This is a genomic window from Oceaniferula flava, from assembly GCF_016811075.1.
Taxonomy (GTDB): Bacteria; Verrucomicrobiota; Verrucomicrobiia; order Verrucomicrobiales; family Akkermansiaceae; genus Oceaniferula; species Oceaniferula flava.
The window spans coordinates 518,770-634,112 of the sequence record NZ_JAFBGL010000001.1; the positions used below are offsets into that span (position 1 = coordinate 518,770).

A 115,343-nucleotide genomic window follows, 5' to 3' on the forward strand; every position below is an offset into this window, starting at 1 on the left:
AATCACTGAATTGACCGAAGCCGAATTGCCAGCCAATGTGAAGGCTCTTTGGCTCAAGGCACAAAGCGCTTTTGAATTAAAAAACTACACGTATGCGATCAGCCTGTGCCATGCCGTGTTGAAATCCGAGCCTGGTTTTTACGATGCCCGCAAGCTTGCTCGTAATGCCGCCGCATCTGAAAATTCGGGTAAGAAAAAGAAGAAGGGTCTGTTTGGTGGCAGCGGTCTATCGCTGATGAAAATTCCAGCGATGGGCAAAAAAGATCCAGTCGGCGCCATGGCGGCCTTGGAGACCGAGCTGGTCAAAGCTCCCTTCGACGGACAGGCGAACGATTTGCTCTTCGACTGCGCGCTGCGCTTGAACCTTCTGAATACCGCAGCTTTTGCACTGGAAACCGTGCGCCGCGGATCTCCTGAAAATACTAAATTGCTGCATAAGCTGGCCGAACACTATCTGGCTCGCGACATGCCGGATGAGGCATCCGCTGTTTACAACGACATCGTCAAGCAGGACGCAGCTGACATGGACGCCGTCAAGGGGGCAAAAGACGCCACTGCACGGGCATCCATGAAGAAGCAGAAGTGGGAAGAGGCTCAAAGTTTCCGCGACGTGCTGAAGAGTTCAGATGAATCAGCCGAGCAAGAGAATGCCAACCGTGCGGCAATGACGCGCGACCAGATGATGGAAAAACTGGAAACCCTTTCCGCGGCTTACGCGGGAGACAACCAGAACCTCAGCCTGGTGAAGGATATCGCTTCTCTCTACGAGCAGCTCGAAGACTGGCCGAATGCTTACTCGTTCTTCCAGTATGCGTATGACCTTTCCGATAAGGATGTGGCCCTGCAAAGCAAGGCTGCTTACATGAAGGACAAAGCCGCTGAGTTCCAGATTTCTGAACTCAAAAAAGGTGTCGAAGCTGATCCTGAGAACGAAGAACTTCGTCAACAGTATGAAGCTGTCATGGCGGAGCGCACCGGCGAGCAAGTTGAAGAGGCTCAGCAACGGGTCGACCGCAACCCGACCGATCCCCAGCTGCGCTACGAGCTTGGACTGGCGCTCTATAACTCCGGCGACTACAGTGCTGCGATCCCTCACCTGCAGCAGGCGACTCGTAACCCTCATATCCGCACCCGTGTGCTCCTACTCCTCGGAAGAACTTTCAAGGCCAAGGATATGCACGATTTGGCGATCAAACAGCTTTCCGACGCACTGGCTGATCTGGTGGGTATGGACGGCACCAAGAAAGAGGTGCTTTATGAAAAAGGCCTTATTCACGAGGACATGGGCGACAAGGAAGCTGCGCTCAACAGCTTCAAGCAGATTTACGAGGTCGATTACGGCTATCGTGATGTGGCTCAGCGTGTGGAGCAATCCTACAGCTCCTAGTATCTCTCGCTAGCAAAGATTTCAAACGCCGCTCCGCCGTTCATGGTGGTGCGGCGTTTTTTTGTCTGCGAGCCGTGCGTGCTGCAGTGTTTCCGCAGGGACAGTGGGAATTGGGCGCGCCAGGGAGAGCATTTTCCGGCAGCCGCTTGCACGCATCAGGGGTGCCCGCTGTCGGGGGCTTATTCCTTCATGCTCTTGACGAATTCACGCCACATCAGACGGGTGACGTAGAACTGCAGAAGATCGTCCGGCTGCACACCTGCAGGATATTCCGGCAAGGGGGAGAAACTGGTTTCTGTGGAGAGGTGGTTGCGAATCAGGGCATAAACACCGGCGGCCACCTGGCTGGCAAGAAGCTCGGGCTGCTTGGGGTCGGCCATGAAGGAAATGGGCGGTGTTTCCGCAGTGGCGCCTTCACTGGTGCTGCTGGGACGGGTGAACCAGATGGCGATGGGGATGCGTGGAGTCTTGATGCCGGAGCCCTTGCCAATAGTGGCTTGGGTATCGACTTTCACCACATTGCCCGAGGCGTTGTCGATGAGAGCAGCGGCCATTTTCAAGGCATTCTCGAGCACGGCTTTGTCTTGGATCGTCGCGCCTGCATGCAGGGTGAGTGAAATATCGGCTGAGGGGTCCGGGTTCCACGGCGGCAGTGAGCCGCGGATGCGCTGAATCGCGCGGACTGCTTGCAGTCGTTCTTTTTCGTCAGGATTCGAGGTGTCGATCACTCGTTCCCAGGCCAACAGCGCGCGTTGGAACTGGGCTTTGGTTTCGAGCTGGGTGGCCAGATGAATCATGGCTGCCGCACCTTTGTCGCCATAGGTGCCGTATTCGGACAGCGAGGGAGCCAGATTGAGATCGCCTGCGGGGATGATTTCCTCCTCCTGCTTGGCCGTGGCGGAGGACTTTGGCTTGATCGGAGTGGGGTCCGCTAACAGCGCCGCATTGATGGGTTTCGGCGGCGGGGTGTTGGGTCGGCTCTTTTCCCACTCGATGGCGACTTCCGCCAAACGTTCAGGTGTCGGCGGAGCGGTGAAGTCTTCGTCTTTGGTTCCCAGATACCACACGCCGGCAGCGACGATGAGGCAGCTGGGGATGGAGAAGTATAAAGGAACACGCATGGGGAAAATGATGGGCTAGGAGCTCAGGGGCAGTGACGAGGAGGGTCGGGATGCTGTGCTGGGTAAGTCCATTGAGCGACCATCGCTGGCACAAAAAAAGCCTCCCATGACAGGAGGCTTTTGAAAATAAAAATAGCGTTCGATGAACGACTTTGAGTCGATTCCGAATTACTCGCTGTCAGCGGACTTCACGAGAAGCGCACGCTTACCAACGCGGTCGCGCAGGTAGTTGAGCTTGGCGCGACGAACTTTACCACGGCGGGTGACTTCGATTTTGGCAACACGTGGTGTGTGCAGTGGGAAGACACGCTCGACACCCTCACCGGAGGAAATTTTACGCACGGTGTAGGACTCGTTGATACCGCTGCCTTTTTTGCCGATGCAGAGACCAGCGAAGATCTGGATACGCTCTTTACCACCTTCGACCACGCGGCAGTGAACTTTCAGGCTGTCGCCCACGTTGAAGTCTGCGACGTCTTTGATTTGCTCCTTTTCGATTTTATCGATGATGTTCATGGCTTGGCGTTAGGTTGAAAAATGGTTGAAATAGGGTGTCAGCAACCTGATCTGGCGCTGCGCGGGCGGGAGAACTATCTCATGGAACATGGGAATGCAACTGTTTTTTCGTCACTTTTCACGCTCCGAGGCGTATTTTAGCCAATTGTTTAGGAAATACGTCATTTTTATGAGATCGAGCCCCGCATTTTCAGGCTTAGGCTTCTGCGTGGTCGAGGATCTGATTCAGCACGTAGGGCAGGATGCCGCCGTTGAGGTAGTAGTCGACTTCCGCCGGGGTGTCGATGCGCACCACCAGGGGGATATCGAAGCTGCTGCCATCCGCTTTGGTCACCGTGAGCGTGGCGTCCTGGGCTGGGGTCAGTTTTCCTGAGAGCCCGGTGAGGCTGAAGGTGGCGTCGGCGAGGTCGGCAACTTTGTCGTAGTCAGTCTTGTCCTTGAAGTTCAGCGGCAGCACACCCATGCCGATGAGGTTGGAGCGGTGAATGCGCTCGAAGCTCTTGGTGATGACCGCGGAAACACCGAGCAATCGTGTGCCCTTGGCCGCCCAGTCGCGGGACGATCCCATGCCGTAGTCCTCGCCACCGATGACGATGAGGTCCGTGCCGTCTTTGCGGTAGGCTTCGGCGGCGTCATAGATGAAGGCCGGTTTGCCATCGGCGAAGGGGGGGATTTCCTGATCCGGCGCGGTGACTTCTTGTGGTCCGAAATACTGGGTGTATCCGCCTTCGATGCCATCACACATCAGGTTCTTGATGCGCACGTTACCAAAGGTGCCACGGGTCATGACCCGATCGTTTCCGCGGCGTGATCCGAAGGAGTTGAAGCTGGCTTTTTCCACTCCGTGTTCCAGCAGATACTGACCGGCTGGCGAGCTGGGCACGATGGCGCCGGCGGGGGAAATGTGGTCGGTGGTCACGGAGTCGGCAAAAATACCGAGCGCGCGCGCATCGATGATGTCCTTCGCCTCGGTCGCCGGTGTGCGCGAGAACCCATCGAAGAACGGAGGGTTCTGGATGTAGGTGGATTGGTCGTCCCAGCTGTAGACATCGCCGGTGTCCGATTGGATTTCCACCCAGTTCTGGTTGGCGGTGTCGAGGTGGCTGTAGAGTCTGTTGAAGACCTCCGGCACGAGCGCGGAGTCGATGACCTCCTTGAGCTCGTCCACGGTCGGCCAGATGTCTTTGAGGTAGACGAGATTGCCGTCTTTGTCCTTGCCGATGGGATCGTTGGCGAGGTCGAGATCCACGCGACCTGCGAGGGCGTAGGCGACCACCAGCGGCGGTGACATCAGGAAATTGGCGCGGATAGATCCGTGCACCCTGGCCTCGAAGTTACGGTTGCCGGACAGCACGGAGGCGCAGACGAGGTCGCCCTCTTTGATGGCATCTTCAATCGCCGGATGCAGTGGTCCGGAGTTGCCGATGCAGGTGGTGCAGCCGTAGCCGACGGTTTGGAACCCGAGCTGATCCAGCTCCGCTTGCAGGTGGGTTTTGTTGAGGTAGTCGGTGACCACGCGGGAGCCTGGTCCGAGCGAGGTCTTGACGTAGGGCGCCACGCTGAGACCGAGCTGGTTCGCCTTTTTCGCCACCAAACCAGCGGCCAGCATCACACTCGGGTTCGAGGTGTTGGTGCAGGAAGTGATCGCAGCGATAAGGACGGAGCCGTGGGTGAGCTGGGTATCGATCGGGTCGAAAGCTTCCGAGGCGTCGACTGCGTCTGGAGTGGGCCGGTTGGTGGTCATTTCCGCCTTGTCCATTTCTGCGCCAGGCTCGGTGGTTTCCAAAAGTGAACCAATGGCGACGCCAGCTGGCTCAGGCATGTGTATGTCGATGATGGTGTTACGGCTCTCGGCGCTGCGACCGAATCCGCCGGCGGAGGTAGGTGCCTCGAACAGGGCGTTGAATTTCTCGCCTAGCTCAGGCACGTCGATGCGGTCCTGGGGGCGTTTCGGGCCGGAGACGGCGGGGACCACGGAGTTGAGATCGAGGGTGAGGTCATCGGTGTAGTCGATGTCTCCTTTTTCTGGGATGCCCCACATTTCCTGCGCCTTGAAGTAGTTCTCCACCGTCTGGCAGACCTCGGCGGATCGACCGGTGCCGCGCAGGTAGTTGACGGATTCTTTGTCGACCGGGAAGAAGCCCATGGTGGCACCGTATTCGGGGGCCATGTTGGCGATGGTGGCACGGTCTGGGAGAGAGAGCGCTTTGGCGCCCGGGCCGTAGAACTCGACAAATTTCCCCACCACACCATGGGCGCGTAAGATCTCCGTGATGCGCAGGGTGAGGTCGGTGGCGGTGACGCCTTCGTTCAGTTCGCCGTGTAAATAAACACCGACCACTTCCGGCACGAGGAAAGTAACAGGTTGGCCTAACATCGCAGCCTCCGCCTCAATGCCACCCACGCCCCAGCCAACCACGCCGAGGCCGTTGATCATGGTGGTGTGGGAATCGGTGCCGACCAAGGAGTCGAAATAATGCACGCCGTCTTTTTCTAACACACCTTTCGCCAGGTATTCCAAATTCACCTGGTGCACGATGCCGATGCCGGGGGGAACGACCTTGAAGGAATCGAATGCTTGCTGCCCCCATTTGAGAAATTCGTAGCGCTCCTTGTTGCGGATGAACTCGATCTTGAGGTTGCGGTCGAGTGCCTGTTGGGAACCGGCGAAATCGACCTGCACCGAGTGATCGATCACCAGGTCGACCGGGACCAGGGGCTCGACCACTGACGGATCTGCTCCGGCGTCAGCGGCGGCATTACGCATCGCCGCGAGATCGACGACCAGTGGCACGCCGGTGAAATCCTGGAGGACGACGCGGGCGACGGTGAACGGCACTTCGTAGTTGCCCGGCTTCGCGGCATTCCAGTTGGCGAGGTTCTGAATGTCTTCCTCGGTGACCTTCTTGCCATCCATATTGCGCAGCAGCGATTCTAACACAATGCGGATGGAAACAGGCAGTCGGCTGATGTTGCCAAAGCCTTGTGCTTGCAGAGCGGGGAGGGAATTGAATTTACCTTCTGCCCCGGCTCCAGTTTGAAAAGTTCTCAGTGTGTCCATATTGCTATGACTATAACACGGAGATCCGAGCGTGCCAGAGGGAAGTCGTTAGTTTTGCTGACTTGGTTGAGGAATAGGTCTCATCGGTCCTATAAGACCTATGGTGCAGTATTGTTAGGTAGAACTCAAAAAGTGCCGCAGCACAAAAAAAGAGCGGCAGGAGAACCTGCCGCTCTTGGGAAATGGGATCTCGGATGCTCGTTGTTAGGCGATGGCGACCAGATCTTCGACCGGTGGGGCGAAGGTGGTGAGGTCGATGCCTTCAACGGCGACTTTGTATTCCTCGAGGGTCGGGGTGCGGCCGAGGATGGCGGAGAGCACGACGACTGGGGTGGAGGATAGTAGAGACTCGCCTTTTTTCCGATCGGAGTCAGCTACGACGCGGCCTTGGAACAGGCGGGTGGAGGTGGCCATGACGGTATCACCTTTTTCCGCTTTTTCCTGGTTGCCCATGCAGAGGTTGCAGCCGGGGCGCTCGAGATACATCATGTTCTCGTATTCGGTGCGGGCGACTTGTTTCGGTGCGTTATCGTCAAACTCGAAACCGGAATACTTCTGGAGGATGTTCCAGTCGCCTTCGATCTTGAGCTCATCGATGATGTTGTAAGTGGGGGCGGCGACGACCAGTGGGGCGTTGAATTTGATCTCACCCTTGGCTTGCTCCAGGTTGCGGAGCATTTGCGCGAGGATCTTGAGGTCGCCTTTGTGCACCATGCAGGAGCCGACGAATCCGAGGTCGACCACTTTCTCACCGGCGTAGTGGGAGAGGGCGCGGATGACATCGTGGGTGTAGCGCTTGGAAACGTCGTCGTTGTTGACGTCCGGATCGGCAATCATCGGTTCGACGATTTCCTCGAGGTCAACCACCAGCTCGGCGTGGTAATTGGCATTGCTGTCGGGCGCCAGTGGTGGTTTCTCACCGGAGCGGATTTGCTCGATGCGCTTGTTGGCTTTGTCGACCAGCCCCTGGAGGACTTTGATCTCATTGTCCATGCCCTTGTCGATCATGATCTGGATACGGCCCTTGGCGATTTCCAGCGATTCGATGAGGGTTTCCGGTTGGGAAATACAGATGGATGCCTTGGCTTTCATCTCGGCGGTCCAGTCGGTGAAGGTGAAGGCCTTATCCGCTGGCAGGGTGCCGATGTGGACTTCGATGACGCGACCTTGGAAGACGTTGTCGCCGAATTTTTTTAGCATCTGCAGCTGGGTGGCGTGCACCACATCACGGAAATCCATGTGCGGCTGCATCTTGCCTTTGAAGGTCACCTTGACTGACTCGGGAATGGGCATCGAGGCCTCACCGGTGGCGAGTGCGAGAGCGACGGTTCCGGAGTCGGCACCGAAGGCCACACCCTTGGACATGCGGGTGTGGGAATCGCCGCCGATGATGATGTCCCAATCGTCCACCGTCAGGTCGTTGAGCACCTTGTGGATGACGTCGGTCATTGCGTGGTATTCGCCTTTGGGGTCGCGCGCGGTGATCAGGCCGAACTTGTTCATGAAACTCATCAGGCGCGGAATGTTGGCCTGGGCTTTTTTATCCCAAACCGAGGCGGTGTGACAGCCGGACTGGTAGGCGGCGTCCACGATCGGTGAGATCACGGTGGCGGCCATGGCTTCGAGCTCCTGGGAGGTCATCAGGCCGGTGGTGTCCTGGGAACCGACGATGTTGACTTCGACACGGACATCGGAGCCGGCGTGCAGTGGCTGGTCTGTGGCGGTTCCGACGGAGTTGCGGTTGAAGATTTTTTCCACCGCAGTGAGCCCCTGACCGGCGTGGGAGATTTCTTTCGATGGCGCGTAAACGGTGGGCATCTCGGTGCCGAGCGTTTCAGCTGCGAAGGTTTGTAGTTTCTTGCCGAAGACGATGGCGTAAGAGCCGCCGGCCTTGATGAACTCGACTTTCTGCGGGGTGAGTGCCGCGGAGATATCGACCAGTTCCTCGCCGTTGCCGTAGAGCTTTTTGTCCTTGGTGTTGATGGTGAGCAGGGTGCCGGTATCGACGGAGTAAGTCTGCTCGAGCACAGGGTCGCCATTTTCATCGAGCACTGTTTTGCCCTCGGCGTCGGTTTTTCTGACCCAGTTTTTCAGGTCGATACCAATGCCTCCGGTCACGCTGACGGTGGTCAGGAAGATCGGAGAAATGCCGTTGGTGCCGGCGACGATCGGGAAGATGTTGACGAAGGGAACGTAGGGGCTGGCAGGTTTACCGGTCCACAGTGAGACATTGTTGATGCCGGACATGCGGGAGGATCCCACGCCCATGGTGCCTTTTTCCGCGATGAGCATGACGCTCTTGTCGGGGTGCATTTTCTGCAGCGCCTTGATCTGCTCCTGCGCTTCCGGAGTGATCATGCACTTGCCGTGTAGCTCGCGATCGGAGCGAGAGTGAGCCTCGCCACCGGGGGAAAGCAGGTCGGTGGAGATATCGCCTTCGCCGGCGACGTAGGTGACGATCTGAATTTCTTCAGGCACCTCGGGAAGCTTGGTGAAGAACTCCGCCTTGGCGTAGCTTTCGAGAATGTCTTTGGCGACGGCATTACCTGCCTTGTAGGCATTTTCCAGACGCTCCATGTCGGCCTCGTAGAGATAAACCTGGGTCTTCAGCACCTCGGCCGCATCCTTGGCGATGCCAGCGTCCTCACCGAGGGCGAGATTGAGCAGGACCTCGATGGAGGGTCCGCCTTTCATGTGGGAAAGCAGCTCGAAGGCAAATTCTGCGGTGATTTCCGGCACGGATTCCTTGCCGAGAATGATCTCCTCCAGGAAGGTGGCTTTGGCACTGGCGGCGGCGGTGGTGCCGGGGAGGGTGTTGTAGATGAAGAAATCGAGGGAGTCCTTGCGGTGCTCGTTGTCGGTGTCTTTGATCTGCGCGATGATTGCGGCGATCAGGTCAGCTCCATCGATGGGCTTGGGGTGAAGGCCTTCACCTTTACGTTCTTCGATTTCTTTGAGGTAGTCTTGGTAAATGCTCATGATTTTGCAGGCGCGCGGAGATTAGTATCCGTGTCTAGTTTGTCAAGGTCGCGAGCCTGACGAGGTTGGAAATGCCACGATTAGGGTGTTTTACGCACCAAGTCGGCGGATTGAAGCAGCCAAGTGTCCTCTTTGCTCCGCACCCAGATCAAGGTGGCATCGGCTTCGTCGCTGTAGCTTGAGCCCCCTTTGGTGGTGACGTGCATTTCAAAATGAGCGTGGACTTCTGCCTGGTTGCCTTCGAGATTGATGATCTCAATCTCGGTCACCTCGGCGCGGGTGAATTGGCAGCTGAACCCGAGGTATTGGTGACCCGAGACCGCATCGTCCCGACCGATGTCGCCCTGGTAGTTTTCGACATCCACGGAACCCACAAAATCGGCATCGAGCAAGGCAGCAAAGTCCTGGCCCTTGAATCCCCGGGTTGCTTTGCTGTCACCTGCGGAAATGGTCAGCGTCTCAGCCAGTTCGCGGGTGTTACGCTTGATGACTTGACTGGCACTAAACCACCAAACCAGAAACCCCACAATCAGGGTAAAGATGACGGAGACGATGAGGAGTGGCTTTTTCACAAGGCGAGCTCGCGTGTGTAATAGCTGATTTCTAGCGACCTCTTCTGGTGCGGGTAGCGTTGTTGCGAATGGCTTCCGAGACGTTGTTGCTGTCCATCCAAGCGGCTGCCGCATCGGCGTCGCGGCGGTGCCACTCGTTGAGCACGCGACTGTAATAGCGTGGTTGGTTCTCGACATTATTCAGCGTTGAGACTTTGGAAAGGGCCAGTTCAGGATTGCTGCGGGCCGAGCTCCAGATGAAGCTGCGCGCCACGCTGTCGTAGCCGTCGGTGCCGGCCATGGAGTCGAGCCATTGCGAAGCCTCTTCCGGTGATTCCTGAGTGTATTCTCCGATGAGCTCGCTAGCAGCACGCACCTTGTCGGCGCCGCTCAGGGTTTCTGTCCAGGCAACGGCGGACGCGACATCGTTGTCGGCCCAGGTGTCGGCCACTTCGCCAATGGCACGCTGGCGCTGTTCTTCATCACTAAGTGACATCACCCAGCTGGCAGTGGCTTCCGGATCTTTCTCGGCGAGGCTTTCTGCGAGTCGGGCCGTGGCGCCATTGCGCAAGCGTTCATCATCGAGGGTGTTCAGCCATTGCTGAGCTTGTTCTTGTCCTAGCTCGGCGATGTGGGGAATGATGGTGGCCAAGGCGTCGCCACGCTCGCGGCTGTAGGGCAGCGTGCCCATGATTTCGGTCGCTTGTGCAGGGTCGGTTTTCACCATGCCCCGGATCACGCCTACCAGCCATGGGTTGGCGCCGTCGCCATCATAGTGGCTTTCCGCCCACTGCAGGGCACCGGTCGGGTTATCAGCGGCCCAGCTGCTGAGAATGGTTTGGCGGGCAAAACGTGAGCCGGTATTTTCTTCGGCGTAGGCGAGGGCGCTCAGGGGATCGGACTTCGCCCAGGCATGCAGCAGCATTTCATACTCCGCCATGCGCTCGCGTGTTAGACCAGAGGCTCGGAAATCGGCGACCACTTGTTCAAAGTCGTTCGGGCCGAGTCGACCAATCAAGGCAAGTAGACTTTGCACCCTCTGGATGGGGTCGTCATCCTTTACGATGTTGGAAATATCGAGATCTTCTTTGGATGATCCACGGCCGGATGCTCCGTCCCGTCCTGCATTTCCACGGCGTGAGGATGATGCGTTGGATGCCGACGACCGGTAATACGATCGGGCGTTCTCCGGCACATCTGCAGTATCGTTTTTATCGGAATCGTTGGACGATTGGATTTTGGCTCCAACGATGTAAGCGATGCTCAGGCTGAGCACCCAAGCGGCAGGGATAAAGAGGTGTGTGGATTTCATGGGCAGGGAACAGAGTAGGGGCTGTGGATTATGGTGCTACGTAGATATGTAGGAATGACTTTCAGATTCACAGTTGATAAAGGAGCGAAATCAACTGGGCGATCTGTGTGTATAATTTATGATCCCTTTGAATTTCAAAAATACACGCTCAGAGGTTGCCAAGTCCCCAACCACGGGCTAAGGGAAGACATGAGCATTTTTGCTAAAGATTCCGCTGTCATGGCGAAGACCAAGGAGCTGTGTGAAGCAATCGCACAAGATATCGAATTTGTGGCCCTGCAAGGTCAGGTGGAGCGTTTTCTCGAAGATGATGCTGCCAAGCTACAGTATCAATCCGTCCACGAGCGTGGTGAAGAGCTTCATCAGAAGCAACAAGCTGGTGTCGAACTGGGTGAACGCGAAATTCAGGAGTTCGAATCCGCACGCAATGGCCTTCTTGAAAATGAAGTTGCCCGTGACTTCATGGATGCTCAGCAAAACCTCCAGACACTTCAACAAACCATCAGCAAATATGTCGGTATGACCATGGAATTAGGCCGCGTGCCTGAGGCTGAAGATCTGGATCAGTCCGGTGGCGGTGGCTGCTGTGGTGGCGGTTGCGGTTGCGGCTAAGCCATACGGATTTTCACCATCCTCCCTACATAGGTTCCCTTTGTGAGGGGGGCCGACTGATGATACCATGATGAGTGCCAAAGAAGAGAAGCGGATTGCATTCAACGAACAGATGAATGCATGGGTTTCTCGTCAGGGACTGTGGTTTCAGCTTCGACACGCTGCCGAAGGGCAATCTTTGATGGCGCGTATGACGCGTCTAGGTGGAAGATTGCTTTTGGTGGTGGCCTTGCTTGCTGTTGCCATATGGATCTATCTGTTCAATCGCATTGAGCGCGATGGTTTCCGGGAGGATGTTCGCATAAGCTTGGAGGAAACTTTCAGAGCTGAGAGCTGTGAGGTGGGCGAGATTCGCAAAGAGCGAGAGCTCGCGACGCTGGCTTACATCAAGTTGGAAGGATCCGAAGAGGCTTTTTACGAGCACTTGGATGCGCGCGGTGTGCGCACCAGCGTGTCACTTTTGGACGGTGTCTATGGCGCCTGGGATGGCAAGAGTGTGCTGATAAACCGCCTGGATATCGATCTCAAAGCCGGCGGTAGCGATGATGCCTCCGCTGCTAAGTCTTTCGCCGCTTTATTTGTTGAGCACGATGGCTTTACCTTTGAACGTTTTGAAAGCCCGGACGCTAATCTGAAGTGGGGCTATTCCATTCGCAATCAAGGATACATTTCCAACAGCCAACTGAGCGCTAGCCGTGAAGGCGACGGCTGGAGGTTGCAATTTAAAGGAGGAAATTTTGGCCAGAACTGGCTGCGTCCCCTGAAAATTGAGAACATGGTGGTGATGTGTTCTCCCCGTGGCGTGATCATCGAGGAGGCACAGCTCACAGCGGAAGACGGCAGTGGCCGATTGACGTTCGATCTCGCTGTCGGATCCGGCAGCCAACCTAGCTTGAATGGCAAGCTGACTATCGAGTCGATGCCGCTCGACACCCTACTATCTCCCGCATTCAACGAGTGGATTAGTGGTTCCATCTCGGGCCAAGGGACGATCAGCGGATCGACCAACAGTCAGCAGGGGGTGGTCTTCGATATTCAGTTCGAGCTGGAAGACGGCGACCAGTTGGTGGTGCGTGATAGCATCCCGATCCTTTCCGCGCTGACCGTGGTGGATCTCTACAATAGTTATCGGCGAGTGCCATTCGACCAAGGAGGTTTCCACCTGCGAAGCGGCAGCGATTTATTCCATCTCGATCAAATCGACCTTCAAGCCGGCGATTTACTCCACTTGGCCGGGGCCGTTACCGTGCGACCTCCAAGCATCAAGGAAATTGCTCAGGCTCTCAATATCGAGAATGTCGAGCAGGTGAAGAATATTTTGGAGAAAAACTGGAAATACCAAGATGATGTCTTGGTGGATACTCAGACAGGATCTAAGCTCACTGGTGCTACCCCTCAGTCAGTCGAGCAAGGGAGCCAAGCTGGTTTGTCTCAACCGCAAGATGCTGTGGAGAGCGTGCTACGCAGCGCCATACTCAACGAGCGTGGAGTAAAGCGCTACGAAGGGGCGATCAAGTTAGGTCTGAAAGCGGATGCTTTCGATAAGGCTCCGAAACTGAAAGCTGCGTATCCGGTGGATGCTCAGACAAACCGAATTTGGATGCACACGCCGCTGGAGGGTCGCCTGCAAACACTTACGCTCAGCCAGGCCGAGCGGTTGTATTTACTGGGGCGGAAACGCCAATAGGTCAGGGCTGCTAGGAAGCGCTGAGGCCAAGCGAGGCGTAGACTTCACGAGTCGCCCGACTCTGGTTAAGCGTGTAGAGGTGAATGCCATCGACATCGGCATCGAGGAGCCCCGAACACTGCTCGGCGGCAAACTGAATGCCCACGCGCTCGACGGCTTCTTGGTTGTCTCCTGCGCGGTCGAGGGCTTTCAACAGGCGCGCAGGGAAGTGCGCCCCACCAGCCAGCTCAGCCATCCGGCGAAGCCCCTTGGTGGAGGAGATAGGCATGATGCCGGCAAGGATAGGGACGTGAATCCCCGCCAGACGACAACGGTCGCGGAAGTCCAGGAAGTCGTGGTTGTCAAAAAACAATTGAGTGCAAATGTAATCGGCTCCAGCGTCGATTTTTGCTTTGAGATAGTCCATTTCCAGCAAACGATTCGGCGTGTCCGGATGACCTTCAGGAAAGGCGGCGACACCAATGCCGAAGCCGCGAGGATCCGGGTGTTTGCCACTTTCGTTGAACTGCTTGATGTGAGCCACCAGATCCGCGGCGTGCTGGAAGGCATCGCCGGAGCGATCATAGACGCCTTGATTCATCGGCGGATCTCCACGCAGAGCAAGGATATTACCGATGCCAGCCTCCGCGTAGCGCTCAAGCGTGGCGGTGACCTCCTCGGCGCTGTGTGCCACACAGGTGAGGTGGGGGATCGGTGGGATGTCGGTGGTGTTCTTGATTTTCAAGACTAAGTCGTGCGTCAGTTCGCGGGTGGAACCTCCTGCGCCGTAGGTGACACTGACAAATGACGGATCGCAAGACGCCAGGTCACGGATCGTTTCGTAGAGCGCCTGCGCAGCCTTGGCGGACTTCGGAGGGAAGAACTCGAAGGAGAAGGTCGGCCGTTGGCTCTTGAAAATATCTTGAATATGCATGTCTGAGCAGTGTTATCCTTGAACAATCGCGGAAACGGAATAAAAAAATCCATACAGTCACAACTCCTCGCTCAGTTCGGGGTTATAAGCTGTGTCAAGAGTCTGCTAGGCACACTACTTGCTAACTCGGTTCAACCATCAAGAGTATGAAATTCTCCATTCACCACTACCCCTCGGTCACCAAAACGATTAGTCGGTTCTCATCGTTGACCCTGTGTTGCTTGCTGTTCACTCCTGCTGCGGTCACGGCTTTGGAAAAACCGGATGACCGCCCCGGTGAGGAACTGCGTGATGGGCGTGACGGACAGGACGGACGCGAGAGTCGTGAAGGGAAGAAGAAAAAGCGTGACGACGACCGCCGTGGGCGTGGTTCCAATTTCAAATCTCTCGATACCGATACCGATGGCTATCTGAGCTTCGAGGAGTTCTCGGCTTCAGAGCGCTTGGCACGTATCGAGGAGGAGAAACGTCGCCGACTTTTCAATTTCCTGGATCGCAACAAAGACGCCAAGCTTGAAGAAAAAGAACTCAAACCTCGTGATCACGGTTGGCTTTCGGGTCTGTTGAAGGATTTTCGCCGTCTCGATCGAGATCAAAGCGATGCCCTTGACTTGGCCGAATTCTCTCAGGCCAAAGAGGTCGCTGAAAAAGAGGAAGACGCCCGAGTGGCCATTTTCAAACGGATCGACCGCAATAAAGACGGCGTCATTCAACGCGAAGAGCTGAAAGGCTCCGGTCGATCGAAGTCACGTCACGATCTGGACTTTAAAAAATACGATACCAACGACAGCGGCGGGCTCGATTACGCAGAGTTTTCCAAGCTCCCATTCGTCGGTCGCTTGCCAGACGAGCGTCGCCGGGCTCATTTCGACCGGATTGATACCGATAACAATGGTGAGATCTCACGTGATGAAACGCGTGCCGCGCCTCGGAAGTCGCCCCGACCTCCTCGTTTGAAAGATGAAAAGGGGCCCGATCGTCCTCGTCCCCCGCGTCCAGACCAGCCAGGACCACCTGAGCCCCCAGCACCCGCTGAGGATGCTCCATCAGAGTGATCAGTGCTTCTGGATGCAGACTGCGTGCAATTTCGATGAGCGCAGGCTTGCAAGAGGCCTGAAAATTCGTTGTTGTGTCGTATCCATATGAGCCAGCAAGACGGGAACAAAGATCAGCCTTCACCGATCAACGAAGGGAGCCCCAATTCTGGCAGCTCCACAAGCTCTGGGGCAGACGAAGGGAAGAAAGTCACTCGTCTGATTGCCAAAAAAGTCGAGGTCCCTGCGGACGAGAGCGCAGAGCCTAAGGCGATCCGGCCTGAACCTCGACAGCTGTCACCCGCTAAGGTTGAGGCCGTGCATGAGCCGAGTGAGGAAGAAACCGAAGAAGTCACACGCTTGGAAGCAGCGGACCGGGCTGCGGCTCAGAAAGCCAAGCAGTCGGCACAAAAGCCACCTAAGCTAGCCAAGTTCGAAAAGCGTGAAGAGGCGACTAGCGAAGAACTGAAACAGGAAGTGCAGTGGGAGGAAAACCGGCCCGTAGGCTGGTGGATCGCCATTGCCGGCGGCATGTTATTAGTCGTGGTGATTGGTGCGGTGATGCTCAGTAACTACCTGCGATCATCCGAGCTGGATGATGTGGATGTGCCTGTGGTCGAAGTCGCCAGCACTGAGAGTGCTTATGCCGGCACGCCTCAAGAATGGTTCCGCAATCGTGCCGGCACCCTGGTGGACGAGGCTTCCGATGTGTTGCGAGCATACGGCGAAGCTGAGAACGACCGTGAAAAGAGCGCATGGGTGCGGAATCCGGACCGTTTTTTGGAGCGGGTGGCCACTTGGCCTAGATCGATTCAGCCCCGGCCTGGCGCCCATGACAAATCGAAGCCCGAGATCAAGGATACCGATTCCACCGGCTACCTCGTTCTGCAGACCGAAGATCAGGATTACATGCCGATGAGTGTCTATTTCGTGAGGGATGGTGAGCAATTGAAAATCGATTGGGAGGCCAGTGCCGCCTGGTCAGAGATGACTTTTGAGTCCATGCGTCAAAAGCAACAAGCGAGGGAAGATCTTAGGAAATCGACCTCGTCCGTATCCACCGTCAGCTCTGTGGACCCAGAGGAGGCTCCCGCATTTCCCGGTGATATCTTGATCCGCTGCCTGATTCAGCGGAGAAATGAGTTCTACGCCGGTCCATACAACGATGAAGAGCACTCGGCCTTCATGCTGGCATCGCCTGATCTCGGTCAGTCTTTCTGGGGCTACGTCGATCGTGACTCCGCACTGGATTTGGAATTGCGGCGTCTTTTGGACCACGGAAGCTTCGTGGTTTCGCTCAAAAAAAATGTTCGAGTTACCCTACGTGTTAGAAGTGGTCAAAAAGATGCCTTGCCATCGCAGCTGGAAGTGGTGGAATTGGTTTTCCCCGATTGGGTGGCCCCATAATTAAGCCTCGCTTGCCAGCGCTCGATCTATTTTCAATACCATCATTATCCGTCTAACAATCTCATGGCCAATTTGACCCGAGGACATTTCCATTGTTCCGAATGTAATTCACTTTTTGAGTCGGACATTGTGGATCCCGATGATCAGAAATGTCCGCATTGCGGCAAATTACCGACCGGGAAAAAGCAGGGGAAATCTCTGCCTCGTGCGAATGTGGCCACTCTAGGCGCGGCTCACGCGGGTGGAATGTCTCGTAGTGGACTTACTCAAGACGCGTTGGAAATTCAGCAGGCTGCAGCCGTGGGGGATGACGCCAAGGGGCGCATCAAACGCACCAAACGGCGCGAAGCACGCAGCAAGAAAGTCATCGTATTGCTCAGTGTGTGGCTACTGCTGATGGCTTTGACCGTTGGACTGGTCAAATACTTCGGGGATGAAGACGGTGAGGGGGAAGATCTCGCTTTAATTGAGGAGCGCGCACGGATGCAGCGTGAGGCTGAGCTGCTGGCCGCTAAGAATGTCATCAAGGAAGCGTTGCCCATTTGTAAGAACACGTTAATTGGTTTCCTCAATGCCACCGATGCTGCTGGGAAGGCTCAGTATGTCTATCAGGGCCGTGAACTGGCTTCGCAAATGAGTCTCTATTACCGACGGAACCCCAGTTTTTCCTCTGTCCGAAGTCAGGCACAAATCGTCAGGGCCGAGCTTTTGAAGGGGACAAAATATCCCACCATCGGCGCTATTTGTGCCAACCAGCAGAAAGAGCTTTTTGAAGCGGCTTTCGTCAAGGTCGGGCCAGAGTGGAAGCTCGATTGGAAGTTCATGATGCGTTACGACGATCGTTCATGGTCGCTTTTCCCATCCGGAGACGAGGGTGACGAAGGCGAGTTCCGCCTCTACATGCGTGTCCGCGATTCCAACAAGAAGTTCGATCAGGAGGAAATCAGTCTGGTGTTCTACAAGCCGCAAATTTATCGCGACGGCGAGTTTCGCGGTGAGCCATCACCCACGGTGCGCGTGCCGGTGGACAGTGCGCTTGGGCGTCAAATTATCGAGATGGCTGGTCATGAGGACGACATGAAAAAAGATGCCTACGGCTTCACTCTCGTCACGCTCGATCCTCCTGGTTACCACCGGGTGCGCGTCAAGATGCGTCTACACAAGGATGGCTTGGAGAAGGAGTTTGAGCTGTTGGAAATCCTGGCACAGCACTGGTATGGCGCCGATGTGCTTAGCGAGGAGCTCGCGCCTGCCGACGCATCGGCGGCAGACGCGTAAGTCATTAGATCGCCGAGAGCAGGCCACGGCGCATATCCTCCGTCGGTGTCTTGCCGGGGAACCAGTATTCGTAGGCTAACACCCCTTGGTGAAGTAACATGGAGAGGCCGTTGGCCGTCTGCGCACCGGCTTGCTTGGCGGTGGCTAAGAGCTTGGTTTCCGCCGGCTTGTAGATGGCGTCGTAAACCAGATGCTGCGCTTGGATGCACGCCGCTGGCAGTGGTAGGGGATCGCTATCCTTCATGCCCAAGCTGGTGGCGTTGATAATCAGATCCACTTCTTGCGCAGCTTGCTCGATCGCCGGGTCCTCCGGACTGATAACGCGCAGCACGTCCGGGTTCTGGACATAGCGGTGGAGCTCTTCGGCCAGCGCTTCGGCTTTTGGCAGGGTGCGGTTCACCAGCAGTAACTGCGGGCAGCCGAGGCGGGCGCACTGGGTGGCAATTGCTCTGCCGGCACCGCCGCCCACGCCCAAGGTCATCACGCGTTGATCTGCGAGTTCCACCTGGAATTCTTCTTGGATGGCTCGCGCCAGTCCTGGGCCGTCAGTGTTGTGGCCTAGGGTCTGGGTGGATGTTTCGTTGGGAAAGCGGATGGTGTTGACCACGCCGATCGCTTGGGCATCGGCACTGAGCTCGTCGCAGCATTCCATGGCCTCCAGTTTGTGGGGCACCGTGACATTGCAGCCGATGAAGCCGAGAGCTTTCATCCGCTCGAAGGCCTCCGCCACCTGTCCGGGCTGAACTTCCAGTCGGATGTAACGCAGGTCGGCACCGGCCGCATCAAGCGCCGCCTGATGCATGGCTGGCGATGCGGAGTGCGCCACCGGATAGCCAATCACCGCTAGGCGCGCGGCCTTCGTGGCCCCTTGATCAAGCAGCAGCCGATCGCTCAGGTCAGAGATCTGATAGACGTCCTTCATGAAAGTTGCTCCACGGTGCGGTTGATACGGCGCACACATTCTTCTTTTCCTAGCAGATCGAGGATGGCTCCCAGATCGGGGCCTCCGGCTTGTCCGCTGAGCGCTACCCGCGTGGGGAACATCAGCTGGCCTGGTTTCGCTCCGTTGGCCTTGGCGGTTTCACCGATGGTGGACTTGGCCGCGGACCAGTCGTCCAGCGATGCGAATGCCTCGGCGAGCTGCTTGAGCAGGTCGGCGACAGCTTCGTTGCCGCGGACTTTGTCGAGGGCTTTGGCATCGTAAGCAAAGTCGGCGTTGAGGAAGAACTCGATGGCGGCGGGCACTTCGGTGAGCAGCTTCACCTTCTCCTGCACGGAGGCAATGATCTCGGTGCTGTTCTCAGGCAGGGTCTCGTAGGTTGCTTGCACGTAGGGCATGGCGCGTTCGGCAAAGGCTTCGGGGCTCAGCTGCATCAGGTGCTGCTGGTTGATCCAAGCGCATTTTTCCGAATCGAACTTCGCCGGCGAACGGTTCACGGCTTCCAGGCTGAAGCGATCGACAATTTCAGCCATGGAGAAAATTTCATTTTCGTCCTTGGGCGACCAGCCTAACAGGGCAAGGAAGTTGAACACCGCCTCGGGCAGGAAGCCGTCCTTGATGTAGCCGTCGACCGATGCTCCTTGATCGCGTTTACCCATTTTTGAGCCATCCATATTGAGGATCAGCGGAATGTGACCGTATTGCGGAGGTTCCACGCCGAAGGCTTCAAAAAGCTGCAGGTGCTTGGGCGTGTTCATCAGGTGATCTTCACCGCGGATGGCATGGGTGATGCCCATTTCCAGATCGTCCACTACATTGACGAAGTGGAACACGTAGGATCCGTCAGAGCGGCGCACCACCATGTCGGGGGTGTTTGATTCCTCGCGGTAGTCGATGGTGACTTCTCCACAGATCAGGTCCTGCATGGTGATCGGCTTGCGCTCGAAGCGAAAACGCCAGGCGCCATCGTCTTCATAAACGCGATCGCTTTCCTGCAGTTTCTTGAACCATTTGTCGTAGGAGGCCTTGCGTTGGCTTTGGTAATACGGACCGTATTCGCCGCGCGTCGTGCCGTCAGGGCGTGGGCCTTCGTCCCAGTCGAGACCTAACCACAGCATGGCGTCAAAGATCGCTTGGCGCGCTTCGGGAGTGTTCCGCGCCTCATCGGTGTCTTCCACGCGCAGAATAAAGCTACCGCCGAGCTTGCGCGCTAACAGCCAGTTGAACAATGCGGTGCGGGCACCACCCACGTGAAGGTAGCCAGTGGGCGAGGGGGCAAATCGTGTGCGTATTTGAGAATCTTTCACACGCGCGGTGTAGCGTCCCACCCCTGTCAGCGCAAGTGCTGAGCGTTATTTCGTGAATGTTAATAAAATTTTATTCCGGTGAAATAAGCATCGCGCAAGGTCGGTAATGGTTAATGATCATCATGAACGACTCACATCAGTTGAAAAAATGGCTGACTCCCGCAGGAATCCTGCTGGTGATTCTGTGTGGGCTCTATCTCGGAGCCGGGGCGATTTCGGTGAACCTTGATCAGGAAAGGGAAGCCGGCACGGAGCGATCGGTGCAGCGGAATGTTTTTAAGAGTCTGCTGCGATCTGTCGATCACTTGGTGCGAAGTTCTAAAAAAAATCCAAGCGAGGACGCGTTGGACGACGTTGAGTCGTTGGAAAAATCCTCGCCAGCTAGCAGAGTGCAGTCGTATCAAGCGGCCCTCGATCATCTCGCCAAGAAGCAGCTGAAGCAGGACAAAACCGCGAAGGGCGCAGCGAAGAAAAAAACGTCCACCGCCAAGCTAGCCAAGACCTTTCAGTTGAAACCCCAAGATTACCTGCGAGGTGAGCTGCTCGCCGAGGCCTGTCAGATGGCCATGCGCAGTGAAGAACCGTGGCGGAATTTGATTCAAGTTTCCAGTGAGTATTCGCGCAATAGCGACCTCGATGTCGCCCGTGACCTGCTCCTGGTGGCCGAGCGTTTGGCGGTCTACCCGGGCGATCCGGAGAGGACGTCGACTGCCGTGGCGGAGGTGGTGAAGGCGATGCTTTCGCAGCGTCATGAGGAGGACGCGTATAAGGCGCTGCAGAACATTAGTATCGCCACTGCGCGGGAATCTGCGATGAGCACGGTGGCCTCTTGGGCGGCTCGACAAGGTCGACTTCGCACGGCGCGAAACCTGGCCAGCAGCATCACCACCACCACCGTGAAGGATACTGTTTTAGTCGCGATGGCGGAGAGCGAAGCCGCGTATGAGAATTACACCCGCGCGATGCACACCGCGACCCGGATTGAAAGCGAGGACTTGAGTAACAACGCCTACCGCCGCATCGCCCTGAAGCGTGCCGCCGTGCTCGATTTTGCCTCAGCTGAGCGTGCAGTCAGTTATATCAACAACAATGACATCCGCGATGCCACGCTCGGCTCCATTGCCAAGCAGCGTGCTCGCAGCGGAGATCTTGAGGGTGGCCTGGGCATCATCACCGGGATCAACGACCCGATGCTCGCGGATGCCTGCCTCCGCATCCTCGCGGATGAATTGGCCAAAGAGGGACGCTTTACTACCAGCTACTATGTCACCACCCGCATCAGCGATGAGCTTGAGAAATCCATGGCTTTGGAAAAACTCACGGTGGCTCAGGCAGGGGTAGGCGACCTGATGGGGGCCCTGGTGCGCGCTGATGCGATACCGATGGAAGGCATCCGCGAGCGAGCTCTTCGGTCGGTCTCCGCCGTCACCGCCAAGCTCGGTGCCGCCGGTCGCGCAAGGAATGTGGCCGTGAGTATCTGCTCGAACGAGGAACGCGCACGGGCCTACCGCAATATCGCCACCGCGGCGGCCGAGAATGGCGATCACACATCGGCATTCAACACCCTGCAGGAAATTGATGAACCCGACGAGAAGGCGCTGGCACTGGTCGAGCTGGCGCGCACCACCCAGAACCAGGGCGATAAGCGTCGCGCGCTGGAATTGCTGGAGGGAGCAGGGCGGGAGGCTCAGCAGCTGACGTCCAGCGGCGACATCGATAGTATCCGCGCCAACATGGCCGTGGCCTATGCCGAGCGGTCCGATTCGGGGAAATCCATGGTGCTGGTGAGAAAGATCGAGGACCAAACGGTGCGTGATGAGACATTCAGAAATCTCGCCAAAACGCTGGCGGTGAACCATGATGTGCAGTCGGCACAGGCCTCGGTATTTTCTATCAGTTCAGAGCCCTTGCGTCGCTCCGCCGCCGATAACGTCGCCAAGGCGTTGGCCAAAAGTGTCAAGCCGGAGAAGGCTCTGAAATACTCCAGATCTTTGTCCACCGGCAGACAGCGGATTGTGTTCTTGCTGGAGGTGGCTCGGCGGATCTAACGCCGTGAGAAAAATGGCCACATTCCACACTTCACTTTGAGGGGGGAGGGCATAGCATCGCCCTCATGTCCCAACCGAAGAAAAAACTGGCCGCGCACTGGCAGATCCTGCTCGCCCTCATTCTGGCCACCGGCACCGCCATTGTGTTCCGGAACATCAGCAAGACCGTCTCGGATGATTCGCAGGCATACATTTTCATTCAGCACGCGATCACCGTGTGTGGCTTTGTTGGGGATCTGTTTATCCAGGCCTTGAAGATGATCATCGTGCCGCTGGTGGCCAGTTCCATCATTGCCGGGATCGCCGGTCTGGGCGGCATGGATGGTTTTGGGCGACTTGGTTTGAAAACTCTCGGCTTCTACCTCAGCACCAGCTTGCTGGCTGTGGTGGTGGGCCTGCTGTTAGTGAATACCATTCAGCCAGGGTTGGAAAATGGCCAAGCCGATCCAGAGATCCGCGCCGCGCTGGAAAGCCAGGCGCAGGCTGCTTCGAGCGAGGAAGTTGCCAAAGTGGAGGCCGCCGGTGAGCGCAAGGCAGGTGACTACGCGGATCTTTTCAAGAAAATGATCCCTCCCAATATTGTCGCCGCCGCCTCAGACAACGGTCAGTTGTTAGGGATGATCTTTTTCTCCGTGCTCTTCGCTCTCGCGATGACCCGACTCCCCACCGACAGCATGAGCCCCTTGTTAGGCACCGTGCAGGGAATCAATGATGTGATGATCCGGGTCACCCAATGGATCATGCTTTTTGCTCCCATCGGTGTCTTTGGACTACTACTGCCCACTATCTATAAGACAGGACCGGAGATCTTCATCAGCCTTGGGAAATACTTCCTCACCGTGCTGTTAGCCCTGGGCATTCACATGTTTGCCGTTATGCCTCTGGTCCTTCGTTTGGTGGGGAAAGTGAACCCCTGGGCGCACTTCCGCAGCATGCGCATGGCTCTGCTCACGGCATTTTCCACCGCCTCCTCATCTGCCACTTTGCCTGAGACCATGCACTGCGTGCAGAAGAACTCCGGCGTCTCCAAGCGGGTATCCAGTTTTACCCTGCCTCTGGGCGCTACGGTGAACATGGATGGCACCGCTCTCTACGAGTGTGTAGCCGTGCTCTTCGTCGCCCAGGTGATGGGGTTTGACATGTCAGTCGGCACCCAGTTCGCCGTCGTGGTTACCGCGCTGCTCACCAGTATTGGGGTGGCCGGTGTGCCGTCGGCGAGTCTCGTTGCCATCCTGCTGATCCTCAACAGCTCCGGCATCCCCAATGCTAACATGGCGGTGGTGGCGCTGCTGGCCGTCGATCGCTTGCTCGATATGAGCCGCACTGCGGTGAATGTCTTTGGCGATTCCTGCGCCGCCGTTTGTGTCGCCCGCAGCGAAGGCGAGGGTGTTCTCGGCACTCAGCCAGCGCCCAAGAAGTCTCTGGTGTAAAACGACCGTTGCAGACTTCAAACGGTCGTTGTTTTGCGCTTAGATGATTCAGGGCTAGGGTGTTGGGCTCCCTATGATGAACGACCCCTCACACCACCCCCGCGCCCTGCACAGGCTCCCCAGCAATCAGCTCCAAGATCTCCCGGCCCCGCCAGCGGAGCCGATTCCTCGCAGGGCATTTTTGAAAACCTCCAGCCTCGCACTGGGAGGCGTGGCCGGTGCCTCGTGGTTGGGGGTGAAACATGGCAACGCTTTTGAGCAGATCTGGAATCAGATGACGCAACATGGAGATGTCATCCAGGCGGCGCATCCGCATGCCTCCGAACCCGATGCCGGTCAGTTGATCGAACCACGACCAGTCTATCAGCCGAAACCGCTGCCGAACCTTCCCCAGGTGAAGAACTACCGCAGCTATCTGGCCCAGCAGGAGCTGGACTACTTGAGCCCGGAAGAAATCATCCGACCGCATTTTAAATACCGCGCCGGTGTCTGCAGTGGCGTCCCGCCGAGACATCTCTGGAAGAATATGCTGCCCACCGCCAAGGTGGCGAACGAGATTCGTCAACGACTGGGGGTAAGTCTGCACACGGTGTCATCTGCCTACCGCTCGCCTGCCTACAATGCGCTCTGCCGTGGCGCGGCCAAGAACTCGCAGCACATGCAAAACCGGGCACTCGATCTGAAGTATGCCTGCGCTCCCCGGCAAGCCTTCGACATGGCCTGCCAGGTCCGTCGCGAGGGGTTTTTCCGTGGTGGCATCGGCCTCTACTCCAGCTTCATTCACATCGACACTCGCGGTCGCAATGCCACCTGGGGTGCCTAAGGGTGGGGGGATACAGCTCTATGAAAGACAATTCCTCCGTGACTTGATCCGGTTGGGAACGCTATGTGGGGGATTTCTCTTGTCGGTATCCAAGCTAACAGAATAGTATAGGCAGCATAGAAACTGGGTATTCGCACCGGGCACCAAACGCGATGAAGTAAGTGCCTCACGCCCAGATTGACAAATTATTCAGTTTTGAAAGATATGAAGCTCTACCATGCCATTATTCTCCTCATTGGAACTACATTGAACGTGAGCGCTGGCTGGTTGCCACGTCCGGTGCATGAAGTCCGGGCCTATGTGTATGACTACACCCAAGAAGCAGGTAATGTATCTCTGCTAAAAGGGGGTAAGTTGCACAAAGGCGTTATCAATCCAGCAGGAGAAAAATTGTCTGAGGCGCAGGTCGAGAGGCTGAAGAACGCGTTGCGCTCTAGGCAGAAACGGGTCATGGGGGCTTTTTGCTACATGCCGCATCATGGATTCGTTTTCTTCGATAAAAAAGGAAAGGCAATGGGACACATTGAGCTTTGTTTTCAGTGTGGTAACGTCGCAAGTTCTCCGAAGGGGCTTCCTGAAACCGAATGGGGTTGGACGCAAATTCGAAAATTGCTTGGAGAACTCAGAATTCCAATTCTCAAGGAGAACAAGGATTACACTAAGCTCTACGAGAAGAAGTCAGGTAAGTGAAAACAATGCCTTCTCTCTTGGAAGGGACTTCTCATTATGCTTATTTGAACCTTGCGTGTTTGTCCATTGTTAGTGTTCCTGCTGGGATCTTTCTGCTGCTGTTTCTCTGCAGAGAGGAGCCAAACAATTGATTACTCACCTCTGAGAACCCTTCCGGCGGATTCACCCAAGCTGAATAAAATTCTTACCGAGCTTGCTCAGAAACAAGCTGCAGAAAGGAACAATACGAAGAGATTCAAAATCACGCAGCATATTGATCACAGTCATTATCTGGCCTACTCTCCCTCTGTGATGGGGCGAAATAATAGGCTCGGGATAATCAGGTTGGAGTTACTTGAGCGAGATTCCCTAATTGCCGACGATACTTGGATAACTGTCCACGCCACAGAAACTTCAAAAGTTTATCAGTATACCACGGTGCTGGGAGCAAAAAGCACCGTGCCAATATGGAAAGAAGTAGAGCTTCCGGAAATTACCAACGATAGCATTTTACAATCACTTAAAAGAGGGAACCTCTATACGATTGAAAAATATTCTGACAAGATGGGACAGTGTAAAAAGTGTATCGGGTCAGGGAAGGCTTTGATGCCCGATCAGCTTCACGTAAGAAAATGTGTCAGGACTGCAAAGGGAGTGGCAAAGTTAAGATTAAACTATTGATCAATATCAGATGGTAATATGCAGATGCTATATCAGCATGTTTGTTGCCTTAGCATAATAGTTACTGTGATAGCTCTTTAACAAACATGACATTCTCAGCATATATGAAAGGGATCAGACTGAAACACACCGCAAGCCCTTCTCTCTTGTGTCTAACGTAACGACCTCTTCATTACTTGTGGTCTAATCCGAACAGGAACGGCGTCCATCCAGCATGTGGAAGATGAGGCAGAAGTCCAGACACACACAAAAGGCTCAGAAGTGAATCTGAGCCTTGAATAAATGGTGCAGGAAGAGGGACTTGAACCCCCGACCGCCTCGGTGTAAACGAGATGCTCTACCAACTGAGCTATTCCTGCACTGGGGTCGGCAACCGTGTGGTTGCTGACGACGCGCGTTTATTGGACGAAATCGGGCGCTTTGGCAAATCTTTTTTTACTCACTTGGAATATGAGGCTCGAAGGTGGTGCTGCGCTCGTGGGCGCGGGCTTTGGCATTGGCGCGCGCTTGCTCCTGGAGGTAGGCTTGCAAACGGAAGCGTTTCTTGCCTTTCGGCCGTTGCACTCGCTCGGAGCTGCCATCGGGTTGAATTTCAAAGGCGTTGCAGTTGTCCTTGAAGGCGGCCTCGAGGATTTGCAGGAGTTCTTTCCGGCTCTTTTTATCTTCGATGGGGATCATCAGCTCCACGCGCTTGTCGAGGTTGCGCGTCATCCAGTCGGCCGAGGCGATGAATACCAAGGGGGAACCGCCGTGGTGGAAGGAGATGATGCGGGCGTGTTCGAGATAGCGATCGATCACCGAGACCACGCGGATGTTTTTCGCCTCCTTGCGCTTGCCGGGTTTCAGGCAGCAGACGCCGCGGACGTTGAGGTTGATCTTCACGCCGTCGGCGGAGGCCTGATAGAGTGCCTCGATGATTTCCTTGTCCTGCAGTGAGTTGATCTTGGCGGTGATCGATGCCGGCTCTCCGGCTTTCGCACGTTTGCCCTCGGCGGCGATCAGTTCTAACAATCGAGGCTTCATATGCGTCGGTGCAGGCACCAGCTTGCTGAACCTAGTGAGCTTGGATCGACCGGTGACAGCGTTGAAGAAAAGCGAGGCGTCGGCGCCGTATTCGGGTCGGGCGGTGAGGTAGGAGATGTCGGTGTAGATCTTGGCGGTCGATTCGTTGTAGTTGCCGGTGCCGAGGTGGACGTAGCGTTTCAGCTGACCGTCTTCATTGCGGATCACGAGAGCGATTTTGGCGTGGGTTTTCAGTCCCTTGACGCCGTAAACGATCTGCACGCCGGCGCGCTGGAGTTCCTCGGCGCGCATCAGGTTTCTGGCCTCGTCGAAGCGGGCTTTCAGCTCCACCAACACGGTGACCTGTTTACCATTTTCGGCAGCTCTCAGCAGCGCTTTGATGATGCGGGAGTCGTCGGCGGTGCGGTAGAGCACCTGCTTGATGGCGATGGTGTCCGGATCGACCGAGGCTTCTTCAATGAATCGCAGCACCGGCTCAAAACTTTCGTAAGGGTGGTGCAGCATGACGTCGCGCTCGGAGAGGGTCTCGAAGAGGCTGACGCCGGGGTCGATGGCGGTGGATGGCTGCGGCTCCCAGGATTCGTCGCGCAGGTCGTCGAAGCCGGAGGAGAAGGCCAGCGACATGAAATCGGTGAGGGCGAGGGGACCCGCTGTCTGATAGATCTCCGCGCTGCTGGCTTTGAACAGGGTGCGGATTGTTTTTTTCAATCGTAGTGGTCCTTTGGTGGGGTATTCCAGTCGGACCGTGTTACTGGTCTTGCGCGCGGCGAGCACCTCTTCCATTTCGCCCGCGAGATCGATGGCATCCTCTTCCTGCACGGCAATGTCGCCATTGCGGGTGATCCTGAAGGGCAGGGTGGAGCCGACGGTTTCATCGGGAAAAAACTGCCCGGCAAAGAGCGCGATCACCTGCTCGATGGCGATCAGGTTTTCCGTGGATTTCTCCGTGTCCGAGTGCTCGACGGACGGCACGTGAATGAATCGCGGCAGGGTCTCCGGCACGGGGATCAGCACGGTGCGCGGCTCCTCGGATCCTTCTTCCTTCAGCTCGCAGGCGATGATGATGCGCAGTGAGGGCACGGAGGGTGGATCTTCGTCCAGCTCGCAGGCCAGTGGCGTGAGTAGGGGGTAGATCGAGTTGTGAAAGCGCTTGGTTAGGCTGTCCAGCTGGTGCGGGGTGAGCTCGCTGGCGGCGGTGAGCACCAGACCTTCCTCGGCCATGGTGGGCAGTAGTTCCTCGCAGAGCAGGCGGTATTGGTCCTCGTTCATTTGCAGCGCACGCTTGCGGATGGCGGCGAGCTGCTGGGTGGGTGTGAGGCCGGAGATGCCGCGCTTGCGCGAGCCGCCGGAGCGCACCAGATGCAGGCTCCCAACGCGCACTTGGAAGAACTCGTCCAAGTTCGATCCGGTGATGGCTAAGAACTTGAGTCGTTCGAGAAGGGGGAGCTCAGGGCGCAGAGCTTCATCGAGCACCCTCTGGTTGAACTCCAGCCAGGAGATTTCGCGGTTGATGAATGACATGGTAGAAAGGGAGTGGGTGAGAGCTTAGTGGCCTTCGATCAAGGTGACGCGGAGACCGAAAATATCGTGAAAAAGGTTGGCCTTGGGAGCCATGGAAAGTCGTTCGGAGGAGGCATCGGCAATGCCTTTTAGCTCGATCACCAGCTTCTGCTTCACCACGCTGATAGAGATCTGGCCGATGCGGTTCGAGTGGCTGCGGTCCAGTGCATCGGCCACCCTGAGGATGGCGGCGAGTTTGGACACCCGCATCCGATCTGTGGAGCTCAGGCTGCGGTAGCCGGCGTGGGTCGATTTAGGGCCCGACTTCCGGTGATAGCGTGCGATCAGGGCGATGATGGAAATATCACGCTGTCCCAGACCGAAGATTTCGCTGTGCTGGATGATGTAGTGTGAGTGCTTGTGGTGGGCGCGGACGCTGACGAAGTTACCGCACTCGTGCACCAGGGCCGCGCATTTCAGCAGCAGGGCGTCGTGTTCGCCGAGCTGGTGCAGCGCCTTGGTTTGCTCGAAGAGAGTTTCGCTCAGTCGGGCGACCTGATGGGCGTGGGCCTGATGGACCTTGTATTTCAGCGCCAGCCCTTCCGCAGAGCGCACCACCTCCTCCTGGAAGCTGGCAGTGAGAGAAAAGGTCGCCGGAAGATCGACCAGTAAACCCCGTTCGTAGTCGCTGCCGGGGAGACGTAGGGTATCGACATCGAGGCTCTCGGCGATCGCCAAGTTGATTTCCAAGGCGGGCACCACCGCCTGGGCGGTGGCGTAATCGAGTCTGAACTTCTTCACCCGGGCCTCCTCGCTCATCGCCACGATCTCGCTGGTCAGTTCCGCCAGTGCCTGCGGGGTGCTTTTGGTTTTGCCGGGTTTGACCAAGGCGGTGGCGAGGTCTTGGATTTCGTAGCCGATGATGACCAGCTCCTCGATGCCGGCATCGTGGTAGTTGTGGTGGATCTGGTTCACCAGGCTGCCAATGTGCTCGCGGATGATCTTGCGCAGCTGCGGACCGCTGAGCTCGTTGCCGGAGATTGCCTCATTGGTGCGGTAAACTCCCAATCGGTAATTGGTGTAATCGGAGATACGACCCTTCTTGAACAGCAGGGCGCGGGTGTTGCCCGGGCCGGCGTGCACCACCAGGGTGGTGCGGGTTTTCATTGAAGGGGTGTCGAGCAGGCGGCGGCGGGTCTTGAGATAGATCAGCCGGGTCATTTCGCCATCGTCGAGGGTGTCGATCTGCATGCCGCAGCCGATTTGGATGCGATTCAAAAAGGCATCATGGTTGCTCGCCTCGATCAGAATGTTGGTGCCCACCGCACGGATTGGCGTTTCATCGGTGGCTCCCAATTCACGCAGTGCTTGCTGGTAACCTTTGAGGATTTTCACGCACTGCTCGATGGTGCTGCGGCGGATACTGCCGCGCTGGAAAATGTCGCGCGCCAAGGGTAGCGATTGTTCCAGAAACTCACCGGGTCGGGACGCGGCGTCGCCCTCGTTGCCGGCTCGGTTTTCGACCACCAGCATGGAAATGGAACTGGCGCCGATGTGGATGGAGGCTTGAAGGTAGGGCGGAGTGGCTGATGTCATTGGGAAATACGTAAATAGACCAGTATGGCTGACGGTGGAAGCATTATGCGTGCCGAAGTCATGGTGTCGCGGCGAAAAGAGTGACAAAGCTGATGCAAAAATCAAGATCCGTCGAATCGGTCGATTCAAGGTCGAAAAAAGCAGTCAAAAGACACATTAGGCTTGATAATTACAGTAAAAAATGCTTTCCACTCCGTCCCGCATCGTGTCTTCTATGGGCACGCCCAATTCCTTCAGCCCAATTATACCTTCGGAAACGACCATGGACCCATCGAACATTGTGCCGTTTGAGCAGTCCCAGCCCGTTTCCAAGTTTCCTGCAAAATCCATGAAAAGCAACCTAGTTGTCCAAGCCTCCGAGATCATTGAAGACCCGCAAATCCTTGTGAACGTTGTGTCACAGCGCGTTGCCCAGCTTAACCAAGGGCGCTCGCCACTGATCGATACTGTTCCTAGCATGGGGGCGGCCGACATTGCTTTGACTGAAATCATCGAAGGCAAGGTTGTGATTGCCAAGCCTGACGGCGAATAAGTGGGAAGCCGGCGTGGCGCTGCCTGAGCTGGCAGACCATGACCGTGAACAATTCCCCAACATTATCTCATGAGTGCCGACATTGCGAACAACCGGAAAGCACGCCGAGATTATCATATTTCAGATACCTACGAGTGCGGCCTTGAGCTTAAGGGCACCGAGGTGAAGTCGATCCGCGATGGCAAGGTGAACATCGCCGATGCCTACGCGAGGATCGAGAATGGTCAGGCATTCCTTTACGGCTGCCATATCCAGCCGTGGCAAACCGCCGGCGATTGGTTCCAGCACGGAGTCACCCGCCCACGCCGACTGCTGCTGCACAAGAAGGAGATCATCAAACTGGCCGAGGAATCGGCGCAAAAGGGCTGCACCTTACCCTGCCTCCGGATGTATTGGAAAGGCGGTCGCGTGAAGGTGGAAGTGGGCGTCGGCAAGGGAAAGAGCCACTCCGATCAGCGCCAAGATCTGAAGAAGCGCACGGAAATGCGTGAGGCCCAGCGTGAAATGGCACGCTTCAACCGCCGCTAGTTCTTTTCCCCTTGAGATGTTTGACATCGAGGAATTCGGCCGGATCGCTCCGCAGTGGGCGCAGCGATTGCGCTATCACTCCGAGCTCGGCTCGACCAATGACGAGGCACTGCGACTTTGCGAGGCCGGAGTGGCCCACGGCACCGTGGTGCTGGCCGATCACCAAACGTCCGGCCGAGGTCGCCGCGGAGCTGCGTGGATGAGCCAGTCCGGTGCCGGTTTGCTCTTCACTTTGATTCTGCGGCCTCAGTTTGAAAAACAACACTGGCCACGCCTGGCCCTGGCTGCCGGCTGTGCCATTGCCCAAGTTCTGCAAGAGCTGTGTGGGCTGCCTGCGGAGGTGAAGTGGCCGAACGATGTCCTGATCGATGGCAAAAAATGCTGCGGTATCCTGGTGGAAACACGCGGTGATTACGCCGTGGTGGGGATTGGGATCAATGTCACCGCCTCGCCGGACGGTGAGGAATCGGTCGCGCTGGCCGATCTCACTCCACGAGCCGTTAGTCGGGAGGCGCTGCTGCGTGCTCTGCTGGACCGACTCAGCCAAAGCACCTTGGTCTGTGCCGACCATTTTCCAGAGTTGGTCGATCAGGTCGCGGAGATGTGTTATCTCACGGGAAAAACCATCGGCTTCAGTGCCAATGGGGAGTCGCTCAGCGGTCGCGCCCTGGGTATCAGTGAGGAGGGGGAGTTGCTTGTGGAAATCGACGGGTATGTCCGGCGGTTCATGCAGGCCGAGCTGGTGCGGGTGATCTCGTAGCGAAGCCTGGCAGGGGCGGTGTGCGACCGCGCTTCAGTGAGCCGTCCACCCCGATGGCGCTATGCTCTGCGCGGAGGCACAAAAAAACGCACCGACTCGATGAGGAGCCGGCGCGTTGGGTTCTATTATTGGAAATGGGGGAGACTACTGAGCCGATTCCTTCATTTTCGCGAGGCGCGCTTTGAAGGCAGTGGCTTGTTTGGCGTAGTTGCTCTCAGGAGCTGCAGCGATGATTTCGTCCAGCACCACACCGGCTTCGTCGAACTTCTTGTTCGCCAGGAGTGGGTTCATTTTCATGGCGATGATCTGCTGCTTCTCTTCACCTTCGAGTGAGTTGTCGGCGAGGAATTTGTCGACACTGGAGAGGGCTTCATCGACCTTGCCGCTGCGGGTAGCCATCATCACCTCTTTGGCGAGGTTTTCGAGGGCTGCTTTGTGCTGCTGTTTGGCGACGTAGCCGGTCTCATCGTTAGGATCGAGTTTGGCGACTTGCTCGGTGAGCTCAGAATACTGGGAGTGGTAGTCTTCTGGGATGGTCTCAAGAGCTTTCACCAGTTGCTTGGCCTTGGCCACGCCTTCGAGGCTTTCAGCAGCTTTCAGGGCCTCGTCACGCTCGGTGCGTTTGGCGCGAAGTTCATCGAGGTGAGCGACGTATTTTTCCGGTCCACCAGCTTGGTAGCCAGTTTTGGCGTATGGGCGGCCTTCGGAGTCGAGCAGCAGGATGGTGGGGAATCCACGCACCTCATACTTGGCTTGCAGGGCAGCATTTTGCTCCTGAGTTTCTTTGCTCAACTTGGATTTGTCGCGTGGGAAATCGAGTTCCACGAGCACAAACTTATCGGCGACGCCAGTTTTGAACGGATCGTGTTGGAACACTTCCTTGTTCAATTTGATGCACCAGCCACACCAGTCTGAGCCGGTGAAATCGACGAGAAGGTCTTTGTTTTCAGCGGCAGCTTTTTTCTGAGCTGCTTTGAAGTCGTTCATCCAGTTTTCACCACCAGCAGTGGCAAAGGATGCGGTAATGGCCAGAGCAAGGCTGGCAAGTATGGTTTTTTTCATGATAATGGGCTGCTGGGCAGCTGAATAGGTTGGTCGAGGATGGAACTGGTAGATTCTGACCTCTTGTTTAGTATAACCGATGCCGAGCGGAGTGCTTGTTTTAATTTTTCTACTCTGTCGTGTGTTTTCAGATTGCCCTGAGGCGATGTCGCGGCAGGATGAGCCCGCAATGGCATACACGGCGGAAAAAGCCTTTGAGTTAATCGAGGCAGCACACCAAAGAGGCAGACTGGCACACGCCTTCCTGATCACCGGGGAGGCGGGCAGTGGCAAATCCGAGCTCGCGGCCAAGGTGATCTCGCTGATCAATCCGCCCGAGCAAAGCGGCGGGATGAATCTGTTTGGCGAGCCGGAAGAGGTGCCGACCCCCGACCTGGAATCGCTCGAGGGCGATCTGGTCCGCATTGTCAGCCCGAAGTCGAAATCGCGCCGGATTGTGGTCGATGACATCCGGGAACTGGAGAAATCCTTCTACGTGGCCTCCGCCACTGGAAAGTGGAAAGTGGGGGTGATTCAGCACGCCGATCGTATGGGTGTGGGTGCGGAAAATGCCTTTCTCAAAACCTTGGAAGAGCCGCCGGCCGATTGCTTGCTGCTGCTGCTCTCCGATGCTCCGGAGTTGCTTTTGCCCACCATTCTTTCGCGCTGTGTGCGTCTGCCATTGATGGCCAAGGCCGAGGGGCGGGAGGTTTCCGAATCGCAGCGGGTCTTGCTGGATGCTCTGGCAGGGCTGGCCAAGCAGGGGATGGGAAACATCGCCCAGGCGCTCACTCTCCGGTCTGCCTTCAGTGAGCTGCTGGTTAAACGCCGGGCAGAAATTGCCAAGCTGAATGATCTCGCACTGAAAGAAGAAACCGCCAAGTATAAAAACACCACCGATGGCGAGTGGCTCAAGCACCGCGAGGATTATTATAAAGGGCATACCGAGTCCGAATACCTCGGCGAGCGGGAACGACTCCTTGAGGTCCTGATTGCCTGGATGGGCGATGTGGTGCGACAGAAATGCGGCGTGGAGCGGCTGGATTTCCCATCGCAAAAAGCCACCACCGAGACCGTGGCCAGCAAGCATGAACTGGCCGACCTGCTGCAACGCATGGATGCTCTGGAAAACTTGCGGACGAATTTGGAGACCAACGTGCAGGAGCAGCTGGCACTGGAAGTTGCCTTTCTCAAGGCCTACGCCTAAGACTGGTAGGTTTTTTCTTCCCCTAGAGATCCTAGGCTGAGCGCAGGGTGAGGATCGCCACCTCGGGGGCGCAGGCAAATCGCACCCGCTGACCGACCGTTCCCAGTCCGCGCGATACGAAGATCTTGGAGTCGTCACGGGCATACTCACCGTAGATGTAGTTTCTGCCGTAGCGGACTTTGACGGGTGCGTAGCCGATCAGTGGCACTCGGCATTGGCCTCCGTGGGTGTGACCGGAGAGCTGGAGGTCGATGCGATGGTTCGGGCGTAGGTGATCGAACACATCCGGCTCGTGCACCAGCGACAGCACTGGCTCGTCACGGTGACCTTTCCAGCAGGCGGCGGCATCCACTTTCCCCGACCAGACGGAATCGGTGCCGGTGATAAACAGAGATTCTCCGCGCAGTTCGATGCGGCTTCCTCGGTTGGTTAGAAACTCCATGCCGACCTCTTGGAAGCCCTGCCGGTAGAAGCCCGGGCGCTGGCTCCATCCATCGTGGTTGCCCATGACGCCATAGATACCATGTTTGGCCTCGAGCCCACTGAGCACTTGCATCAGTGGGCTGAACACTTTGGAGGACTCCGTGATGAAGTCGCCAGTGAGGGCGATGAGATCCGGCTGATGCGCATTCACGGCGGCCACCGCATCGGCGATCAGGGACTCGTCGCGGTCGGGTTGGAAATGGAAATCGGTGAGCTGCGCGATCACCACTCCATCGAGGGCGGGCGGGAGCTTGGGCAGCACGATGTCCTTTTCCGTGATCGTGAGCCAGCCGGGCTCGACCCAGCGGGCGTAGGAGTAGGCCCCGATCGATCCCAGCACGCTGGCGCGAATGAAATTGCGCCGATTGAACACGCTGCCTTTTTTCTCGCTCATATCAAATAACTCGACAATAGAACGTCGCCTGTGTTCGATTTTGTCCATGGATAAGCAGCCCACTACTAGCGCGGAACGCATCAGCATCCCCCAATATGCCATGGCACTGGCGCACATCGCCAGCCTTCGCTCGGAAGATCCGTTTAGGAAAGTGGGCGCCGCGGCGCTGGACTTTGACAATCGCGTGGTCGGCACCGCCTACAATGGACTGGCACCCGGCTTCGATGCGCCGGTTGGCTTCTGGGACAATCGGGACGATCGGCAGAAGTTCATGCTGCACGCGGAGGTGAATCTCTGCAGCTTATTCAAGCGGGGCGAGGTCAAGCTGATCGCTTCCACCACCATGCCATGCACGGCCTGCATGCAGACTTTGTGTGCTTATGGGATTCAGGAAATTTACTACGGCGAGGTCTATCACGAGTCCGCCGCTCCGGAAATTGCCGAGACTTATGGGATCAAGTTCGAGCAAATCACCGACTACCCACTGGGATAGATCCCAGTGCTAGGCTGAGCACCTACTCCTCGATCTCTTCGGTGTCGCCACCGTAGAAGCTGCGGATGTAGCCGAACTCGATCAGCGTGTCCTGCCATGGGGCGAGCACACCGTCGTTGCGCCAGACGTAGCGGACGTTGCGCAGCATTTTCTCAGCCTCCATCTTGTCGCCCTCGTGGTAGAGGATGGCAGCGCGGGAGCAGTAGAAGTATGGGGAATCATCCCAGATGTCGTATTTGTCGCGCATCGCCTTGGCTTCGTCCAGCTTGTCGAGCTTCAGTTTGCAAAGGAGCAATTTGAACTCACAGAGGCGCACCATCGCCTTGTTGCTTTCAGGCAGCTTGGGGACGAGTTTGGTGAAGCGATCGTGGGCAGTCTGCCAGTTTTTCATCACGAAATCGACCTCCGCCAGGTTGAACAGCACGCTGGTGTTGTCCGGGGCGATTTCCAGCACTTGTTGGAAAATTTTGTTCGCTTTGGCAAAGGAGCGGATCTCCACGTAGCAAGCACCACGGATGTTTAGTGCAGACGGATGATCGGGGAAGATCTGGTCGAGCTCATCGAGCTGCTCAAGGGCATCGAAGATGCGCTTCTGGTTGAACAGGTTCTGCGTCTTGATCAGCTTCTGGTGGTATTCCTGACGTTTTTCTTTCGGCAGGTTGGAGAATGCTTGCATCATTTTCACCGCCTTTGAGCGGCTGTCTGAGGAGGCTTCCTTGGCTGGCGCTGGCTCGGCAGCTTTCTCATCTTGGGACCAGACGGGGGTGGTGAGGCTGAGCCCTAACAGGAGTGCGGAAAGATGGTATTTCATAGCGGAAAGATGGGTGGTGAAGATGTGTGAGATGGGCGACGTGGCGGATGACCATCGATGCCAGTGGGACTATAAGCGCGGTTTGAGTGGCAGGTCAACCGCCAGCTTGCACCTGCTTGCTTAGGACGGGCGGGTGTATAGCTGGTGCTTGCGGATGTAGTGCAGCACATCGGGGGCGAGCCATGCGTGCAGTTGCTGGTCGTCGCCCTCCGCCACTGCGGCGCGGATCTGGGTGGCCGATGCCGGGTGGTGGCCGCTGATGACCTGCATCCGGTGGCCGTCACGTGGAGCCGGAGTTTCTCCGCGGGTGAACACGATGAATTCCACCAGGCTGGCGAGATGTTCGGAGCGATTCCAGCGTGGCAGCGCCTGCCACTGGTCCGTGCCCATCAGCCAGAACAGTCGGGCGCCGGGGAAGCGCTGCTGCATGTGCTCAACGGTGCGCCAGGAGTAGCTGGGCTCGGGGGCGGTGAGATCGAAGTCATCGACCAGCACCTTGTCCAATCCGGCGGTGGCCAGGCGGCACATGTTCAATCGGTCCGTGCCACTGGCATGTTGCACGCCGGTTTTATGCGGCGATTTTCTGCAGGGCAGGAAGATCAGCTGATCGAGTGAGCACTCGCGGATCGCGGCCTCGGCGATGTGGCTGTGGCCGAGGTGGATGGGATCGAAGGTGCCACCAAAGAGGCCGATGTTCTGCGGCGCGGCGCTCATCTTAGCGGCCCATGGTCTCGGCTTCAGGTCCAGCGCTGAATTCGGTGGAGGAGCTACCATACCAAAGGACCCCCGCCGTTCCAGCGAACACGAGGAAGATAATCATAGCAATCAGAAGGCTGAGACAGGATTTCATCACGAGAGGAAAACTAAGGGGTGATTGGGCAGGCGTCCAGAATATCCTATGTCAGATGCTGGATCCACGCACCAGACGGGCAGCGTAGGCACCATCGCTGTCATCGCGGAAGGGCAGCGCCTGGTGCTCGGCATCGAGTTTCCACTCGGGGTGCTTCGCCACAAAGGCATCCATGAGTCCGCGGTTCTCTTCGGCGTCGATCGAGCAGGTCGAGTAAACGATCCGTCCCCCCGGTTTCAAACAGGGCAGCGCGTGGGTGAGGATTTTTTCCTGAATCTGGGTGAGTTCTTCGATGTCTTCCAAGCGCAGTCTCCAGCGGGCGTCAATCCTGCGGCGCAGCACGCCGGTGTTGGAGCAGGGGACGTCGAGCAAGATAGCGTCAAACTGACCGTGCCACTCGGCGGGAGCTGGCGTGGTCCAGTCGTGTGCCTGGGACTTGGCAATGGTGACTCCCAGATTGGCCAGGTTCTCTTCCAGTCGGGGCAGGCGCTTTTCATTGCTGTCGGTGCAGAGGATTTCGCCACGATTCTGCATTGCCACAGCGATCATGGTGCTTTTTCCGCCGGGGGCGGCGCAGGCGTCGAGAACGCGCTCGCCAGGCTGCGGGGCTAGGAGTTCCACGCAGTGCCGGGTAGCGGGGTCTTGAATGTAGATCAGGCCTTCCTTCATCCACTCGCCGGGAGGCAGACCGTCAACCTGATAAAAGCCGTCCAGTCCGTCCACCGGAGTGGATTTTTCATAGCTGTAGACCGTTTCACGCGCGCCTTCTTTGAGTTCGTTGACCCGACAAAGCACCGCGGCCGGTTGGTTGTCCCACTGCATCAGGGCGATGGCATCTTGTTTGCCGAAGGCTTTGCGCCAGCGGTTATACAGCCAGTCCGGATGGGAATACTGCAGGGCAGGTGGGAGGTCGTCCATTTCATCCATCAGGCGTTTGCGACGGACGATCGCCTGGCGCAGCACGGCGTTGATCAGTCCGCGCACCGGGGTCTTGGCGCAGTTGACGGTTTCATTCACCACCGCGTGATCGGCGATGCGGAGGATCAAGAGCTGACAGAGGCCGACCCGGAGGACGTCGCGCGTTTCGTGATCGAGCTTGCCACGGCGCAGTTTTCCAATCCAGTGGTCGAGCAGTCGACGGTGCCTGAGCACGGCGTAGACGATCGATTGTAAAAGCGCACGGTCTTGTCGGCTCAGGCTGTTGCGCCCGGCGTGACGTTCGATCAATGAGTCCATGTAAGTGTGCCCCTTGGCCCAGGCGCGGAGGGCGGAGACGGCGGCACGACGGACGTTACTGGCTTGGGATGGCATGACGGACACAAACTAGGAGGTTTGGAAAAATACGAAACATAAAAGTCGAAATTCTATCGTGTGGGCAGGTTCTCCAAAATTCTCTCGTCCCCAGACTTGCGGGATCCACCTTCGCCACTTAGAAGTCCGTGTGAGCATGTTTCAAAAAGTGGCCGCCGCGGCCTGTGCGGCCCTGATCGTTCTTATTTTTGTTGGAGCCATCGTGCGTGCCTCGGGGGCAGGCATGGGCTGCCCGGATTGGCCGACCTGTTGGGGCTGTCTGATTCCGCCGACCAATGCCGATCAGATCGACCCGGCCAAGCTGGATATTGAAAAATACCGCATCAAGGCGGCGGCTCATGGCATTGATCCGGAGACGATCACCAAGGAGTCGATCATTGCAAACTACAATCCGCTGCACACCTGGATTGAATACATCAATCGCCTAACTTCCATGCCGCTGAGTCTGTTGACCCTGGCCACCTTCATCATGGCCCTGACGCGGAAAAGACATATCCGCAGCGTGGTGATTATGTCCACGATCGCCTTGCTGCTCTTGGGCATCAATGGCTGGATGGGCGCCCGTATTGTCTACAGTGGGCTGAAACCGGGGATCATTACCATTCACATGGCCTTGGCGATTGCCATGCTCTGCGTGCTGGTCTTTGTCGCTTGGCGCGGTTGCGATTCTCCCTGGCGCCTCGCTGGATCAAGCTGTCGCGGCGGTTTGAATAAGCTCGCCTGGTTTCTCTTTGTGCTGGTGCTCACCGAAGGTGTGTTAGGCTCGCAGATCCGCGAGAAGACGGATGAGTTGAAAAAAAGCCACGCCGCAGCGCCTCGCTCGGAGTGGGTCGGGGAGCTGGAGCACAGCGCCACTTATCTGATTCACCGCAGTGCCTCCTGGGTCATCCTGATTGTGGCCGTGGTGTTTTTCCTCAAGGCGACGGCGGCTCGGACCGGAGCGTCATGGCTGGAGAAGGTCATCCTCGGAGCGGTCCTCTGCCAGATGGTTCTCGGCCTGATTCTCGCTCAGGTGGGGATTTTACCCTTTGCCCAGGTTCTGCACATCGGGCTTTCCTCGATCTTGGTCAGCGCCTTGTTCCTCTGGCTGCTGGCCTCCAGTCGTATGGACCTCCGTCCTTGGAACGGCTAAGGATGTTGGTCAGATAGGGCCGTCGAGTAGAATGTTACTCTAGAAAAAACGAGCCGCGTAACAGGTCGTTGCGCGGCTCGATCTGAGAATATAACCGAACAGTTTCCTGTTCTGAAAAATCCTGCTTAGAAGAGGGTGGTAGGATCGACCACTTCGATGTCGTGCGCATGGCCCACTTCCGCATGAGTGACATGGCCTTTCATACAGTTGATGCCGCCGAGTAGTTCTTTGCGTGATTCACAGGCAGCTTGCACGCCCATTTCAGCAATCATCATCGTCCAGCGCTGGGTGGTGTTGTTGAGTGCTTGGGTGGCTGTGCGGGCGTAGGCACCCGGCATGTTGGCCACGCAGTAGTGCAGCACACCTTCTTCCACGTAAGTGGGGTCGTCGTGGGTGGTGGGGCGGGTTGTTTCCGCACAACCACCTTGGTCCACTGCGATGTCCACCAAGACACTGCCTGGCTGCATCATCTTCAGCATTTCACGGGTGATCAATTTCGGTGCCTTGGCGCCGGGAACAAGCACGGCACCAATCACCAGGTCGACGCGCGGTAACAGGTCGGCCAGGTTAGCTTCGTTGGAATACACGGTGTGGGCGCCTTCCATGGTGATATCGAGGAATCTCATGCGATCGAAATCAACTTCCAAAATAGAAACGTCTGCGCCGATGCCGGTGGCAACCCGCGCGGCATTGACCCCGGCGGTTCCGCCACCAATCACCACGACACGACCAGGAGCCACGCCGGGCACACCGCCAAGCAGGGTGCCGCGTCCTCCACGGTGTTTGGCCAGGTGGTAGCTACCGACGATGGCCGACATGCGACCTGCGATCTCACTCATGGGCTCCAAAAGTGGCAGTCTGCCGTTGATCTCAACGGTTTCGTAAGCAATCGCCGTGCAACCGGTCGCGGCCAGGCTCTCGGTGAGTTCCTTGTCGGCCGCCAGGTGCAGGTAAGTGAAGAGGGTGTGCTTTTCGTTGAGCATAGCCACTTCGCTGGCCTGAGGTTCTTTTACTTTAACAATGAGTTCTGCCTCAGCAAACACGCCCTCGGCGGTGTCCACCATTTCAGCTCCCACCGCTTGGTAAAGTTCGTCCGGATAGCTTGCGCCAGCTCCGGCATTCTTCTGCACCAGAACCCGGTGCCCCCGGCGCACAAGTTCAGCTACGGAAGAGGGAATCATCGAGACGCGGTGCTCTTGATTTTTAATTTCTTTGGGAATGCCAATGATCATGCGCGGAACATATTGCTAGCCCTCGAAAATTTGCCAGTGTTATTTCTTCCGTTTGAGGGTCTAAAAATAGCCATTATATTTTGCATCAAAAAAACTTGCAATGAAGCCGGAAATAGAAATACTCGCGCCGCTTTCGGCACCTGCCGACCGCAGCCGACTTCCCACCGGAGGTCGCAACAATCAATCGCCGGTTTAGCTCAGTTGGTAGAGCAACTGATTTGTAATCAGTAGGTCAACGGTTCGAGTCCGTTAACCGGCTCCATTTCTAAAAAGCCCCTCAACACGAGGGGCTTTTTTGTTGTCGGGTAATGGGGCCGAACGCAGTTTGAAGGCCTCCCCGGGCATCGGTGAACCCGGAAAGGGTGTTTTCGAAATGTTGGTAGTTGGACATGGGATGAGTGAATGGGAGGCTAGGCTAATCGGCATTGACGCCATTCGAGGGCTTCGGGCAGGGGATGGTAGGCTGTTTCCTTGGGAAGGATGAGTGGTCGGTTTGATAGGGCGATGAGATCCCTTTCTCCGGCTTGACGAGAATCCAGTGATTCACTCACCAGCCAGTGAAAATCAGGTCCGGGAGCAATCAGCGAGCGGTCCATCGCCCAGTGGTGGTTTTTGCACAGAGCGAGGCCATTGCGGGGATGATCATTCTGACTTTCTGAAAATGGGATAATGTGAGCCGCGTCGACAATGGTCGCTCCGTCTGGCCGACGCAGTCTTAACCCGCATGCAGCGCACTGATGTTCATAGACTTGGGTCACGATGCGCCTGAAGCCAGCTGATCTACCAGGTAGCTGATAGGTTTCTTCGTCCTCCTTGGTGACACAGCTCACCACGGGTTGATTGAGCAGGAGGTGTCGGTGTTGAGGGAAGTATCGGGAAATGAGAACGTCTCGAAGTTGGCCTCGTTGTGTGGGATGGCTGACAGCATTCCATAAATCTGCAGCCAACTTCGCCCCTTCGATGAGAGCTGGAAGCTTACCAATTGTAGGAGGTGAGCTGAGCGCTCTAACCACTGCCTCGTTTCCCGATGTGGCCACGTGTGACCAGAACGATTCACTGCGCATATAAAAGTAGGGATTGATCGGAGTGTTCCGATCGTTCTCCAAACGAACGATATCGTAATAGAAAGTAAAGCGTTGCCGTAGCTCCGGGGAAAAGGGAATGAGGTTTTCCGTAAGAGCCCCCGACTCGATGAGGTCCATCACCGCCAATAACATCGCCGGCTTATGGGGACGCTCGTGATTGCCCACGACCCCAGTATGGAGGTCGTAGAATAGCTCTTCGTAATGGCTTATTGGGTCTGACATGAACTCGATGGCTTTACTTGCGACAAAACGATGGAGGTGGGAAAGTGATCCATTTCATTGCCTGTCTCACCAGAGTCACAGGTGATGGACCTTTAAATGGGATTAACTAAAGAGCTTGCTGAAGTCGACTACTGGATTATGTGAGCTTTTTCCCTCATATACGGCCATTGTTAGGGCATCATATCCATTGTAGAAAGTTTCAAATTTAAACGAATGGGGATCTCCATTTACATCTGTTAAAATGAGACTTCTTTTGCCTAAAGGCCCTCTGTTTCCATAGCAATATAAAGCTATTTTAGATTTGAGCCCGGTAAGTTCGGGCGGGTCGAATTGCTCTCTGAATTTACGTGATAGGATGATGTGCTTGAAGTCTGGTTTCTCGTCGGCAAAGTCTTTTGGATGCTGTCCGATTAGTCCCAGAATTGGGGTTTCTTCACCACAATGTTCAATTGTGCGCCAGAACGTGGTAGTGAGCGTATTTCCGTAGATTTTTTTGAGGTTGAGGACTGATGCTATGCTGGGTGGGGTCGATTTGACCTCCTCAACAAACCTTTGATTCAGAAAGAGCAGTGATCCTGCAGCATAGTTGGCCTCTGCTTCCATTTTGTCATGGGTGGCGACTGTTGGTGTAACGTCGTCGTCACCCAGCACCATACCCTCATGCCACGGAAGGATGCCGTGGCCTATCTCATGGCCTTCTAGCCAGCGTTGTTTAGGCACTGGAACTTGATCATCAATAATGATCCTCTTTTGATCGGGGATATAGAGAGCACGTAAATCGAACTTTTTAACGGCATCCTTCAATATCGATGGGCGTTTTAGTATATTTTTTCCAGCTCTTTTCAAGCGGCTGAAAGTCTTGCCCATCAAGCCGTGGTCATCAGAGCTGAAGTAGGAACGATCCATCTCCAACAACTCCCGAACTGTGTCCAAACAGAGTGGGGGGGCTGGATTTCCTAGCTCATCAAGTATTCTTTGAGTGCGTTTATCGATTTTATCGCATACACGTTTTTTATTTTGCTTTGCAATCAGGGGTAGAATGTTCTTCGGAGAGGGTAGTGGCAAAGGCCTCGAATGCTTCCCTCTCGTGGTGGGTCAGAGATTCTATGGACTCTGATCTGGCTGCGAAACGTATCGCTTCTTCGCGAAGCACTGGTGTGCGGCTTTCAGCCAGGCCTGCCAGTTCCATGAGTTTTGATGGTTTGACGTCAAACACCTGAGCCAGTGCGTGCACTGCATAGGCTTCGGGCTCACAGTGAGGATCATGTTCGATTTCTAAAATATCCTCCGTGTCAACGTCTGCGGCTTTGGCTAGTTCCTCCGCGTTCCAGCCTTTGTTACGGCGCCAGAGTTCGACGAATTGGCCGAAGGCGATCCGGGTGTCCAGCTGCTTGATCGCTGCTGGACTGGTGGTTTGTGTGGGTCTGTGGGTAGGTGGGATGCCTGCACCAATCTCAGAATCGCCTTCGATTCGAGCGCTATTGGCAAACCATTCTTTTGGGTAGTCGATATTCATTTTTCATAGTCGGTTATGGCAGAATTGCTCTGCCTGTTGTTCTGTCATTTCAAAGTAGGTGAGATTTTGGTGATTAGGATCTTTACCTAGTTGGGTCATACCACATTTGTGTTCATAGAAATTTGCGGCTTGGGATAGGGAGTGGAGACCGATGCGGCCTTTGAACCCCAGGTGTTTGCTGGCTTCTATGGCGGCGAGGATAAAAATGCTTCCGGTGCCACGGTACTTGGGAGGGCTTTGAAGCTCTGGTCTGTTCCACGGAGCGGTGGCGACAAATTCGATGTAAACCAGTGGCTTGCCAAACTGTTCATTGAGCTTGGCAAACTTGGAGTTGTTGATGAGTAACAAGCCTTGCAGCTCGCCATCGCAGATGAGTGAGAATGAGCTGAATGCCAGATACTTTCTCCACTCGGAGGCCTTCATTTTCCAATCCCAGTGTGCGTCCTCGGGTGTTTGGCATGTGGGGGGATTCGTTTTGTATTGCTGCATGATCGGCAGCCATGTGCTGCCCCACATGCTCAAGTGCTGATCCTCCGCCTCCTCGTGAAGTGTTGCTTCACGGAGTTCTCCGGACTCAGTGTGGAAAAAGATAAACAGTATGCTCAGGCATGGTTTATAGGATGATGAGTTCACTTTTTTCCTTTGTCACTTCGTCTTCGACCAAGAGTTTTTTGCCAGGCTCCATTCTGGCATCTAGGACTTGCAGCATGCGTAGCGCGAGCTTCATCACGCCCGTTTTGTTGAGGTCTTTTTTCTCTGCAAGCTCTTCAAGCACTTTCATCTCCTGCTCCGTCAGGTTCAGTGTCATGGTGCGTTTCTTGTTCATGGTGAGAAACTAGCTCATAACTGGACGAAAACAAGGTTATTTAGCTAAAAAATAGCTAAATAAAGTGTCGATGGTGCCTTTTGCATGATGGCTATCGCATTAGCGCTGGAAACAGGTCAGTTCACAGCCTTCTCAACCATGGTGTCGGTGAGCTTGCGTTGGGTGGCTTGGGCGGTGGCTAGGCTGGCTTTGAGTTCATCGCAGAGGGCCATGAGTTCGTCGACTTTGGCGACGATGCGGTGTTGCTCGGCTAGGGGGGGAATTGGTATGAGCATTCCCTGAAGATCCTTGGTGAGCAATTTGCAGGTTCCGTGACTAGACCGCTCAACGGTATTCAGAAACTGGTCTCTCAGGGCTCTAAGCGCGAGGTGAAGATACGTCGCGGTGTCGTGGTAGTCAGGCAATAGAGCCTTCATGTCTTGATTGATTGTAACTTCGCGTCCAGACCTAGCGACCGGGAATGAGTGTGCTAAGATCATGCCTCTAACGACCATCAAGAGGCTGTTTTTGGGAATTAGTTTGGCAGAGGATTTATCTATAGCTTCTGCTGTTATCTGATCAATGGATTTGTGGATAATAGGGCGCTTCATGTCCTTTGGGCAGACCCAAGGTATTTCACCGTCCCAAAACTTTGTATTGCCTTTCGACGGGGTGCCTCCTCCGCGCCATTCTCCCAGTTTTCCGAGTGGGACACTCATCCATTGTGTAGGATGATCTAGACATTCATCTTTCGATTCGTGTTTTTTCCAAGCGGGGAAGCAACATCTAGAATCCTCGTTGGGCACTTGGGGGACTAGTTTGCCGGTGACGGCTAGTTGGAGGGTGGTTTGTTTTAGGTGGTCGATGGAGGATTTGGTGGTGAAGAGGAGGTGGAAGTGGGCTTGGATGCGCTGCCAGGCTTGTTGGAATTGTGCCGCGTCGCTGGTGGTGGTGAGGGCGTCGAGGAGGGTTTTGACGAGGGTCTCGTGGGTGCGGATGCTGTCTTCCTGCTGCTGCTCGAGTCGGTCGCACAGCGCCATGAGTTCATCCACCTTCGCGACAATGCGTTGCTGCTCGGCTAGGGGCGGGATTGGGAATTCAAACTGCTCTAAAACCTTTTTGCTGAGGCCTTCGATAGCCATCCCAACTTGTCGCCCCCAAACGAGTTTTTGGACTAAGGGAGATAAGATTCCAAGGTGCAAGAACCGAGCCATACGCGTTTCAATCAGCCGAATGATAGTTACGTGCTGACTTACGTTAGCTGTTTCTAACTCTGTAGGGAAAATTGTTGAACGTCCTAATGAAGCTCCAGTGATATTAAGGAGCACGTCATTCGGCTGAACTTGCGTATTCGACATGTTTTCATGTATTTCTGCAGGTATGTAAGCTGTATCATTCAACTTTAATCCATCATTCCAAATATTCTGTGAGCGTAAAAAAATCACCCCAGAATCTACGTAGGCGCTTTTTCCTCCTCTTGGCGTGCTCCCAGATCCAAGTTTTGATGTTAAGCTGCCAATCCGCACAAATTCCCAACCATTTGGTTTCAAGAATGGTTCATCCTCACTGAGCACCTTGGACAAGGGTTTTGTTTTTTTGATTTTCTTTTGTTGGATCAGGTCAGCTTTTGTTGACTCAATTCTATTTAACAGAACTTCTGCAGGTTCATCCTCCGGATCCTGCGGCACAAGCAATCCGCGCACGGCCAAATCGAGAATCAGTTCGCGGAGTTTTTTGATGCCGTAGAGTTCTTGTTTTTTTGAGCTGCCGCGACCGGTGGTTTTTTGGGCGACGACGGTGGAGGTCCAGGTGTCGAGATGGTCGGTGATGAGTTGGGTGGCGTCGGGCATGGTGGGATGGCGGAGATTGGTTATGGGGTGCTGTGGCTTGACACAGCTTTGTGGTTTGGTGAGGCTTGCCTCGCGAGGTGGGGTTTCGTCGTGCTGGTGGGGAGGGGGAGAAGTGCAGCTGCGCAGGGGCAGAACCGTCGAGCCGGTTCAGACAAAAGCGGTGTCAAGTCACACGCACTCCATATTGCATGTTCATCCTTTGTGATATCGTTTGGTTTATTTGCTGGTAAGAGCTTCGGAGAGGATGTCTTTGAGCTGGTTGCGGATTTCCTGAATGCCTTGCAACTGCTTGTCATACTGTGCGAGCAGCTCGTCGGGGTCGTGGTGCACGACCTCCTCTTGGTGCGGGTTGGAGATATCGAGGTTGTAGTTGCGGGCTTTGATGTCCTCGATGCTGACTTTCCAAGCGTGCTCGTTTTCCTCGCGCTTGGTCCACCAGGCTTTTTCAGCATCGAATTCCTGGATGCGGATGGGTTTGGTTTTGTTGTAGGACTTGACGCCTTCCGGGTAGGGGTGCTCGTAATACCAGACTTCCTTCGTAGGTGTGCCTTTTTCAAAGAAGAGCAAGTTGGTCTTGATGCCGGTGTAGGGATTGAAGACGCCGTTGGGGAGGCGGACGATAGTGTGGAGATTGCACTCGCTGAGGAGTTTTTCCTTGAGGCGGGTTTTGACGCCTTCGCCAAAGAGTGTGCCGTCCGGCAGGACGAGAGCGGCGCGGCCTTTGTCCTTGAGCAGGCGCAGGATGAGCAGCAGGAAGAGATCGGCGGTGTCGCGGGTGCGGAAAGCAGAGGGGAAGTTGGACTCGATGCCATCGTCCTCGGTGCCGCCGAAGGGTGGGTTGGTGATGACGATATCGACCTTTTCGGATTTTCCGTAGGAAGTGAGCGGTCGGGCGAGGGTGTTGTCGTGGCGGATCTGGGAGGGGACTTCGATGCCGTGGAGCAGCATGTTGGTGACGCAGAGCAGGTGCGGCAGGGGCTTTTTCTCGACACCGTGGATGGCGGACTGTAGCTGATCACGCTGGGCATTGGTCTGGACCTGGCTGCGGAGGTGCTCGATGGCACAGGTAAGGAAGCCGCCGGTGCCGCAGGCGGGATCGAGGATGGACTCACCGAGCTGGGGATTGATCTGATCGACAATGAACTGGGTGATGGCGCGCGGGGTGTAGAATTCCCCGGAGTTTCCGGCGGCCTGGAGGTCGCGGAGGAGCTGCTCGTAGAGATCGCCGAAGGCGTGGCGATCGTCCGAGGAGTTGAAGTCGATGTCGTTGAGCTTGTTGATCACCTGGCGCAGGAGGTGGCCCTTTTTCATGTAGTTGTAGGCGTCTTCGAAGGCGTCTTTGACGCAGTGGCCGCGGGGATCGGCGCTGGAGAGATCGAGCTCCTTGAGGGTGGGGAAGAGCTCGTTGTTGATGAAGTCGCTGAGTTCATCGCCGGTGATGCCTTCTGGATCGGCGGCCCAGTTGCGCCACTGGAATTTTTCCGGGATGATGGAGACGTAGTCGTCGTCCATGAGCTCGAGCTCCTGGTCGCGGTCGTCGAAGATCTTGAGGAAGAGCATCCAGACGAGCTGGGAGAGACGCTGGGCATCGCCATCGACGCCGGCGTCCTTGCGCATGATGTCTTGGATGGATTTTACGGTGGAAGTAAGAGACATGGTGGTGAAATAGTCGTGTATGGTGGCTGTGCCACACGTGGTGATTGATTAGATTAAATTTTTGACGATGGAAAGTAAGGTATCGGTGAGGGGCTGGACGCGGAGATCGATGGGGGCGAGCAGGCCATCTGGCATGACGATGATATTTCCCCGGTGGGTGTCTGAGACAACGATTTTCCGCTCGGGATCAAAGAAGGCGAGATTGCCAGCGATGCGGAAGGGTTTCCAACCGGAGGAGGTAAAATAAGTGGAGATTTGTTCCTCGTTGGCAATGCTTCCACGGATTGCCGGCTGCTGAATGAGCAGGCGCATGCCGTCAGGCGTATCCAATGCGCCTAAAAACTCCACCGCATCGCCAAACAGCGTGTTGTGAAGGTGCCAGCGTTCAAGGTAGTCGATGGGTGAGGCGGCAGGCTCTTCATCCGCACGGTGCACCACCTTCATGCCGAAATGATCAGGCCAAGTGGCCTTCAGAAAAGTGCTGGAGTTCTCACGGAACCAGACTTGGTGTTCATTACCCTCGGCAGTGGGAGCGGTGGCTAGCTCTGCTGGTGCTTGTTCGAGGATGAGATTGTGCTCTTGGGCGTAGGCACGAAAGATGGCGAGTTCCTCGGTGTAATAGGTTGAGCCGCCATGAAGGCGCGCACTTGCTTGGCAGCTTGCTCTGAGCTGCGCAACAAGTGACGGGAGCGTGACTCCCGAAGCTTTTCGGCTGTTTCCATATGGCGGCATTATAAATGAGATTGAAAGAGATGCAAGGTGGTATTAAGGATGAGGAATTGCGATTTCAAGCTGCGTAGAGGGCGTTTTCGAGCGATTTGACGGCGTCTAGGTAGGCATTTTTACTACCGAAATGCTGGATGATCTCAATGGGACTGCCGAGGTGGGATATAGGCTGGACTTTGAGCAGCCGGATGGGATCGGTATCGATGTCCTTGAGGCCGGTTTCAGCGTATTTTTCCAACAGGGCATCGAGGACAGCGCGGGCTTGCTCGGAGTGCTGGGTGTAAACATCAGATTGCTGGGCTTTCTTGGCACGCTCACTACGAGTCAAGGCGGGCTGATCGAAGGCGACGTGGCAGATGAGATCAAAGGCATCGTAATCCTTGCCGACTTTATCGCGGAGGGCACCGAGGATGAGGCCCTGATTCGCGAGTTCGTCGATGATGGCTTGTTTTTGCTCCTCGGACGACCAGCGCTGGAGAAAGTCGTCGAGGTTGGTGTAAGTTTTGCCGACCGTTTTTTTAGTGTAGTCTGTGAGCGAAGCAGTGATCAGCTGGCCTTTGGAATTGAGATACTGAATGCGCTCGGCAAGCACGCTGACACTGATGCCGCTAACACGGTATTTTTTGACTTCGGTGTCTTCTGGATCGAAGGCTCCGTCGCTGCCAGTGGTGGTGATGAAATCGCCAGGCTCTTCGTCTAAATCGCCGCTGCCTGTGCCTGGTAGATCGTTTTCGGGTTCGTCTGGCTCGGGTGACTTGTTGTTTTCATCCCCCTCGGGTGGTGTTAGTGGGTCGCCGGGTTTGGGTTCGTAGATCTGGACGGGATCGCCGTCGAAGTCAGGGTCGGCGAAATTATCGGTGGCCTTGCGGAAATCGATGATGGTGAAGAACGTTTTGCCGTGTTCCTCATTGATGCGGGTGCCACGACCGATGATTTGCTTAAACTCGGTCATCGATTTGATGGTGCGATCAAGCACGATGAGCTTGCAGGTCTGGGCATCGACACCGGTGGTCATGAGCTTGGATGTGGTGGCGACGACGGGATAATCAGACTCGGGGTCGATGAAGTTATCGAGCTGGGCTTTGCCCTCCGGGTTATCGCCGGTGATGCGCATGACCCACTTATCGTTGGTGGCGTTCAATTCCGGGTTAGCGTTGACCATGGCCTGGCGCATGCGCTCGGCGTGGTCGATATTTTCACAGAAGATAATGGTCTTCGCCATGGTGCCGGTCTCGGCGATGAACTTGGACACGGTGTTGGCGACGAGCTGGGTGCGATCGTCGATGATCATGTTTCTATCGAAATCTTTCTGACCATAGATGCGGTCTTCGATTTCGTTACCATCATCATCGAGTTGACCTGCTTCTGGTCGAAACCCCTGCACGTCTTTGTCGATATCGATGCGAACCACTTTGTAGGGAGCGAGAAAACCATCGTCGATGCCCTGCTTGAGCGAGTAGGTGTAGATGGGATCGCCGAAGTAATGGGTGTTTGATGCGTCTTTGGTTTCCTTCGGCGTGGCGGTGAGGCCGACCTGAGTGGCGGCGGAGAAGTAGTCGAGAATTTCCCGCCACTCGGAATCTTCTTTGGCGGAGCCGCGGTGGCACTCATCAATGATGATGAGGTCGAAGAAGTCCTCGGAGAACTGCTTGTAAACTTTCTTGGATTCGGTGGGGCCGGTGAGGGCCTGATAGAGGCCGAGGTAAATCTCGCGTGAGGTATCGACCTTGCGTTTCTTGTCGATGCCGAGCCTGATAGTTTCCTTGGTGCCGTCGTCGCGTTCGATGGTTTTGGACTTGGTGGAGAGCTTGGCCATGGCATCGCCTAGCGGGCGGAAGTCGTTGACCATGGTTTGATCGATCAGGATGTTGCGGTCGGCGAGGAAGAGGACGCGTTTTTTGGTCTTCGCTTTCCAGAGCCGCCAGATGATCTGCAGGGCGGTGTAGGTTTTGCCCGTGCCGGTGGCCATGACGAGGAGGATGCGGTTTTGCCCTTTGGCGACAGCTTCGATAGTGCGGTTGATGGCGTTGAGCTGATAGTAGCGCGGTTTTTTATCGGAGCCGTCGGAGTGGAAATTCTGGCGGATGAGCGGGAGCTGGTCGGCGGGCCATTGCTCGATTTTTTTCCAGCGTTCCCAGAGGGCTTTGGGTGAGGGGAACGCGTCGAGGGGGATTTCCGTTTCACTGGTGTATCCGGGGTGCGAGAGATCGCGCATGACAAAGCCGTCGCCATTGGATGAGAAAACGAAGGGGACGGGCATCATTTTTGCGTAGCCGAGTGCTTGCTGCATACCGGCGCCGATGCTGTGCTTGTTATCTTTCGCCTCGATGATGGCGATCGGGATGTTGGGTTTGTAGAAGAGAACGTAATCGATCTTTTTGCAGGCAGCGCGTGTGGAGTGGCTACCAAAAACCTGCACGCGGCCTTGAGTCAGGGGATATTCCTCAAGCATCTGAGTTATAATGTTCCAGCCGGCGGCCTTGATGGCTGGGGTGATGAATTTGGTGCGGATGTTGTATTCGCCGAGGTTTTTTTTATTCATGCTTTAGCCTGGATAAGGGGGGATTACTAACAGGTTTCAGTTGGATGAAAAAAATTAGCAGGAAGCCTAAGCGATGACAAGGAGTCAGGAGGTAATTATCGTTAGATGAAAACCAGTCTGCTTAAGTATCCGATCCACTGGCCAAAGATTGGATGATGGGGGCGCGGCGTTGCTTGGATGTCGTCCACTCCAGGTTCCAAGTAGCGACGGTGAGGGCTGATGCGTTCATGTCTGACGTTAGGATGCTACGGGGTCTCGGGCTAGATCTTTCCTCCTATAAAAAACTCCCAAAGTCTAACCACTGCGATAATCTCTGGGGATGGTTTTTAGCAGTAGGAGCAGGTCTTTTTCCAATCGGTCGGGGTCGTCTTTCATCAGTAGCTTGGGAAGAGGGGAGATCTAGTTAGTATGGGGCTAGCCTGAGGGGGGCTGTTTGGCATCACCGTATTGCCAGTGAAAGTGTGAGGACCATATCCTAGCTGCTGGGGTGTGACATTTAATGGGTGATCTGCATGTGTGATGTTAACTTGATCACAGGATGACAGGCTTTCTCAATGTTGCATGACAGAGCTTGGGTGGATTTTCCTTATGTGAGAAAGTGCGCGCGCTATATTTCGCCAAAATCACCTGATTATCCGACGATGAAAAAATTTCCATACTCCCTGTGTTTACTTGGTGCGATTGTGTCCCAGGCGCTCGCTGCCCCCGCCAAGTCCGAGCTCCCGACCGTGAACGTTACCCATTCGGCCCTGGAAGGGATTGGTGTGGAGAAGGGGGTGATGCGTCGTGACCCCAGTGATGTGATCAAGGTGGGGGATCTTTATTACGTCTGGTATTCCAAGGGGAAGATTTCGCCCGGCTACGATGCGACGGTGTGGTATGCCACTTCGCCGGACGGCAAGCAGTGGACCGAACAAGGGATGGCTCTGGCCAAAGGAAAGGCGGGCACTTGGGAGGACGAGAGTGTGTTTACTCCGAACATCCTCGTGGCCGAAGGGCGCTACTGGTTGTTTTACACCGGCGTTTCGAAAAAATACGGCAAGGGCTTCAACCCCGATTCGAAAATTGGACTCGCTGTTGCCGATTCGCCCGACGGGCCATGGGAGCGCAGTCCGGCGAACCCGGTGATTACCAATAGCGAGCAGGCGGAGGATTTCGATAGTCATCTGATCGACGATGCCTGCCTGATCGTGCGCGATGGCAAATACTGGTGTTACTACAAAGGGCGCCAGCTTGGGAAAAGTCCGGGGCAGACACAAATGGGGGTGGCGATCGCGGAGAAACCTGGCGGTCCATATATCAAACATCCCAAAAACCCCGTCATCCCCGGCAACCATGAGGTGTTGGTCTGGCCCCAAGGCAAGGGGGTGGCCGCGATGATCGGCTCGACCGGCCCGAAGGACATTATCAACTCGGTGATGTATGCGGAAGACGGGATTCACTTCACCAAGACCCACCAGGTTCAATCCGGTCCTTGGGCCGGTGGCGCCTATCGCCCTGAGGCCTTCACCGATAGCGATCAGGGCACGTTGCCTGAGTGGGGCGTGGAAATTGGCCGGGCCAAGAAGCAGCTGCCGTTCATCCATCGCTTCGATGTGCAACTCGAACCCGCAGGCTAAACTTATCCCATCAACCGACTCTTCTTAACGCATTATTCCAGACACTATGAAAATGACCTCTGCACTCCCGCCCCTTGCCCCTCGTTGGCTCGCCCTCATGGCCGCTCCGGCCTTGATGATGCCAATTGGCTGCCAGCAAAAAGACAGCAGCACCTCATCGAACAGCGAAATCGGTGCCTTCGCCGATGATGCCGCATTCATGAAAGAACACACCGATCTCGTGGTGTTGAAAAAAGGTGACGCTGCCGTGGCTGTGGCTCCGGCATGGCAGGGTAGGGTGATGACCAGCACCTACGACCACGAGCAAGGGCCGAGCTTCGGCTGGATCAATCGTCCCGTGATAGAGAATGGCATCCTTTCCGAAGAGGAGGCCCAAGGGAAGTTGGAGTCGCACATTTACATCTTCGGCGGTGAAGAGCGGTTCTGGCTGGGGCCTGAAGGTGGCCAGTATGCGCTCTATTTCAAACCTGGGGCAAAGTTCGAATTCTCCGATTGGAAAACGCCCGCCGTGATCGATACCGAGCCCTTCAAGATGGTGGAACAGAGCGAGGCATCAGCGAGCTTCGAGCATCAGGCGAAGCTGCAAAATTACAGCGGCACTGAGTTCCATGTCGGCATCAAGCGCACCGTCACCGTGCTGGATAAGGCGGATGCCTCGAAGCTGCTCGGCGTAGATCTCGCCGACGGGATTCGTATGGTGGGATACGAAACCGATAACCGCATCACCAATCAGGGTGACGAGGCATGGAAACCGGAGACCGGTTTGCTGTCGATTTGGTTGTTAGGTATGTATAACCCGTCACCCACCACCACTGTGGTCATCCCATTCAAGTCGGGCAGCGATGCCGAGCTGGGGCCGAAGGTGAACGATTCTTATTTCGGCAAGGTGCCGGAGGATTATCTGCAGGTCAAAGACGAGGTGCTTTACTTCAAGGGCGACGGCACACGCCGCGGGAAGATCGGCATCAGCCCGCAGCGCTCCAAGGGGATCGCCGGGAGCTACGATGCCGCCGGAAAGGTGCTGAACATCGTGACCTACAACGTGCAGGAAGCTCCTCACGGATTTGTGAACTCGATGTGGGAAATCCAGAAGGAACCATACGTCGGTGATGTGATCAACTCCTACAACGATGGCTCCCCTGAGCCTGGGGCCGATCCGCTGGGGCCTTTTTACGAGTTGGAAACCTCGTCGCCAGCGGCAGCTCTTGAGCCTGGGGGCACGATGCAGCATGTGCAGCGGACCTTCCACATCCAAGGCAGTGAAGATGAGCTGGAGCCGCTCGCCAAGAGCCTCTTGGGTGTCAGCCTGAAGAGTATCGAATCGGCTTTTTAAGCCCGGCGATTTGGCATCGTTCGCGGCAATCCCACGCTACTCCAGAAAAAATCCCCACTTTGAAAGATTCTTCGCTAGGTGCGGGGCGGTGACTCCGTATGCTTGTGGCACATCTACATTCGATCAATATGATTTTGAAAAAACACGCATTGTCACGACTTCTAATCACCGCGCTGGGTTCCATGGTGGGCCTGGGCGCATTACCCGCGGTCGACGCGGCCCGAAAACCTAACGTCATTCTGATTTACGCCGACGACCTGGGGATTGGGATGCTCGGGTGTTACGGGCAGAAAATTGTCACCACTCCCAACATCGACCGGCTCGCCGCCGAGGGCATGAAGTTTAATAACTACTACGGCGGTGTGTTCTGTGCCCCGTCACGCTGGTCGCTCTCCACCGGGATGCACGACGGTCGTCTGGGCGGATGGAAGCACAACGCTCCCGGCTTGTTGATCCGACTCGATAAGAAGAACACGCCACCCGAAAAAGCGACCGAGCTGCTCAACCAGTATGTCGAGAAATCGTCTGCTCCGATCCCTAAAAAAGAGGTGTTCATGGCGCAAATTCCTCAGAAGGCCGGTTATAAGACCGCGCAGTTCGGAAAGCTGGATGTCGGCTTCCTAACAAATCACGACCGAGTCAAGCGCTTCGGCTGGGATTTCTACGAAGGTTATTACAGCCACGGTCGTTGCCACGGCTTTTATCCTCCGTATCTTTGGCGCAATGGTGAGCGCTTTGAGCTCGAGGGGAACACCCGCGCCGACTGCGGCAAAATGAGTGAGAAGGGCAATGAACCTGTCGGAGAAGGCGGCGAGACCTACTCGCAAAATGTTTTCATCGAGGGCATCCTCAAATACATCCGCGATCATAAAAACGAGCCGTTTTTCCTCTATCACTCCACCCAGCTTCCCCACGGACCGGTCGCCATCCCCGAGCTGCATCCGGACTATGCCGATAACGACAAGCTTTCGCTGGCTGAGAAAAAATACGCCTCGATGGTGAAGATGTTAGACGATCATGTCGGTCTCATCATGAAAGAGCTCAAGGCTCAGGGCCTGGACGAAAATACCATCGTAGCCTTCACCTCAGACAATGGTCACGAGATGTATTACGGCCCGAAGCAAAACGTGCACAAGCAGCTTGCGAACGGCGAGAAGGCGAACCTCACGGATAACAAGTGGCGCACCTCCAATGGCGGCGACGTCTTTGACGGTGCCGGCGGCCGTGCCGGGATCAAGCGCTCCGGCTACCAAGGTGGCATGCAGTGCCCGATGATCGTGCGCTGGCCTGGCAAAATTGCCCCCGGAAGCGAGACCGATATTCTCAGCGCCCACTACGACTTCATGGCCACGCTCGCCGACATCACCGGAACCCGCATGCCAAGAGGGAAGGACAGCATCTCGTATTTGCCAACCTTGTTAGGGAAGAAGCAAACCAAGCAGCACAACTACGTGATTGTGAATAATGGATTCGATCGCATGGGTCGCTCAGCGTTGATCTCCCAAGACGGCTGGAAAGTGGTCGAGCTCGATCGCAAAAAAGACGCCTTCCAACTCTACAATATCAAGAAAGACAATGAGGAGCGGGACGAACTCTCGGCCCAGCATCCTGAAAAATTATCCAGTCTGAAAAAACAGCTGGTCAGCGAGCTGAACTCGAAGCGCCCTGACCTAAAGTAAGCGGATCGATTGCAGAACATCGAGATCAGCTTTGGCGAGTGAATTATTGGCCAAAGCTGACGTGTTTCTCCCTTTATCCGTCGTATCTCGGCGCTAGTTTCTTAACCCCTCCCATTTCCTGAGCATTTTTATTTCATCATGAACACCATTCGTTTTTCCTTCCTCGCCATCGTCTCTCTCTGGGCGCTTTTGTTGTCGCCTCAACTCAGTGCTGCCGAAAAGTCGGATTACACCATTTTGTTCTATGGTAACTCGATGGTGGAACGTCTGCTAGAGCATGGTGAGCTGGAGGCGCGACTGCAAATTGCGCGGCCGAAGGCGAAGTTGAAAGTGCGCAGTTTTGCCTGGACCGGAGACGAGGTGGGCAATCGGCTTCGACTCGAAGGCTACGCCAAGCACATGAAAAACCTCATCGCCGCGTGGCCGGCGGATAAGCTGGTGTTAGGCTACGGGTTTTACGAATCCTTTGCCGGAAAAAAGGGGCTGGCTGAGTTCGAGGACCAATACCGGATTCACCTGACCCAGCTGTCCCAAGTCCACCCGGGAGCGAAGATCGTCATGCTCTCGCCAATTGCCAGTGAGGATGCACCCGCCGAGCGCAACGCCCAGATTGAGCTCTATGCCAATGCGATCAAGAAACTTGCCGCAGAGGTGAATGCGGAATACATCGATCTCTTCACCCCGACCCGTGACGCCTACGCCGCTTCCGAGGCCAAGCTGACGACGCGAGGCATCCACCTGAACGAGGCCGGAAACCGCCTAGTCGCCAAGATCATTGCCGAGGCTCTGGTCGGTGCGGTGAAAGTCAATCCCAAGCACCTCCACGAGGTGGCCCTCGCCGCCACGGCCAAGCACGAGCGCGTGGCTGAGATTGTGCGTCCTAAGAATGCCGTGGTCTACTTCGGCGTGCGCGCCCGCCCGCAGGAGTATGCCGATGAAATGCCGCGCTATCACAAGATGATCGAGCTCACCGATGCGGTGGTCCACCAACTCGCTGCGAATCCAGGGAAGAAATTCTCCGAGATGGAAAAACCCTCTCTGCCACCGATGCCGAAGGGGAAAAGCAAGAAGGCAAAAAATGGTTACGGGATCATCAAAAGTGTCACGGAAGCGGAAGCCGAGTTCAAGGTCGCCGATGACTACGAGGTCAACCTCTTCGCCTCGGAGGAACAATTCCCCGAACTGCGCAACCCCGTGCAGATCTCCTTCGATGCACGTGGTCGGCTCTGGGTGGTCACCATGCCATCGTTTCCCCACACCGTTCCTGGCCTGACACCTCCGGACAAGATCCTCATCCTCGAAGACACGGATCACGATGGAAAAGCCGACAAATGCACCACCTACATGGAAGGTCTCGACGCCCTCGACGGAGTCGCTTTTCACCGTGAGGGAGTCATCATTTCTGAGCAACCACGCTTGTGGATGACTCGCGATACCGATGGCGATGGCAAAGCCGACGTGCAACATGAGCTGCTGCGCGGTATCGATGTCACCGACTCCCACCACGGAGGGATGATTCAATCCGACCCGAGCGGCGACATCATTTTCAGTGACGGGGTGTTCCACCGCTCGCAGTTAGAGACTCCCTTCGGTGTGCACCGCGGGATCGACGCCACCACTTACCGACTCGATGTCGCCAGTGGCAAAATCAACACCGAATATCAACACACCACACCGAACCCATGGAATGTCGATTTCGATCGCTACGGTGACATGTTCCAGATGTATGGGGACGGCATCTTTTACGATAGCACTGTGCTGCCATGGACGCCGCTGGGCGCTTACCATCCATTCCGCTACGGCTCGATTGGCCAGTTTGGCAAAGGCTCCGGGATTGCCGTGGTTTCCAGCCCGAATTTCCCGGAAATCTATCAGCAAGGCATGGTGTCCGCCTCGCTGCTGGGTAAATACGCCGTGACCCTGACCCAGTTTGATTACAGCGAGGGCATGATCAAACGCGACAAGACCGAAGTCATCCTCTCCTCTCCGAACGCCGCCTTCCGCCCGGCTGATCTGGAGTTCGGGATGGACGGAGCTCTCTACGTCTCCGATTTCTGCAGCCCGATCATTGGTCACGCCCAGCACCCGATGCGTGATCCAGGCTGGGATCATGACTATGGCAGAATTTGGAGAGTCGTTCACAAGGGGAAACCTCTCGTGAAAGAGGTTCCCAACATTGAAGGAGCATCACCGGACGAACTCTGCGAGCTGCTCGTAAGTCCCCAAGATTTGGTGCGCAAGCACGCCCGCATCGAGCTGCGCAAACATGGCGCCGAAGGCATTGCGGCGGTCGATCGCTGGATCGGCAAAATGGATCGCAACAGCCCGAATTTTGATCAAGCAGCGTTGGAGACTCTGTTTGTCTGCGGTGGCCTCAATGAAGCTCGTCCTGAGTTGCTCAAGGCCCTGTTGAACTCCAAATCCTACCATTTCCGTGGTGCGGCCGTGAACCAAATCCGTCTGCTGGCAGAGCATCTCGACAACGTGGGCCAACTGCTCGGCAAGATGGCCAAGGACGAACATCCGCGGGTTCTCATCCAGGTGATCGGTGCGATTTCCCACCTGCAGAAAACCCATCCGGAGCTCACGCAGATCTTGGATTCCATCGAATCCGACAACAAACACGTGGTCAACACCCTGAAAGCGTTAGAATACGGCACGGAGCCGATCAAGGGGCGCAGTGTCCCGGTGTTGGAGGTGGATCCACAATCTGAACTCACCCACTGGTTCCGCTATGCTCCAGGAGGAAAAGGTCAGCCAGTTCTGCACACTTCGAAGAAACCTTCCGGAGGTGGTGTGAACCTCTACCGGACATTCATCGAATCGGAGAAAGAGCAATCGGCCATCATCGGCATCAATCACAAGGCGCTTGATATCTTCGTCAACGGCAGCCTCGTATTCAGCCAGAATTCTCTGTGGAGTGGCGACCAGCAAGTCCAAGTCGATCTGCAGGCCGGGGTGAATGTCATCGAAATCGAGCTCCAAAAAGGGCGGAGATCCACGAAGAGGCTTCCTGCTGTGTATCTCTACGATCCAGTGGGCCGCGCCCTTGGTGGGGTCAAGTATGTCAGTAGCACGCAAGAGCTGAAACGTCTCACCGCGGCGCACGACAAGATGCTAAAGGCGCGCGGCACGGTGCTCCGTGTCACCGCCGCTCCCGGTTTACAATTTGCCCCGAAGACTCTGCGTGTGGAGCCTGGATCGAAAGTCAGGCTCATCTTTGAAAACCCGGACAACATGGAGCACAACTGGTTGCTCTTGGCTCCAGGGAGCGTGGCGGAAATCGGAGCCCTCGCCGATCAAATGGCGGCGGAGTCTGGAGCTGTCGAAAAGCATTACATTCCAGAGTCGAATAAAATCCTCGTCCACTCGAAACTACTCGGACCCGGCTCGAAGCAAGAGCTGGTCTTCACCGCTCCGGAGCAAGCTGGCGAATACCCCTACATCTGCACCTTCCCTGGCCACTGGCGTGTCATGCAGGGTGTGCTGACCGTGGCGAAAGCCGACGCCCCCGAAGCCAAGCCAGCCAACAATCAGGGTAAGGTGAAAAAGGGGAAAGCTCCCGTCCGGAACATTGGCAACGGGGTGATCTATGAAAGCAGCGCGAAGGCCAATGGTTTTCAAAAGCTGGTGCCACCCAGCCAGCCCAGAGGCAAGGTCACTAGCTCGACCAAGACCAACAACCAGCCGCTGTCGGTTCTCACCGATGGCAAGCTGACCGCCGGATTTGGTCCGATATTTGCCAACAAGGTGACCGATGGCGCCTACAAGATGGACCTTGGGAAAAGTGAATCCGTCACGGCCATCACCAGCTGGGCGAACAACCACAAAGGCGTTCGCGGTGCCCAGAAAATCTCGATTTACGGCAGCAACCATAGCTCGGACCCCGGCTGGGATTTGTCCGATCAAAAACGATTCACTCCGCTGGCGAGCCTCAGTAGCCAAGGCGAAAAGGTGGAGGCATTCACTGCGCTGTCCCTGCGTGATGCCAAGGGAAAACCACTGGGCCAGTTCCGCTGGATCGTCTGGCAGGTGCACCCGATTTCCCGCAGCGGAGAGAATACCGCATTCCAAGAACTCGCGGTTCAGACAGCCAAGTAATTCTTAATTTTCAGATAAACTAGACCCCCAACTCATGATTAAAAAATACCTCCAGCTTTCCGTGCTTGCCGCCGCTGCGGTGGCGACGAGTCATGTGCAAGCAGACGACACCGCTGCCAAGCCACGCCCTAACATCCTGTTCATCTTTTCCGACGACTGGGGCTGGGGCGATCTCAGCTGCCACGGGCACCCGTATATCAAGACCCCCAACATCGATCGCCTCGCCAAAGAGGGGACCGATTTCCAGAACTTCACCGTGGCCAGCGGCGTCTGCTCACCGAGTCGGGCCGCCGTGATGACCGGCTTGTTTCCTGCGCGCTTAAATATCACCGGTCACTTCGCCACACCGCGAAGCAATGCCGCGCGCAACATGCCCGACTGGGTAGACCCCGAGATCGTGACGATTCCTCGACTGCTGAAAAAAGCCGGCTACATGACCGGCCACTTCGGCAAGTGGCATCTATCGAACAACATGATCCCGGACTCACCGCGTCCTGAAAAATATGGTTACGATATGGTCGGTGCCTTCAACTGCTCCGACGAGCAGATGCCGGTGCATGACGACGCTAAAAATGCCATCGCCCTGATCGAAAAAAGTGTCAAAGCGGAGAAACCGTTTTTCATCAACCTCTGGGTGCACGAACCGCACACGCCGTTCCACACTCTGCCGGAATACCGCAAGCGTTTCCCCGATCTTCCGGAAAAGGCGAACATCTATGCCTCCGTGCTGTCCCATGCGGACGACCGCATCGGCGAGGTGCTGGACACCTTGGATCGTCTCAACCTGACCAAAAACACGCTGGTGATTTTCAGCTCGGACAACGGACCGGCCGGAAGTGGGCCCACTAACAATAGAAAGCTCACCACCATGCATGATACCGCCACTGGCGAAGGCTATGGCATCGCTGCCAGCGTGGGGACGACGGGTGGTCGTCAGGGACGCAAGGGGTCGATCTATCAAGGTGGCATTGGCGTGCCCTTCCTCGTGCGCTGGCCGGAACAAGTCGCTGCCGGGGCTCACGACAAAGTGTCGTGGATTTCCGCTGTCGATCTACTGCCGACCTTCTGTGAAATTGCCGGAGCTCCCTTGCCTGCCGGCTATCAACCGGACGGCGTGAGTCAGGTTTCCGTGCTCAAAGGCAGCCCGGCCAAGCTGCGCTCGAAGCCGCTTTTCTGGAAAAAGCAGAAGGCGCGCAAAAGTGATGCCGACTACGCTGTGCTCGATCAAAAATGGAAGCTGCTCGCCAGTGCCGATTTGAAAAAAGTCCAGCTCTACGACATCAGCGTTGACCCTCTGGAGAAAACGGAGATCCGCAGCAAGCACCCTGAGGTCGTTGCCGAATTGGTGAAACAACTCGAAGCCTGGATCGCCACACTGCCGACCAAGGTGGATCCCAAACTCATGTCCGATCACCGCCCTAAACAAGGGGCAACCAAGTAAACAAGCAATCGCGCGATCGCGCCAACCATCCACTCATGCTCAAATCATCCATTCTCCTCAGCGCCGCCCTGCTCGCAGGCACCTTGGCCAACTTACAGGCCGAGCTTCGTCCTGCTTCCTTGTTCCAGAGCCACATGGTTCTTCAACGCGGCACCCAGCTCCCGGTCTGGGGAGATGCCGATCCGGGCGCGACGGTCACCGTTGAGTTCTCCGGACAGAAAAAGTCGGCCCGCGCCGACGCCAAGGGGAAGTGGATGCTCAAGCTGGATCCTCTGCCGGCGACCAAGCAGGCAAAGACGATGACCTTTTCCTCCAAGCTCAAAACGGAAGCGGAGAAACTGGAACTCCGTGATGTCGTGGTTGGCGAGGTGTGGATCTGTGCCGGGCAATCGAACATGCAGTTCGGCGTTAAGAATTCGCCGGGAGTGAAGGCCTTGCTGCCCAAGGTGAAGAACATCCGCAGCTTTACCGTGAAGCGCACCGTCGCCTTCACCGAGCAAGACCGCTGCGAAGGCAAGTGGGTGGATCAATACCCGGACAGTGCCGTCGCCTTGGCCTTTGCCCATTCCCTGCAGCAGCACGAAGATGTGCCGGTGGGGATCATTCTTACCTGCTGGGGCAGCTCATCACTGGAGGCTTGGATGCCGCGTGACATGACCGAGACGGTGCCGCATTTCAAAACTATGATGGAGGAGTTCGATGCCAATAAGGAAGCGCACGAGCAGATCAAGGCCGCTCTGAATGCGCCTAAGGGGTGGACGAAAAAAGAGGACATCTTTCTGCGCCGGCAAACGAACATTCTCTACAATGCCATGATGCACCCGCTGGCTCCCTACGCCTGCCGCGGACTGGTCTGGTATCAGGGCGAGCGCAATACCCAATCGATGTTCGGTATGCTGAAAACCCCATGGTTTTCGAGAAACTCCGGCATGCTGATCTACGGTGATGTGCTGAAAAAGTGGATCGCACGCTACCGTCAGGAATGGGACAACGAGGAGATGCACTTCCTCATCGCGATGCTGCCAGGTTACGGCAAAGTGCTGCCCACCGGACCGAACCGCGATCCCCAAAGCCCCACGGCTCACTCATGGGCATGGATGCGCGAAGCCCAGCTCAAGGCACTGCAACTTGATGGCGTCAGCGTGGCCAACACGGTGGACCTCGGCGATATGAAAAATGTGCACCCCAAGGACAAGCTTCCCGTCGGGCAGCGTTTGGCTCTGCTAGCCGCCCGTGATGTGTATGGCAAAAAACTAGAAGCTCAAGGGCCAGTGATGAACAAGGTGATTGGCAGTGGGGGGCGCATTCATGTGGTCTTCGATCACGCCGAGGGGTTGAAAACCAACGATGGCAAGAGCCCGAGCGCTTTCTGGATCGCGGATAGCAATCGGAAGTGGCACCAAGCGGAGGCGAAGATCGTGGGCCAAAGTGTCGTGTTGCAGTCGGATCAAGTGGCCGAACCAAAGTTCGTCCGCTACGCCTTTGCCGGTATGCCGAAAGTAAATTTGGTCAATGGGGAGGGGCTTCCAGCCTATCCGTTCCGCAGCGACGACTTCCAGCCGAAGCTGCGGAAATAGGCCAACAGACCGCCCCCCATGGGTGGAAACTATCTCAGATGGATTCTTTTCAAATCAGATCCATCTGATAGCTTGACGAGAACGAGGGCAATTTGGGGTCTGATTTCCAAGCTTGCCAAATCGAAATACATAATACATACATCACAATCATGAAGGTTAAGCATTCAAGTTCTAGGAGTTCGGTCGGCGGCTTTACACTGGTCGAAATCATCGTGGTCATCGCGATCATTGCCGTTCTGGCGACCATGACCGTGGGCGGTTTGAGTTTTTACAAGCAGAAGGCAGCTGAGAATAAGACCAAGGTATTCATTGCCAGCGTCTCCAGAGCCCTGGACGAGTATCATTCTGACTTCAACGAGTATCCGGAGGAAACTGCCAGCGATCTCGATGACAGCACCGAGATTTTGTATCGTGAACTTTACGGCGACGGAGCGGACGTCAATGTCGGCACCGGTGGAGCCGGAACCACTGATGGCTCACCGGATGAAGGCGCCACAGTCTACCTCGATGCCTTGAACCCGAACCTCGCCGGCTCGCAGAAGAATGTGGAAGAGTCCGGTGGCGAATACTTCCTCATCGACGGTTTCCGCAACCGACTGCGCTACCGCAACGATCCCAACAGCCCGGATATGCAAAACCCGGACTACGATCTCTGGTCGGCTGGTCGCGATGGCGATGACGACGAAGAGAAGGACAATATCGATAACTGGTAATCGCTAGCCAGCACAGGCACCACCCAGCAGGTGCCATTTTCCAGACGGGGGACTCTTGCTAGAGTCCTCCGTTTTTTGTTCGGACGTGCGCAGGACAGGGAATCAAGCGAGGCACAATCCGTGCTTCCCATGGTCTGCAGGATTTGATAACTCCTTGACCACGCTATGGCAAAAAAGAACGTCGAGAAGAAAGAAGACGCCCCCGCAAAGAAATCGGGGTGCATGAAGAGACTTACACTCATGGTTCTCTTACTGCTGCTGGCCTACTTCGGCCTGCATATTTATTTCATCTGGCAACCCGCAGGAAAACCCGCCGAATTCAACCAGCAGATCATTGATGCCAACGTCGCAGGCACCAAGGTGTTTCCCGCCATTCAAGCATACGACATCGATCAAATTGCGGGTCGTAGCGAAATTTTGAATGGTCGCTCGATCAAGGCCCCTCTGCTCAAGGAACGCCTGAAAAGTGCCATCTCCAGTGGCTATCCCATCACCTTCCGCGAGGAGGAAATCAACGCTTGGCTGAGTAAGCGAGTAGCATTGGAGCAGGAAGGTCTGTTCGCCAGCTATGTCACCGCCAGCCATGTCTGGGTGGATTTTAAACCGGATGAAATCGAAATCATCATCGAGCGTGAACTACCGAACAAGCAGTCGCACATGACCTCCTTGTTCATGAAATTCGAGCGCGCTAAAAATGGCTTCAGCATCAGCCGTCACGCGTCGCACATCGGCCAAGTCAGAGCTCCCGGTGGCTTTGCCCGATTGATCATGCCCGCATTTAACAGCCTCGCCGAGGAACTGAGTGAAGAGCTCAAGTTGTATAAAAACGACGCCGGCCAGCTGAAAATTTTCGATATCAAAGTGGAAGAAGGGAAAATCACGCTCGATCCACGTCGCCCCGAGGAACGTAGTTCATGAAGCTTGCCTCCTCCATGCTCAGCCTGCTGATGGTAGCCACATCTCTGTTGGCTGAAGAAGGTGAGCCGCGCTTGGATGATCCGGTTGCACCGAAGGCGATTCCTGTGGAGCCTGAAGCTCCGCTTGGACTTCAGGACCTGACCCCTGATATCGATGCCCAGCCAGGTGTGACCCACTTCGGCAAGATCTCGGTGGTGGGTAGTCGTCAGGTGATTCGTGGTGGCATTGCATCGATCGCTGAGAACCTGCGCGTGCAGCTCAACAGCCTGACCGGTGATAATGATCGCAAACTCCAGATCCCCATCATCATCCGCCTCTACGGTAAGGAAGGGGACAAGGAGAGAAAGGAAAACTTGGTAAGCGAAATCGTCGATATCCAAGGTCAATATCAGCTGCGCTTACACATCCACCTGGCCAAGGGCGTGGATAACCGTCGACTGCGTTACCACCTGATGGAGCTGCTGCTCTACGAGCGAGGACTGGGCGCGGGCCAAAATGTGGAGGACGACGAGCGGGTGCTGGTCAAACCTTGGCTCATCGTCGGCATGCTGGAGGCTCTCGATATCAAAGCCGGCACCGCGGAGAAGAAAATCTACCAGGCTGACCTGCCGTATTTCAAAATCCTACCGCTCGACCAAGTATTCGCAGCGAGCGAGGCAGAGTGGCAGGCCATGCAGGGGCGCAAACCCTTGGCCTTCCGTGCCATCTCAGGAGCCATGGTCAATGCTCTGCTACGTCAGCCAGACGGCCGTAGCAGCATCTCTAACTACCTCGCCGATGTCGCCACATTCAAGGGCGAGATGGAGAACCTGATGCGCAAGCATTTCCCCGGCATGAACAAGTCCCAAAATAGCTTGGAAAAATGGGTGGACCTCGAGATGGCCGAGCTCGGCACGGCGCACATGACCGATGTCTACTCCATCGTGGATACTGATCGACGGCTGGAAAGCATCCTCGTGCTGCGCTACCAAGACCCCGAGCGGGGAGCTGTTTCCGTAGGGATCGATGGCTATCAGGAAGTGCTCAAGCTGGAGCCCGCCGAGCGCTTCAATGCCGTCGCCGGAGCTCGGGCGGAGTTAGAGCGGTTGAGCTATCGGTGTTTCCCCACCTATCGACCGTTGTTAGGCGAGTATGCCGAGATTCTGCGTGAGCTCGCCGAAGGTGAGGATAAGGAGATCAGCACGCGACTGAAAAACCTCAGCGATGTGCGCATGAAGTTCCAAGCGGCGGGCAAGCGGGTGCGCGATTATCTCGACTGGTTCTACATAACGCAATCGCACGATGTCAGTGGCGCCTTCAAGGAATACCGTGAGCTTAGCGATGCATTGAAGCGTGAGGCCATGCGTCCCAGCAGCCAGGATTCCACAGAACAGTATCTGGATCAGGTGCAGAAAATTTTTGGTGGCGAGTAGTCGGTTCTCCTCCATTTGGAGGGTAGACGCGATGACGCGCTTCGTGAAAGGATCGTCGAGTGGGCAAGGTAGATTGCCTGATAGACATCATGATGATCCTCAAAAAAATAAGCTTCACATTGGGCTGCGCTCTGGTGGCGCACTCGCTAGCGCATGCGGACGCGCGTTTTGAGCTGCACTATGACCGCCCTGCGAACGACGAGGCTCCACCTAATCGGGCCATGGGGAAATCGACTCAGAAATCCGGGTTCATCCAGACGGCGTTGCCCTTGGGGAATGGTCGCTTGGGCGCGATGTTTTCTGGCGGCATTTCCAAGGAACACTTGATGACTAATGACATCACTTTGTGGATGAATGCCAAGCGCGGCCAAGATGCCGGCGAGCAATCATCCTCTCGCAAGGTCACTCCGGAGCAGCTTGATCAGGTGCGTGAGGTTTATCGCAAGGGGAACACAGGCACCGGTCCGGAGAGCATGGAGACGATGTCGACCAAGTATCTCAGCACCCAAGAAAAGTTAGGAAATTACGCGCCGTTCACCGATGTTTGGATCGATACCGGGCATGATCCCAAGCAGGTGACCGATTACCGTCGGGCACTCGATATCCGAAGCGGAGTGGGATTGGTTTCCTACGAGCTCAACGGTGGCCAGTTCACGCGCGAAATTTTCTGCAGCTACCCGCACGATGTGATGGTCACGCGGCTACGTGCGAAGGAGTCGACCCTGAACCTGACGGTGAGCACAAAAACCAAGCACAAGGGGGCGAAAGTTTCTGCCGAGGGAAATCGGATCACCTTGCTCGGCGAGGCGGCGATGATTCAAGACAACGTCGAGTTCATGCAACTCATCCACATCGAGGCCGTCGATGGTGAGCTCGCGGCGCAGCCTGATGGATCGGTCAAGATCAGTGGAGCCACGGATGTGCGAATCTATCTGGCGGGGTATAACGATTACTTGCCGAAGTATCCCAGCTTCAAAGGCAGAGACCACCGAGGAGATACGCTCAGCACCCTGAATGCCGCTGTGAAACTCGGCTACGAGGTGCTCAAGGAGGCCCATGTGGCGGATGTCGCCAGCCTGATGGATCGCTGCCGTTTGGAGCTCGATTTCACAGCGTCCGGAGTCCCCACCAATCAACTGGCCAAGCAGGAGAGCCGGGAGCTGGAGAACCTTTATTTCCATTACTCACGCTACCTGCAGATCAGCTGCTCGCGGGGAGCTCCGGTGCCTTCCAACCTGCAAGGACTGTGGAACGATCGGCTGAAGCCGGTTTGGAACTGCGATTACCACACCGATATCAACCTCGCGATGAACTACTGGATGGTGGAAACGGCGAACCTGCCAGAATCCTTCAGCCCTTATGTGGAATACATGAAGGTGATCGCCGAGTCGGGGGCCCACAGCGCCCGCCGGACCTTCAATGTGAACAAGGGCTGGAGCATGGGGCTGAATGGCAACGTCTTTGGATTCACGGCCCAGAATGAACACGGACGCCGCACCCAGCAGGCGGGACACTGGCTGTCACAGCATCTTTTTGAACACTACGCATTCGGTCGCGACCCGCAATACCTCGAGCAGGTGTATCCCATCATGAAAGGCGCGGCGGAGTTCTTTGTGGAGCACCTCGCGCCATGGAAGGATGGCAGCTTGGTGGTGTATCCGACTTGGTCGCCAGAAAATAACTACCACCGACAGAAACTCAACAAGCAGGCATACGGCGCGTCATGGGATCAGCAATTGGTGCTCAATCTGTTCACCGACTGCATTGAGGCGTCCTACATTCTCGAGCGCGATACTGAGTTCCGCCAGACTTTGCAAAAGATGATCCCACGACTCTGTCCGCAGAAAATTGGCAAACACGGCCAGCTGCAAGAGTGGCCCGAGGATTGGGATGACCCCAAGAATACCCACCGTCATATTTCGCACCTCATCGCCCTGCACCCGGGTCGAGATATCTCACCCTTGACCACTCCTGAACTCTATCAGGCGGCGCTGGTCACGATGAAACATCGCGGGGATCAATCGACGGGATGGAGCACCGGCTGGAAGACCAACTTCTGGGCTCGACTGCACAATGGCGACCGGGCGCATAAGATTTACAAGTTTCTAACGTCCAAGAGATCTTATCCCAACCTTTTCGATTTCCACCCGCCGTTCCAGATCGATGGCAACTTCGGCGGTGGTGCCGGCGTCTGCGAAATGCTACTGCAAAGTCACCTGCGCAGTGTGAATGATGAGGCCACAAGCATCGAAGAAGCTGCCTTTGTCGCTTACCAGCCGGATGCCAATCATCCGCAGCACTTTGTCCCCGTCGTGCCGGATGACAAGCTGGTCGAGGCTCCCTACATCCTGCACCTGCTACCGGCCTTGCCCACCGCGTGGTCGAAAGGAAACGTCCGAGGCCTCCGCGCTCGCGGCGGTCTGGAAGTGGATATCGATTGGGCCGAGAACCGCCTGCAAAAAGCCACCATCCGCGCCACCTGCGACACCCGCTTCCGTCTCTATCACGATGGATCATTCAGCGAGGTGATGACCTTGAAAAAAGGGGAGTCGACCCGGTGGCCAGCCAAAGACTAAACTGATATCCTCATGATTCATTCCATTCGCTCACGCCTGAATACCTGCCTGTTTGCTCTGCTGGGCTTGACTGCAGTCGCCAGTGCCAAGCCGCCTAACATCGTGTTCATCCTTGCCGATGACCTCGGCTGGCAGGATGTGGGATTCATGGGCAGTGAGTATTTCGAAACCCCGACCTTGGATGCGCTGGCGAAAGAGAGTGTGGTTTTTGAAAATGCCTTCATGTATCCCACCTGTTCGCCGTCACGTGCGGCGATTCTGACCGGTCAGCAGTCGTTCCGCACCGGCTGCTACACGGTGCCTGTGTTAGAGCGGGGCAAGGCGAAGGATAATATCTTTTCCAAGTGGACGGTCGGCACCGATCACCCGGTCTACGCCGAGCCGTTGAACCGGGCGGGGTATCAATTGATCCACTTGGGCAAGTGGCACATCGTCGGCCCACACCCGGACAAGGAGCAAAGTGACCCACTCCCGAAAAAACTTGGCCAACCGAAGAATGGCGACATGAGCTGGCTGCCGGCGCATCGCTCGCCCGAGCTGCAAAAGTATTACCCCACCGGGCGCGGCTTCCATGAAAACGTCGGCGGCAGCTGGTGGGGCGATCCCTCACGCGGCTATACGAAAGGTTACAAGGCTCCCGGTGGTGGCTATGTCGCGCCGTTTAAGAACCCGTTTATCGAAGAGAAACCTGACGACCAGTGGCTCACCGATCGCCTCACCGATGACGCCATCGATTTCATCAAACGTCACCGGGACGGTCCGTTTTTTGTCAACCTGCACTACTACGCGCCGCACCGGCCGTCAGTTCCTCGCAGCGAGGAATTACTCGCCCATTTCATGCAGAAGAAAGGCGATCCGAACACCGGCCAGGGGATGGGGCCAGCGAAGAAGAAACAGGAAATCGCCGCCTACGCAACGATGGTGAAATCCATCGACGACAATGTGCGTCGCCTCCTCGACTTCCTCGACCGCTCAGGTCTCCGTGAAAACACCGTGGTCGTCTTCACCTCCGACAACGGCTTCAATGGCTTGCAAAGCGCCAGCAAGAACCTCCGGGGAGCCAAGGGCAATGTCTACGATGGTGGCCTGCGTGTCCCGGCTCTGATTCACTGGCCCAAGGTGGTCACTCCCGGCCGCAAGCAGACACCGGTTCATGGGCTCGACCTCTTTCCCACCTTCCTCGAACTCGCGGGCGTCGACGACTACACGGGCACCCTCGACGGAGAGAGTTTGTTACCGATCGCCAAAGGCGGAACTCTCGAAGAACGCCCGCTTTTCTGGCACATCGCCAGCGCCTACAAGGACCCGCCGTGCTCGATCATCCGCAAAGGAAAGTGGAAGCTCATCCAGTTTCTGAAAGATGGTAAAACCGAGCTCTACAACACGGAGAAAGACCTGAAGGAAAGTCGGAATCTACTCCAAAGTCACCCGGAAGTTGCCCAGCGTCTGAAGGCTGAACTCATCGCCTGGAGGAAGCAACACGACGTTCCTCTGCCACCTAGTTCGACGCTTAAAAATTAAAGTCACCACCCCAATCTAACAATGAAGTTCGTTCTCCCTCGTCCTGCCATTTTCTTCCTCGCCCTCATCTCGATATCGACTCCCTTCACACTGGCCGAGACGGCGAAACCTAACATCGTTTTCATCATGGCGGATGACTTGGGTCCCGGCTGGGTGGATTTCGATGGTAGTGATCCAAAAATCAACACGCCGAACCTACAACGCTTAGCCAAGACGGGGGTGGTTTTCACTCGGGCTTATGCTGCCGCGACCGTTTGCTCACCCACACGTGCGGCCTGCATCACAGGCATGTCACCCGCGCAGATTGGGTTGACGACGCATATCCCGGGAAAAGCTGGAAATGAACGACGTGCTCCGAAAGGTGGCCCGCGCGATGCAGATTCTCTCAAGCACCTGCCGCTCGATCTCCCCAGCTATGCCCGCGAGCTGAAAAAGTTACATTATGTGACGGGTTTCATTGGCAAGTGGCACCTGGCAGGCGAGGGATCAATCGCCACCAAGGACGGAGTGGTGAACAGCGACTGGCACCCGGAACACTATGGCTTTGAAAGCAATATCGGAGGCTGTGCCTACGGACAACCAAAGTCCTGGTTCTCTCCATTCAAGAATGCCACGATCGAAAATGGAGCAAAAGGGGAGTATCTTACCAATCACCTGGGCGATGCCGCAGCCTCGTTCATTCAGGCAAACCACGAACAACCATTCCATCTCACACTCTGGCCCTATTCGGTGCACACGCCCATCAAGGGCCCTAAAGATCTGGTGAAAAAAAATGGCGGGAATAATTACCTGGCCATGCTCGAGAGCCTCGACAATGCCGTGGGCAAGGTGATCGCGGCTCTGGAGAAAACGAACACACTGGAGAATACGATGATCGTTTTTTACTCCGACAACGGCGGCCACAAACCCACCCAGTGGCTCGCTGATAAAAAAGGATCATTGTTAGAAGGTGGTGTGCGAGTTCCCATGGTGGTCAGCTGGCCGGGTGTCACCAAGGGAGGAACGACCTGTGACGTGCCTGTGACGAGCATGGACTTCTTTCCGACCTTTGTGCATGCAGCCGGCGGCTCGACCACTGAGATCACACAGCTGGAGGGCCTGGACCTGAAGCCTCTGTTGCAAGGTGCGGAGAAATTGGACCGGGACGCTTTGTTCTGGCATTATCCTCACAACCGCCCGGACGTGAAATATTACATGGGTAGCACGATTCTTCAGGGCGATTGGAAATTGTATGTCGGTCACGGAGTGAAAGCGGACGCTTTGTTCAATCTCAAAGACGATCCGATGGAGAAAAACAATCTGCTGAAAAAGCATCCCGAGCTAGCTGGTCAGCTGCGCGGCAAGCTCAATGGATGGCTGACAAAGGTGTCGGCCAAGATGCCGAAACCTGCGCAGGCTCAACCGCGTAAGAAGTAAGACGGTCTGGTCAATTGACCGACTGTGAGTGAGCCGAGCGGAGATCTCGCGGGAGCTCTACTCACGAATGATGCGGTGGTCGAGGTAGTATGCCTTCAGCGCTTCGACCACTGATTCCGCATACTCACGGAAGATCGACTTCCGCTCGACACCATTGATCATCTTGGTTCCCTCGTAGTCGCCGAGCTGCACCCGATCGAACACCTCCTGATTATTCATCACATAGGGTTCCAGGAAGATGACCGGGCATTGGTAAAGGCGGTTGGCTAACAGGTTTCTCGCCCACAGCCCTTCGACACCATTAATTTTAATCTCCACGGCCCGTGAGGACATCGGCTGATAGCGGTATGCGGGAAGCTTGGTGAACTGGGCAAAGCCTTGCGCGATGTAGGCCCCGACCGGTTTTTCTTCGTCATGCGAGCGAGTGAGGATTTTCACTAACATCTCGTAGCGTTCGTCATCGTGCGCTAGCTCAGAGCTGGTGAGTGCTCCGTGTAGCAGCACATGGTAGTGGTTGTTCTCCGTGAGTGTCGGGTTTGTGGGATCGGCCCAGGACTCGGCATTGTAGTGCAGGGCGAGCACGATGTCGGGACGGAAAGCGAGGTTCACCCGCCGCGCACGCTCGCGAATTTCGCCGGTGCGATAGAACAGCTTCTCTTGCAGGCTTTGGATTTTTTCTTCGTCAAGGATGCCGAGTGAGCGGGCTTTGGCCACGGCCTCATCCCGATAGTCGGCGGGGCGAAGTTGGCTGACCGGTTTGTTGTCCTTGCGAATCAGATAGACTTTCGCCCCCAGCGCGCGGAGCTGGCGTTTGATGATTTTGGCCGTCTGCAAGGTCATGTTTCCTTCCATCACCGGTGGCTGGTCGCCAATTTGGAACCAACGTTCTTCTATCTTGGCGAAGGCTCCTCCGATGTGGCCGGGGTCGATGGCAATGTGCACGCCTGCCAGTGGTTTGTCCTTGGTGCCTGGGGGAAGGTCTCCCGCAGCATTCCAGTTTCGGTCAGGTGATGCGGCACTCAGTTCGTAGGAGAAATCCAGTCGGTAGGTGGCATTGGGCACCCGGGTATCGGTGCGGATGATTGCGTGATCCGGATGGATGGTGATGTAGCGCTTCCAGGAGTCGTCCACAGTATAGACCTTGGTGAGCAGGTATTCGAAGTCGTCGCGGGTGATCGTTTCCTGCCAGATGTCGAGCGAGTTCCAGTCGGGCCGCACACCGAGATCCGCCAGGGTGTTATCGTGACTGGGTGGCAGTGGGGGATCGCCGTCGTCGGGAGCGTCCGGTAGTTCTTCCAGGGCGTCGGCCAGCTCGGCTTCCGGCACGGGGCTGGGGGCCGGGCTGTGGTGGAGCATGGTGAGGATGTAAGTCCCCGCTGCCACGAGCAAGAGGCTGAGAACGACAACTAAGGGGCTGAGATGCGATGATTTTTGAGACATCAGAGGTGAGTAGTGATAAGTATTGGCGGGCGGCTCTGGCTGTGATTCACTTGCGCCGTGATTCGTATACTTTTTCTAGGAGATATCGTAGGTGAGCCGGGACGCAAGGCTGTAATTGGTCGTGTGCCATCATTGAAACGTGAGCGGGAGATTGATTTTATCATCGCAAATGGTGAAAATTCCGCCGCAGGACGCGGGATTACACCGAAAATTTCGATCGATCTGTTGCGCTGCGGCATCGCCGTGCTGACCTCCGGCGATCATATCTGGGACCAGAAGGAAATCGTGGATTACCTTCCGAACGAACCCCGCTTGCTGCGGCCGATCAACTACGAAGATGGCACGCCGGGCAATGGCAGCGTCGTCTTGGAAACCGCGAAAGGAAAAGTGGCTGTGATGAATGGCCAGGGACGCACCTTCATGAATCCTCCCTTGGAAAACCCATTCACCACCATGGAGGCCGAGGCCGACCGACTGCGTGAGGAGGAAGGCGTGAAGGTTATCTTTGTCGATTTCCATGCCGAGACCACGAGTGAATCGATCGCCATGGGGTGGCATCTCGATGGCAAAGTTTCCGCCGTCGCCGGCACTCACACCCACGTGCAAACGGCGGATGAGAAGATTCTCCCCAAAGGCACCGCGCACCTGACCGATGCCGGTATGTGCGGGCCCGATGTTTCTGTGTTAGGCCGAAATGTGGAGTCGGTGGTGTGGCGGTTCAAAACCGGCATGCCCACACGTTTCCCTGTGGCCAAAGGGCAGGTGCGTCTCTGCGGTGTCATCGTTGATGTCGATGAGGAAACCGGCAAGACCATCGCGGTGGAGCGCTACAACGAGCTCTTGCCGCTTGGCTCCTAATCGGCGCGGCTCATCCGGGGCCTCGGCCCATCGATTTCCCCAGCCCCATCTTTGCGCTGGTCAAATGCAGCTGCCTCGCTATTTCTAACGCATGGCTATCGACGTTGACCTACTGACCCGCATCTGTGAAGCACCCGGCGCCCCCGGGTTTGAAAAAGAAATCCGTGAGCTTGTCCTGAAAGAAGTGGATGGACTGGCCGACTCGGTCAGGGTGGACAACATGGGCAACGTGGTGGCTCTGAAAAAGGGCAAGTCGTCGAAGAAAAAGTCCATGGCCGCTGCGCATATGGATGAGATCGGCTTTATCGTCACTCACATCGATGACAATGGCTTCGTCCGCTTCAACCCACTCGGCGGCTTCGATCCCAAGACCCTGACATCCCAGCGCGTGATCATTCACGGCAAGAAGGACGTCATCGGCGTCATGGGCTGCAAGCCGATCCATATCATGTCGCCGGAAGAACGCGGCAAGAACCTCAAGCTCAGCGACTACTTCATCGATCTCGGCATGAGCAAAAAAGAGGTGGAGAAAATCGTCACCATTGGTGATCCGATCACGCGCCGCAGTGAATTGTTGGAGCTGGGCGACTGCGTCAATGTGAAGTCTCTCGATAACCGGGTCTCTGTCTTCGTGCTGCTGGAAGCGCTGCGCGCCATCAAGAAAAGCCGTCGCAAGCCATGTTATGATTTTTACGCGGTGTTCACCGTGCAGGAGGAAGTCGGTCTGCGTGGCGCCAATGTCAGTGCCTTGGAAATTCAGCCGGACTTCGGTTTCGGTCTCGATACCACCATCGCCTATGACACCCCCGGCTCACAACCACAAGAACGCTGCACCAGCCTTGGAAAGGGTGCCGCGATCAAGATCATGGACAGCTCTACCATCTGCGACTACCGCATGGTGGCGTTCATGAAAGAAACCGCCGATGCCAAAAAGATCAAATGGCAGCCGGAGATCCTCGCCGCGGGTGGAACCGATACCGCCAGCCTGCAGCGGATGAACCCCGGTGGCTCGATTGCCGGGGCGATTTCCATCCCCACTCGCCACATTCACCAGAGCATCGAGATGTCCGATAAAAAGGACATCGAAGCCTGTATCAAACTGCTGGCCGCCTGCGCCTGTGATCTGGACAAGGGCGACTGGAAATTCTAGCAGCTTCGGCTGTTGACCGATGAAGTTTTTCTATCCGACACCCCCGGATCGCTTAGAGCATGAAACCAAGTCTGGTGTCAATGTCAGCTATTCGGTGGAGATCTGCGTGCCTCAAAATACGGTTCAGTGGTCGGTTTACCGCCACCTGCCCGAGGGCATGCATTGGAAAAAAGGCGACGAAATGGGGCTGGGGGCCACGCATCATGAAAAGACCCAGACCTTTGCCCAATTTCTAGAACATCCGTTCAGAGAGCTCCCGGAGGATTTGAATTTCTTGAAGGTTTACGTGGAAAAACAATCGCTGGGAACCGGAACTGACACCGAGATGCCGCCATTGCGCTACGATGGTTTTCCCTTCGGTGGTCCTGAAATTTTGTATCGAAGGGAAAAGGATACCAATGGTGTTGCAGTGTCCTATTTCGTCTCTCCACACCCTTATGAGAAAGTGGTGCGCTGGAGCTTTTTTCCTCACCTAACGGAAGGGATTTGCGCCAAGAAGGGGGACGAGTCTGGTCTCGGCTCCATGCATTCGGACGGTGAGCAGACTTATGCAGAGTTTCTGAAGACTCCAAAGCATCAAGTCCCTGATGAGGTGATGGCAATGGTTTCGGCAAAAATGGAAGAGTCGGGGAATTAAGGATAGTCCAAGAAGTGGCTATTACTTACTGCGGCAAGAAGATGATTCTGCGAAGCCGGTTGCTGTATGTGGGTCTCCAGCTTGCTTGACGGGATGAGTCCATCGAAGCGGTTACGCGTGCAGCTTGATTGCGGCACTCATTTTAGGATGACAGCTAGCAACGGATCGATTAAAAAATGCCGTCGGCGAATTCCTCTTTGTTGAACTTCTTGAACTGTTCCGGCTCTTCGCCGAGGCCGATAAACCAGGTAGGAAGATCGAGTTCTTTCTGAATCAACACGGCGACGCCTCCTTTTCCTGAGCCATCCATTTTGGTCACGATTAAGCCGTCGAGCTCGATAGCTTTGTTGAATTCCTTCGCCTGGGCGAGGGCATTGCCGCCGGTAGTGGCGTCCACGACTAACAACTTCAGGTGCGGTGCGGATTCGTCCTGTTTGCCAATGGTTCGCTCGATCTTGCCGAGCTCCTGCATCAGGTTGTGTCGAGTGTGAATCCGGCCGGCGGTGTCGCAAATGAGGAAGTCGGCACCGTCGGTGATGGCTTTTTGGTGGGCGGTGTAACAGACCGATGCCGGGTCGGCATTGTGCGCGCCCTTGACCACGGGGATATCGAGTCGTTCACCCCAGCGGCCGAGCTGCTCCACGGCGGCGGCGCGGAAGGTGTCGGCGGCGGCGAGCATCACCGAGTGGCCTTGCGACTTGAGAAGATAGGCCAGCTTGGCCGACGAAGTGGTCTTGCCGGTGCCATTGACGCCGACCACGAGGATTACCATCGGTTTTCCATCGCTACGTGGTTTCAGTTCTGCCTGGTCGTCTTTCAGAATGGCCGCGATGTGTTGCTTGCAGACCTCGACGATATCGTCGCCGGAAACCTTGCGACCGAGCGCCTGGAGGTCGTCGATGATGGCCATCGCGGTGCGGGCGCCGAGATCGGCACCAATGAGGTCGGCCTCGAGTTCATCCCAATCGATCTCTGCCTTGTTGGTGACCTTGTTGAGAAGCTTTTTGAAAAATCCTGCCATAATGAAAGTGGTGGTGATGTGAGGGGGTGGGGGTAGCTGCATGTAAAGGCGGGTAGGTTTTTTCGCAAGACTTTTGAGTCTGATATCGTAGCCCTCTGTGTGCGAAGCCTATTCATCATCATGATCCTCACTTGTTCAGTCTGGGCCGGTGAGCTGCGTGTCTTTTCCTATAACATCCATCACGGAGCGGGAATGGACGGTGCGCTCGATCTTAAACGCATCGCCGAGGTGATCAAAAAACAGAAGCCTGACATCGTCGCCCTGCAGGAAGTCGACAAACACGTTCCCCGCAGTGGCAAGGTGGATCAGGCGGCGGAGTTGGCGAAGCTGCTTGGCATGCATTACGCCTTTGGCAAATGCATCGACCTCCAAGGCGGCGAATATGGCAATGCGATCCTTTCCAAGTATCCCATCCGCGATACCTTTATCCACCCACTGCCAGGCCCAGGCGAGCCGCGTGCGGTGCTGGAGGTGATTCTCAATGTCAAAGGGAAGAAACTTTCCTTCGCCAGTGTGCATCTGGATTGGAAAGAAAACGACACCCGGGTGGCTCAGATCAGTGCGATGGAGAAGGTGCTCTCGCTGCGGAACTATCCGGTGATCATCGCCGGGGACTTCAATGCCAAACCGGACTCGGAGGCCATGCGCCTGCTGGCGACCACCTGGTCGCTGACGCCGAAATCCGGTGCCCGCCTGACCATGCCGGCAAACGACCCGGACAAGGAAATCGATTACATTGCCTACCGCGGGTTTGAATCGGTGAAGGCCAGCTGCTTGGTGCTGGAGGAGGAGCTAGCCTCCGACCACCGACCTCTGATCGGTGTGATCCTGCTGCCGTAAAAGGGCTGCCTGTGAGGTGGCTGGTTGTGGTTTTTTAGGAAAACTGTGTCGAAATGGCAAAGATTGATGGTTTAGGTGAAGAAATATTTATGAAATCACGATTTCTTGGGTGGTAGTCAACTTGCTTGAGGTGAGTGTGTTAAGTATTTTAAAGGGGGCTTATTGGAAATCATCATCCATGAAAATGTAAGAAAAGCTGACTTTCTTTGAACGGATGGAGAAGTGGGGGGTCTATGTATAGCGAACACCGTATGATGCGGGGTTCACAACCAACAAGGGTGAACACAACAGTTGCAGTTGTCAGTCTCCAACACAGTATCAGCGTGTAGGACAAACTGAAGAATCCAATGCCCCGGGAGTCCTCCAACTCCCGGGGCCTTTTTGTCGAGATACGCAGGGTTTTACCCGATAAAAAAAGCCCGCAACCGAAGTGGCGGGCTTGGTGGTCTGCTTGAGTCTGCACGAAGCTAGCTCACCGACTTTTTCCAGGTGGCGATGATACCGATGCCGGCCAGCACGGCGGCAGCCACGAAGGCACCTCCCATGCCTGTTTGACCATACATGATCAGACCGGAGCCGAGCAGAATGCCGTAGACCAACACACAGCCAAGCACCGTGTTGAGAATGCCGAGAGGCAAGTTGACGGCATCGTGCAGAGGTTTGATCGGAGTGCCCGCTTGTTCGGCCTCGGTGATGATTTTTTTCCACCCGGGGCCACCGGGGTTGGTTTTCTCGATGAAACTACGCAGCTTCGCGGTGTCGGATGGTTTGGTGAACAAGGCGGTCAACAACCAGGCGGCGGTGGTGATGCCAACAATCAGACAGAGCTCCTGCCAAACTTCGAAGCTGCCTTTTTCCACGCCGAAACGTAACCACATCGCCACGGCGAAGGAGACCAGCATGGCGGCGATTTCGCTGGCGGGGTTGATGCGCCACCAGAACCAGCGAAGGATGAACAACAGGCCGGTGCCGGCGCCGATGTGGGTGATCAGCTTGAAGTTGTCCAAGGCGCTTTCCATGCTCAAGGCGAGCAGGGCGGTGAGTCCCATCATCACCACGGTGGACACGCGGCCGACCAATACCAGCTGCTTTTCGCTCGCGTCCGGTTTGATAAAGCGCTTCCAAAAATCGTTCACCACATAGGAGGAGCCCCAGTTCAAGTGGGTGGAAATAGTCGACATATAAGCCGCCACTAGCGAGGTCAGAACCAGTCCCAGCCAGCCGGCCGGCAGGAAGGTGAGCATCGCCGGGTAGCCGCTGTCGTGCGCCACTTTCTTGGCGTCAGGGAAGGCTTTCTGGATGTCGGAAATCTCGGGGAACACGACGAGTGAAGCCAGTGCCACAATGATCCACGGCCACGGGCGGATGGCGTAGTGGGCAACCTGGAAAAAGAGCGTAGCGCCCACGGCGTGCTTTTCGTTTTTGGCTGCCAGCATACGCTGCGCCAGATAGCCGCCACCACCCGGCTCGGCACCAGGATACCAGACCGACCACCATTGGATCGCCAATGGCAGCACAAAGAGCGTGATCACCGCATTTTTGGTATCGGTATCGTTCCAATCTCCCTGGGTGGGGAAGAGGTTGAGTTTTTGCTTCACCGCCTCGTGATTGAAGAGCCCGTCCAGCCCGCCGATATCCGGATGGCTGACCGCGTAGTAAGCCGCGGCAAATGCGCCCACCATGGCAATGATGAACAGCAGGAAATCGGTGAGAATGACGCCCTTGAATCCTCCCATGGAGGAAAAAATCACGGTCACCACCATGGCGACCACCACCGATTGCCCCGGTCCCCAGCCGAGCATGGTTTCGCCAATCTTGATAGCCGCCAGAGAGACCGAGGCCATGATGATGATGTTAAACAGCACCCCGAGATAGATCGCGCGGAAGCCTCGCAGGAAGGCGGCAGACTTGCCGCTGTATCGCAGTTCGTAGAACTCCACATCGGTCAGCACCTCGGATCGGCGCCATAGTTTAGCGTAAATAAAAACGGTCAGCATTCCCGTGATGATGAAGGCCCACCACATCCAGTTCGCCCAGACGCCGCTGGTGCGGACCAGGTCGGTGACGAAGTTGGGGGTGTCGGTGGAAAATGTGGTGGCCACCATGGAGAAACCTAACAGCCACCACGGCATGTGGCGCCCGGAAAGAAAAAACTCACCGGAGGATTTCCCCGATTGGCGGGAGACCACCACCCCAATGCCAAGGGCGACTGCGAAGAAGGAGATGAGGATAGTCCAATCGATGCCGGCCAGTTTCATTTCTGCTAGAATATGCATAGGTGTGTTTAGAGAGGTTCAGATAACTCCCGAAAAACTAGGAATTCGAAGCTCCCCTGACAACGTCAAACAGGGCGTCATATCTCTACGCGGGGTTCAATTTTCCCACTTGCAGAGAAGTGTTAGGCGTCTGGCTCGGTGGTGCCGAGACGTTTGCCTAACTGCAGTCCGTTGAGGATACAGTCGGGCACCGAAATGCCACCGCGATAGTTGCCGGCGAAATAGAGTCCGGTGTGGCTGTTCTCGCAGGCCTCTAACGCTTCCACGGCCTCTTGGTAATCCAATCCGTATTGAGGAATGGCATTTTCCCAGCTGCTGCGGTATCGGAATGTGGGGGTGCCGCGGACTCCAAGCAATCGATGCAGTTCGGCCAGCACCACCTCGTCACTATTCTCCGCGAGCTCGGGTGACAGGCTGCCACCCATCATGCAGGTGAGCGTGACGTGTCCTTCCGGTGCGCGGTGGTCGAACATGCTGGAAGAAAACAAAACACCTAACAGGGGGCTGTTTTCATCGGCCTTAATCAACATGCCAAAACCATCCAGCGGGTGCTCCACGTCTTCGCGCTTGAAGCCTAAAACCAGGCTGGTGACCGGTGGTGCGTCCAAGGTGCGCACAGGCTTTAACTGCTCGATGATTTCCGTGGGCAAGGGCAGTGCGCCGAGCCGATGGTGCGGCGTGGCAATGACCAGGCGGGAATACTCGGTGTTGAACGCGTGACCGGACGCATCGGTCCAGCTGATCTGCCATCCATCGGGGAGAGGGCGGATTGCGTTGATCTGGGATTTCAAATGCACGGTGCCGGTGGGAAGGCCGGCGACGATGGCCTGGGGCAGAGCGGCCATGCCGGAGCGGAAGGAGATCATCTCCGGAGTCATTCGCGGATTGGGTGATTTTTTCTGTTCCGATCGTAGCGCAATCGCGCCGAGGACCAGTGAACGATGTTCATTTTCCAATTTCCACAAGCGGGGGAAGGCGTGGCGCACCGAGAGCTCCTCCGGGTTTCCCGCATAGATGCCACTGACAAAGGGAGCTGCCGCGTTGCTGAGGATTTCCGACCCGAGACGGCGGCGGACGAAATGGCCAAAGCTTTCTTCTCCTTCACCACGATATCGTCCGATCATCGGTTCCGTCGCAGCGCGCAGAATACCACGCAGACTGAACAGTGGGCTCTTCAGCAGTGCCATGGGACTGGTGGGCATGGCTCGGGGTGCTCCATCATGCACCACATAGCGCTTCTTGGCGGCGGGGAGGGAACTGATCACTTCGCTACCAATGCCGGTGCTTTTTAGGCCAGTGCTTTCCAACAGTTGCATGACCCTGCGGTCTTTGATCATGATGCTGTTAGGTCCTTGCTCTGCGAGGTAGCCGTCTTGGGCGAAGCTTCGCAGCGCGCCACCGGCTTGGTCAGCACTTTCCAGAATATCACAAGGTTGACCCGATTCGTGCAGGGCGTGCGCTACACAGAGTCCCGAGATCCCAGCGCCGATGATGGCGGTCTTCGCAGTTTCTTCCACGGCGATAGACAAGCAAGAGCCGTGCAGCTTGGCGATTTCTTTTTGTAAAACCGGTCGGCCAGACCTGTTTCCGTAGGATGGAGGATGGAGGTGTTAGTTTATGCGATGGTGTTCAAATTCGTTTACGGTTTGTAAAGGTTGACATTCTGGATTGACAGACCAAGGCGCTTGTTGGTAAATGTAGCCCTGAAGTTTTCACCTTAAGATACAATGACACTCACCAATTCTCTCAATGGATTCGATGGCGCTCAAGAGCTCTTGATCAAGCTGGTCGAGCAGAGCCCAGAGGAATGGGAGACGCGAAAGCGAGTGGTGCAGGTGCTATATGATGCTGGAAAATTCCGTGACGCATCAAAGCTGGTCTGGAATGCTCCGGAGATTCCCCCGGTAGCCGAGGAGATGGTTTTCACAGCACGGATCGTTGCCAAAGGGCAGCCTGAACGGGCTGTGCGACTGCTTTCGACAGTTGTCGAACGCAACATGGGAAACCCTGCTGAGAACCTGATCATGGCCAAGCTGCTGATGGAGCATGGGCTTACTCTACAAGCCTTGCGCTTTTACGGTGCCGCCACGGCAGAGGATAAAACTCTCATCGATGAGAGTTTTGAACTCGCTCTGGTGAAAACCGATTCATCTGAAGATGTTTGGAAAGATGTCGCCAAGGCGGATGATTTTCCATGGCCAGGACCAAGAGATATCAAGATTTCTGACATCATGACCGATGATGGAAAAGGCGATATGTCTGCGGCTGATGTGTTACTTAGCAGCGTGACTCAACGGGTGCCACTGAAGGCTCCGACGCAACAGCCAGACTGCCCGGCGGAATCACTGACCGAGCAGTCGGACACTGCAGGACAAGCCGCTGTTAGTGAGGCTTTGGCCGCCGTAAGCTCATCTTCGTCGATGCTTTCGCCAGCTGCTGAAGCACTGGTGAAGAAAATGCGCGATCAGGGGAGTTCGTCCGAAGAGATCGCCGCCAGCCTGAATGCTACCTCGGAGCAGACAAACGGTTCGTTTTCGTCGATGGTCAGTTTCTTCAAAAGCAAGGAAGAGGAAGTTGGCGCGCCAACACGGTCGCCTGTGGCATCGCAGCCGATGCCTGAGAGCTCGGCCCCGCCAGCACCTACGCCACCCTCAACCGGCTCAGCCGCCGGAACCAAGAAGCCGACCCCATCTTCTTCGTTGATCCAAGATTTTAAACCGACGCCTAGCGGAGCTTTGAAAACCGTCGTGCCTGATCCGGCTCCGATTACGAAGTCTGCGCAAGAGGCACCGGCCCCTCAAGCCGAGCCCCCTCAAGCTCAAGCCTCAGAGTCCCCATCGGCCCCAGCTCCCTCAGCGGCTCAGCCTCCGGCAGCTCAGAACGGAAATGCTCATCCTGAGCCGACGTCTGTTTCTCTTCAGCAAGAGGCTAAGGAGGAGACGGCGTCACCATTTTCTCCCGATAGAATCAGCCAGCCTCTCTCGGGCGACCTTGCTCCGCCATCCTTTGATGTCACCGCTCAGGCGGCTAGCCCATTTTCAGCGGAGGCCCATTCCTCGGCTCCTGTTCCGCAAGAAGCCCCAAATCCTCCAAGCACGTCCACTGACGATCTTAGTGATGTAGTGGCTGATGCGCTGGCTGAACGTGAAGCCGAACAACCGAAAAGTAAAAACGGTGGTTTCCTTTCCAAGTGCCGAAGCTTGTTTGGGAAAAATAAATCTCAAGAGGACTCCGCCGGATTCACTGCGGAGAGTGGCACTGCCATGAACGGTGCGGAGGAAACTCCATCCACTCAAACAGGGAGCATCCCTGAGAAGCGCGAGAATGGAACGTCACCGATGTCGCTGAAAAGTTCTGATTCAAAAAATGGAGCAACCGCGGCTCAATCCTCATCCGCTCAGTCAAAGCAGCCTGAGCCCATTTCTCGAGCTAGTATTGAGGGCACAACTTCTACCCCCGTGCCTCGTAAGCCGGAGAGTAATGGACATGAGCCACCGCGTGAGCTGGATGGTCGCACCCAGCTCGTTGCACTAGCTCCACGTGATGGCAACAGCTTCTTCGAGCAGCTCTTGAAAAAATACAATGCCCTTCCTGAGGGACAGGTGTCTCAAGCGGCGGCGATCGCGCGTGATATGGCCAATCTCGATTACTTGGGTCTCATTCATGCGGCTTGCTCCAAAGATCTCGATGCCTTCTCCAAGCTCTTGGGGCTGCATCGCGTGATGAGCGATGCCCGCTGCTACGATTGGGTCAACGATATGGATCTGCTCCGCAAAGGTTACGGTGATGCCGTCCTGGCGACGGTGGTTTCCAAATACAGCGTGGAAGAGTGCCGCGAGATTCTTAGTGCCGTTTACCAGCAAGCTCCGGCTGTTCCTACGCAGGCGGTTGCCGGTTAGCTAGTCACTTGGTAGCTTAGCCGACAAGTGCCGTCTGCCTGTGGCTCAAACTGGCAGAGGTTGAGTTGCAGCGAATGTTTCAGAAATGTTCGGCCGTGGCCTAATATGGTAGCGGCCTCTGCTCCGCCAACTAGCTGTTTGCCATCGAGAATTACAGAGAAGGTATCGCCTGCCTCGAGGTCACCAAGCGTTTGTCCGCTCAGCAGTTTGCCGTCGGCAGAGAGGGTAATGAGGTCGTTGGGCACAGGGCGATCTAAGTGACATCAGGGTGAAATTCAAGTTGCAATGCCTGCCTGATTGGAGTCCTTTCTCCGCAACAACCTATTTGAAACCTAATGAGTGAGCAAAACCTAGACATTACCGTTTATCTGAAAACTTTCTGCGGCTGGAGCGAGGGCGTGCGTGCCATCATGCGCAAGTATGACCTCGAATACACTGAGAAGGACATCATCAAGAACCCGGCCTTCCGCTGGGAGATGGAGCAGAAAAGCGGCCAGCCGCTGAGCCCCTGCGTGCTGGTCAATGGCACCATGCTTGCCGACGTTTCCGGTGATGAAGTCGAGCAGTATCTTGTGGAGCAGAACTTGGTTGCCCCCATTGATGCTCCTGCAGATGCGCCCACGGACAGTAGCTGCCCGGGCCATTAATCGTCGCCCCCTAAGACGGGGTGAAATTCCTACCTTGGCGTCATTTTTGCCGATTTGCCAAGGCAAGGGGCTTTCGTGATCAAATGCCATATCCTCCTGCGTAGTAGGTGATCATGGCAACGCATTATCACGATAAAACGCAGCATAGTTCCCGGCGCAGGTTTCTCAAACAGGCCACCGTCGGAGGGCTCGCTCTTTCTTCCTTGGGGTCCCAATTGCTGGGGGCAGCCCCTAAGACGAGCGCAAACGTTGTCGCCAGTCTGGACGGTCGCTTGTTCAAGACACTCAAGTTTGGCATGATCAAGGGAGGCTCCGTGTTGGAGCGCTTCCAGATGGCAAAAGAGGCTGGCTTTTCCGGCGTCGAATTGGATGTGCCCGGTCTGCCGATCGAGGAAGCGAATGCCGCGAGTGCTGCCACCGGCATCACCGTAGACGGCGCCGTGGGTAGCTCACACTGGGCCATACGGCACAGTGATCCAGATCCTGCTGTCCGCGCCAAGGCCTTGGAGAAGTTAATCAAGGGCATTGAGGAAACACGGGCAGTTGGAGGTAGCACCATCCTGTTAGTTGTCGGTCATGGCAAAGACGGGAGCCATGAAGAAGTTTGGGAGCGCTCGATCGCGAATATCAAACTGGCCTTACCTCATGCGGCAAAACATGGCGTGACCATCGTGATTGAAAACGTCTGGAACCATTTTTGCTACGATCATCAAGGCGACTCTAACCAGACTGCTGAATTGTTGGCCAAATACGTCGATGCTTTCCAATCGCCCTTCGTGGGACTCCAGTTCGACATTGGGAATCATTGGAAATACGGCAGCATGGGCGATTGGATAAGGTTGTTAGGAAAACGCATCGTGAAGCTCGATGTGAAAGGGTTCTCACGGCAGAAGAACAAATTCAGCAAGATCGGCGAAGGGGACATTGATTTTGCCGACGTCCGCAAGGCTCTTGTGGAGATCAACTACCATGGGTGGTGCGCCGCCGAAGTGGGGGGAGGCGATCTCACAAGGCTCAAAGAAATCTCGAAGAATATGGACCAAGCTTTCGGTCTAACAAAATAACAACTCAACTATCAATCATTCTCATGTCTGAATCATCATCAAGCAATCAATCATCGCAGCTGACTCGCCGGCATTTTATCAAAAACACATCCTTGGGGGCCGCCGCATTGGGGCTCTCCCCGGTGGTTTTGCCAAGTGCCCACGCGGCGAAGGCGGCAGGAAATAGGAAATTAAAAGTGGGAGTGGTCGGCCTTGGTGGTCGTGGCTCGGGAGCTGTCCGAGATATTTTAACGGCCGACCCGAACACCATCCTATGGGCTGTCGGTGATATCTTCGAAAAACCCCTGCAAAAAGTCGCCAAGTTCGAGAAGAAATATTCTGGGCGTGTTGATACCGATGGTGGCAAGCGACATTTCGTTGGCTTTGATGCCTATCAGAAGGTGATCGACAGCGGCGTGGACATAGTGCTCTTGACCAGCACGCCCGCCTTCCGTCCGCTCCATTTCGAGGCTTCCGTGGCCGCAGGTAAACATACCTTCCTGGAGAAACCCATCGCTCTGGATATCCCAGGCATGAAGAGTGTGATCGAGAGTGCGAAAAAGGCGCAGAGTAATGGTCAATCGGTCCTAACAGGCTTGGTCTGGCGATACAGCCCGCACCTGATGGAGATGCACAAGCGCGTGCAAGACGGCGTCATCGGCGAAGTGCTCACCACGTCGTCGTCCTACTGCGGAGGAGGGCGGCCGAACAAGATGCCCGACATCAAATACAAACCGGCCAAGATGCCCGATATGGAATGGGCGCAGAGATATTGGCAGAATTACTTGGAGCTGGGTGGTGATGGTGCCCTGGAGTTCATGATCCACGGGATGGATCGCATGTCATGGGCCATGGGGGATGGCATGCCTGTGAAGTGTTACGCCAATGGCGCAAACATCCATCCCGTCAAAGGTGCCAACGCTTGGGATAGTTTCAACCTGCGTTATGTCTATGCGGATGGGCGCACGGCAGACTTCTTTGGTCGACAGATCCCCGGCTCCTACGCACCCAGTGGCGATACGATTGTGGGCACGAAAGGTCAGGCCTTCGTGAGTGGGTCAGCAGCTTCGATCATCGTGGATGGCAAAACGATCTGGCATAAAAAAGGAGGCTTGGGTTATGTCAACGAACACAGAATTTTCACCGCGCATATCCGCAAAGGTGAGGTTTACAATGACGTGGTGGACAAACACAAACTGGCCACCAGTCATATCATCGGCATCATGGGGCGGACCGCAGCTTACACCGGCAAGCTGATTACGGATCAGCAAATCATGAGCTCGAAGGATGTGCTATTGGCAGACATCAAGAACCTCAACTTCGACACTCCGTTCAAGCCGCGTGAGTCGGCGGTCCCGGGTAAAACTCCATTTGTCTAACGAACATGATCTCTAGCATAAATCCTCACAGGGCGATCTTGGCAATCACCGCACTCACGGCATTCGACCTGTGTGCGGAGGGGCCGGCGGCGGCAAAGCCAGCAGCAGATGTAAAGCCGGCGATGGCGAAGAATGGATTCGACAAGGAGCAGATGCGCCTGGCGAAGATCATCCACAAGCGGATAGTCGATTATAAGCAAATCAAGAACCAGACCAACGGCAACAAGCCTCAGCCATTCGAGAGCTACACGGAAACATTGAAAACGGGTGCGCAGTTCAAGATGTTGCCGGTTCAAGGCGGTTCGTTCACTTGGCAGGGAAAAGAACTGGGCGACAAACTTGAGGTAACGCTCTCACCATTCTGGATGGGGAAGACAGAGGTGACTTGGGAAGAATACGAGCCCTTTATGCTGTCGCAAATCCCACGACAAAAAGACGGCCAGGTGCTGGACTTTATGCGCGAGCAGATTGAAAACGACATCGATTTTCTGGCTCGCCCCACGCCACCGTATCACCCGATGACTTACGGGATGAAACGAGACGGTCACCCAGCGATCAGCATGACCCAGCACGCCGCCAACAAATACTGCCAGTGGCTGAGTTATCAAACGGGGCACTTTTACCGTCTCCCCACAGAGGCCGAGTGGGAGTATGCCGCCCGTGCAGGCACCAACACCAAATACAGCTGGGGGGATTCCGAAGCGGATGCCGATCAATATGCCTGGTTCGGTGGTGACAATGCCTCACACTATCAAAAACCTGCTCAGAAAAAACCGAATGCCTGGGGGTTTTACGATATGCACGGTAATGTGTTAGAATGGACCTTGGATCAATGCGTGCCGAACCGGAAAGAATACTTTGGCAAAGGTCAAGTCCGCAACCCGTGGATCAAAGCGACCAAGCCGTATCCTCACGTCACCAAGGGTGGTCACTGGAAAATGCCGCTCAAGGAGATAAGTTCTGCCGGCAGAACTCCTTCCGATGCCAATTGGAAACTCTCTGATCCGCAAGACCCCAAAAGTCTTTGGTATCACACCAATGCGCCGTGGTTAGGTTTCCGTGTGGTCCGCCCGGCCGAGATCCCCACCGCTGAAGCAATGTATCATTATTGGAATTCCGGTGTGGAGGCCGATGAGTAAGTGGCTCATTTTCTTGGGGCTGTTCTTCATGCCTCCCGCGATCAGTGCCGAGTTGGCTGAACTGAAAAAGTATCATTTTTCAGAAGCGCATCTCGGCACCGATGTGCACCTCGTGTTTTATTCTGACAGTCCCGAGCAAGCGGAGGCCTTGGCGCAGAGGTGTTTTCAGCGGGTGCAAGCGCTCGATGCGGTGCTCTCCGACTACCAGTCTCACAGTGAGCTCAGCCAGCTCTGCCGGAAACCGATTGGGAAAGCGCATCCAGTCAGCAAGGACCTCTTTGCCGTGATCGCCCGGGCCCAGCAGATTAGTTGTCTATCACACGGTGCCTTTGATATCACCATGGGAAAAGCAAGCCACTCCTGGCGTGCCCGGCGTCTCTCGAAACCGGTGCCGAAAGATCACGCTAACCAAGGCTCTGAGATGGTGAGTTTCCGAGATGTCGGTCTAGTGGCCGAGCAGCGCTTGGTCACCTTGCGCAAGACGATGCGCCTTGACCTTGGTGGAATCGGCAAGGGCTATATCGCGGATCAGGTGATGCTGGTCTTGAAAAAAGCTGATGTGACGCACGCGGCGGTGATCATCGGGGGGGAGACCTTGTTAGCCGATGCCCCGCCGGGGAAAACAGGCTGGAGAATCGGGATTGAAAACCCAGAACACCAAATCATCGGCACCCTCGACTTGGCGAACACCGCGGTCTCGACCTCCGGCGATAGCTACCAGTTCTTCGAAGTGGAGGGGGAGCGGGAATCTCATCTGATTGACCCCGCGACGAGGCGAAGCAAAACAAACCGACTCAACGTCGTCACTATTGCACGATCGTCGATGTTGGCAGACGCCTGGGCCACGGCGCTACGGGTCCTACCCACTAGCGAGGCCCGTGATTTGGCCGATCAACAGCCCGGAATCGAAGCTCTGTTCATTCCGTATCGTCAGGCCACGTCAGGGACGAAGCATTTTCCCAAGCTGGCAGTTCCTGAGAAGAACTGAGTGACTACCCAGCCTTCACCGGTGCGGGGATGATTCCCTCGGCGGTTTCCTTTTTCAGTCGGAGCTGACCGCAAGCGGCGTTGATATCGTGGCCCTTTTCCAGTCGGAGCGTAGTATTGATTCCGGCGTCGGCGACGATATCGCGGAAGCCATAACACACCTCCTCGGACGGACGCACCCAGTCGAGCCCTTCCACCGTATTGTAAGGGATCAGGTTCACCTTGGCGTTGATGCCTTTGGCGCGTTTGGCCAGGATGGTGGCCTGCTCTTTGGAGTCGTTGACTCCTTTGATGAGAATATATTCCAGCGAGATTTTCTGTTTCTTGAACGTGCGCCAGTAGTGCAGGGAGTCGAACAGCTCCTTGATCTGCCATTTTTTGTTCACGGGCATGATGAGGTCGCGCACGTCGTCGGTGGCACCGTGCAGCGAGATCGCCAGACGGATCGGGACGGGGAACTCGGCGAGCTTTTTAATCATTGGTGCCAGTCCGGAGGTCGAGACCGTGATGTGACGAGCTCCAATGTTCAGCCCCCAGTGGCCGGTGATGATTTCCAGCGCCTTGATCAGATTCTTGATGTTTGCCAGGGGCTCACCCATGCCCATGAAGACGATGTTATTGATCGATTCCCCAGTCAGCTTTTCCACCATCATCATCTGCCCGATGATCTCATCCGCGGTCAGGTTGCGGGTGAATCCGGCCAAACCTGAAGCGCAGAATTTGCAGCCGTAGGCGCAGCCGACCTGAGAGGAAACACAGATCGTTTTCCGATCGGACTGTTTTCCCTTCAGTCCTTTGGAGGCGGGAATGAAGACGGTTTCGACATAGCGGCCGTCCTGCAGGCGGAAAAGAAACTTGCGTGTGGTGTCCTCCGAGCCGCTGGTTTCCACATGGCTCATGCTGTTGATGTGAAACTCACTGGCCAGCTTGTCACGCATCGGCGCTGGCAGATTGCTCATCTCCTCGATGTCTTCTACCCGTTGTTGGTAGAGCCATTCCAGGATTTGTTTGGCGCGATAGGGTTTTTGACCTGCGCTGACAACATAAGCCTCAAGGTCTTCTTTGCTGAGGCCTCGGAGTGATTGGGTAGCTGGTTTTTCGGTGGCTGACACGGCGTGCTTGTAGCATGAATTGTGGAAAAGGCACGGATTTTTACTAATCTCGGACAGATGACGAGAACTGGCGCGGATCTTGCTTGAAAGAGGCAGGGAATAGGAGAGAGTTGGGCGAAAGCAATCATTGCTCAATAATCGATTCAAACATTCCAATATCATGACTCAAATTGCCAACAATCTCGTCGAGACCGTGGGGAACACTCCACTGGTCAAACTCAACCACGTTACTCAGGGCTTAGACGCTGAGATTCTCGTGAAGTGTGAGTTTTTCAACCCTCTGTTCAGCGTCAAGGACCGGATTGGGCGCTCGATGGTGGAGACGGCGGAAAAAGATGGTAGCCTCAAACCCGGCGGCACCATTGTGGAGCCCACTTCAGGAAACACTGGGATCGCACTCGCTTTTGTAGCTCGCTCCAAGGGCTACCGCTGTATTCTGACGATGCCGGAAACCATGTCGATGGAACGCCGCATGCTGCTGCGTATGCTCGGTGCGGAAATCGTGCTCACCCCAGGGCCTAAGGGCATGAACGGCGCCATTGTCAAAGCCAAGCAGCTCTGCGAAGAGCTCGGCGAAATGGCTTTCAACCCAAGCCAATTTGATAACCCGGCAAACCCCGAAGCTCACCGCTTGACCACCGCGGAGGAAATCTGGGAAGCCACCGGCGGAAACATCGATGCCTTCGTGGCTGGTGTGGGCACCGGCGGCACATTGACTGGAGTCAGTGAGGTGCTGAAAGACCGCTGTGATATGAAAGCTTTCGCCGTTGAGCCGACCGATAGTCCGGTCATCTCAGGCGGCAAACCTGGGCCACACAAGATCCAAGGGATCGGTGCTGGCTTTATCCCTGGCAACCTCAATGTCGATATCATCGATGAGGTGATCCAGGTCAGTAACGAAGACGCCTTTGCCACGGCCCAAGATGTGGCGCAGAACGAAGGTCTGCCAGTGGGGATTTCCAGTGGTGGCAATATCTGGTCGGCTATTCAGCTGGCCAAGCGCCCTGAGTTCGCCGGCAAACGCATCGTCACCGTGGCCTGCAGCTCCACCGAGCGCTACCTCAGCACTCCACTCGCCGAGAAGGTGAAGGAGGAGGTCAGCAACTTAGCTGTCCAAGACGTGTAACCAATAAGAATCTATGCAACGAAAAGTAACTCGAGACATCATACTGGATCCAAATTCATCGGAAGTTCACAGGAATAATGTGATCGCCGTGTCGTTTGCCAGAGAGGGGGCGGAAATCAGCAATGATCTCGTCCCTGTTGATGTTCTCGGTGACTTTTCCTTGGTAGCCTCGGACGAGGAATGGGAAGCAGGTTATCAGGATCTGCTCTACCGCATCCAGGCCGTTGCCTGACTGCCAGAGGGTGCGGACCCCTTAGTCTGGGAAGACAATCGCGCGGTTGTTCTGAATGATGGTGCGATCGTTGACGTGGTAGCGGATACCACGAGCGATGGCATTGCGTTCGCAGTCGCGACCTAAGCGCATCAGGTCCTTGGGGGTGTGGAAGTGCTGCACCCGCTTGACCTCCTGCTCAATAATCGGGCCGGCATCGAGGTCACTGGTGACATAGTGGCAGGTAGCGCCAATTAGTTTCACCCCACGCTCGTAGGCCTGCCGATACGGATTGGCTCCGATGAAGGCCGGGAGGAAGGAGTGGTGGATGTTGATGATTTTTCCACCGAACTCGGAGCAGAACCAATCGGGGAGGATCTGCATGAAACGTGCTAGTACGGTGAGCTCCACATCTTCCTCGTGCAGGATGCTGCGGATTTGCTGGAAGCCGGCTTCTTTTTGGTCGCCATCCATGTCGATCAGGTGAAAGGGGAGCCCGGCCTGCTCGGCAATGCTGCGGCAGGTGTCGCGATTGCCAATCACGGAGGTGATTTCGATGGGCATTTCACCCAGTTTGGTGCGCCAGAGGATTTCGTTCAGGCAGTGATCGGTTTTGGTCACTAGAACCGCAGTGCGCATTTTGTAGGGCAGTCGACGAAAGTGCCAGGTGGCATGCAGGGATTTGCCCAGGGTGTTGAATCCATCAATGAAGTCCTCAACCTCCACAGAGAGATGGGTGGTGTCGATTTCCACCCGCGCAAAAAACTTCTCGTTCACCGCATCCGTGAACTGGGAGAATTCGGTCATGTTTCCGGCATAATCCGCCACGTAGGAGGCGATTTTGGCAACGATGCCGTGTTGGTCCGGACAGTCGATTTTGAGGATGAGCCCTTGCATGACGGTGATCATGCATAGTTAGAGAGCTTTGGCTACTGCTGTCTGTGATCATGACTCGATCGATTCATGGCTTTATTCCACGGCATACAGTCACGCAAGACTTAGATGATCATTGACGTGCCATCACACACTCTGCTGGAATTCATCAACATGAGGTGAGCTCCCGTGCTCGACACCACCTCTCAAATAATATGATGATACGAATCGGTTTTTTAATCACCGCCCTGCTATGTGCATGGATTCAGGCAGAGGATCAATACGGCACATATGAGCTGGGTGAGGGCAACGAAATTGTCGTCACCGATGGCGTGATCATCAGGGAGGTTCCCGTTGGAAAAGGCAAACGGCCGATGATCGCAGTGGGCACGAAGGCTGGTTATAACTACATGTATGATCCGAACGATCGGTCGATGGAGGGGATTTGGACAGGGCACTTTGGTCGCCAAGATCCCGCTGGCCAGTTCGAGCCGATGAACCAGAAAATGAAGTCGTTTCACCTCAAACGACTGCCGTGGATCTTCTCCGAGCCACTGCGCTTGAAGATGAAGCTCAAGCAGGACCACAAGTGGGTCGGGGTGGAAGTGGTCGATGGCAAGGTGTATTTCAAAACCATCCTCACCGAGGCGATCACCGGCATGCGCTGGGAAATTAAAGAGCACCTCGAATACATCTCGGAACTCGAGCAAAATATTCACTTCGACATCAAGGCGAATAAGAAGACCAAGGAGAACCTGAACTACAAACTGACTCAGGTGCCATTCCGCCGACTATCCACCAATGGGAAGCAGAACCAGCGCAACGGACTGAAAAACCTCTTTCCCAACCAGGAGAAGTTCACCATTTCCTTCCTGCGCCGGGGAGAGAAGGTGACCATCCCCAATGGTTACACGGTGGAAAAAGTCGACCTCCCCAAGGTGCGCCGACCGTTCTTGTTTGAGCCGACTGATATTGCCTTTGCCGACGATGGTTCCGCGTATATCTCAACACGCACCGGAGCCGTTTGGAAAAATAAGGATGGTAAATGGATCCTCTTCGCCGATGGCCTTCAGGAGGTCAATGGCGTGCTCATCGCTCCCGATGGCAAGGGCGTCTACGTGATGCAGAAGCCGGAACTCACCCTGCTCAAGGACACGGATGGGGACGACATCGCGGACGTGTATGTATCAGTGGAAGATCGCTACCGCTACACAGGGAACTACCACGAATTCGTCTACGGCCCGCGCATGGATTCCGAGGGGAATCTGTATTTCTCCACCGGCCTCGCCGCCCGTGGCTACCACCAGGTGAAAGGCGATTTTAAAAAGCCAATGTCCACTTCGCTCGGCTACCGCGGCTGGGTCATGAAGGTCGATAAGGATGGCAATATCACTCCTTACGCCTCCGGATTACGGTCGCCCGCCGGCATTGGCATGAACGATCAGGACGAGCTTTTTGTCACCGATAACCAAGGCGACTGGGTGGCCTCATCTTATCTGGGTCACGTGGAGAAGGACGATTTCCTCGGTCACCCGGCTGCACTCTGGGATCTGCCGGAATACGGTCTTACACCGAGTGTGTTAGATTACAAAACCAGTCCGCAAACGGTGCCATCCGTGCCTGAACTCGATCAGGAAAAGTTCGCCAAAGCCAGAAAGCACCCCGCCGTGTGGCTGTCCCACGGTGATCTCACTAACTCCCCTGGTCATCCGGCCTTTGCACCAGCAGAAGGTTTTGGCCCTTTTGGCGGGCAGGCCTTTATTGCGGACATTGCCCAACGTAATGTGGTGCGTGTGTCCTTGGAAAAAGTAGGTGGAGCCTATCAAGGTGCGGTCTACCCATTTATTCGCCCGCTCAGCAGCGCAGCCTACTCGGCAGGCTTTGATAAGAAGGGAAACCTATGGATTGGTTCCGTCGGTCGCGGTTGGGTTGCCGGTGAGTCTGAGCTTGAGGTGATTCGCTACAAGGAAGGCGAATCGCCCTTCGAGATTCATCATTTTGCGCTCACAAAGGATGGTTTCGATATCGTGCTGACCCAGCCTATGGCTGAGAAGTCACTGGTTGCAGACGCGATCAAGGTCCGCGAATATGATTACAAATATTGGGATGGCTACGGTTCCGAGCCCATGCATGAGGCCCCGGTGCCGGTAAAAAAGGTCAGCGTCTCCGACGATGGTCTTACAGTTTCTATCGAGCTCGATCGCAAAGAGCACTTCATCTATCAGATCGAGCTTCCCAAGCTCAAATCCAAGTCCGGCCTCGTGCTTGAGAACAACTACGGTGTCTACACCCTGAACAAACTCCTTCCATGATTCATCTGCTTACCAACCTGACCCTTATTTCCTCCTGCGTGTCCCTGGCCTATGCCCAGGCCACTGATATCACCGTGCAGGATAAAACGCTGATCCAGCGCTGCCTCATCGATGACGCTCCTTCCACTCGTATGATCGCGGTGGGAAATCCCGGCGGTTTTAACTATGCCTTTGATGCACTGCATTGCGCTCCCGTCTTTGCTTGGAGTGGCGGTTTTTTGGATTTTAAGGGCGAAGTCAATGGTCGTGGTGGTAACCCCAGCAAGGTGCTCGGGGTGAGACAGAGCCTTGGCACGGATACGATTCCATTTCGCGTCAAAAAATCCGACGTCGCTCCGGAGGCGATTAAGTTCCATGGCTACCGTCGCGATGCAGAAACCGGCGAGCCGACATTTACCTACGCGATCGATGGGTTTCCTGTTGAGCAGAAGGTCGATTTCACCACGGCGAACGTGGTCACTCTGAACTTCACCTTTCCCAAACCGAGCGAGAGCAAGAACTACTACCGCGTTGATGTCGCCCAGGTCGACAAGGTGGAGCTGAGCGAAGGGCTTACACTCAGTGGCAAGCAGGTGATCGAATTTCCCGCCGGCGCCACCACTGCGAAGATCACCCTGCACCTCAAACCTGCCAACAAGAAGTTTGTCCGCAAGATCGTCAAACTTTCCGGCGAGCAAATTTACAAGATGCACTGCAACGCCTGCCACTCGCTCGACGGCAGCAAGTTGATCGGCCCCAGTTTCAAGGGCTTCTTCGGCAAGAAACACAACGTTGTGAGAAATGGTCAGGAGCAGCAAGTGCTCGTGGATGCTGCCTACCTGAAGGAATCGATCACCGATCCACAGGCCGCGATTGTCAAAGGTTACGAAGCGGTGCCCATGCCAAGTTTCTCCAAGGTGCTGAGTAAAAGGGAAATTGAGACCTTGGTGAAATACCTCTCGAAGCTCTAAACCCTGCTGCTGGAAGGGGAAATCCGGAGTGTTACCGCTGTGGAGCGATTCCTTAGGGCATGGGTGTCGAAGCGTTGGAATCTCAAATAAGGCCATAATTGGACAGAAATTGATGGATATGCGCTGCCTAATAGGCATCTAACAATGTCGAAATATCCCTTTGCATCACGATTCCGATTCTGGCATAAGCATTAACACTGATACTGTAATCATCCACTATGCGTGTCCCATTCATACTTAAAACTTCCGCCGTGCTTGTGCTCGGGGTCTTGCCTCGTCTAGCCACCGCTGAACCTGAGTCGCTTACGGAGGGGGATCGCATTGCTCTGGATGAACAGCTGCTCAAGATCCAGCAACAGTCACAAGACCGGGTGGGAGGTTTGTATCGGCGCGCGATTCAAGATTACCGCAACGCCATTCAATCGGATGACGCCACCATGAATCTCTACCTTAAATGTTACGAGAAGGTGCGCTACACCGATGAAAAACGCAAAACCCAGGACTTCCGCGAGTGGAAACGCCGCAACAAAGATCGACTGAACTCCGCATCCATGCGCATGGCCCTGCGTCACCAATTGTCGTGGTTGCTGCTGAGTATTGAAGCGGCGCAGCGCGATGGTGAGATCAGTGAGATGGGGCAACGAGCGATGACCCACCTTGACCAGATCTTTAAAAATGCCGAAAGGTTGCAGGAGCACCGCAATGTTCTTAGTCAAAACGCACTCAGCTCGGTGTTTGCTCAAGCGTATGACCTCAATATCAAAGTGAAAGACTGGCCGACGTCCGCCTTGGACATTGGTGGGATTTACAAGCAGGTAATCATGCCGCCACTGCGCAGCAGGGATCGAGTGGGATTGCTCCGCTCGGCCTGGATTCGCCGCATCCAGCACGAAGGGCTGGTGCATGAGAAGTGGGGTAAGCGAGAGGGCACCAGCATCGGGAAAAAAGACGCCATGCTGCCACCCGAGTATGAAAAATTCCTCGCCGAAAACCGTCCGGCACTGCTCTGGCAAATGGAGGTGGACTGCTTTAAAGTAGGCGATGAAAAAGCGGCTGCCGTCAACATGCTCAACCATTTGCAAAAATATCTGTATCACAAAAATGCCCCCGATTGGATCAAGGACTTCCAAGAGTTGATCAATCCGGAGAAGCTGGAAGGTGACGAAGTGGCTGAAAAGTAAGTCAATGAGCACGTATGCTCGAAGTGTCCTCTTCGCTTTGCGGTGGGGATATCTATGTAGGTAAAAGAGCAACCTATTTGCTCGGAAGTTGTTTGCTGACGTATCTGGAGCAATCAACCAATTGTGTGAGTGATGTGATGATTCATCAAGGAGACGCAGCCATGCTGAGAATCACACAGCGAACAAACACCACAAAACATGAACCTACTCAACAAAGCAAATCTGATGCTGCTCTCCGGGGCGCTTCTTACGGGCACAAGTAGTGCTATCACCCTGATCGGCACGGAATTCGACGGCACCAAAAATGGCACTGCCATGAATGGTATCGCATGGACGACCAATGGTGTGACCGCCAGCTCAACCACGATGACTGCAGTCAACGATTTCCAGTCCACAGGCACGGGTGACTTATTCACGACGACAGATGCCAATTCTTTGTTCGCCGTGAATAACAACCTGGGGCACAACAGCGGGCAGGGAACATGGAACACCTCATTTTCATTCACCACGAGTGCGACTGATATCATCGTGCTCAATGATTTCACTCTGGTAAGTGATAACTTCGGGGGCACAGGAGATTTCAATATCACTAGCAATACCACCCTCTGGACCATTGAACTTACCGGTGGCACGGGGGCTGAAACCATCACTACCGAGCACGTCCATGCAGCCGATGATGGAACGGCTCATCCGCTTTCCACCACAGCCTCCTTCGCAGGGGTAACCTTGGATGCGAACACTACCTATACGGTGAAAATTACCGCAGACGGAACCAATGGTGCAGGCTTTCACATCGGTTTGGACAGCATTGCCATGGGAGGCACCGTCTCGACGGTTCCTGAGCCATCATCCGCCTTGCTGCTTGGCCTGGCCGGTTCAGCCTGCCTGATTCTGCGCCGTCGCGTGTAGAGAGACACCCTTTATTTTCAAAGCCAAGACCTTCTTCCGATACGGGAGAAGGTCTTTTTTTGTGTGCTTGTTGTGGGTTGGCGGGATTCGCTGAGCACGTTCACCTCGCTGCTGATGGGGCTTTGTCTGGGCTCCACGTTCCAGCACAAAAAAAATCCCGCGCCCTTGCTCAACCTAAAGTGGCTGGCGGGACGCGGGATGGAGAGGGGGCGTTGGCGAATTAGCGGCCTACGTTTGAGGCGGCTTCGTGCGACTCTTCGGCGGCTTCCAGTTCGGCGCGTTCTTTGGGGATCACGCGGATGAATTTCTTCACGGACTTTTCCCAGTTATCCAAGATTCGCTGAGCACGGGCACTGCCGGTGAGTTCAACGTGTTTTTCAACCAGACGTTTGACCTCGGCGATGTCCTGCTCACGCCGGATGGGGAGGGGGGCCACCATCTCGGTGTTGATGCGCGATTGGAAACGGCCGTCTTTATCGTAAACAAAGGCGGTGCCTCCGGACATACCGGCTCCGAAGTTCTTGCCAGTGAGGCCGAGGATAAGCACCAGACCGTTGGTCATGTATTCACAGCCGTGGTCGCCGACGCCTTCACAGACGGCGGTGCCACCGGAGTTACGAACGCAGAAGCGCTCTCCGGCACGACCATTGATGTAGAGCTCACCACCAGTGGCTCCATACATGCAGGTGTTACCTGCCAGGGAGTTGTCAGCAGGTTCGAACTGAACGTTGTCTTCCGGCTGCACCACGATGCGGCCACCAGCCATGCCTTTACCGACGTAGTCGTTAGCTTCGCCGATGGCATTGATGTTGATGCCGCCACAGAGGAAGGTGCCCAGCGATTGTCCGGCGGAGCCGCGGAAGGTCAGGTTGATTGTGCCGTTTGGCAGGCCATGGTTGCCGTGCACTTCGGCAATGCGTCCGGAGAGGCGGGTGCCGAGGTTGCGGTCGGTATTGACCACCTTGTATTCAAGGTTCACCGGCTGACGATCCATGAGATCGGCAAAGTCCTCGCTGCCGATGCTGCTCTTGACGTCTTCGATGATCTGTAGGTCGAGCGCTGGCTTTTGGATACCATCGTTGCGATCCTGTTGGCAAATGCGAGCCACGTCCTTGGGATCGCACTCCAGCGTCTTGGCCACGGCAGGAGCGATGTCCTTGAGCACGGGGCTGAGGTCGATGGAGTTTGCCTTTGGATGGTCTGGGACCTCGCGCTGACGCAGGAACTCGGGGCGGCCAATCAGCTCGTCCAAGGTTTTGACACCGAGGCCTGCCATGATCTTGCGTGCTTCGTCGGCGACTGCGTAGAAGTATTTCACCACCATTTCCGGAGTGCCGTTGAACTTGGCGCGCCATTTGGGATCGGTGGTGGCAACACCTACCGGGCAGTTGTTCAGGTGACAGCGGCGGACGTAGACACAGCCCATGGCAATCATCGCCATGGTGCCGAAGTTGTATTCCTCCGCGCCGAGGATGGCGGCGGTGATGATATCGCGTCCGTTTTTCATGCCACCATCGGTGCGCAGTGTAACTCGCGAGCGCAGGTTGTTCAGCACCAGAGTCTGCTGAGCCTCGGAAAGGCCCATTTCCCATGGCAGGCCGGCGTGTTTGGTGGAGGACAGCGGTGAGGCTGCGGTTCCGCCGTCGTGACCGGAGATCAGGATGACATCGGCATCGGCCTTGGCCACACCGGCGGCCACGGTGCCGACACCGGCTTCTGCCACCAGCTTGACGGTGACTTTGGCACGTGGGTTGATTTCCTTCAGGTCGTGGATCAGCTGGGCCAGATCCTCGATGGAGTAAATATCGTGGTGCGGCGGTGGTGAGATCAGCTGCACACCCGGCTGGGTGTTGCGCAGGCGGGCGATGATGCCATTCACCTTGTGACCGGGAAGCTGGCCACCTTCACCGGGCTTCGCTCCTTGGGCCATCTTGATTTCCAGCTCATCGGCATTGACCAGATAGTGCGCGGAAACGCCGAAACGTCCGGATGCGATCTGCTTGATTCGGGAGCGTGCCCAGTCGCCATTTGGATAAGGTTGGAAACGACGAGGGTCCTCGCCGCCTTCACCGGAGTCCGACTTGGCACCGATGCGGTTCATGGCAATGGCCAAAGTTTCGTGGGCTTCCGGTGACAGCGCCCCCATGGACATGGCGGCGGTGGTGAAGCGGCGCACGATGTTCTCGCGGGGCTCTACTTCTTCGAGTGGCACAGCACCATCGCTGGACGGCACAAATTCAAAGAGGTCCTTGATGGTGACCGGATGCGTTTCCAGGGAGGCTTTGACGTAGTCATCGTAGTCCTCCTGCTTACCGTCCTTGAGGTAGGTGTGGAAGTTCTTGATCACCTCGGTGGTGATGGCGTGACGTTCGCCCTGCTTGCGGTAGCGGTAGTAGCCAGGATCGCCCAAGGGCAGTGGCTTGCCTTTGCTGATGAGCACGCGCAGCTCGTCGAGCTCTTCGCTGTCGTCCAAGACATCGGCGAAGGCCGCTTTGTGACGGATGATGGATTCCTCGGCGATTTCTTTGAAGCCGATGCCGCTGAGGCGTGACGGAGCGCCGGTAAAACAGACATCCATGACTTCTTTGCCAATGCCGATGGCCTCGAAAATCTGCGCTCCCTGATAGGAGTTCAGCACGGAGATACCCATCTTGGACATGATCTTGAGCAGGCCTTTTTCCAGTGCCTTGCGGTAGTTGCTCATCGCCTTGCTCTCGGAGATGCCGTCGCCAATTTTGCCTTTGGTGTCGTTGCGCACGATGTCGCGGACGGTGGCGTAGCCGAGGTATGGGCAGACGGCGGTGGCGCCGAAGCCGAACAGGCAGGCGATTTGGTGGGTATCGCGGGCTTCACCGCACTCGACCACCAAGGAGCAGCGAAGACGCTTGCGCACGCGGTTCAAGTGGTGGTGCACGGCACCGGTGATCAGCATGGCGGGCAGAGGCACGCGCTCGGCGGATGCGGCGCGGTCGGAAAGGATGAGCACGTTGATGTTTTCATCCACGGTGGCCTCAGCTTCCATGCAGACTCGTTTCACGGCGTCTTCCATGCCGGCTGCTCCGGTGGAGGCGTCCCAGGTGATGTCGATCACGCGGTTCGGGAAGCCATGTTCCTCCATGTCTTTGATCCGGTGCATTTCCTGCTCGAGCAGGATGGCGGAGTCGAGATTCAGCACGCGGGCGTGTTCCGGAGTTTCGGCTAACAGGTTACACTCGGCACCGAGACCGGCGGCGAGCGTCATCACGGAGCGCTCGCGGATCGGATCGATCGGTGGGTTGGTCACCTGGGCGAAGAGCTGCTTGAAGTAAGTCGGCAGGAGACGTGGGTAGCTGGAAAGCACGGCCAGTGGGATGTCGTCACCCATGGAGAAAACCGCTTCCTGAGCGCCTTTGATCATCGGCGGGAAGACCATGTCGAGTTCCTCGGTGTTGATCGCATGCATGATCTGCATGCGTGAGAGGTCGACGGGGTCGATTTCCACGGCGGGAGTTTGAGGGTCCGGGGAGATGAAATCGTGGAGTTCCAGACGGTTTTCATCGATCCAGCGACGGTAGGGGGCTTTTTTCGCCAGACCTTCCTTGATTTCACGGTCGAACTTCAGCTCTCCAGTGCTGAGGTCAGCGCTGAGCATCTGTCCGGGTCCGAGACGGCCGGTGCGGATCACCTTGCTGCTGTCGATCTGCACGGCACCGATTTCGGAACCGATGTAAAGCAGGCCGTCTTCGGTGAGTTTGAAGCGCGACGGGCGAAGGCCATTTCGATCGAGCGAGGCGCAGAGTTTGTTGCCATCGGTGTAGACCAGGCCGGCAGGGCCGTCCCATGGCTCGGCGAACGAGCGGTGATACTGATAGAAGGCGCGCAGGTCATCGGAGATGTCGGCATCGTCGCGGAAGGCGGGGGGAACCAGCATGCACATCGAGTGCTCCAGCGAGCGGCCGGAGAGGGTGAGTAGCTCCAGCGCGTGGTCGAGGCTGGCGGAGTCACTTTCGTCTTCGCGGAGAACATTCTTCAGCAGCTCGACATCTTCGCCCCAGATTTCGGATTCGAAGAATTCCTCACGGGAGGCCATCCAGTTGCGGTTGCCGCGCACGGTGTTGATTTCCCCGTTGTGGCACATCATGCGGAATGGCTGACCGAGCGGCCAAGCGGGGAATGTGTTGGTGGAGAAACGTTGGTGGTAAAGACAGATGGCGGTCTCGAACTCAGGATTCTGGAGATCGAGGTAGAAGGCCTTGAGGGTGGCTGGCATGGCCAGGCCCTTGTAAGAGATCAATCGACTGGAAAAGGAGGGGATGTAGAAGTTTTCAATCGTCTTGGTATCGCGCTCGATGCTGCGGCGGCAGAGGTAGAGCTGACGCTCAAAGTGATCGGCGTCCCAGCCCTCGGGTTTTTCCATCAGCAGGTGGAGGATCTGCGGGCGGGTTTTCTGCGCCAGCTTGCCCAGCTCTTCAGGAGCCACGGGAGCCTCGCGCCAGCCAATCAGGGAGATTCCGCGGGCCGCGATAGTTTTGGCCGTCAGCTGCTTGATTTCTTCCTGCGCAGCTTGGTCGTCGAAGGGGAGGAAGAATACGCCCACCGCCAGATCGGTATCGTCTTTCAGCTCGGTGCCGAATTCAGCGGCAGCCTTGCGGAAAATCGGGTAGGGGATCTGGCTGAGGATGCCTGAGCCGTCGCCGGTTTTCATATCAGCGTCAACAGCTCCGCGGTGCGTCATGTTACATACGGACTCGATCGCCAAATCGACGATTTGATATGAGCGCTTGCCGTGGATGTTGGCAATCGCGCCCATGCCGCAGTTATCTCTCTCGGTGGAGAAACTGTGCATGGATCCGGTGCTGTCTGGTGTGTTGTTGTGATATGGGAATGACATGATGAGAAAAACTGATTCGTTGAAAATGAGGGGCTTGTCTTCAGGGTGGAAGTCGAAGCTCGTCATCGGGCGATTCGGCGGCAGAGCAATTAAGCCCTTAGCAGGTCGCTTGCCAAGTGCGAAGTCTGTCAGGACAAAGGCGGAGCGAGGGGGCTGAAATGGTTAGATTTTGCCGGACAGAAGCACGATAGCCGAGATTCCGATGGTGACTAGATAGAGGATCAGCATGATGAGGATCATGATTCCCATTTGAGTCCAGAACGTTCGCTGGTGGGCGATCGCTTGCTCGAGATCCTCGATGCGATGGCTGATGTTGAGCCGGGTGATCGAGCGCTCGTATCTCGAGAGTCTGAGAGAGGGGATGATGAACAGCACTGCCAGCACCAGGTAGAAGGAAGCCAGCAGGATGATTGAGAGCAGAGGAAAGCTGCCCAGCATCTTGCGCGCGGTCATCGCCGCGATAATCAGGATGAACCCTGCTGTGATATAACCGGCTAAGCTACAGAATTTCACCCAAGGGCGGGTATGACGCAGGTGCTCTACCACCAGTGCGGGAGCCTCGCCGGGCTGCTGTGGGGCGGAGTCATGCCACTCCTCGATCTCGGGAGACTCCAAGGGTGGGCGGTAGGGATCTTCGTTCACGGGCCAGATTCTAATCTCTTAAAACAAATTTTGGCACTTCCAAGTTACGAAAAAGAACGATAGTTCGGTGCTCGTCACCGCGATGACTTGAAGTTATCCAGTGGTCATTAGCAAAAAATGAGTAGTGAGGAATTCCAGGCCGTGGAGAGTGGCGACGGGCTATCGGTGATCGATGAGCCCCCGGCCGTTGCTGTGCCGATGGAGTTAGGTGGGAAGCTTGCCGGCCTCTCACTACCTCGGCAGGTGCTGGCTCTTGCGCTGTGGCCATTTTTACAAAACCTGATGGGCGTGGGTGTCGGTTTCGCAGACATGATGATCGCGGGCCGGATGGAAAGTGGCGAAGCCAGTGAGGCAGTCATGGATATGATGGGAGCAGGCATGTATCTTATGTGGCTGCTGATGATTCTTCAAGGGGCGATGGCGACTGGTGCGATGGCCTTGGTGTCACGTGCCACCGGCGCACGTGATATTAAATCGGCCAACCTTGCCCTGGGGCAGTCGCTGCTACTGGGAGTGGTCTCCGGTTTCCTCAGTGGGGTGCTGATCTGGCTGGTGGTTCCTCACATGGGGCGTTTCTTCGGTCTGAGTGACTTGGCTCAGGAATATGTGGTGGATTACATGCGCATCGGAGCTCTGTTGGCTCCGTTCAGTGGTGTGATGTTTGTCGCCAGCAGTTGCCTGCGAGCTTATGGCGATACGGTGAAGCCCTTTATGGCGATGCTGTTAGTCAATGTGATCAACGTTGGTGTCAGCCTCTATTTTGTTTATGAACTCGGCTGGGGCGTGCAAGGCCTTGCCGGCGGCACGGTGATCGGCTGGGCCTGCGGCGCGGCGATGATTCTCTGGTTCCTGCGCCCCGGTGGTGGACTGAGTCAGCGCCAATCCAAGAAAAGCGCAAATTCATTGGACCCACTGGTGCTGCGCTTGGAAAACATGCGCTACGATATGCCAATGCTGCGCCGAATCTGGCGGATTAGCTGGCCGTCGATGATCGAAATCATCGGTATGTGGTCGGTGCATGCCGTGGGGGTCTATTTTATCGGCTCGATGAAAGCGGGCACCATTGGGGCACATGCGATGGTGGTTCGTCTGGAGTCGGTGAGTTTCATGCCGGGGTTCGCCATTGGCATGGCGGCGAGCACACTCACCGGTCAGTATCTCGGCGCCAAGGATCCGGAAATGGCGAAAAAGGCAGTGCGTTTCTGCTGGGTTCTGGCCGTGGTGACCATGGGAGGTGCTGGCGTTTTGATCTCCGTGTTTAATACCGAATTCCTCGCATTGTTCGGCGATCCGTCGTCGGCCCAATTCCAGATGGCGGCACCGGTTATTCGCTTTGTTGGTCTGATGCAGGTGCTGACGGCCTCGATGATGGTGATGAAAATGTCGATGCGTGGTGCGGGGGATACGCGCACGGTGACGATCTATTCATTCACCTCCATGGGCTTGATCCGGGTGGGAGTGCTCTGGTGGGTCATCCGGAATTACGACATCGACCTGATGGGGATTTGGCAGGTGATGATCTGTGATGTGCTGCTGCAAAGTGCAATCTTCGTCTGGCTCCACTTCCGCGGCCGCTGGCTGACAAGGGAGGTGTAATTAGTAAGCTATTTCTGGAGCAGGCGACGCCAGCGTGAGCGTTTCCTTTTTTTCGAAAAACCGGGGATTCCCGTTTTGATTCGGCTGAAGGAGGTGGCGTCGGTGGTGAGAAAGTCTGGAGGGCTGGCTTGCTCGAGATCGCGGATCGCTTTTTCGAACTGTTGACCGACCTCGGCGCTGATCGTCCGAGTTGCGGCGTCGATGATTTTGGTGACCGTCTCATCGTCGCACAGTTCCGGCAGTGGTTTCGCCGGAGCATAGGCAGCCCCCTGATCCAACATTTCATCATAGAGGTCGGCCAAGATCAGCACGAGGTAATCGCGGTCATCCGAGGTTAGAGGATTGACGCCCTTCATGGATGAGTAGTTGTGCACCAAGGTTTCAATATCAGCACCCACGATGGCACGGAGGTATTGCCGTTTCTCGGGAGTCATCCCTAATTTGTCGCCAAAACTGCCGTAAAGATAGGCCGAGTGTAACATGCCGGCAACCACCATGTCAGGGCGCTCGCCCCAGTGCGCGAGCACGCTGGCGGTGCCGATCAAATGGCAAACGAAAGGCTTTTGGTTGGGGCGATAGGCATTGGCAAAGAGCTTTTGCGAAACATCGTAAGCGGCCCTCACGGTGGTGAGATCGGCATCGCTCCAACGGGCTTCCCTAAGCTGATTGTATAGCTGCAGATTCGTTTGTGCGACGTTCATGTTTAGGCGGGGTATTTAAAGCGATTCCAGCGATGCTCCAAGGGACTGAAGATTTTCTTCTCGTAGAACCGTCCGACTTTTTTGCCAAACATTTTGCGAACCTTACGAATACTCCCACAGGCGTATCGGCGGTGCATCCGAAGCCACTTCAGACCCGGGTTCTTCTTTTTGGGGTGGGGATCCAGACCCCATTTTTGATCGAAGTGTTCTTGGTTGGCGCTGATCTTTGCCTCGCTCCATCGGGAGAAGAAGAAATCACGATCTTCGCGTGTCAATTTCGAGGGGGGCACATAGGTGATTTTAGAAGCCGGCTCGAGCCAGATCTCATATCCATGTTGGGTGGCTGTCATGGAAATATCGCCATGCTCAGCGTGGCAGACCAAGCCATCGTCAAAGCCTCCAATTTTCGTTAGAAAATCCATGCGAACCAGCACCGTGTGAAATTCAATCAACTCCGTGGTCTTCCGCACGAGTTCGGACTCCAATTTTTCGACAGGGAGGTGTTGGCAGTCGTGATGTTCGTAGTAGGCCAGTCGGTCATGTTTATTGCGTTTGATGCCACAGACACCGCCATACATATGGATTTTTGAGCATTCCGGGAGGTGCTCATAATAAGTGGGGCCTACGAGCCCAGCCTTTGTCTCTTCGGCACATTGTACCAGCGCAGACAGCCAGTCCTTGCTCACCAAGACGTCATTGTCCACGAACACCATGTAATCTGTGTCGGTGTTTTTCTTGGCCCAATCATAGGCCATGTTACGTGCACGGTTCGGGGTTAAGTAGGACTCGGTGCGGATGAGAGTAAAGCCTTTCTCTTTGGAGAACTTTTCCAGAAACGACTTTGTTTTTGAGTCGGAATTGCCATCGATACAGACTAGGTCAAATGGCGTATCGGTGATCTCATAAAGCCTTCTCAGGCTTTTTTCGGTGGTGCTAAAGACCTCTCTGGGGACAAAGGCGACAACGGGGCAATCACTGGGCATGCGGTTAGGTTATGGTATAAAATTCCATTTAGTCAGCTAAAAAACTTGCCTAAGCCAAATTCAAGTCATGAGGTGTCGGCGTTGAGAAACTAGTGATGCTTATTTTAACGCAATAAGCTGCGATGTCCTAAGCTTCTCTTCGCCTCGATCCCACCTTCACCGATTCAACTTTGTCATGGAACAACCCCTCGTGAGCATCGTGATTCCCTGCTACAATGCAGCGACCTATCTCGAAGCGTGTTTGCAAAGCCTCTACGCGCAAACCTACCCTCATTTGGAAATCATTTTGATCGACGACGGTTCGAGCGATGGCACCTTGGAAATCATCAAGCAGCAAGGTGACCGCGTTCTCTACCGCACTGGTCCGAACCAAGGGGCGAATGCTGCGCGCAACACCGGCATGGATATGGCACGGGGAAAATATCTGAAGTTCTTCGATGCTGATGATATCATGTTGCGTGACGCCATCGCTATGCAGGTGGATGGCATGGAGAAGTTGCAGCCTCATCAATTTATCTATGGTGATGTGGTAGACCTCGACAGCAAGAAGCCGGTTTTTGACAATATTTTTACCTCTTCAGAGGTCACGCGGGATGAAATGATTTATCAGCTATTTGAAGGGAATATCCTGACTGGCTGCCCCCTTCATCAACGGCAGTTTATCGTTGATCATGGTCTGCGTTTCGAAGAGTGTTTGTTATCGGCGCAGGAGTGGGATTTTCATCTTCAAATTGCACTCGCTGGTGGGATCTTTGTGCATCAAGACACACTGATTTATTATTATCGTGATCATGATGAGCCCGACCGCATCAATCAGGTGATGAAGCAGCGTGAAGTAAAACTCAGGGAATTCTGTCTGCGTTACGAGGTAGCATGTCCCAAAATCATTGCTGGATACGCCAATCAAGTGATGTATCCACCGATAAAAACGATCATCCGTAATCGTCTCGCTAAGATAGAAGCCAAACTTGTTCGGGCGAAGCAACAAGATGAAGCGTTGAACGTGCGTGAGATTCGCAAGGACCTGGACCCGCTGTGGCGCGTTCTATTGATGGATCTTCGCTATATTTGTCGACGACATTTCAAATGATCAGGTGTCAGACTTTCATCGCAATCTCGGATGTTTGGGCCAATTCCACAGCATCCAAACAGGGCGGAAATGAAGACTTTGATTTTTTTGCAAAAACAACGTTGCAATACTCTGGGGAACCTGCTTCATTCCGCCCGTCTTCAGTGCGCGCGTGGCGGAATTGGTAGACGCGCATGATTCAGGTTCATGTGTCCGCAAGGACGTGGAGGTTCGATTCCTCTCGCGCGCACCATTGAAGATCATCGATAATAGGCCCTCGTCAGTGACGAGGGCTTTTTCGTTTTAACGGTGGCGTTACCATCGACCGATAATGGCTGATAGGCTGATCTCGCTTTTTTCGCCCGCCTTGACAAATGACATCCCCACGGAGGTGTGCGGGAGATTGGCGGTGAGGAAGGGGGAGCCGGTGAATTGACCGGTAGCGGCGGTGATGGTGCCGGAGCGCACATAGCCGCCGTAGGGATCGACGTAGCGGATTTTAAACGACTGAGCTTCCGGCGGGAGTTTGCTTGGGATTTCTGTGACCACGACAAAGTGGGCACGGATAGGCCACCAAGATCGGCCGCCGATGGCTGCGCTGTAGCGGTAGGCGTAACGGCGTAGGCTGATGATGGGAGGCAGTCCTTTTTTCAGCGACTTCGCCATGCGTGCGTGGCTGCGTTTCAGGAGCTCTCGGCGGCTTTCTTTTTTATCGAGGGTCAGGACCTCGTATTTGATTTTGGGAAGAAAATGTCCGCTGCGCATTTCATTCGCCATGTCGGTGAGATCGAGTAGGTTGATCCCTTGCTTCACGTTCCAGCGCTTCAGTCCCTCGATATGTTTGGAGGGGCGATTGCCCCAAGCGGCAATGACGTAGCGGATGCGACTCCGGCTGTTATTTCCCGGCACGGCCTGGTAGGCTTTCTGCCATTTTTCATCGCCGTATTGAAAGGCGTTCAGTAGCGATGCAGGGCCGCAGGCGTTGCCGTAAGCCCTGCGCTGATTGATGGGCTCGGCCTTTTCGTTAGGAGCCTTGAGCAAGTGCTGCGCAGGCAGAGACGAGGGGAGCCAACAAGAGAGCGCAAGGATGGAGATGAGGGTCCGCAGCGGCAACAGCATGACCTAATCAAAGCGCAAAAGCGTGCGCTGGCAACTTATATGTAGAACATCGGGGCCTCGGTGCAGAGTGAATCGAGGTTGATTTCGTTGAGGGCTCCGTCGAGCGACTTGCTGATCGAAGCCCAGGCGTCCTTGATAGATTTTCCTGACTCACCCTCTTCGGAAACGTTGGGGATGAGCATGCCGGGTTCCACCGCCATGGTGATGTGCTGCAGGGTGATCTCGCGCGGCTCTCTGGCCAGCAGGTAGCCGCCAGCTTTACCTCGCTTGCTAATGATTAATCCGGCCCGTTTTAGATCGTTGAGGATTTGCACCAAAAAGTTTGCAGACACGGCTTCACGTTGCGCGAGGTCATCAAGTCGTGTAAGAGTCTGTCCGTCGTGATGCCGAGCGAGTTGAACCATTGCCCGACACGCGTATTCAAGTTTTTGAGAAATCCTCACAAGAGATAATGGAACATAAAAACCAAACCAAGGCCAGTGCCAACGAGTTTAACCTCTGTCATGGCCGATTAAGTCAGGAGGAGCTCGATGAGATTTGGGCGGGAGTCCATGAGGCGGCGGAAAAAATCATCCAAAGCGAGCCGCAGCTACGACACTTACTCACCGATGTGGTGATCTCCAGAAAGTGTATGGCGCGTGGTTTGGCCGCTCGCTTGGCGCGAAAGTTGGCACGCGAAGACATGCAGCGCGATGAGCTTGAGCCGCTTCTCTGCGACATCCTGATCAATAATGGGGCGCTGGTGCGTAGTGCGGCCAGGGATATGCAGGCGATTGTCGACCGTGACCCGGCATGCCAATCAGCGCTTGAACCCTTATTATTCTACAAAGGTTTCCTGGCCATTACGTCCTACCGGATCTCACATCACCTGTGGGGCACGGGCCGCCACGCCTTGGCGCTTTATTTCCAAAGTATTTCCAGCGAAATCTTCGGGGTGGATATTCATCCGGCGGCGCGGATTGGTTGTGGTATTTTGTTAGATCACGCCACCAGTGTGGTGGTGGGGGAGACTTCCATCATCGAGGACGATGTGTCGATTTTGCATGAAGTGACGCTCGGCGGCACCGGCAAGGTCAGTGGCGATCGCCACCCGATCGTGCGCTCAGGTGTGCTGATCGGCGCCGGTTCGAAAATTCTCGGTCGGGTGACCATTGGCACCTGTGCCAAGGTGGGTGCCGGCAGTGTGGTTCTGGAAGATGTGCCTCCCCATAAAACTGTGGCCGGCGTGCCGGCGGTGGTGATGGGTGAGAGCAACGAGGAGAACCCCGCGCTGGGAATGAACCAGAGCCTGTGCGATGGGAATCGGATCTAACCGTCCCTACTCTGCCTCTGCCAAACCGCTGATGCGTCCCTTTTCAAAATCGAAAGGGGTGAGCTCCAGGGTGACTTTGACGCCGGCTTCGAGGTCGGCGTGCAAATGTTGCAGTGCTTTGGGGATGTGACCGATGATTTCCTTGCCGTTGGGCAGGGAAACGAAATAGATGTTAGGCTTGGGCGAGCGAATGATGGTGCCGGTGGTGGTGACTGGAGGATCGAACATGATGGTGATGGGGCGTTGCAATGAGGAGATGGCAGCGGGAGATCGCTGCGGCGATGGGGTGTTAGCCGATGTCCTTCCATTTGACCAGCGAAGCGAGTGGTGCAAATCCATCGTGGTGCCAGAACAATGATGGTTCTTGGCTTTTGCCAAGTGGGCAAATGCGGTGCGCTGGAAGTTCGGCAAGGCGTTCGGCGAGATCTGGATCGAAGGGGTGAAGGGCGATGGTGGATAGGTAGTGGGCTTCGGCACCGAGTGTTTCTGCGGTGCATGGCTCCGGTAGGGGTTTGATATATACACAGCGGTTTAGGCAGGACAACTTGAGTGTGCTGTCGTTTTCCCAGATCACCGTCCAGGCCAAGTCGCCGCTGTGCCAGAGCTCGGTGGTGTCTTCATTAGCGGCCAGGAAACGTGTGGTTTCACGAAGGTTGGCCACGGCTCCGGCTTCGGAGAGACTGAGGGACTCTGCCGGTGTGTGTTGATTGAAGCGTGCCATTTCCTGGGCCAGCAGGGTGGCAAATTTCCGAGCGTCACCCTGAACATAGATGGCGTGCGGCGATAGGCAGCCGCGTTGATTGAATAAGGAGCTGTCTTTGGCGGCCAGAGTGGCGGCCCGCTCAAAATCTTCAGTGACGACGCCGATGGACAGCTTGTGGCCGTGCGGGATGAAGGTTTGGTCGGGGCGGACCTGCTCTTGCACCTGCTGCATAGTCGCGTCTGATCCGATGGCGACAACCACAGTAGCCCGTTGCCAGTGGTTGTCTGTTAGCTCTGTTGTGCTGATCGCCAGCGCTTGCAGTGCATCGGGCAGGCTGCCGATCCAGCGTGTCAGTTCCGGGAGACCGGACGAGGGGAGTTTGATGGTGTTGTGCGATCCTAGCAGCAGTCCTCGCAGCAGATTTTGGAAGGCGGCGTGTGGCGTATTGCCACTGACGATGTGGAGAATGTGAGCGGGAGCAATCGCCCGACTCCGTATCGGTCCGTGAGGGCGAAAGCGATCGAGAGCATCAGCCCGACCCAGCTCCGCAGCAACCCAGTCGCTGAGTGCTGAGCTGTCGATTGGCCCCAGCAGACGAGCCAGATCAGGGTGCCGACAGGCCTGGGCTAACAGTTCGATGCGTTGAGCGGTGGTCATGACGATTGCATGGCGTGGTCGGCCGCGCGCGAACAACCGCGCGGTAGGGCGCTGGGGTCGCGACCGAGGAGTTGAAAAGAGCCCTGATGGGTCGCCACCGCGATATCCTGTGTTTGGATCGCCATGACGGAATGCAAGTTCGCGAGATCGTAAATAGCAAGGTAGCCAGGTTCGCCGGGCGCGGCTTCGTGGCCAGTTCTGGGGTCGATCACCTGGGTTCTGGTCCATGATGGCCCATGGTGGGGCTCGCCGAGTCCACGGGTGTAAAACTGGCTGCTGAGTTCGGTCATGGAATACTCATTGATGATGGATTCGGGGGGCAAACCGAGCTGACGCTGAAACAGCGCGTAGAGATCCTCCTTTTCCATCTGCCGACCAGTGCCCTTGTAGCCGCCGGTTTCCATGGCAAAGCTGCCGGCTGGAAGTGGCAGTCGATGGTTTTCGCACAGATGCAGGAAAGCCAGGGCCGTGCCGAGTATAGCGATGGGGCTTTGTTGGGCGACGGCGCTTTCAATGAGATCGATATCGATCTGCCCGTGATCATCGATTGCCCACAGGACGGAGGCCCCTTCATAGTGTTGCTCAAGAACGCCCATCATATGGCTGAGCGAGGAATGGGGGGCGTTCTCAGGTTTGGGTGTTAGGATGATGACGTTCGCTGGCTCTGGAAGGTCAAGTGTCTTCCACGCGGCAATGATCGAGCTTTCGTAAAGTGTGATTGTTGGAAAAAAATGCTGACCTCTAACGTCTTGGGTGGTGCCCGATGTTAGGAATTTGTGACTGGCTGCATTTGTTGGAAAACAGACTAGTGGGTGGGCTTGGCTTTTAAAAGCATCCGTCGTAATGGCGGGGATCTGTTTCCAGTGGCTCACATTGTCGGGCGAGACTTCCAGTGCCTCGCAGTATCGCTGATACGGGAGATTGTGGCGAAATTGATAGGCAAAGACCTCGCTCGCCACAGAGGAGAAATCCAGTTCATCTGAAACCTGAGCACGCATTAGTGACTGGATTTTAAATTCCAGGTCCTTGGGCTGAGGTGTGAATGTCATGGGCGCGGTATGAAGAAAAAGGACTGTTCTGAATTTGTCTGTGACAATCAAGCCCCGAATCCGACTCAAATATCACGTTAGCAAGCTTGAAGTGGATGATCCCTCTGATAGGCTACTAGTTGATATTCGGTTTAATCCGGAAATCATATAACATCCCAAACACAATAACATGATACAACCACTATTATTACTCGCTGCCAATGATTCCTTTGGTGACAAGTTCAACCAGTTCATGATGAATATTCGTCAGGGCGTTGATACACTTGGCCCAATTGGAGCCATTATTCTGGCCATTTTGGTCTTTGTCGTTGGGCGAATTTTCGCCCGTATGTTGCGCGGACTTATTATCAAGGCTCTCGGTAAAACCGATCTTGATGACAAGCTTGCCAAAATGATTGGTCACGAAAGTGGTGCCGCCAAAGGGATCGCCAATTTCGTTTACTACCTGATACTCCTCTACCTAGCCATCTTTGCGCTGGGTGTGGCTGAGCTCGATGAGATCAGCGGACCTCTCCAAGACATGCTTGGCAAGTTCTTGAACTTCATCCCTAACATTGTCGGTGCCGGAGTTCTGTTGTTCTTCGTTCTCATTGTCGCCAAGGTGGTTAAAAACCTCGCTGCCGGCGTGCTCGATGGTGCGAAACTCGACGAGCGTCTCGGCTCGAAGCCGGGAGAGAAGCCCGTTTCCAGCGCTTTGGTGACTGCTCTCTACTGCTTCATTGTGCTGATGTTCATCCCGTCAGTGTTGCATTTTTTGAACATTGATAGCGTTTCCGAACCCGTGAGTGGGGTGGTCAATAGCATTCTTGGCGTAGTGCCCAACATCATCGTGGCCTGCATCTTGGTGGCTGTTGGGATCCTGATCGGTCAGATTGCTCGTCGCTTGGTGACCAATCTACTCGATGCCGCTGGCGCAAATACTTGGCCGTCCAAGCTTGGTCTTGATGTGCCTCAAGAAGGTAGCCGTTCACTGAGCCACGTGGTGGGGTTGATCGTGATGATCAGCGTTGCCGTGCTACTGATCAGTGCTGCAATCAATGTTCTGGAAATCAGCATTCTCTCCAGCGCCTCGGAGGGCTTTGTCGAAGGATACTTCCGCATCCTTCTGGCCGTGATCATCTTCGGTGTGGGATTGTTGCTATCCAAGTTTGCCTACACGAATTTGGCCGATAAGAACATCACCCTCGCGAAGGCTGCCCGGATTGGTATCCTTGTGCTGACCACCGTAGTGGCTCTCAATCGTGCCAACCTGGCTCCTGAGCTAACCGGGCTGCCTTACGAGTATGCCATTTATGCTCTTGCCACGGCCTTTGGGATTGGTGGAGCCATTGCCATCGGCTTGGGCGGTAAAGATTACGTCGCACGCTGGCTTGAGCGTAAGGGTTAGAACCTAACGAACTTACACGGAGCGGGGGCTCTCACCTGAGGTGTCCCTCCGCTCCGTTTTTTTATTCAGTCATCCGGTGGTGGATTCAAAACCGGAGAGCATCTGCCCCAGCCTGTGCTGTGACATAGATTTATCTGATGCCAAAAGACTAGGACTTGACTTGCTATTATTAAGGGCTGAGAATCTGCGTGCTGCTGGTTTTCCCGCCTCTGATGAAGTAGGGAGATAGCCGATTAGCGAGAGCTGATATCATATTTTTAATAAACTGATTTCCAATAAACCGTATACCATGAAGGACTTAACTAAACTTATCATTCTGCCACTAGGCTTCGTTGCCCTCGTCGGTGCCTGTGCTCCTTATCCACCTTATCCAGGTCAGGAGCCGCAACAGCAGCAGATCCATCCTACGCCTCCTCAGCAGAGTGTGGCCGATGAACAACAGCGCAAGCTTGAAGAGAGCCGCGCTCGCTTGAGACGCGAAGAAGAACGTCGTCAGCAGGAAGCCCAAGCGGCAACTCCTTCGATCAATAACCAAGCCAAACCCAAGCCTAAATACCCAACAGCAGCCGCTGTCCCAGGTAAGCCTGGCTTCGTATTCAACCCCTTCACACACAACATCGTGGATGTGAAAGGCATTGGTTCAGGGAAACTGGTGAAAGATCCGGAAGACTCTGATCCAACACACAAGTTCCGTGTGCCGTAAATAGAACGGGTTTCAACGATGGCGCTATAACCTCTGGCGCCATCAACCTATTTTCAAAGAACCGATGCTGCAATTTAAGCGCGTCGGTTCTTGCATTTAGTCCCCGACGTGGCAGTGATTGCGCGCATGAAACGGATGGCAGTTCTTGGGAGCGGCTTGCTAGGTGGATCGATCGTCCTAGCGGCGCAAAAGCACCGACCCGGACTGAGCGTATGTCTCTGGGGACGGCGCGAAGCGGGTGTCAGCGAGGCGCGTGAACGGGGGATTCACGAAGCGACCACAGACTTGGCCGAAGCCGTGTCCGGAGCCTATGTTATCATTCTAGCCTCTCCGGTGGGGGCGATGTTGGAAATCCTCAAAGCGGCTGCTGAAACCACCTCATTGGAAGGCGTGATTATCAGCGACGTGGGCAGCGTGAAGCTGACTCCTCGCGATACTCTCGAAGACCTGGTCAAGGAGGTGGGGGCTCTTTATATCGGTAGCCATCCGATGGCTGGTTCCGAGCAGGCAGGAGTAGGCGCTGCGACAGAAGATTTATTTCAAGGCGCCGCCTGCGTCATGACCAACGATTTCAACCATCCTGACAGTCAGGTGGAGGCACTGCGATCGATGTGGGAAAGCCTCGGCTGCCGTTGTTACCTGACATCCTCCGAAGACCACGATCGTGTCATGGCGCGAGTCAGTCACCTGCCGCACATTCTGGCCTCCGTGGGTAGTCTGGTAGGATTGAAAAACCCAGACGACGGACTGTTTGCCGGGAATGGTATGCGCGACACCACACGGGTGGCATCCGGGCATCCCGGGATGTGGGCTGAAATTTTACAACGCAACAAGGCGGCTCTCAAGCAACCGCTGGAAGAGACCATCAGCTACTTGCGCGAAATGCTTGCTATGCTCGATGATTCAAGCGATGAACGGGTCATCCGATTTTTGCAGGACGCCAAGACACTGCGCGATGGCCTGGGGCCTCGCCGCCAATCGTCCGACGACTAAGTCCCATGCGGGCGGAAAAAACAAAACCTTCTATATTTATGTCATCCATCAAGGTAAAGCCGATCAAAGATCTTTGGGCCGAATTCGAAGTCCCCGGAGATAAAAGCATCTCTCACCGTGCCGCGATTCTGGCAGGCCTGTCTAACGGCCCTTGCCAGATCGACAACTATCTTCCCAGTGAAGACTGCATCTGCACCCTCAATGCCATGTCA

At 55.6% G+C, this 115,343-nt stretch carries 94 protein-coding genes and 3 tRNA genes (2 of these 97 only partly in view); 54 read left to right on the plus strand and 43 right to left on the minus strand.

What is annotated here, in order from left to right:
• Positions 1 to 1,387 carry the 3' portion of a tetratricopeptide repeat protein gene (locus JO972_RS02240; RefSeq protein ID WP_309488363.1) on the plus strand. 11 nt of this gene lie to the left of the window's left edge, so the window shows 1,387 of its 1,398 coding nt (coding positions 12-1,398); its start codon lies off the left edge, out of view; it ends in the stop codon at positions 1,385 to 1,387.
• Between the two features lie 179 nt (positions 1,388 to 1,566).
• Here the strand turns inward: JO972_RS02240 and JO972_RS02245 are convergent, their stop codons facing one another.
• The 6 genes from JO972_RS02245 to JO972_RS02270 all read right to left on the minus strand — a co-directional run bounded on the left by JO972_RS02245 (position 1,567) and on the right by JO972_RS02270 (position 10,927).
• On the minus strand, positions 1,567 to 2,508 hold the full coding sequence (locus tag JO972_RS02245; RefSeq protein ID WP_309488364.1) for a hypothetical protein: 942 nt from the start codon (positions 2,506 to 2,508) through the stop codon (positions 1,567 to 1,569).
• 168 nt (positions 2,509 to 2,676) lie between these two features.
• Positions 2,677 to 3,024 (minus strand): 50S ribosomal protein L19, encoded by a 348-nt coding sequence (gene rplS, locus JO972_RS02250; protein WP_309488365.1) that lies wholly within the window; start codon positions 3,022 to 3,024, stop codon positions 2,677 to 2,679.
• A 196-nt stretch (positions 3,025 to 3,220) separates the two neighbouring features.
• A complete protein-coding gene (gene acnA / locus JO972_RS02255) occupies positions 3,221 to 6,085 on the minus strand; it encodes an aconitate hydratase (RefSeq protein WP_309488366.1) in 2,865 nt (954 codons plus the stop codon).
• A 204-nt stretch (positions 6,086 to 6,289) separates the two neighbouring features.
• Positions 6,290 to 9,064, minus strand: coding sequence for a bifunctional aconitate hydratase 2/2-methylisocitrate dehydratase (locus tag JO972_RS02260; RefSeq protein ID WP_309488367.1), 2,775 nt, complete (start codon positions 9,062 to 9,064; stop codon positions 6,290 to 6,292).
• A gap of 80 nt (positions 9,065 to 9,144) precedes the next feature.
• Positions 9,145 to 9,636 carry a Cif family virulence factor gene (locus JO972_RS02265; RefSeq protein WP_309488368.1) on the minus strand — a complete coding sequence of 164 codons (492 nt, stop codon included), beginning with the start codon at positions 9,634 to 9,636 and terminating at the stop codon, positions 9,145 to 9,147.
• Between the two features lie 31 nt (positions 9,637 to 9,667).
• Positions 9,668 to 10,927 carry a hypothetical protein gene (locus JO972_RS02270; protein ID WP_309488369.1) on the minus strand — a complete coding sequence of 420 codons (1,260 nt, stop codon included), beginning with the start codon at positions 10,925 to 10,927 and terminating at the stop codon, positions 9,668 to 9,670.
• Positions 10,928 to 11,146: 219 nt separating this feature from the next.
• Here JO972_RS02270 and JO972_RS02275 point away from each other — a divergent pair, with 219 nt between their 5' ends.
• Positions 11,147 to 11,539 (plus strand): YlbF family regulator, encoded by a 393-nt coding sequence (locus JO972_RS02275; protein ID WP_309488370.1) that lies wholly within the window; start codon positions 11,147 to 11,149, stop codon positions 11,537 to 11,539.
• A 67-nt stretch (positions 11,540 to 11,606) separates the two neighbouring features.
• A complete protein-coding gene (locus JO972_RS02280; protein WP_309488371.1) occupies positions 11,607 to 13,226 on the plus strand; it encodes a hypothetical protein in 1,620 nt (539 codons plus the stop codon).
• 10 nt (positions 13,227 to 13,236) lie between these two features.
• Here JO972_RS02280 and metF read toward each other — a convergent pair whose 3' ends face one another.
• Positions 13,237 to 14,139 carry a methylenetetrahydrofolate reductase [NAD(P)H] gene (metF, locus tag JO972_RS02285; protein ID WP_309488372.1) on the minus strand — a complete coding sequence of 301 codons (903 nt, stop codon included), beginning with the start codon at positions 14,137 to 14,139 and terminating at the stop codon, positions 13,237 to 13,239.
• 146 nt (positions 14,140 to 14,285) lie between these two features.
• Between metF and JO972_RS02290 the strand changes: the two genes are divergently transcribed.
• The 3 genes from JO972_RS02290 to JO972_RS02300 all read left to right on the plus strand — a co-directional run bounded on the left by JO972_RS02290 (position 14,286) and on the right by JO972_RS02300 (position 17,858).
• Positions 14,286 to 15,194, plus strand: coding sequence for an EF-hand domain-containing protein (locus JO972_RS02290; protein WP_309488373.1), 909 nt, complete (start codon positions 14,286 to 14,288; stop codon positions 15,192 to 15,194).
• An 87-nt stretch (positions 15,195 to 15,281) separates the two neighbouring features.
• Positions 15,282 to 16,580: a hypothetical protein gene (locus JO972_RS02295; RefSeq protein ID WP_309488374.1), complete on the plus strand. Its 1,299-nt coding sequence runs from the start codon at positions 15,282 to 15,284 to the stop codon at positions 16,578 to 16,580.
• Positions 16,581 to 16,709: 129 nt separating this feature from the next.
• Entirely contained in the window at positions 16,710 to 17,858 is a 1,149-nt protein-coding gene (locus JO972_RS02300) for a hypothetical protein (protein WP_309488375.1), read from the plus strand.
• 4 nt (positions 17,859 to 17,862) lie between these two features.
• Here JO972_RS02300 and aroE read toward each other — a convergent pair whose 3' ends face one another.
• Both aroE and gltX read right to left on the minus strand, forming a co-directional pair.
• A complete protein-coding gene (gene aroE, locus JO972_RS02305; RefSeq protein WP_309488376.1) occupies positions 17,863 to 18,780 on the minus strand; it encodes a shikimate dehydrogenase in 918 nt (305 codons plus the stop codon).
• Positions 18,777 to 20,105, minus strand: coding sequence for a glutamate--tRNA ligase (gene gltX, locus JO972_RS02310; protein WP_309488377.1), 1,329 nt, complete (start codon positions 20,103 to 20,105; stop codon positions 18,777 to 18,779). Before gltX ends, aroE begins: the two co-directional genes overlap by 4 nt.
• A gap of 122 nt (positions 20,106 to 20,227) precedes the next feature.
• Between gltX and JO972_RS02315 the strand changes: the two genes are divergently transcribed.
• The 5 genes from JO972_RS02315 to JO972_RS02335 all read left to right on the plus strand — a co-directional run bounded on the left by JO972_RS02315 (position 20,228) and on the right by JO972_RS02335 (position 25,756).
• Positions 20,228 to 22,153: a tetratricopeptide repeat protein gene (locus JO972_RS02315; protein ID WP_309488378.1), complete on the plus strand. Its 1,926-nt coding sequence runs from the start codon at positions 20,228 to 20,230 to the stop codon at positions 22,151 to 22,153.
• Positions 22,154 to 22,218: 65 nt separating this feature from the next.
• The gene (locus JO972_RS02320; RefSeq protein WP_309488379.1) at positions 22,219 to 23,583 is read left to right on the plus strand and encodes a dicarboxylate/amino acid:cation symporter; all 1,365 of its coding nucleotides are present in this window, start codon (positions 22,219 to 22,221) and stop codon (positions 23,581 to 23,583) included.
• A gap of 73 nt (positions 23,584 to 23,656) precedes the next feature.
• The gene (locus tag JO972_RS02325) at positions 23,657 to 24,406 is read left to right on the plus strand and encodes a YcbK family protein (protein WP_309488380.1); all 750 of its coding nucleotides are present in this window, start codon (positions 23,657 to 23,659) and stop codon (positions 24,404 to 24,406) included.
• Between the two features lie 204 nt (positions 24,407 to 24,610).
• Positions 24,611 to 25,096 (plus strand): hypothetical protein, encoded by a 486-nt coding sequence (locus JO972_RS02330; protein ID WP_309488381.1) that lies wholly within the window; start codon positions 24,611 to 24,613, stop codon positions 25,094 to 25,096.
• Between the two features lie 51 nt (positions 25,097 to 25,147).
• Positions 25,148 to 25,756 carry a hypothetical protein gene (locus JO972_RS02335; protein ID WP_309488382.1) on the plus strand — a complete coding sequence of 203 codons (609 nt, stop codon included), beginning with the start codon at positions 25,148 to 25,150 and terminating at the stop codon, positions 25,754 to 25,756.
• 283 nt (positions 25,757 to 26,039) lie between these two features.
• Here the strand turns inward: JO972_RS02335 and JO972_RS02340 are convergent.
• From JO972_RS02340 to JO972_RS02350, 3 genes are all read right to left on the minus strand, one after another.
• Positions 26,040 to 26,115: transfer RNA gene (locus tag JO972_RS02340), tRNA-Val, on the minus strand.
• A gap of 76 nt (positions 26,116 to 26,191) precedes the next feature.
• A complete protein-coding gene (ppk1, locus tag JO972_RS02345) occupies positions 26,192 to 28,300 on the minus strand; it encodes a polyphosphate kinase 1 (protein ID WP_309488383.1) in 2,109 nt (702 codons plus the stop codon).
• A gap of 24 nt (positions 28,301 to 28,324) precedes the next feature.
• Positions 28,325 to 29,875 (minus strand): Ppx/GppA phosphatase family protein, encoded by a 1,551-nt coding sequence (locus JO972_RS02350; protein WP_309488384.1) that lies wholly within the window; start codon positions 29,873 to 29,875, stop codon positions 28,325 to 28,327.
• A 262-nt stretch (positions 29,876 to 30,137) separates the two neighbouring features.
• Here JO972_RS02350 and JO972_RS02355 point away from each other — a divergent pair, with 262 nt between their 5' ends.
• The 3 genes from JO972_RS02355 (at position 30,138) to JO972_RS02365 (ending at position 31,695) form a co-directional block, all read left to right on the plus strand.
• On the plus strand, positions 30,138 to 30,407 hold the full coding sequence (locus tag JO972_RS02355; RefSeq protein WP_309488385.1) for a DNA-directed RNA polymerase subunit omega: 270 nt from the start codon (positions 30,138 to 30,140) through the stop codon (positions 30,405 to 30,407).
• 69 nt (positions 30,408 to 30,476) lie between these two features.
• Positions 30,477 to 30,935 carry an SsrA-binding protein SmpB gene (gene smpB, locus JO972_RS02360; protein ID WP_309488386.1) on the plus strand — a complete coding sequence of 153 codons (459 nt, stop codon included), beginning with the start codon at positions 30,477 to 30,479 and terminating at the stop codon, positions 30,933 to 30,935.
• A 16-nt stretch (positions 30,936 to 30,951) separates the two neighbouring features.
• Positions 30,952 to 31,695, plus strand: a complete 744-nt coding sequence (locus JO972_RS02365; RefSeq protein WP_309488387.1) for a biotin--[acetyl-CoA-carboxylase] ligase — start codon at positions 30,952 to 30,954, stop codon at positions 31,693 to 31,695.
• 144 nt (positions 31,696 to 31,839) lie between these two features.
• Here the strand turns inward: JO972_RS02365 and JO972_RS02370 are convergent, their stop codons facing one another.
• On the minus strand, positions 31,840 to 32,757 hold the full coding sequence (locus JO972_RS02370; RefSeq protein ID WP_309488388.1) for a thioredoxin family protein: 918 nt from the start codon (positions 32,755 to 32,757) through the stop codon (positions 31,840 to 31,842).
• 169 nt (positions 32,758 to 32,926) lie between these two features.
• On the opposite strand from JO972_RS02370, the gene JO972_RS02375 reads away from it, so the two are divergent.
• Entirely contained in the window at positions 32,927 to 33,943 is a 1,017-nt protein-coding gene (locus JO972_RS02375) for a DNA polymerase III subunit (RefSeq protein WP_309488389.1), read from the plus strand.
• A 31-nt stretch (positions 33,944 to 33,974) separates the two neighbouring features.
• On the opposite strand, the gene JO972_RS02380 is transcribed toward JO972_RS02375, so the two are convergent.
• Positions 33,975 to 34,820, minus strand: a complete 846-nt coding sequence (locus JO972_RS02380; RefSeq protein WP_309488390.1) for a metallophosphoesterase — start codon at positions 34,818 to 34,820, stop codon at positions 33,975 to 33,977.
• A gap of 46 nt (positions 34,821 to 34,866) precedes the next feature.
• Between JO972_RS02380 and JO972_RS02385 the strand changes: the two genes are divergently transcribed.
• Positions 34,867 to 35,313, plus strand: coding sequence for a deoxycytidylate deaminase (locus tag JO972_RS02385; RefSeq protein ID WP_309488391.1), 447 nt, complete (start codon positions 34,867 to 34,869; stop codon positions 35,311 to 35,313).
• A gap of 22 nt (positions 35,314 to 35,335) precedes the next feature.
• Here JO972_RS02385 and JO972_RS02390 read toward each other — a convergent pair whose 3' ends face one another.
• From JO972_RS02390 to rsmB, 3 genes are all read right to left on the minus strand, one after another.
• Complete coding sequence (locus JO972_RS02390; RefSeq protein WP_309488392.1) at positions 35,336 to 36,124, minus strand: tetratricopeptide repeat protein; 789 nt, start codon at positions 36,122 to 36,124, stop codon at positions 35,336 to 35,338.
• 120 nt (positions 36,125 to 36,244) lie between these two features.
• A complete protein-coding gene (nadD, locus tag JO972_RS02395; RefSeq protein WP_309488393.1) occupies positions 36,245 to 36,898 on the minus strand; it encodes a nicotinate (nicotinamide) nucleotide adenylyltransferase in 654 nt (217 codons plus the stop codon).
• Positions 36,899 to 37,025: 127 nt separating this feature from the next.
• Positions 37,026 to 38,285, minus strand: coding sequence for a 16S rRNA (cytosine(967)-C(5))-methyltransferase RsmB (gene rsmB, locus JO972_RS02400; RefSeq protein WP_309488394.1), 1,260 nt, complete (start codon positions 38,283 to 38,285; stop codon positions 37,026 to 37,028).
• 136 nt (positions 38,286 to 38,421) lie between these two features.
• On the opposite strand from rsmB, the gene JO972_RS02405 reads away from it, so the two are divergent.
• On the plus strand, positions 38,422 to 39,417 hold the full coding sequence (locus tag JO972_RS02405) for a COX15/CtaA family protein (RefSeq protein WP_309488395.1): 996 nt from the start codon (positions 38,422 to 38,424) through the stop codon (positions 39,415 to 39,417).
• 125 nt (positions 39,418 to 39,542) lie between these two features.
• Here JO972_RS02405 and ald read toward each other — a convergent pair whose 3' ends face one another.
• Complete coding sequence (gene ald / locus JO972_RS02410) at positions 39,543 to 40,649, minus strand: alanine dehydrogenase (protein ID WP_309488396.1); 1,107 nt, start codon at positions 40,647 to 40,649, stop codon at positions 39,543 to 39,545.
• Positions 40,650 to 40,835: 186 nt separating this feature from the next.
• On the opposite strand from ald, the gene JO972_RS02415 reads away from it, so the two are divergent.
• Positions 40,836 to 40,911, plus strand: a tRNA-Thr gene (locus JO972_RS02415).
• A gap of 148 nt (positions 40,912 to 41,059) precedes the next feature.
• Here the strand turns inward: JO972_RS02415 and JO972_RS02420 are convergent.
• The 9 genes from JO972_RS02420 to hsdR form a co-directional block, all read right to left on the minus strand.
• Positions 41,060 to 41,956 (minus strand): HNH endonuclease, encoded by an 897-nt coding sequence (locus JO972_RS02420; RefSeq protein WP_309488397.1) that lies wholly within the window; start codon positions 41,954 to 41,956, stop codon positions 41,060 to 41,062.
• A 102-nt stretch (positions 41,957 to 42,058) separates the two neighbouring features.
• Positions 42,059 to 42,862 (minus strand): ImmA/IrrE family metallo-endopeptidase, encoded by an 804-nt coding sequence (locus JO972_RS02425; RefSeq protein WP_309488398.1) that lies wholly within the window; start codon positions 42,860 to 42,862, stop codon positions 42,059 to 42,061.
• A 106-nt stretch (positions 42,863 to 42,968) separates the two neighbouring features.
• Positions 42,969 to 43,472, minus strand: a complete 504-nt coding sequence (locus JO972_RS02430; RefSeq protein ID WP_309488399.1) for a helix-turn-helix domain-containing protein — start codon at positions 43,470 to 43,472, stop codon at positions 42,969 to 42,971.
• Positions 43,473 to 43,475: 3 nt separating this feature from the next.
• Positions 43,476 to 43,961, minus strand: a complete 486-nt coding sequence (locus JO972_RS02435) for a hypothetical protein (RefSeq protein ID WP_309488400.1) — start codon at positions 43,959 to 43,961, stop codon at positions 43,476 to 43,478.
• A gap of 124 nt (positions 43,962 to 44,085) precedes the next feature.
• Positions 44,086 to 44,298: a hypothetical protein gene (locus tag JO972_RS02440; RefSeq protein ID WP_309488401.1), complete on the minus strand. Its 213-nt coding sequence runs from the start codon at positions 44,296 to 44,298 to the stop codon at positions 44,086 to 44,088.
• 116 nt (positions 44,299 to 44,414) lie between these two features.
• Positions 44,415 to 46,127: a restriction endonuclease subunit S gene (locus JO972_RS02445; RefSeq protein ID WP_309488402.1), complete on the minus strand. Its 1,713-nt coding sequence runs from the start codon at positions 46,125 to 46,127 to the stop codon at positions 44,415 to 44,417.
• A 216-nt stretch (positions 46,128 to 46,343) separates the two neighbouring features.
• On the minus strand, positions 46,344 to 47,783 hold the full coding sequence (locus JO972_RS02450; protein WP_309488403.1) for a type I restriction-modification system subunit M: 1,440 nt from the start codon (positions 47,781 to 47,783) through the stop codon (positions 46,344 to 46,346).
• 48 nt (positions 47,784 to 47,831) lie between these two features.
• A complete protein-coding gene (locus JO972_RS02455; protein WP_309488404.1) occupies positions 47,832 to 48,515 on the minus strand; it encodes a putative polyvalent protein kinase domain-containing protein in 684 nt (227 codons plus the stop codon).
• A gap of 55 nt (positions 48,516 to 48,570) precedes the next feature.
• On the minus strand, positions 48,571 to 51,051 hold the full coding sequence (gene hsdR / locus JO972_RS02460) for an EcoAI/FtnUII family type I restriction enzme subunit R (protein WP_309488405.1): 2,481 nt from the start codon (positions 51,049 to 51,051) through the stop codon (positions 48,571 to 48,573).
• 641 nt (positions 51,052 to 51,692) lie between these two features.
• On the opposite strand from hsdR, the gene JO972_RS02465 reads away from it, so the two are divergent.
• The 12 genes from JO972_RS02465 (at position 51,693) to JO972_RS02520 (ending at position 71,357) form a co-directional block, all read left to right on the plus strand.
• Positions 51,693 to 52,670 (plus strand): family 43 glycosylhydrolase, encoded by a 978-nt coding sequence (locus JO972_RS02465; RefSeq protein ID WP_309488406.1) that lies wholly within the window; start codon positions 51,693 to 51,695, stop codon positions 52,668 to 52,670.
• Positions 52,671 to 52,788: 118 nt separating this feature from the next.
• The gene (locus JO972_RS02470; RefSeq protein ID WP_343221521.1) at positions 52,789 to 54,003 is read left to right on the plus strand and encodes a DUF6786 family protein; all 1,215 of its coding nucleotides are present in this window, start codon (positions 52,789 to 52,791) and stop codon (positions 54,001 to 54,003) included.
• A 182-nt stretch (positions 54,004 to 54,185) separates the two neighbouring features.
• Positions 54,186 to 55,682, plus strand: a complete 1,497-nt coding sequence (locus JO972_RS02475) for an arylsulfatase (RefSeq protein ID WP_343221522.1) — start codon at positions 54,186 to 54,188, stop codon at positions 55,680 to 55,682.
• A gap of 138 nt (positions 55,683 to 55,820) precedes the next feature.
• Positions 55,821 to 59,783, plus strand: coding sequence for a PVC-type heme-binding CxxCH protein (locus tag JO972_RS02480; RefSeq protein ID WP_309488410.1), 3,963 nt, complete (start codon positions 55,821 to 55,823; stop codon positions 59,781 to 59,783).
• A gap of 34 nt (positions 59,784 to 59,817) precedes the next feature.
• Positions 59,818 to 61,224, plus strand: a complete 1,407-nt coding sequence (locus JO972_RS02485) for a sulfatase-like hydrolase/transferase (RefSeq protein WP_309488411.1) — start codon at positions 59,818 to 59,820, stop codon at positions 61,222 to 61,224.
• A 35-nt stretch (positions 61,225 to 61,259) separates the two neighbouring features.
• Positions 61,260 to 62,801 carry a sialate O-acetylesterase gene (locus JO972_RS02490; RefSeq protein WP_309488412.1) on the plus strand — a complete coding sequence of 514 codons (1,542 nt, stop codon included), beginning with the start codon at positions 61,260 to 61,262 and terminating at the stop codon, positions 62,799 to 62,801.
• A 149-nt stretch (positions 62,802 to 62,950) separates the two neighbouring features.
• Positions 62,951 to 63,514: a type II secretion system protein gene (locus tag JO972_RS02495; protein WP_309488413.1), complete on the plus strand. Its 564-nt coding sequence runs from the start codon at positions 62,951 to 62,953 to the stop codon at positions 63,512 to 63,514.
• A gap of 165 nt (positions 63,515 to 63,679) precedes the next feature.
• Positions 63,680 to 64,432 carry a hypothetical protein gene (locus JO972_RS02500; RefSeq protein WP_309488414.1) on the plus strand — a complete coding sequence of 251 codons (753 nt, stop codon included), beginning with the start codon at positions 63,680 to 63,682 and terminating at the stop codon, positions 64,430 to 64,432.
• Positions 64,429 to 65,844: a hypothetical protein gene (locus JO972_RS02505; RefSeq protein ID WP_309488415.1), complete on the plus strand. Its 1,416-nt coding sequence runs from the start codon at positions 64,429 to 64,431 to the stop codon at positions 65,842 to 65,844. Before JO972_RS02500 ends, JO972_RS02505 begins: the two co-directional genes overlap by 4 nt.
• Before the next feature lie 89 nt (positions 65,845 to 65,933).
• Positions 65,934 to 68,420 carry a glycoside hydrolase family 95 protein gene (locus tag JO972_RS02510; protein ID WP_309488416.1) on the plus strand — a complete coding sequence of 829 codons (2,487 nt, stop codon included), beginning with the start codon at positions 65,934 to 65,936 and terminating at the stop codon, positions 68,418 to 68,420.
• Positions 68,421 to 68,432: 12 nt separating this feature from the next.
• Positions 68,433 to 69,941, plus strand: a complete 1,509-nt coding sequence (locus tag JO972_RS02515; RefSeq protein ID WP_309488417.1) for a sulfatase — start codon at positions 68,433 to 68,435, stop codon at positions 69,939 to 69,941.
• A gap of 21 nt (positions 69,942 to 69,962) precedes the next feature.
• Positions 69,963 to 71,357 carry a sulfatase gene (locus JO972_RS02520; protein ID WP_309488418.1) on the plus strand — a complete coding sequence of 465 codons (1,395 nt, stop codon included), beginning with the start codon at positions 69,963 to 69,965 and terminating at the stop codon, positions 71,355 to 71,357.
• Between the two features lie 57 nt (positions 71,358 to 71,414).
• Here JO972_RS02520 and JO972_RS02525 read toward each other — a convergent pair whose 3' ends face one another.
• Positions 71,415 to 72,797 carry an N-acetylmuramoyl-L-alanine amidase gene (locus JO972_RS02525; RefSeq protein ID WP_309488419.1) on the minus strand — a complete coding sequence of 461 codons (1,383 nt, stop codon included), beginning with the start codon at positions 72,795 to 72,797 and terminating at the stop codon, positions 71,415 to 71,417.
• A 57-nt stretch (positions 72,798 to 72,854) separates the two neighbouring features.
• Here JO972_RS02525 and JO972_RS02530 point away from each other — a divergent pair, with 57 nt between their 5' ends.
• The 3 genes from JO972_RS02530 (at position 72,855) to JO972_RS02540 (ending at position 75,442) form a co-directional block, all read left to right on the plus strand.
• On the plus strand, positions 72,855 to 73,655 hold the full coding sequence (locus tag JO972_RS02530; RefSeq protein WP_309488420.1) for a TIGR00282 family metallophosphoesterase: 801 nt from the start codon (positions 72,855 to 72,857) through the stop codon (positions 73,653 to 73,655).
• Positions 73,656 to 73,746: 91 nt separating this feature from the next.
• Positions 73,747 to 74,805, plus strand: a complete 1,059-nt coding sequence (locus tag JO972_RS02535; RefSeq protein WP_309488421.1) for a M42 family metallopeptidase — start codon at positions 73,747 to 73,749, stop codon at positions 74,803 to 74,805.
• 19 nt (positions 74,806 to 74,824) lie between these two features.
• Entirely contained in the window at positions 74,825 to 75,442 is a 618-nt protein-coding gene (locus JO972_RS02540; RefSeq protein ID WP_309488422.1) for a hypothetical protein, read from the plus strand.
• A 169-nt stretch (positions 75,443 to 75,611) separates the two neighbouring features.
• On the opposite strand, the gene ftsY is transcribed toward JO972_RS02540, so the two are convergent.
• Complete coding sequence (ftsY, locus tag JO972_RS02545; RefSeq protein ID WP_309488423.1) at positions 75,612 to 76,463, minus strand: signal recognition particle-docking protein FtsY; 852 nt, start codon at positions 76,461 to 76,463, stop codon at positions 75,612 to 75,614.
• A 120-nt stretch (positions 76,464 to 76,583) separates the two neighbouring features.
• On the opposite strand from ftsY, the gene JO972_RS02550 reads away from it, so the two are divergent.
• Positions 76,584 to 77,303, plus strand: coding sequence for an endonuclease/exonuclease/phosphatase family protein (locus JO972_RS02550; protein ID WP_309488424.1), 720 nt, complete (start codon positions 76,584 to 76,586; stop codon positions 77,301 to 77,303).
• A gap of 467 nt (positions 77,304 to 77,770) precedes the next feature.
• Here JO972_RS02550 and JO972_RS02555 read toward each other — a convergent pair whose 3' ends face one another.
• Positions 77,771 to 79,579, minus strand: coding sequence for a sodium:solute symporter family protein (locus JO972_RS02555; protein WP_309488425.1), 1,809 nt, complete (start codon positions 79,577 to 79,579; stop codon positions 77,771 to 77,773).
• A 122-nt stretch (positions 79,580 to 79,701) separates the two neighbouring features.
• Positions 79,702 to 81,096 (minus strand): protoporphyrinogen oxidase, encoded by a 1,395-nt coding sequence (gene hemG, locus JO972_RS02560; RefSeq protein WP_309488426.1) that lies wholly within the window; start codon positions 81,094 to 81,096, stop codon positions 79,702 to 79,704.
• A 210-nt stretch (positions 81,097 to 81,306) separates the two neighbouring features.
• Here hemG and JO972_RS02565 point away from each other — a divergent pair, with 210 nt between their 5' ends.
• The gene (locus tag JO972_RS02565; protein WP_309488428.1) at positions 81,307 to 83,478 is read left to right on the plus strand and encodes a hypothetical protein; all 2,172 of its coding nucleotides are present in this window, start codon (positions 81,307 to 81,309) and stop codon (positions 83,476 to 83,478) included.
• Here JO972_RS02565 and JO972_RS02570 read toward each other — a convergent pair.
• Positions 83,475 to 83,723, minus strand: coding sequence for a hypothetical protein (locus JO972_RS02570; RefSeq protein ID WP_309488429.1), 249 nt, complete (start codon positions 83,721 to 83,723; stop codon positions 83,475 to 83,477). The genes JO972_RS02565 and JO972_RS02570 overlap by 4 nt on opposite strands.
• A gap of 90 nt (positions 83,724 to 83,813) precedes the next feature.
• On the opposite strand from JO972_RS02570, the gene JO972_RS02575 reads away from it, so the two are divergent.
• From JO972_RS02575 to JO972_RS02595, 5 genes are all read left to right on the plus strand, one after another.
• Complete coding sequence (locus tag JO972_RS02575; RefSeq protein ID WP_309488430.1) at positions 83,814 to 84,125, plus strand: glutaredoxin family protein; 312 nt, start codon at positions 83,814 to 83,816, stop codon at positions 84,123 to 84,125.
• Between the two features lie 113 nt (positions 84,126 to 84,238).
• Positions 84,239 to 85,189 (plus strand): sugar phosphate isomerase/epimerase family protein, encoded by a 951-nt coding sequence (locus JO972_RS02580; protein WP_309488432.1) that lies wholly within the window; start codon positions 84,239 to 84,241, stop codon positions 85,187 to 85,189.
• Positions 85,190 to 85,212: 23 nt separating this feature from the next.
• Positions 85,213 to 86,547, plus strand: a complete 1,335-nt coding sequence (locus JO972_RS02585) for a Gfo/Idh/MocA family oxidoreductase (protein WP_309488433.1) — start codon at positions 85,213 to 85,215, stop codon at positions 86,545 to 86,547.
• A gap of 5 nt (positions 86,548 to 86,552) precedes the next feature.
• Positions 86,553 to 87,686 (plus strand): formylglycine-generating enzyme family protein, encoded by a 1,134-nt coding sequence (locus JO972_RS02590; protein WP_309488434.1) that lies wholly within the window; start codon positions 86,553 to 86,555, stop codon positions 87,684 to 87,686.
• Complete coding sequence (locus JO972_RS02595; protein ID WP_309488435.1) at positions 87,679 to 88,674, plus strand: FAD:protein FMN transferase; 996 nt, start codon at positions 87,679 to 87,681, stop codon at positions 88,672 to 88,674. Before JO972_RS02590 ends, JO972_RS02595 begins: the two co-directional genes overlap by 8 nt.
• A 4-nt stretch (positions 88,675 to 88,678) precedes the next feature.
• On the opposite strand, the gene rlmN is transcribed toward JO972_RS02595, so the two are convergent.
• Entirely contained in the window at positions 88,679 to 89,785 is a 1,107-nt protein-coding gene (gene rlmN, locus JO972_RS02600) for a dual-specificity RNA methyltransferase RlmN (RefSeq protein ID WP_309488436.1), read from the minus strand.
• 160 nt (positions 89,786 to 89,945) lie between these two features.
• Here rlmN and cysK point away from each other — a divergent pair, with 160 nt between their 5' ends.
• The gene (gene cysK, locus JO972_RS02605) at positions 89,946 to 90,911 is read left to right on the plus strand and encodes a cysteine synthase A (protein ID WP_309488437.1); all 966 of its coding nucleotides are present in this window, start codon (positions 89,946 to 89,948) and stop codon (positions 90,909 to 90,911) included.
• 88 nt (positions 90,912 to 90,999) lie between these two features.
• Positions 91,000 to 91,143, plus strand: a complete 144-nt coding sequence (locus JO972_RS02610) for a hypothetical protein (RefSeq protein ID WP_309488438.1) — start codon at positions 91,000 to 91,002, stop codon at positions 91,141 to 91,143.
• A 21-nt stretch (positions 91,144 to 91,164) separates the two neighbouring features.
• Here the strand turns inward: JO972_RS02610 and purU are convergent, their stop codons facing one another.
• Entirely contained in the window at positions 91,165 to 92,019 is an 855-nt protein-coding gene (gene purU / locus JO972_RS02615; protein WP_309488439.1) for a formyltetrahydrofolate deformylase, read from the minus strand.
• Positions 92,020 to 92,210: 191 nt separating this feature from the next.
• Here purU and JO972_RS02620 point away from each other — a divergent pair, with 191 nt between their 5' ends.
• The 4 genes from JO972_RS02620 to JO972_RS02635 all read left to right on the plus strand — a co-directional run bounded on the left by JO972_RS02620 (position 92,211) and on the right by JO972_RS02635 (position 97,347).
• Entirely contained in the window at positions 92,211 to 94,307 is a 2,097-nt protein-coding gene (locus JO972_RS02620; protein ID WP_309488441.1) for a DUF7133 domain-containing protein, read from the plus strand.
• A complete protein-coding gene (locus JO972_RS02625) occupies positions 94,304 to 95,257 on the plus strand; it encodes a cytochrome c (RefSeq protein ID WP_309488442.1) in 954 nt (317 codons plus the stop codon). Before JO972_RS02620 ends, JO972_RS02625 begins: the two co-directional genes overlap by 4 nt.
• Positions 95,258 to 95,475: 218 nt before the next feature.
• A complete protein-coding gene (locus tag JO972_RS02630; protein ID WP_309488443.1) occupies positions 95,476 to 96,438 on the plus strand; it encodes a hypothetical protein in 963 nt (320 codons plus the stop codon).
• Between the two features lie 198 nt (positions 96,439 to 96,636).
• The gene (locus JO972_RS02635; RefSeq protein ID WP_309488444.1) at positions 96,637 to 97,347 is read left to right on the plus strand and encodes a PEP-CTERM sorting domain-containing protein; all 711 of its coding nucleotides are present in this window, start codon (positions 96,637 to 96,639) and stop codon (positions 97,345 to 97,347) included.
• Between the two features lie 220 nt (positions 97,348 to 97,567).
• On the opposite strand, the gene gltB is transcribed toward JO972_RS02635, so the two are convergent.
• Complete coding sequence (gene gltB / locus JO972_RS02640) at positions 97,568 to 102,217, minus strand: glutamate synthase large subunit (protein WP_309488446.1); 4,650 nt, start codon at positions 102,215 to 102,217, stop codon at positions 97,568 to 97,570.
• A gap of 162 nt (positions 102,218 to 102,379) precedes the next feature.
• Complete coding sequence (locus JO972_RS02645; RefSeq protein WP_309488447.1) at positions 102,380 to 102,859, minus strand: hypothetical protein; 480 nt, start codon at positions 102,857 to 102,859, stop codon at positions 102,380 to 102,382.
• A 117-nt stretch (positions 102,860 to 102,976) separates the two neighbouring features.
• Between JO972_RS02645 and JO972_RS02650 the strand changes: the two genes are divergently transcribed.
• Positions 102,977 to 104,455, plus strand: coding sequence for an MATE family efflux transporter (locus JO972_RS02650; protein ID WP_309488448.1), 1,479 nt, complete (start codon positions 102,977 to 102,979; stop codon positions 104,453 to 104,455).
• A gap of 8 nt (positions 104,456 to 104,463) precedes the next feature.
• Here the strand turns inward: JO972_RS02650 and JO972_RS02655 are convergent, their stop codons facing one another.
• Both JO972_RS02655 and JO972_RS02660 read right to left on the minus strand, forming a co-directional pair.
• Positions 104,464 to 105,156, minus strand: coding sequence for a DUF6817 domain-containing protein (locus JO972_RS02655; protein WP_309488449.1), 693 nt, complete (start codon positions 105,154 to 105,156; stop codon positions 104,464 to 104,466).
• A 2-nt stretch (positions 105,157 to 105,158) separates the two neighbouring features.
• Positions 105,159 to 106,139 (minus strand): glycosyltransferase family 2 protein, encoded by a 981-nt coding sequence (locus tag JO972_RS02660; protein ID WP_309488450.1) that lies wholly within the window; start codon positions 106,137 to 106,139, stop codon positions 105,159 to 105,161.
• Between the two features lie 175 nt (positions 106,140 to 106,314).
• Here JO972_RS02660 and JO972_RS02665 point away from each other — a divergent pair, with 175 nt between their 5' ends.
• Together JO972_RS02665 and JO972_RS02670 are read left to right on the plus strand one after the other, a co-directional pair.
• Complete coding sequence (locus JO972_RS02665) at positions 106,315 to 107,229, plus strand: glycosyltransferase family 2 protein (protein ID WP_309488451.1); 915 nt, start codon at positions 106,315 to 106,317, stop codon at positions 107,227 to 107,229.
• A 145-nt stretch (positions 107,230 to 107,374) separates the two neighbouring features.
• Positions 107,375 to 107,461: transfer RNA gene (locus JO972_RS02670), tRNA-Leu, on the plus strand.
• A gap of 62 nt (positions 107,462 to 107,523) precedes the next feature.
• Here JO972_RS02670 and JO972_RS02675 read toward each other — a convergent pair.
• Together JO972_RS02675 and JO972_RS02680 are read right to left on the minus strand one after the other, a co-directional pair.
• On the minus strand, positions 107,524 to 108,327 hold the full coding sequence (locus tag JO972_RS02675; RefSeq protein WP_309488452.1) for a hypothetical protein: 804 nt from the start codon (positions 108,325 to 108,327) through the stop codon (positions 107,524 to 107,526).
• A 35-nt stretch (positions 108,328 to 108,362) separates the two neighbouring features.
• The gene (locus JO972_RS02680; protein WP_309488453.1) at positions 108,363 to 108,770 is read right to left on the minus strand and encodes an RrF2 family transcriptional regulator; all 408 of its coding nucleotides are present in this window, start codon (positions 108,768 to 108,770) and stop codon (positions 108,363 to 108,365) included.
• A gap of 8 nt (positions 108,771 to 108,778) precedes the next feature.
• On the opposite strand from JO972_RS02680, the gene cysE reads away from it, so the two are divergent.
• Entirely contained in the window at positions 108,779 to 109,639 is an 861-nt protein-coding gene (gene cysE, locus JO972_RS02685; RefSeq protein WP_309488454.1) for a serine O-acetyltransferase, read from the plus strand.
• Between the two features lie 6 nt (positions 109,640 to 109,645).
• On the opposite strand, the gene infA is transcribed toward cysE, so the two are convergent.
• The 3 genes from infA to JO972_RS02700 form a co-directional block, all read right to left on the minus strand.
• Positions 109,646 to 109,867, minus strand: a complete 222-nt coding sequence (gene infA / locus JO972_RS02690) for a hypothetical protein (RefSeq protein WP_309488455.1) — start codon at positions 109,865 to 109,867, stop codon at positions 109,646 to 109,648.
• A gap of 61 nt (positions 109,868 to 109,928) precedes the next feature.
• Positions 109,929 to 110,999, minus strand: a complete 1,071-nt coding sequence (locus JO972_RS02695; RefSeq protein ID WP_309488456.1) for an acyl-CoA reductase — start codon at positions 110,997 to 110,999, stop codon at positions 109,929 to 109,931.
• Positions 110,996 to 112,048 carry a LuxE/PaaK family acyltransferase gene (locus JO972_RS02700; RefSeq protein WP_309488457.1) on the minus strand — a complete coding sequence of 351 codons (1,053 nt, stop codon included), beginning with the start codon at positions 112,046 to 112,048 and terminating at the stop codon, positions 110,996 to 110,998. The genes JO972_RS02695 and JO972_RS02700 overlap by 4 nt, the downstream gene beginning before the upstream one ends.
• 169 nt (positions 112,049 to 112,217) lie before the next feature.
• Between JO972_RS02700 and JO972_RS02705 the strand changes: the two genes are divergently transcribed.
• The 4 genes from JO972_RS02705 to aroA form a co-directional block, all read left to right on the plus strand.
• Positions 112,218 to 113,435: a mechanosensitive ion channel gene (locus JO972_RS02705; RefSeq protein WP_309488458.1), complete on the plus strand. Its 1,218-nt coding sequence runs from the start codon at positions 112,218 to 112,220 to the stop codon at positions 113,433 to 113,435.
• A 289-nt stretch (positions 113,436 to 113,724) separates the two neighbouring features.
• The gene (locus JO972_RS02710; protein ID WP_309488459.1) at positions 113,725 to 114,138 is read left to right on the plus strand and encodes a hypothetical protein; all 414 of its coding nucleotides are present in this window, start codon (positions 113,725 to 113,727) and stop codon (positions 114,136 to 114,138) included.
• A 108-nt stretch (positions 114,139 to 114,246) separates the two neighbouring features.
• Positions 114,247 to 115,131, plus strand: coding sequence for a prephenate dehydrogenase/arogenate dehydrogenase family protein (locus tag JO972_RS02715; RefSeq protein ID WP_309488460.1), 885 nt, complete (start codon positions 114,247 to 114,249; stop codon positions 115,129 to 115,131).
• 38 nt (positions 115,132 to 115,169) lie between these two features.
• Positions 115,170 to 115,343: the 5' end (the start) of a 3-phosphoshikimate 1-carboxyvinyltransferase gene (gene aroA, locus JO972_RS02720; RefSeq protein ID WP_309488461.1), read on the plus strand. The gene runs 1,149 nt beyond the window's last position; the window shows 174 of its 1,323 coding nt (coding positions 1-174); the start codon lies at positions 115,170 to 115,172; the stop codon falls past the right edge of the window.

Excerpts from the sequence above, each read along its gene's own strand:
- JO972_RS02245 (WP_309488364.1), bottom strand. The coding sequence starts at position 2,508 with ATGCGTGTTCCTTTATACTTCTCCATCCCCAGCTGCCTCATCGTCGCT.
- rplS (WP_309488365.1), bottom strand. The coding sequence starts at position 3,024 with ATGAACATCATCGATAAAATCGAAAAGGAGCAAATCAAAGACGTCGCA.
- acnA (WP_309488366.1), bottom strand. The coding sequence starts at position 6,085 with ATGGACACACTGAGAACTTTTCAAACTGGAGCCGGGGCAGAAGGTAAA.
- JO972_RS02260 (WP_309488367.1), bottom strand. The coding sequence starts at position 9,064 with ATGAGCATTTACCAAGACTACCTCAAAGAAATCGAAGAACGTAAAGGT.
- JO972_RS02270 (WP_309488369.1), bottom strand. The coding sequence starts at position 10,927 with ATGAAATCCACACACCTCTTTATCCCTGCCGCTTGGGTGCTCAGCCTG.
- JO972_RS02275 (WP_309488370.1), top strand. The coding sequence starts at position 11,147 with ATGGCGAAGACCAAGGAGCTGTGTGAAGCAATCGCACAAGATATCGAA.
- JO972_RS02280 (WP_309488371.1), top strand. The coding sequence starts at position 11,607 with ATGATGAGTGCCAAAGAAGAGAAGCGGATTGCATTCAACGAACAGATG.
- metF (WP_309488372.1), bottom strand. The coding sequence starts at position 14,139 with ATGCATATTCAAGATATTTTCAAGAGCCAACGGCCGACCTTCTCCTTC.
- JO972_RS02290 (WP_309488373.1), top strand. The coding sequence starts at position 14,286 with ATGAAATTCTCCATTCACCACTACCCCTCGGTCACCAAAACGATTAGT.
- JO972_RS02295 (WP_309488374.1), top strand. The coding sequence starts at position 15,282 with ATGAGCCAGCAAGACGGGAACAAAGATCAGCCTTCACCGATCAACGAA.
- aroE (WP_309488376.1), bottom strand. The coding sequence starts at position 18,780 with ATGAAGGACGTCTATCAGATCTCTGACCTGAGCGATCGGCTGCTGCTT.
- JO972_RS02315 (WP_309488378.1), top strand. The coding sequence starts at position 20,228 with ATGAACGACTCACATCAGTTGAAAAAATGGCTGACTCCCGCAGGAATC.
- JO972_RS02320 (WP_309488379.1), top strand. The coding sequence starts at position 22,219 with ATGTCCCAACCGAAGAAAAAACTGGCCGCGCACTGGCAGATCCTGCTC.
- JO972_RS02325 (WP_309488380.1), top strand. The coding sequence starts at position 23,657 with ATGATGAACGACCCCTCACACCACCCCCGCGCCCTGCACAGGCTCCCC.
- JO972_RS02330 (WP_309488381.1), top strand. The coding sequence starts at position 24,611 with ATGAAGCTCTACCATGCCATTATTCTCCTCATTGGAACTACATTGAAC.
- ppk1 (WP_309488383.1), bottom strand. The coding sequence starts at position 28,300 with ATGTCATTCATCAACCGCGAAATCTCCTGGCTGGAGTTCAACCAGAGG.
- JO972_RS02350 (WP_309488384.1), bottom strand. The coding sequence starts at position 29,875 with ATGACATCAGCCACTCCGCCCTACCTTCAAGCCTCCATCCACATCGGC.
- JO972_RS02355 (WP_309488385.1), top strand. The coding sequence starts at position 30,138 with ATGGACCCATCGAACATTGTGCCGTTTGAGCAGTCCCAGCCCGTTTCC.
- smpB (WP_309488386.1), top strand. The coding sequence starts at position 30,477 with ATGAGTGCCGACATTGCGAACAACCGGAAAGCACGCCGAGATTATCAT.
- JO972_RS02365 (WP_309488387.1), top strand. The coding sequence starts at position 30,952 with ATGTTTGACATCGAGGAATTCGGCCGGATCGCTCCGCAGTGGGCGCAG.
- JO972_RS02370 (WP_309488388.1), bottom strand. The coding sequence starts at position 32,757 with ATGAAAAAAACCATACTTGCCAGCCTTGCTCTGGCCATTACCGCATCC.
- JO972_RS02375 (WP_309488389.1), top strand. The coding sequence starts at position 32,927 with ATGGCATACACGGCGGAAAAAGCCTTTGAGTTAATCGAGGCAGCACAC.
- JO972_RS02380 (WP_309488390.1), bottom strand. The coding sequence starts at position 34,820 with ATGAGCGAGAAAAAAGGCAGCGTGTTCAATCGGCGCAATTTCATTCGC.
- JO972_RS02385 (WP_309488391.1), top strand. The coding sequence starts at position 34,867 with ATGGATAAGCAGCCCACTACTAGCGCGGAACGCATCAGCATCCCCCAA.
- JO972_RS02390 (WP_309488392.1), bottom strand. The coding sequence starts at position 36,124 with ATGAAATACCATCTTTCCGCACTCCTGTTAGGGCTCAGCCTCACCACC.
- nadD (WP_309488393.1), bottom strand. The coding sequence starts at position 36,898 with ATGGTAGCTCCTCCACCGAATTCAGCGCTGGACCTGAAGCCGAGACCA.
- rsmB (WP_309488394.1), bottom strand. The coding sequence starts at position 38,285 with ATGCCATCCCAAGCCAGTAACGTCCGTCGTGCCGCCGTCTCCGCCCTC.
- JO972_RS02405 (WP_309488395.1), top strand. The coding sequence starts at position 38,422 with ATGTTTCAAAAAGTGGCCGCCGCGGCCTGTGCGGCCCTGATCGTTCTT.
- ald (WP_309488396.1), bottom strand. The coding sequence starts at position 40,649 with ATGATCATTGGCATTCCCAAAGAAATTAAAAATCAAGAGCACCGCGTC.
- JO972_RS02420 (WP_309488397.1), bottom strand. The coding sequence starts at position 41,956 with ATGTCAGACCCAATAAGCCATTACGAAGAGCTATTCTACGACCTCCAT.
- JO972_RS02425 (WP_309488398.1), bottom strand. The coding sequence starts at position 42,862 with ATGGATCGTTCCTACTTCAGCTCTGATGACCACGGCTTGATGGGCAAG.
- JO972_RS02430 (WP_309488399.1), bottom strand. The coding sequence starts at position 43,472 with ATGAATATCGACTACCCAAAAGAATGGTTTGCCAATAGCGCTCGAATC.
- JO972_RS02435 (WP_309488400.1), bottom strand. The coding sequence starts at position 43,961 with ATGCAGCAATACAAAACGAATCCCCCCACATGCCAAACACCCGAGGAC.
- JO972_RS02440 (WP_309488401.1), bottom strand. The coding sequence starts at position 44,298 with ATGAACAAGAAACGCACCATGACACTGAACCTGACGGAGCAGGAGATG.
- JO972_RS02445 (WP_309488402.1), bottom strand. The coding sequence starts at position 46,127 with ATGCCCGACGCCACCCAACTCATCACCGACCATCTCGACACCTGGACC.
- JO972_RS02450 (WP_309488403.1), bottom strand. The coding sequence starts at position 47,783 with ATGTCTCTTACTTCCACCGTAAAATCCATCCAAGACATCATGCGCAAG.
- JO972_RS02455 (WP_309488404.1), bottom strand. The coding sequence starts at position 48,515 with ATGCCGCCATATGGAAACAGCCGAAAAGCTTCGGGAGTCACGCTCCCG.
- hsdR (WP_309488405.1), bottom strand. The coding sequence starts at position 51,051 with ATGAATAAAAAAAACCTCGGCGAATACAACATCCGCACCAAATTCATC.
- JO972_RS02465 (WP_309488406.1), top strand. The coding sequence starts at position 51,693 with ATGAAAAAATTTCCATACTCCCTGTGTTTACTTGGTGCGATTGTGTCC.
- JO972_RS02470 (WP_343221521.1), top strand. The coding sequence starts at position 52,789 with ATGCCAATTGGCTGCCAGCAAAAAGACAGCAGCACCTCATCGAACAGC.
- JO972_RS02475 (WP_343221522.1), top strand. The coding sequence starts at position 54,186 with ATGGTGGGCCTGGGCGCATTACCCGCGGTCGACGCGGCCCGAAAACCT.
- JO972_RS02480 (WP_309488410.1), top strand. The coding sequence starts at position 55,821 with ATGAACACCATTCGTTTTTCCTTCCTCGCCATCGTCTCTCTCTGGGCG.
- JO972_RS02485 (WP_309488411.1), top strand. The coding sequence starts at position 59,818 with ATGATTAAAAAATACCTCCAGCTTTCCGTGCTTGCCGCCGCTGCGGTG.
- JO972_RS02490 (WP_309488412.1), top strand. The coding sequence starts at position 61,260 with ATGCTCAAATCATCCATTCTCCTCAGCGCCGCCCTGCTCGCAGGCACC.
- JO972_RS02495 (WP_309488413.1), top strand. The coding sequence starts at position 62,951 with ATGAAGGTTAAGCATTCAAGTTCTAGGAGTTCGGTCGGCGGCTTTACA.
- JO972_RS02500 (WP_309488414.1), top strand. The coding sequence starts at position 63,680 with ATGGCAAAAAAGAACGTCGAGAAGAAAGAAGACGCCCCCGCAAAGAAA.
- JO972_RS02505 (WP_309488415.1), top strand. The coding sequence starts at position 64,429 with ATGAAGCTTGCCTCCTCCATGCTCAGCCTGCTGATGGTAGCCACATCT.
- JO972_RS02510 (WP_309488416.1), top strand. The coding sequence starts at position 65,934 with ATGATGATCCTCAAAAAAATAAGCTTCACATTGGGCTGCGCTCTGGTG.
- JO972_RS02515 (WP_309488417.1), top strand. The coding sequence starts at position 68,433 with ATGATTCATTCCATTCGCTCACGCCTGAATACCTGCCTGTTTGCTCTG.
- JO972_RS02520 (WP_309488418.1), top strand. The coding sequence starts at position 69,963 with ATGAAGTTCGTTCTCCCTCGTCCTGCCATTTTCTTCCTCGCCCTCATC.
- JO972_RS02525 (WP_309488419.1), bottom strand. The coding sequence starts at position 72,797 with ATGTCTCAAAAATCATCGCATCTCAGCCCCTTAGTTGTCGTTCTCAGC.
- JO972_RS02535 (WP_309488421.1), top strand. The coding sequence starts at position 73,747 with ATGGCTATCGACGTTGACCTACTGACCCGCATCTGTGAAGCACCCGGC.
- JO972_RS02540 (WP_309488422.1), top strand. The coding sequence starts at position 74,825 with ATGAAGTTTTTCTATCCGACACCCCCGGATCGCTTAGAGCATGAAACC.
- ftsY (WP_309488423.1), bottom strand. The coding sequence starts at position 76,463 with ATGGCAGGATTTTTCAAAAAGCTTCTCAACAAGGTCACCAACAAGGCA.
- JO972_RS02550 (WP_309488424.1), top strand. The coding sequence starts at position 76,584 with ATGATCCTCACTTGTTCAGTCTGGGCCGGTGAGCTGCGTGTCTTTTCC.
- JO972_RS02555 (WP_309488425.1), bottom strand. The coding sequence starts at position 79,579 with ATGCATATTCTAGCAGAAATGAAACTGGCCGGCATCGATTGGACTATC.
- JO972_RS02565 (WP_309488428.1), top strand. The coding sequence starts at position 81,307 with ATGACACTCACCAATTCTCTCAATGGATTCGATGGCGCTCAAGAGCTC.
- JO972_RS02575 (WP_309488430.1), top strand. The coding sequence starts at position 83,814 with ATGAGTGAGCAAAACCTAGACATTACCGTTTATCTGAAAACTTTCTGC.
- JO972_RS02580 (WP_309488432.1), top strand. The coding sequence starts at position 84,239 with ATGGCAACGCATTATCACGATAAAACGCAGCATAGTTCCCGGCGCAGG.
- JO972_RS02585 (WP_309488433.1), top strand. The coding sequence starts at position 85,213 with ATGTCTGAATCATCATCAAGCAATCAATCATCGCAGCTGACTCGCCGG.
- JO972_RS02590 (WP_309488434.1), top strand. The coding sequence starts at position 86,553 with ATGATCTCTAGCATAAATCCTCACAGGGCGATCTTGGCAATCACCGCA.
- JO972_RS02595 (WP_309488435.1), top strand. The coding sequence starts at position 87,679 with ATGAGTAAGTGGCTCATTTTCTTGGGGCTGTTCTTCATGCCTCCCGCG.
- cysK (WP_309488437.1), top strand. The coding sequence starts at position 89,946 with ATGACTCAAATTGCCAACAATCTCGTCGAGACCGTGGGGAACACTCCA.
- purU (WP_309488439.1), bottom strand. The coding sequence starts at position 92,019 with ATGCAAGGGCTCATCCTCAAAATCGACTGTCCGGACCAACACGGCATC.
- JO972_RS02620 (WP_309488441.1), top strand. The coding sequence starts at position 92,211 with ATGATGATACGAATCGGTTTTTTAATCACCGCCCTGCTATGTGCATGG.
- JO972_RS02625 (WP_309488442.1), top strand. The coding sequence starts at position 94,304 with ATGATTCATCTGCTTACCAACCTGACCCTTATTTCCTCCTGCGTGTCC.
- JO972_RS02630 (WP_309488443.1), top strand. The coding sequence starts at position 95,476 with ATGCGTGTCCCATTCATACTTAAAACTTCCGCCGTGCTTGTGCTCGGG.
- JO972_RS02635 (WP_309488444.1), top strand. The coding sequence starts at position 96,637 with ATGAACCTACTCAACAAAGCAAATCTGATGCTGCTCTCCGGGGCGCTT.
- gltB (WP_309488446.1), bottom strand. The coding sequence starts at position 102,217 with ATGTCATTCCCATATCACAACAACACACCAGACAGCACCGGATCCATG.
- JO972_RS02650 (WP_309488448.1), top strand. The coding sequence starts at position 102,977 with ATGAGTAGTGAGGAATTCCAGGCCGTGGAGAGTGGCGACGGGCTATCG.
- JO972_RS02655 (WP_309488449.1), bottom strand. The coding sequence starts at position 105,156 with ATGAACGTCGCACAAACGAATCTGCAGCTATACAATCAGCTTAGGGAA.
- JO972_RS02660 (WP_309488450.1), bottom strand. The coding sequence starts at position 106,139 with ATGCCCAGTGATTGCCCCGTTGTCGCCTTTGTCCCCAGAGAGGTCTTT.
- JO972_RS02665 (WP_309488451.1), top strand. The coding sequence starts at position 106,315 with ATGGAACAACCCCTCGTGAGCATCGTGATTCCCTGCTACAATGCAGCG.
- JO972_RS02675 (WP_309488452.1), bottom strand. The coding sequence starts at position 108,327 with ATGCTGTTGCCGCTGCGGACCCTCATCTCCATCCTTGCGCTCTCTTGT.
- cysE (WP_309488454.1), top strand. The coding sequence starts at position 108,779 with ATGGAACATAAAAACCAAACCAAGGCCAGTGCCAACGAGTTTAACCTC.
- infA (WP_309488455.1), bottom strand. The coding sequence starts at position 109,867 with ATGTTCGATCCTCCAGTCACCACCACCGGCACCATCATTCGCTCGCCC.
- JO972_RS02695 (WP_309488456.1), bottom strand. The coding sequence starts at position 110,999 with ATGACCACCGCTCAACGCATCGAACTGTTAGCCCAGGCCTGTCGGCAC.
- JO972_RS02700 (WP_309488457.1), bottom strand. The coding sequence starts at position 112,048 with ATGACATTCACACCTCAGCCCAAGGACCTGGAATTTAAAATCCAGTCA.
- JO972_RS02705 (WP_309488458.1), top strand. The coding sequence starts at position 112,218 with ATGATACAACCACTATTATTACTCGCTGCCAATGATTCCTTTGGTGAC.
- JO972_RS02710 (WP_309488459.1), top strand. The coding sequence starts at position 113,725 with ATGAAGGACTTAACTAAACTTATCATTCTGCCACTAGGCTTCGTTGCC.